This window comes from Saccharothrix sp. NRRL B-16348, from assembly GCF_001280085.1.
GTDB lineage: Bacteria > Actinomycetota > Actinomycetes > Mycobacteriales > Pseudonocardiaceae > Actinosynnema.
The window spans coordinates 1-112,820 of sequence record NZ_LGED01000206.1 but is presented as its reverse complement, the minus strand read 5'-3'; the positions used below and the strand labels follow the sequence as shown (position 1 = coordinate 112,820).

General features: G+C 72.3%; 112 protein-coding genes (1 of these 112 running past the window's edge). 54 read left to right on the top strand and 58 right to left on the bottom strand.

Features of this window, described 5'->3' with window-relative positions; all coding sequences use genetic code 11:
* From ADK67_RS24570 to ADK67_RS24550, 6 genes are all read right to left on the bottom strand, one after another.
* Positions 1-528, bottom strand: partial view of an NADPH-dependent FMN reductase gene (locus tag ADK67_RS24570; protein WP_053718848.1) — the 5' portion only. The gene continues 12 nt to the left of window position 1, outside the view; only the first 528 of its 540 coding nucleotides appear in the window; its start codon is at positions 526-528; its stop codon lies beyond the left edge, outside the window.
* A gap of 49 nt (positions 529-577) precedes the next feature.
* Positions 578-3,217, bottom strand: coding sequence for an ATP-binding protein (locus tag ADK67_RS24565; protein WP_053718847.1), 2,640 nt, complete (start codon positions 3,215-3,217; stop codon positions 578-580).
* Between the two features lie 43 nt (positions 3,218-3,260).
* Entirely contained in the window at positions 3,261-3,452 is a 192-nt protein-coding gene (locus ADK67_RS24560; RefSeq protein ID WP_053718846.1) for a hypothetical protein, read from the bottom strand.
* Between the two features lie 31 nt (positions 3,453-3,483).
* A complete protein-coding gene (locus ADK67_RS51145; RefSeq protein WP_157620804.1) occupies positions 3,484-3,636 on the bottom strand; it encodes a hypothetical protein in 153 nt (50 codons plus the stop codon).
* 165 nt (positions 3,637-3,801) lie between these two features.
* Positions 3,802-5,019 carry an MFS transporter gene (locus ADK67_RS24555; RefSeq protein WP_053718845.1) on the bottom strand — a complete coding sequence of 406 codons (1,218 nt, stop codon included), beginning with the start codon at positions 5,017-5,019 and terminating at the stop codon, positions 3,802-3,804.
* 68 nt (positions 5,020-5,087) lie between these two features.
* A complete protein-coding gene (locus ADK67_RS24550) occupies positions 5,088-5,786 on the bottom strand; it encodes an EcsC family protein (protein WP_053718844.1) in 699 nt (232 codons plus the stop codon).
* Positions 5,787-5,834: 48 nt separating this feature from the next.
* Between ADK67_RS24550 and ADK67_RS24545 the strand changes: the two genes are divergently transcribed.
* Positions 5,835-6,926 (top strand): Rv2629 family ribosome hibernation factor, encoded by a 1,092-nt coding sequence (locus tag ADK67_RS24545; RefSeq protein ID WP_157620803.1) that lies wholly within the window; start codon positions 5,835-5,837, stop codon positions 6,924-6,926.
* On the opposite strand, the gene ADK67_RS51140 is transcribed toward ADK67_RS24545, so the two are convergent.
* From ADK67_RS51140 to ADK67_RS24525, 5 genes are all read right to left on the bottom strand, one after another.
* Positions 6,923-7,096, bottom strand: a complete 174-nt coding sequence (locus tag ADK67_RS51140; RefSeq protein WP_157620802.1) for a hypothetical protein — start codon at positions 7,094-7,096, stop codon at positions 6,923-6,925. The two genes, ADK67_RS24545 and ADK67_RS51140, sit on opposite strands and share 4 nt — an antisense overlap.
* A gap of 2 nt (positions 7,097-7,098) precedes the next feature.
* The gene (locus ADK67_RS24540; RefSeq protein ID WP_053718842.1) at positions 7,099-7,947 is read right to left on the bottom strand and encodes an amino acid ABC transporter permease; all 849 of its coding nucleotides are present in this window, start codon (positions 7,945-7,947) and stop codon (positions 7,099-7,101) included.
* A complete protein-coding gene (locus tag ADK67_RS24535; protein WP_053718841.1) occupies positions 7,944-8,618 on the bottom strand; it encodes an amino acid ABC transporter permease in 675 nt (224 codons plus the stop codon). Before ADK67_RS24535 ends, ADK67_RS24540 begins: the two co-directional genes overlap by 4 nt.
* Before the next feature lie 71 nt (positions 8,619-8,689).
* Positions 8,690-9,577 (bottom strand): glutamate ABC transporter substrate-binding protein, encoded by an 888-nt coding sequence (locus ADK67_RS24530; protein WP_053718840.1) that lies wholly within the window; start codon positions 9,575-9,577, stop codon positions 8,690-8,692.
* A 62-nt stretch (positions 9,578-9,639) separates the two neighbouring features.
* Complete coding sequence (locus ADK67_RS24525) at positions 9,640-10,368, bottom strand: amino acid ABC transporter ATP-binding protein (protein WP_197289598.1); 729 nt, start codon at positions 10,366-10,368, stop codon at positions 9,640-9,642.
* Positions 10,369-10,529: 161 nt separating this feature from the next.
* On the opposite strand from ADK67_RS24525, the gene ADK67_RS24520 reads away from it, so the two are divergent.
* Positions 10,530-11,201, top strand: a complete 672-nt coding sequence (locus tag ADK67_RS24520; protein WP_053718838.1) for a response regulator transcription factor — start codon at positions 10,530-10,532, stop codon at positions 11,199-11,201.
* Entirely contained in the window at positions 11,202-12,581 is a 1,380-nt protein-coding gene (locus tag ADK67_RS24515) for a HAMP domain-containing sensor histidine kinase (RefSeq protein ID WP_053718837.1), read from the top strand.
* Between the two features lie 6 nt (positions 12,582-12,587).
* Here ADK67_RS24515 and ADK67_RS24510 read toward each other — a convergent pair whose 3' ends face one another.
* Both ADK67_RS24510 and ADK67_RS24505 read right to left on the bottom strand, forming a co-directional pair.
* A complete protein-coding gene (locus ADK67_RS24510) occupies positions 12,588-13,538 on the bottom strand; it encodes a beta-propeller fold lactonase family protein (protein ID WP_231648345.1) in 951 nt (316 codons plus the stop codon).
* A 236-nt stretch (positions 13,539-13,774) separates the two neighbouring features.
* Positions 13,775-14,725 carry a TAXI family TRAP transporter solute-binding subunit gene (locus ADK67_RS24505; RefSeq protein WP_231648344.1) on the bottom strand — a complete coding sequence of 317 codons (951 nt, stop codon included), beginning with the start codon at positions 14,723-14,725 and terminating at the stop codon, positions 13,775-13,777.
* A 57-nt stretch (positions 14,726-14,782) separates the two neighbouring features.
* On the opposite strand from ADK67_RS24505, the gene miaB reads away from it, so the two are divergent.
* From miaB to ADK67_RS24490, 3 genes are read left to right on the top strand one after another with little or no spacing between them, the layout of a single operon-like run.
* The gene (gene miaB, locus ADK67_RS24500) at positions 14,783-16,252 is read left to right on the top strand and encodes a tRNA (N6-isopentenyl adenosine(37)-C2)-methylthiotransferase MiaB (protein WP_082403730.1); all 1,470 of its coding nucleotides are present in this window, start codon (positions 14,783-14,785) and stop codon (positions 16,250-16,252) included.
* 10 nt (positions 16,253-16,262) lie between these two features.
* Positions 16,263-16,739, top strand: a complete 477-nt coding sequence (locus tag ADK67_RS24495; protein WP_053718835.1) for an Rv2732c family membrane protein — start codon at positions 16,263-16,265, stop codon at positions 16,737-16,739.
* The gene (locus tag ADK67_RS24490) at positions 16,700-17,305 is read left to right on the top strand and encodes a GNAT family N-acetyltransferase (RefSeq protein WP_231648343.1); all 606 of its coding nucleotides are present in this window, start codon (positions 16,700-16,702) and stop codon (positions 17,303-17,305) included. The genes ADK67_RS24495 and ADK67_RS24490 overlap by 40 nt, the downstream gene beginning before the upstream one ends.
* A gap of 43 nt (positions 17,306-17,348) precedes the next feature.
* Here the strand turns inward: ADK67_RS24490 and ADK67_RS24485 are convergent, their stop codons facing one another.
* Positions 17,349-17,819, bottom strand: coding sequence for a hypothetical protein (locus ADK67_RS24485; protein ID WP_157620801.1), 471 nt, complete (start codon positions 17,817-17,819; stop codon positions 17,349-17,351).
* A gap of 218 nt (positions 17,820-18,037) precedes the next feature.
* Complete coding sequence (locus tag ADK67_RS24480; RefSeq protein WP_053718832.1) at positions 18,038-19,372, bottom strand: DUF349 domain-containing protein; 1,335 nt, start codon at positions 19,370-19,372, stop codon at positions 18,038-18,040.
* A gap of 185 nt (positions 19,373-19,557) precedes the next feature.
* Between ADK67_RS24480 and ADK67_RS24475 the strand changes: the two genes are divergently transcribed.
* The 3 genes from ADK67_RS24475 to dapF are packed head-to-tail and all read left to right on the top strand — an operon-like array spanning position 19,558 to position 21,959.
* Positions 19,558-20,241, top strand: coding sequence for an aromatic ring-opening dioxygenase LigB (locus ADK67_RS24475; RefSeq protein ID WP_053718831.1), 684 nt, complete (start codon positions 19,558-19,560; stop codon positions 20,239-20,241).
* A 4-nt stretch (positions 20,242-20,245) separates the two neighbouring features.
* On the top strand, positions 20,246-21,148 hold the full coding sequence (gene miaA / locus ADK67_RS24470) for a tRNA (adenosine(37)-N6)-dimethylallyltransferase MiaA (RefSeq protein WP_053718830.1): 903 nt from the start codon (positions 20,246-20,248) through the stop codon (positions 21,146-21,148).
* A gap of 10 nt (positions 21,149-21,158) precedes the next feature.
* Positions 21,159-21,959: a diaminopimelate epimerase gene (gene dapF, locus ADK67_RS24465; RefSeq protein ID WP_053718829.1), complete on the top strand. Its 801-nt coding sequence runs from the start codon at positions 21,159-21,161 to the stop codon at positions 21,957-21,959.
* Here the strand turns inward: dapF and ADK67_RS24460 are convergent.
* Genes ADK67_RS24460 through ADK67_RS24450 form a run of 3 tightly spaced genes read right to left on the bottom strand, consistent with a single transcriptional unit; the run spans position 21,956 to position 25,236 of the window.
* The gene (locus tag ADK67_RS24460; protein WP_053718828.1) at positions 21,956-22,813 is read right to left on the bottom strand and encodes an SMP-30/gluconolactonase/LRE family protein; all 858 of its coding nucleotides are present in this window, start codon (positions 22,811-22,813) and stop codon (positions 21,956-21,958) included. The two genes, dapF and ADK67_RS24460, sit on opposite strands and share 4 nt — an antisense overlap.
* Positions 22,806-24,035 (bottom strand): MFS transporter, encoded by a 1,230-nt coding sequence (locus ADK67_RS24455; protein ID WP_053718827.1) that lies wholly within the window; start codon positions 24,033-24,035, stop codon positions 22,806-22,808. The genes ADK67_RS24460 and ADK67_RS24455 overlap by 8 nt, the downstream gene beginning before the upstream one ends.
* Positions 24,019-25,236 (bottom strand): MFS transporter, encoded by a 1,218-nt coding sequence (locus tag ADK67_RS24450; RefSeq protein ID WP_053718826.1) that lies wholly within the window; start codon positions 25,234-25,236, stop codon positions 24,019-24,021. Before ADK67_RS24450 ends, ADK67_RS24455 begins: the two co-directional genes overlap by 17 nt.
* Positions 25,237-25,298: 62 nt before the next feature.
* On the opposite strand from ADK67_RS24450, the gene ADK67_RS24445 reads away from it, so the two are divergent.
* Genes ADK67_RS24445 through ADK67_RS24435 form a run of 3 tightly spaced genes read left to right on the top strand, consistent with a single transcriptional unit; the run spans position 25,299 to position 28,314 of the window.
* On the top strand, positions 25,299-25,799 hold the full coding sequence (locus ADK67_RS24445) for an ArsR/SmtB family transcription factor (protein WP_053718825.1): 501 nt from the start codon (positions 25,299-25,301) through the stop codon (positions 25,797-25,799).
* A 42-nt stretch (positions 25,800-25,841) separates the two neighbouring features.
* Positions 25,842-27,287 carry a GTPase HflX gene (hflX, locus tag ADK67_RS24440; RefSeq protein WP_053718824.1) on the top strand — a complete coding sequence of 482 codons (1,446 nt, stop codon included), beginning with the start codon at positions 25,842-25,844 and terminating at the stop codon, positions 27,285-27,287.
* A 4-nt stretch (positions 27,288-27,291) separates the two neighbouring features.
* Entirely contained in the window at positions 27,292-28,314 is a 1,023-nt protein-coding gene (locus ADK67_RS24435) for a hypothetical protein (RefSeq protein ID WP_231648342.1), read from the top strand.
* Positions 28,315-28,341: 27 nt separating this feature from the next.
* Here the strand turns inward: ADK67_RS24435 and lexA are convergent, their stop codons facing one another.
* A complete protein-coding gene (lexA, locus tag ADK67_RS24430) occupies positions 28,342-29,019 on the bottom strand; it encodes a transcriptional repressor LexA (RefSeq protein ID WP_053718876.1) in 678 nt (225 codons plus the stop codon).
* Between the two features lie 242 nt (positions 29,020-29,261).
* On the opposite strand from lexA, the gene ADK67_RS24425 reads away from it, so the two are divergent.
* The 11 genes from ADK67_RS24425 to ADK67_RS24375 all read left to right on the top strand — a co-directional run bounded on the left by ADK67_RS24425 (position 29,262) and on the right by ADK67_RS24375 (position 39,611).
* A complete protein-coding gene (locus ADK67_RS24425) occupies positions 29,262-29,759 on the top strand; it encodes a LysM peptidoglycan-binding domain-containing protein (protein WP_157620798.1) in 498 nt (165 codons plus the stop codon).
* Between the two features lie 254 nt (positions 29,760-30,013).
* Positions 30,014-30,472, top strand: coding sequence for a transcriptional regulator NrdR (gene nrdR / locus ADK67_RS24420; RefSeq protein ID WP_053718822.1), 459 nt, complete (start codon positions 30,014-30,016; stop codon positions 30,470-30,472).
* Positions 30,473-30,582: 110 nt separating this feature from the next.
* On the top strand, positions 30,583-33,435 hold the full coding sequence (locus ADK67_RS24415; protein ID WP_053718821.1) for a vitamin B12-dependent ribonucleotide reductase: 2,853 nt from the start codon (positions 30,583-30,585) through the stop codon (positions 33,433-33,435).
* A 121-nt stretch (positions 33,436-33,556) separates the two neighbouring features.
* A complete protein-coding gene (locus ADK67_RS24410) occupies positions 33,557-33,979 on the top strand; it encodes a type II toxin-antitoxin system HicB family antitoxin (protein WP_053718820.1) in 423 nt (140 codons plus the stop codon).
* A gap of 180 nt (positions 33,980-34,159) precedes the next feature.
* Positions 34,160-34,738 (top strand): hypothetical protein, encoded by a 579-nt coding sequence (locus tag ADK67_RS24405; protein ID WP_157620797.1) that lies wholly within the window; start codon positions 34,160-34,162, stop codon positions 34,736-34,738.
* A 21-nt stretch (positions 34,739-34,759) separates the two neighbouring features.
* Positions 34,760-35,734 (top strand): ADP-ribosylglycohydrolase family protein, encoded by a 975-nt coding sequence (locus ADK67_RS24400; protein WP_053718818.1) that lies wholly within the window; start codon positions 34,760-34,762, stop codon positions 35,732-35,734.
* A 27-nt stretch (positions 35,735-35,761) separates the two neighbouring features.
* Positions 35,762-36,619 (top strand): ADP-ribosylglycohydrolase family protein, encoded by an 858-nt coding sequence (locus ADK67_RS24395; protein WP_053718817.1) that lies wholly within the window; start codon positions 35,762-35,764, stop codon positions 36,617-36,619.
* A 34-nt stretch (positions 36,620-36,653) separates the two neighbouring features.
* Complete coding sequence (locus ADK67_RS24390; protein ID WP_053718875.1) at positions 36,654-37,244, top strand: TetR/AcrR family transcriptional regulator; 591 nt, start codon at positions 36,654-36,656, stop codon at positions 37,242-37,244.
* A 71-nt stretch (positions 37,245-37,315) separates the two neighbouring features.
* Positions 37,316-38,515, top strand: a complete 1,200-nt coding sequence (locus tag ADK67_RS24385) for an MFS transporter (protein WP_053718816.1) — start codon at positions 37,316-37,318, stop codon at positions 38,513-38,515.
* Between the two features lie 29 nt (positions 38,516-38,544).
* Positions 38,545-38,871 (top strand): metalloregulator ArsR/SmtB family transcription factor, encoded by a 327-nt coding sequence (locus tag ADK67_RS24380; RefSeq protein WP_053718815.1) that lies wholly within the window; start codon positions 38,545-38,547, stop codon positions 38,869-38,871.
* Positions 38,872-38,876: 5 nt separating this feature from the next.
* On the top strand, positions 38,877-39,611 hold the full coding sequence (locus ADK67_RS24375) for a DUF2071 domain-containing protein (RefSeq protein WP_053718814.1): 735 nt from the start codon (positions 38,877-38,879) through the stop codon (positions 39,609-39,611).
* A gap of 43 nt (positions 39,612-39,654) precedes the next feature.
* Here the strand turns inward: ADK67_RS24375 and ADK67_RS24370 are convergent, their stop codons facing one another.
* From ADK67_RS24370 to ADK67_RS24355, 4 genes are all read right to left on the bottom strand, one after another.
* Positions 39,655-40,407, bottom strand: a complete 753-nt coding sequence (locus ADK67_RS24370; protein ID WP_053718813.1) for a succinate dehydrogenase/fumarate reductase iron-sulfur subunit — start codon at positions 40,405-40,407, stop codon at positions 39,655-39,657.
* Position 40,408: 1 nt separating this feature from the next.
* Positions 40,409-42,286 carry a fumarate reductase/succinate dehydrogenase flavoprotein subunit gene (locus ADK67_RS24365; RefSeq protein ID WP_053718812.1) on the bottom strand — a complete coding sequence of 626 codons (1,878 nt, stop codon included), beginning with the start codon at positions 42,284-42,286 and terminating at the stop codon, positions 40,409-40,411.
* Between the two features lie 9 nt (positions 42,287-42,295).
* Entirely contained in the window at positions 42,296-43,057 is a 762-nt protein-coding gene (locus ADK67_RS24360) for a hypothetical protein (protein ID WP_053718811.1), read from the bottom strand.
* A gap of 118 nt (positions 43,058-43,175) precedes the next feature.
* Positions 43,176-43,472, bottom strand: a complete 297-nt coding sequence (locus ADK67_RS24355) for a hypothetical protein (protein WP_053718810.1) — start codon at positions 43,470-43,472, stop codon at positions 43,176-43,178.
* 225 nt (positions 43,473-43,697) lie between these two features.
* Here ADK67_RS24355 and edd point away from each other — a divergent pair, with 225 nt between their 5' ends.
* Together edd and eda are read left to right on the top strand one after the other, a co-directional pair.
* Positions 43,698-45,563 carry a phosphogluconate dehydratase gene (edd, locus tag ADK67_RS24350; RefSeq protein WP_053718809.1) on the top strand — a complete coding sequence of 622 codons (1,866 nt, stop codon included), beginning with the start codon at positions 43,698-43,700 and terminating at the stop codon, positions 45,561-45,563.
* Entirely contained in the window at positions 45,560-46,198 is a 639-nt protein-coding gene (eda, locus tag ADK67_RS24345; protein WP_053718808.1) for a bifunctional 4-hydroxy-2-oxoglutarate aldolase/2-dehydro-3-deoxy-phosphogluconate aldolase, read from the top strand. The genes edd and eda overlap by 4 nt, the downstream gene beginning before the upstream one ends.
* Before the next feature lie 172 nt (positions 46,199-46,370).
* Here the strand turns inward: eda and ADK67_RS24340 are convergent, their stop codons facing one another.
* Positions 46,371-47,012, bottom strand: a complete 642-nt coding sequence (locus tag ADK67_RS24340) for an HAD family hydrolase (protein WP_053718807.1) — start codon at positions 47,010-47,012, stop codon at positions 46,371-46,373.
* Between the two features lie 54 nt (positions 47,013-47,066).
* Between ADK67_RS24340 and ADK67_RS24335 the strand changes: the two genes are divergently transcribed.
* Together ADK67_RS24335 and ADK67_RS24330 are read left to right on the top strand one after the other, a co-directional pair.
* Complete coding sequence (locus ADK67_RS24335) at positions 47,067-47,756, top strand: YqeB family protein (RefSeq protein WP_053718806.1); 690 nt, start codon at positions 47,067-47,069, stop codon at positions 47,754-47,756.
* Between the two features lie 19 nt (positions 47,757-47,775).
* On the top strand, positions 47,776-48,264 hold the full coding sequence (locus ADK67_RS24330; protein WP_053718805.1) for a hypothetical protein: 489 nt from the start codon (positions 47,776-47,778) through the stop codon (positions 48,262-48,264).
* Between the two features lie 40 nt (positions 48,265-48,304).
* Here ADK67_RS24330 and ADK67_RS24325 read toward each other — a convergent pair whose 3' ends face one another.
* The 6 genes from ADK67_RS24325 to ADK67_RS24300 form a co-directional block, all read right to left on the bottom strand.
* A complete protein-coding gene (locus tag ADK67_RS24325) occupies positions 48,305-48,781 on the bottom strand; it encodes a regulatory protein RecX (RefSeq protein ID WP_053718874.1) in 477 nt (158 codons plus the stop codon).
* Between the two features lie 114 nt (positions 48,782-48,895).
* Complete coding sequence (gene recA, locus ADK67_RS24320) at positions 48,896-49,939, bottom strand: recombinase RecA (protein WP_053718804.1); 1,044 nt, start codon at positions 49,937-49,939, stop codon at positions 48,896-48,898.
* Between the two features lie 172 nt (positions 49,940-50,111).
* A complete protein-coding gene (locus ADK67_RS24315; RefSeq protein WP_053718803.1) occupies positions 50,112-50,306 on the bottom strand; it encodes a DUF3046 domain-containing protein in 195 nt (64 codons plus the stop codon).
* Positions 50,307-50,366: 60 nt separating this feature from the next.
* Positions 50,367-51,128 carry a glucose 1-dehydrogenase gene (locus ADK67_RS24310; RefSeq protein WP_053718802.1) on the bottom strand — a complete coding sequence of 254 codons (762 nt, stop codon included), beginning with the start codon at positions 51,126-51,128 and terminating at the stop codon, positions 50,367-50,369.
* A gap of 81 nt (positions 51,129-51,209) precedes the next feature.
* Entirely contained in the window at positions 51,210-52,064 is an 855-nt protein-coding gene (locus tag ADK67_RS24305; RefSeq protein ID WP_053718801.1) for a helix-turn-helix transcriptional regulator, read from the bottom strand.
* A 24-nt stretch (positions 52,065-52,088) separates the two neighbouring features.
* Positions 52,089-52,550 (bottom strand): cupin domain-containing protein, encoded by a 462-nt coding sequence (locus ADK67_RS24300; RefSeq protein ID WP_053718800.1) that lies wholly within the window; start codon positions 52,548-52,550, stop codon positions 52,089-52,091.
* 71 nt (positions 52,551-52,621) lie between these two features.
* Here ADK67_RS24300 and ADK67_RS24295 point away from each other — a divergent pair, with 71 nt between their 5' ends.
* Both ADK67_RS24295 and ADK67_RS54740 read left to right on the top strand, forming a co-directional pair.
* Positions 52,622-53,461 carry a LysR family transcriptional regulator gene (locus tag ADK67_RS24295; RefSeq protein WP_053718799.1) on the top strand — a complete coding sequence of 280 codons (840 nt, stop codon included), beginning with the start codon at positions 52,622-52,624 and terminating at the stop codon, positions 53,459-53,461.
* Positions 53,462-53,470: 9 nt separating this feature from the next.
* Positions 53,471-53,596 (top strand): hypothetical protein, encoded by a 126-nt coding sequence (locus ADK67_RS54740; protein WP_269436025.1) that lies wholly within the window; start codon positions 53,471-53,473, stop codon positions 53,594-53,596.
* On the opposite strand, the gene ADK67_RS24290 is transcribed toward ADK67_RS54740, so the two are convergent.
* Both ADK67_RS24290 and ADK67_RS24285 read right to left on the bottom strand, forming a co-directional pair.
* The gene (locus ADK67_RS24290) at positions 53,597-54,814 is read right to left on the bottom strand and encodes an MFS transporter (RefSeq protein WP_231648341.1); all 1,218 of its coding nucleotides are present in this window, start codon (positions 54,812-54,814) and stop codon (positions 53,597-53,599) included.
* A gap of 51 nt (positions 54,815-54,865) precedes the next feature.
* Positions 54,866-56,821, bottom strand: a complete 1,956-nt coding sequence (locus ADK67_RS24285; RefSeq protein WP_053718797.1) for an Hsp70 family protein — start codon at positions 56,819-56,821, stop codon at positions 54,866-54,868.
* Between the two features lie 243 nt (positions 56,822-57,064).
* Here ADK67_RS24285 and ADK67_RS24280 point away from each other — a divergent pair, with 243 nt between their 5' ends.
* Positions 57,065-61,609, top strand: a complete 4,545-nt coding sequence (locus ADK67_RS24280; protein WP_197289595.1) for an ATP-dependent helicase — start codon at positions 57,065-57,067, stop codon at positions 61,607-61,609.
* A 7-nt stretch (positions 61,610-61,616) separates the two neighbouring features.
* Here the strand turns inward: ADK67_RS24280 and ADK67_RS24275 are convergent, their stop codons facing one another.
* A complete protein-coding gene (locus ADK67_RS24275; RefSeq protein WP_053718795.1) occupies positions 61,617-62,903 on the bottom strand; it encodes a hypothetical protein in 1,287 nt (428 codons plus the stop codon).
* Positions 62,904-63,053: 150 nt separating this feature from the next.
* On the opposite strand from ADK67_RS24275, the gene ADK67_RS24270 reads away from it, so the two are divergent.
* The 3 genes from ADK67_RS24270 to ADK67_RS24260 are packed head-to-tail and all read left to right on the top strand — an operon-like array spanning position 63,054 to position 64,869.
* Entirely contained in the window at positions 63,054-63,383 is a 330-nt protein-coding gene (locus ADK67_RS24270; RefSeq protein ID WP_053718794.1) for an SAV_915 family protein, read from the top strand.
* Positions 63,380-63,649 (top strand): hypothetical protein, encoded by a 270-nt coding sequence (locus tag ADK67_RS24265; protein ID WP_053718793.1) that lies wholly within the window; start codon positions 63,380-63,382, stop codon positions 63,647-63,649. Before ADK67_RS24270 ends, ADK67_RS24265 begins: the two co-directional genes overlap by 4 nt.
* A complete protein-coding gene (locus ADK67_RS24260) occupies positions 63,649-64,869 on the top strand; it encodes a hypothetical protein (protein ID WP_053718792.1) in 1,221 nt (406 codons plus the stop codon). The genes ADK67_RS24265 and ADK67_RS24260 overlap by 1 nt, the downstream gene beginning before the upstream one ends.
* Before the next feature lie 46 nt (positions 64,870-64,915).
* On the opposite strand, the gene ADK67_RS24255 is transcribed toward ADK67_RS24260, so the two are convergent.
* Together ADK67_RS24255 and ADK67_RS24250 are read right to left on the bottom strand one after the other, a co-directional pair.
* Entirely contained in the window at positions 64,916-65,911 is a 996-nt protein-coding gene (locus ADK67_RS24255) for a 1-aminocyclopropane-1-carboxylate deaminase (protein ID WP_053718791.1), read from the bottom strand.
* 1 nt (position 65,912) lies between these two features.
* Positions 65,913-66,581, bottom strand: coding sequence for a GntR family transcriptional regulator (locus tag ADK67_RS24250; RefSeq protein ID WP_053718790.1), 669 nt, complete (start codon positions 66,579-66,581; stop codon positions 65,913-65,915).
* A gap of 176 nt (positions 66,582-66,757) precedes the next feature.
* On the opposite strand from ADK67_RS24250, the gene ADK67_RS24245 reads away from it, so the two are divergent.
* The 4 genes from ADK67_RS24245 (at position 66,758) to ADK67_RS24230 (ending at position 69,410) form a co-directional block, all read left to right on the top strand.
* Complete coding sequence (locus tag ADK67_RS24245) at positions 66,758-67,228, top strand: hypothetical protein (protein ID WP_157620796.1); 471 nt, start codon at positions 66,758-66,760, stop codon at positions 67,226-67,228.
* Between the two features lie 79 nt (positions 67,229-67,307).
* Positions 67,308-67,937, top strand: a complete 630-nt coding sequence (locus ADK67_RS24240; protein WP_053718788.1) for a TetR/AcrR family transcriptional regulator — start codon at positions 67,308-67,310, stop codon at positions 67,935-67,937.
* A 17-nt stretch (positions 67,938-67,954) separates the two neighbouring features.
* Positions 67,955-68,398 carry a hypothetical protein gene (locus ADK67_RS24235; protein WP_053718787.1) on the top strand — a complete coding sequence of 148 codons (444 nt, stop codon included), beginning with the start codon at positions 67,955-67,957 and terminating at the stop codon, positions 68,396-68,398.
* A 118-nt stretch (positions 68,399-68,516) separates the two neighbouring features.
* Positions 68,517-69,410: an RNA polymerase sigma-70 factor gene (locus ADK67_RS24230; RefSeq protein WP_053718786.1), complete on the top strand. Its 894-nt coding sequence runs from the start codon at positions 68,517-68,519 to the stop codon at positions 69,408-69,410.
* Between the two features lie 10 nt (positions 69,411-69,420).
* Here the strand turns inward: ADK67_RS24230 and ADK67_RS24225 are convergent, their stop codons facing one another.
* Entirely contained in the window at positions 69,421-70,131 is a 711-nt protein-coding gene (locus ADK67_RS24225) for a VOC family protein (RefSeq protein ID WP_053718785.1), read from the bottom strand.
* A 23-nt stretch (positions 70,132-70,154) separates the two neighbouring features.
* Here ADK67_RS24225 and ADK67_RS24220 point away from each other — a divergent pair, with 23 nt between their 5' ends.
* Positions 70,155-71,729, top strand: coding sequence for an alkaline phosphatase D family protein (locus ADK67_RS24220; RefSeq protein ID WP_053718784.1), 1,575 nt, complete (start codon positions 70,155-70,157; stop codon positions 71,727-71,729).
* 106 nt (positions 71,730-71,835) lie between these two features.
* Complete coding sequence (locus ADK67_RS24215) at positions 71,836-72,780, top strand: RCC1 domain-containing protein (protein WP_053718783.1); 945 nt, start codon at positions 71,836-71,838, stop codon at positions 72,778-72,780.
* A gap of 54 nt (positions 72,781-72,834) precedes the next feature.
* On the opposite strand, the gene ADK67_RS24210 is transcribed toward ADK67_RS24215, so the two are convergent.
* A complete protein-coding gene (locus ADK67_RS24210; RefSeq protein WP_053718782.1) occupies positions 72,835-73,599 on the bottom strand; it encodes a maleylpyruvate isomerase family mycothiol-dependent enzyme in 765 nt (254 codons plus the stop codon).
* Positions 73,596-74,009 carry an SAV_6107 family HEPN domain-containing protein gene (locus ADK67_RS24205; RefSeq protein ID WP_053718781.1) on the bottom strand — a complete coding sequence of 138 codons (414 nt, stop codon included), beginning with the start codon at positions 74,007-74,009 and terminating at the stop codon, positions 73,596-73,598. The genes ADK67_RS24210 and ADK67_RS24205 overlap by 4 nt, the downstream gene beginning before the upstream one ends.
* A 182-nt stretch (positions 74,010-74,191) precedes the next feature.
* Between ADK67_RS24205 and ADK67_RS24200 the strand changes: the two genes are divergently transcribed.
* Together ADK67_RS24200 and ADK67_RS24195 are read left to right on the top strand one after the other, a co-directional pair.
* Positions 74,192-74,692 carry a YbaK/EbsC family protein gene (locus ADK67_RS24200; RefSeq protein WP_053718780.1) on the top strand — a complete coding sequence of 167 codons (501 nt, stop codon included), beginning with the start codon at positions 74,192-74,194 and terminating at the stop codon, positions 74,690-74,692.
* The gene (locus ADK67_RS24195; RefSeq protein WP_053718779.1) at positions 74,689-75,249 is read left to right on the top strand and encodes a GNAT family N-acetyltransferase; all 561 of its coding nucleotides are present in this window, start codon (positions 74,689-74,691) and stop codon (positions 75,247-75,249) included. The genes ADK67_RS24200 and ADK67_RS24195 overlap by 4 nt, the downstream gene beginning before the upstream one ends.
* Positions 75,250-75,285: 36 nt before the next feature.
* Here the strand turns inward: ADK67_RS24195 and ADK67_RS24190 are convergent, their stop codons facing one another.
* On the bottom strand, positions 75,286-75,912 hold the full coding sequence (locus ADK67_RS24190; protein ID WP_053718778.1) for a DUF4148 domain-containing protein: 627 nt from the start codon (positions 75,910-75,912) through the stop codon (positions 75,286-75,288).
* An 84-nt stretch (positions 75,913-75,996) separates the two neighbouring features.
* A complete protein-coding gene (locus ADK67_RS24185; RefSeq protein ID WP_053718777.1) occupies positions 75,997-77,676 on the bottom strand; it encodes a DUF885 domain-containing protein in 1,680 nt (559 codons plus the stop codon).
* Positions 77,677-77,781: 105 nt separating this feature from the next.
* Here ADK67_RS24185 and ADK67_RS24180 point away from each other — a divergent pair, with 105 nt between their 5' ends.
* Positions 77,782-78,432 carry a DUF3153 domain-containing protein gene (locus ADK67_RS24180; RefSeq protein WP_053718776.1) on the top strand — a complete coding sequence of 217 codons (651 nt, stop codon included), beginning with the start codon at positions 77,782-77,784 and terminating at the stop codon, positions 78,430-78,432.
* Positions 78,433-78,586: 154 nt separating this feature from the next.
* Here the strand turns inward: ADK67_RS24180 and ADK67_RS24175 are convergent, their stop codons facing one another.
* Positions 78,587-79,474: a methylenetetrahydrofolate reductase gene (locus ADK67_RS24175; RefSeq protein WP_053718775.1), complete on the bottom strand. Its 888-nt coding sequence runs from the start codon at positions 79,472-79,474 to the stop codon at positions 78,587-78,589.
* A gap of 105 nt (positions 79,475-79,579) precedes the next feature.
* On the opposite strand from ADK67_RS24175, the gene ADK67_RS24170 reads away from it, so the two are divergent.
* From ADK67_RS24170 to ADK67_RS24160, 3 genes are all read left to right on the top strand, one after another.
* The gene (locus tag ADK67_RS24170) at positions 79,580-80,647 is read left to right on the top strand and encodes a polyprenyl synthetase family protein (protein WP_053718774.1); all 1,068 of its coding nucleotides are present in this window, start codon (positions 79,580-79,582) and stop codon (positions 80,645-80,647) included.
* A gap of 2 nt (positions 80,648-80,649) precedes the next feature.
* On the top strand, positions 80,650-82,143 hold the full coding sequence (gene crtI / locus ADK67_RS24165) for a phytoene desaturase family protein (RefSeq protein ID WP_053718773.1): 1,494 nt from the start codon (positions 80,650-80,652) through the stop codon (positions 82,141-82,143).
* Between the two features lie 166 nt (positions 82,144-82,309).
* Positions 82,310-83,197: a phytoene/squalene synthase family protein gene (locus ADK67_RS24160; RefSeq protein ID WP_053718772.1), complete on the top strand. Its 888-nt coding sequence runs from the start codon at positions 82,310-82,312 to the stop codon at positions 83,195-83,197.
* A 98-nt stretch (positions 83,198-83,295) separates the two neighbouring features.
* Here the strand turns inward: ADK67_RS24160 and ADK67_RS24155 are convergent, their stop codons facing one another.
* On the bottom strand, positions 83,296-83,661 hold the full coding sequence (locus tag ADK67_RS24155) for an Rv2175c family DNA-binding protein (RefSeq protein WP_197289594.1): 366 nt from the start codon (positions 83,659-83,661) through the stop codon (positions 83,296-83,298).
* Positions 83,662-83,846: 185 nt separating this feature from the next.
* Here ADK67_RS24155 and ADK67_RS24150 point away from each other — a divergent pair, with 185 nt between their 5' ends.
* Positions 83,847-85,907, top strand: a complete 2,061-nt coding sequence (locus tag ADK67_RS24150) for a Stk1 family PASTA domain-containing Ser/Thr kinase (protein ID WP_063797711.1) — start codon at positions 83,847-83,849, stop codon at positions 85,905-85,907.
* A 67-nt stretch (positions 85,908-85,974) separates the two neighbouring features.
* Here the strand turns inward: ADK67_RS24150 and ADK67_RS24145 are convergent, their stop codons facing one another.
* Positions 85,975-87,363, bottom strand: a complete 1,389-nt coding sequence (locus ADK67_RS24145; protein WP_053718771.1) for a class II 3-deoxy-7-phosphoheptulonate synthase — start codon at positions 87,361-87,363, stop codon at positions 85,975-85,977.
* 63 nt (positions 87,364-87,426) lie between these two features.
* Between ADK67_RS24145 and ADK67_RS24140 the strand changes: the two genes are divergently transcribed.
* Positions 87,427-88,446 carry a DUF2891 domain-containing protein gene (locus tag ADK67_RS24140; RefSeq protein WP_053718871.1) on the top strand — a complete coding sequence of 340 codons (1,020 nt, stop codon included), beginning with the start codon at positions 87,427-87,429 and terminating at the stop codon, positions 88,444-88,446.
* Here the strand turns inward: ADK67_RS24140 and ADK67_RS24135 are convergent.
* Complete coding sequence (locus ADK67_RS24135) at positions 88,433-90,148, bottom strand: AfsR/SARP family transcriptional regulator (protein WP_053718770.1); 1,716 nt, start codon at positions 90,146-90,148, stop codon at positions 88,433-88,435. The genes ADK67_RS24140 and ADK67_RS24135 overlap by 14 nt on opposite strands.
* A 101-nt stretch (positions 90,149-90,249) precedes the next feature.
* Between ADK67_RS24135 and ADK67_RS24130 the strand changes: the two genes are divergently transcribed.
* Together ADK67_RS24130 and ADK67_RS24125 are read left to right on the top strand one after the other, a co-directional pair.
* Positions 90,250-90,498, top strand: a complete 249-nt coding sequence (locus tag ADK67_RS24130) for a DUF4242 domain-containing protein (protein ID WP_157620795.1) — start codon at positions 90,250-90,252, stop codon at positions 90,496-90,498.
* 22 nt (positions 90,499-90,520) lie between these two features.
* Entirely contained in the window at positions 90,521-90,877 is a 357-nt protein-coding gene (locus ADK67_RS24125; protein ID WP_053718869.1) for a cupin domain-containing protein, read from the top strand.
* Positions 90,878-90,942: 65 nt separating this feature from the next.
* Here the strand turns inward: ADK67_RS24125 and ADK67_RS24120 are convergent, their stop codons facing one another.
* From ADK67_RS24120 to ADK67_RS24110, 3 genes are all read right to left on the bottom strand, one after another.
* Positions 90,943-91,968 carry a 6-phosphofructokinase gene (locus ADK67_RS24120; RefSeq protein WP_053718769.1) on the bottom strand — a complete coding sequence of 342 codons (1,026 nt, stop codon included), beginning with the start codon at positions 91,966-91,968 and terminating at the stop codon, positions 90,943-90,945.
* 80 nt (positions 91,969-92,048) lie between these two features.
* Positions 92,049-92,561, bottom strand: coding sequence for a polyadenylate-specific 3'-exoribonuclease AS (locus tag ADK67_RS24115; RefSeq protein WP_053718768.1), 513 nt, complete (start codon positions 92,559-92,561; stop codon positions 92,049-92,051).
* Between the two features lie 22 nt (positions 92,562-92,583).
* Positions 92,584-93,315: a lysophospholipid acyltransferase family protein gene (locus ADK67_RS24110; protein WP_053718767.1), complete on the bottom strand. Its 732-nt coding sequence runs from the start codon at positions 93,313-93,315 to the stop codon at positions 92,584-92,586.
* Positions 93,316-93,516: 201 nt separating this feature from the next.
* Here ADK67_RS24110 and ADK67_RS24105 point away from each other — a divergent pair, with 201 nt between their 5' ends.
* Complete coding sequence (locus ADK67_RS24105; RefSeq protein ID WP_053718766.1) at positions 93,517-94,005, top strand: hypothetical protein; 489 nt, start codon at positions 93,517-93,519, stop codon at positions 94,003-94,005.
* A 195-nt stretch (positions 94,006-94,200) separates the two neighbouring features.
* Here the strand turns inward: ADK67_RS24105 and ADK67_RS24100 are convergent, their stop codons facing one another.
* The 7 genes from ADK67_RS24100 to ADK67_RS24070 all read right to left on the bottom strand — a co-directional run bounded on the left by ADK67_RS24100 (position 94,201) and on the right by ADK67_RS24070 (position 99,438).
* Positions 94,201-95,130: a sensor histidine kinase gene (locus ADK67_RS24100; protein ID WP_053718765.1), complete on the bottom strand. Its 930-nt coding sequence runs from the start codon at positions 95,128-95,130 to the stop codon at positions 94,201-94,203.
* A gap of 100 nt (positions 95,131-95,230) precedes the next feature.
* Positions 95,231-96,202: an ROK family glucokinase gene (locus tag ADK67_RS24095; RefSeq protein ID WP_053718764.1), complete on the bottom strand. Its 972-nt coding sequence runs from the start codon at positions 96,200-96,202 to the stop codon at positions 95,231-95,233.
* Positions 96,196-96,570, bottom strand: coding sequence for a hypothetical protein (locus ADK67_RS53820; protein ID WP_053718868.1), 375 nt, complete (start codon positions 96,568-96,570; stop codon positions 96,196-96,198). Before ADK67_RS53820 ends, ADK67_RS24095 begins: the two co-directional genes overlap by 7 nt.
* Positions 96,571-96,575: 5 nt before the next feature.
* Positions 96,576-97,784, bottom strand: a complete 1,209-nt coding sequence (locus tag ADK67_RS24085; RefSeq protein ID WP_053718763.1) for an ArsA family ATPase — start codon at positions 97,782-97,784, stop codon at positions 96,576-96,578.
* Positions 97,781-98,230 carry an SRPBCC family protein gene (locus ADK67_RS24080; protein WP_053718762.1) on the bottom strand — a complete coding sequence of 150 codons (450 nt, stop codon included), beginning with the start codon at positions 98,228-98,230 and terminating at the stop codon, positions 97,781-97,783. Before ADK67_RS24080 ends, ADK67_RS24085 begins: the two co-directional genes overlap by 4 nt.
* A gap of 27 nt (positions 98,231-98,257) precedes the next feature.
* Positions 98,258-99,046 (bottom strand): metallophosphoesterase family protein, encoded by a 789-nt coding sequence (locus ADK67_RS24075; protein WP_053718761.1) that lies wholly within the window; start codon positions 99,044-99,046, stop codon positions 98,258-98,260.
* Between the two features lie 11 nt (positions 99,047-99,057).
* On the bottom strand, positions 99,058-99,438 hold the full coding sequence (locus ADK67_RS24070; RefSeq protein WP_157620794.1) for a polyketide cyclase / dehydrase and lipid transport: 381 nt from the start codon (positions 99,436-99,438) through the stop codon (positions 99,058-99,060).
* A gap of 112 nt (positions 99,439-99,550) precedes the next feature.
* Here ADK67_RS24070 and ADK67_RS24065 point away from each other — a divergent pair, with 112 nt between their 5' ends.
* Together ADK67_RS24065 and ADK67_RS24060 are read left to right on the top strand one after the other, a co-directional pair.
* Entirely contained in the window at positions 99,551-101,359 is a 1,809-nt protein-coding gene (locus ADK67_RS24065) for an AMP-dependent synthetase/ligase (RefSeq protein WP_053718760.1), read from the top strand.
* Positions 101,360-101,784: 425 nt separating this feature from the next.
* Entirely contained in the window at positions 101,785-104,682 is a 2,898-nt protein-coding gene (locus ADK67_RS24060) for an AfsR/SARP family transcriptional regulator (RefSeq protein ID WP_053718759.1), read from the top strand.
* A 200-nt stretch (positions 104,683-104,882) separates the two neighbouring features.
* Here ADK67_RS24060 and ADK67_RS24055 read toward each other — a convergent pair whose 3' ends face one another.
* The 4 genes from ADK67_RS24055 to ADK67_RS24040 all read right to left on the bottom strand — a co-directional run bounded on the left by ADK67_RS24055 (position 104,883) and on the right by ADK67_RS24040 (position 110,044).
* A complete protein-coding gene (locus tag ADK67_RS24055; RefSeq protein ID WP_053718758.1) occupies positions 104,883-106,013 on the bottom strand; it encodes a glycosyltransferase family 4 protein in 1,131 nt (376 codons plus the stop codon).
* Between the two features lie 9 nt (positions 106,014-106,022).
* Positions 106,023-107,294 (bottom strand): hypothetical protein, encoded by a 1,272-nt coding sequence (locus tag ADK67_RS24050; RefSeq protein WP_053718757.1) that lies wholly within the window; start codon positions 107,292-107,294, stop codon positions 106,023-106,025.
* A 61-nt stretch (positions 107,295-107,355) separates the two neighbouring features.
* Positions 107,356-108,396, bottom strand: a complete 1,041-nt coding sequence (locus ADK67_RS24045) for a C40 family peptidase (RefSeq protein ID WP_053718756.1) — start codon at positions 108,394-108,396, stop codon at positions 107,356-107,358.
* 298 nt (positions 108,397-108,694) lie between these two features.
* A complete protein-coding gene (locus ADK67_RS24040; RefSeq protein WP_442974183.1) occupies positions 108,695-110,044 on the bottom strand; it encodes an NYN domain-containing protein in 1,350 nt (449 codons plus the stop codon).
* Between the two features lie 160 nt (positions 110,045-110,204).
* Between ADK67_RS24040 and ADK67_RS24035 the strand changes: the two genes are divergently transcribed.
* Complete coding sequence (locus tag ADK67_RS24035) at positions 110,205-111,908, top strand: DEDD exonuclease domain-containing protein (protein ID WP_053718755.1); 1,704 nt, start codon at positions 110,205-110,207, stop codon at positions 111,906-111,908.
* A 42-nt stretch (positions 111,909-111,950) separates the two neighbouring features.
* A complete protein-coding gene (locus tag ADK67_RS24030) occupies positions 111,951-112,235 on the top strand; it encodes an Lrp/AsnC family transcriptional regulator (RefSeq protein WP_053718754.1) in 285 nt (94 codons plus the stop codon).
* Positions 112,236-112,820: the final 585 nt, after the last annotated feature.

Here is a 112,820-nt window from a genome sequence, read left to right as displayed (position 1 = left end):
CCGGCCGACCAGCTCGGCGAGCACCCCGCCCAGCGCCTCCCGCAGATCGTGGTCCAGCAACCTGTCGTGCTCGTCGAACCGCCGGAACGCCTGCCCGACCGCCACCGGCCCGCCGACCACCGACGCGCCGGCCGTGGCCAGCACCCGCAGCAGGTCGCCCTGCGCCAGCGCGGCGCCGTTCGGGCTCGGGCTCGCGCCGACCACGGCGACGGGCTTACCGGTCAGCACTCCCGCTCCGTGCGGCCGGGACGCCCAGTCCAGCGCGTTCTTCAACTGGCCCGGAAGCGATCCGTTGTACTCCGGCGTCGCGATCAGCAGCGCCGTCGCCGACCCGATGGCCTCCCTCAGCCCCGCGACCGCCGGCGGCACCGGCCCGTCCTCGGCGTCCTCGTCGAACGGCGGCACCGCTGCCAACCCGTCCCACACCACCAGCCGCGCGTCCTCCGGCAGCTCGTGCCGTGCCGCCGCCAGCAACCTCCGGTTGAACGACTGAGCGCGGAGGCTCCCCGCGATCCCCAAGATCTCCATGCCGTCAACGGTCGGTCTAAGGCACCCGGCGGGGCATCGGGCACGAGCCCTATTCGAACAGCCTCAGCCTGTGAGCCGTCGCCGCCGCCTCGACCCGGTTGGCCACGCCGAGCTTGCCCAGGATGTTCGACACGTGCACGCTCGCCGTCTTCACCGAGATGAACAGCCGCTCGCCGATCTCCCGGTTGCCCAGCCCGTCCGTGACCAGTCGCAGGATCTCCACCTCACGGGCGGTCAGCCCGAACCGCGCCCGCTGCGCCGCGCCCTCGCCGGTCAACGTCACCCGCGCCCGCCGCGCCAGGTCCGCGATCCGGTCGCGCAACGGCGTCGCGCCGAGCCCTTCGGCCAGCTCCGCCGCACGGCGCAACGCGTCGGCGTCCCGCGTCTGCGACGCCAGCCCGAACAACGCCTCGGCGTGCCACAACGGCTGACCCAACGCCTCCCAGGCGGCGACCGCCTCACGCCACTCGCCCCGGCACGTCGACGCCCACGCGGCCTGCACCGGTCCGGCCACCGGCAGGTCCGGCGCCGCCAGCCCGAGCCGCACACCCAACGCGGCCAGCGGCCAGGAGAACCGGGACGCGACCCGCACGTGCGGCAGGTCGAACGCGGCCCGCACCACGGCCGCCGCCTCGTCCACCCGGCCCTGCGCCCACCGCACCTCGGCCTCCAGCCGGGGCAGCTGCAGCGGGTCCTGGATGAACGGCGTGTCGGCCAGCTCCCGCGCCCTGGTCAACGCCCACTCGGCCCGGTCGACGTCGCCCCGCTGCACGTCCACGAACCCCGCCAGGCACAGCAGGTGCGCGTGGTAGACGGCCGGCGGCGCGTGGTCCAGGGCGTGGTCGACGCACTCCAGCGCCTCGTCCCACCGGCCCGCCGCGATCAACGCCCTGGCCAGGTCCACGGCGTGCGACGTGCCCGCGGACCGCGCCAACCCGAGCTCACGGGCGGTCCGCAGGCCGAGCCTGGCCAGCTCCTCGGCCTCCGCGAGCCGCCCGTACGCCTCCGACAACGACGACTCGCAGTGCAGCGCGCGCAGCCGCACGCGGTGCGCCGCGACGTTCTCCGCGATGGCCCGCGCGCGGCGGAGCCGGGGCAGCTGCGCGTCCAGGTCGCCCAGCCGCGCGTCAAGCACGGCCAACGAGATCAGCGCGGCGGCCTCGGACGGGTCGTCGCCGGCGTGGTGGGCCGCGCCCAACGCCTCCTCCGCGACCTCGCGCGCCTCGTCCGGGCGCGGGACCGCCATCAGCCGGGCGGCCAACGAGTTGAGCAGGTAGCCGCGGATCGGGTGCCCCTCGGGCGCGAGCCGCACGGCCTCGCGGTGGTCTTCGAGCGCGCCCGGCCTGCCGAGCTGGGCCCGCAGCCGACCGCGCTGCTCCACCACGGCCGCGTACCGGATCCGCTCGACCGCCGGGTCGAGGCAGGCCAACAGCTCGCTGGTCAGCTCCTCGCCGCGCTCGTGCTCCCCCGCGCGGCTCGCCGCCTCACCGGCCGCCTCCAGCACGGTGAGCCGGTCGACGTCGAGGTGCGCGGCGTCGTCCCACAAGGACAGGACGCGGTCGAGCATGGCCAGCTGCTCGGCGTAGGCCAACGTGCGACGGGCGATGCCGGCGGCCTCCCACGCGGCGGACACCGCGCCCGCGACGTCACCGGCCGCGTACCGGTGGTGCGCCAACTCGGCGGCGGCGGACCTCGGCAGCACGGCGGCGTACCGCGCGTGCAGCTCGACCCGTTCGCCGGGGAGCAGCCGCCGGTAGACCGCGTCGCGGATCAACGCGTGCCGGAACGCGTAGCCGTCGCCGTCCACCACCATCACGCCGGCGTCCACAATGGACCGCATCGGCGTGACGTCGTGGACTTCGCGCAGGACGTCGTGGGACACGCGCCGGCCGCCGACAGCCGCGGCGCGCACGAGGGCGACGGCGGCGGGCTCCAGCCGTTCGACCCGGCTGAGCAGCAACTCCTCCAGCGACAGCTCCGCCTCGCCGTCCACGAGGGCCTCGACGAACAGCGGGTTGCCCTCGCTGCGCCGGAACACGGCGTGCGCGGACACCGGATCCGGTTCCGCGCCGAGGATCCCGCGCAGCTGGGCGCGCACGTCGCGGGCGGACAGCCGGGGCAGCTCGAACCGGCGCACCCACGGCACCCGGCTCAGCTCGGCCAGCAGCGGCCGCACCGGGCCGCCGAGCTCGTCGGACCGGTAGGTCACCACGACCACCGACCGCGGCACCGCGCGTTGGTTGCGCACCAGGAAGTCGAGCAGGTCGCGGCTGGAGCGGTCCAGCCAGTGCGCGTCCTCGACCACGAGGACCACCGGCCGTTGCTCGGAAAGCCTGCCCAGCAACGACAACACGCCCTCGAACAACCGTGGGCGTGCCTCGTCCCCCGTCGCCTCGCCCTGGAACGAAGGCAGCAGCGGCGCGAGGTCGGCGCGTTCGCGGTCCGTCACCTCGACACCGCGCAGGGCCGCGACGAACGGCGCGAACGGCAGCCCGTCCAGCTCGACGCAGCCGCCGAGCAGCACGGTGGCGTCGAGCCGGGCGGTGAAGTCGTCGATCAGCCGGGACTTCCCGACACCCGCCTCACCGCCGACGAGCACCGTCGCGGGCGCGTGGTCGAACGCGCCCGCGAGGTGCCCGAGTTCGGCCGACCGCCCGACCAGCTCCGGGCTCACCAGGTGTGCGCTCATAGCGCACCGGAGACTAGTCGAGCGGTCGCGTGCCGGTCGTCGCTCAGCCGCCGCTCGTGCGCCGGAACACGCGTCGGCCGACGAACGTGTTCTGGTGCGGGCGGCCCGGGATCTTGTTCACGCCGTCGTTCTTCTGGGCGTGACCGCGGCGGGCCGCGCGGTTGAGCGGAACCTCGGTCTGCTCCGGCTGGTCCTGCTCGCCGTCCTCGACCTGCGGAACGTCCTGATCGGTCATGTCTGCCTCCTGGGTGTGGCGAGGTCGCTGGTCAGCGACGACGCAGGGCGTACTGGCGCGGGTTGACGACGGCTCGGCCGCCGCCGAAACGCGGCTGCACCGCGCCGGACGAGCGAGCGCCGCGGCGTGCGGCGCGGTTGGACGGCTGACCGTCGTGTGGCGGTTCGTTGCGCATGGTGGGCATGCGTTCGCCTCCTCGGTGTTCGAGGCGTGCAGAAGACTACGACCCGTGGTTCGACAGGGTCGCGTGAAGAGCCGCTGGGGCCACCAGGAGAAGGGCGCGGCACGGCCCGAGGCCGGTGCGGCGCTGGAGGAAGAAGTCCTCAGAGGTAGATCTGGAAGAACATGGTCATGACGTTAGCGTGGTTTCCGCCGCCGCGCCAATCCTTTTACCGGTCGGCGCGGATCCCGCCCGCCGCGCCCACGCCACGGCGGGCGTCATGGCCAGTGCGGCGGCCAGGAACAGCGCGCCCAGCACGAGCCAGCCCACCACTCCCCCGCCCAGCACCAGGGTGGTGAGCAGCAACGGGCCGACGGTGCGCGCGACCGCCGTGCCGGTGCCGTAGAACCCCTGGTACTGCCCCTGCTTGTCGGCCGGCGCGAGGCCGAAGCCGATCTCCCACGAACCCGCGCCGTGCAGCATCTCGCCGACCACCTGGATGCCCGCCGCGACGACGAGCACCGCCACCGCCACCCGATCGGGTACACCTGCGGACCACGCGAACACCGCGCACGACGCGAGCAACAACACCCCTCCACGCCGCACCGACCGTGCCGCCGTGCGCAGATCGGTCACGCCGCGCGCCAGCCGCACCTGCCCGACCACCACCGCGCCGGTGTTGAGCACGAACAGCAGGCCGACCACCCACTTCGGCGCGGAGGTGCGTTCGACGACCCACAGCGGCACGACCAGGCTCAGCATCGGCATGTAGAGCAAGAGGACCGAGTTCAGCAACGCCACCAGCGCGTACGGCCGGTCCCGCAGCACCCCGAGCCGTCCCGTCCGGGCCACCGCCACCACCTCGGGCACCCCGCGCAGCACCACCGCCGCGACCACGAACCCGACCGCGTCCAACGCGAACACCGCCAGGTACGCCGCCGCCGTGTCCACGTGCAACGCCACCCCGCCGAGCCCCGCGCCCACGGCCAGCCCACCGTTGACCACGGACTGCAGCACGGCCCGCACCCGCGTCCGCCGCTCCGGCCCGACCAGCCCCGCCAGCAACGCCTGCCGTGCGGCGGCCAACCCGCACTGACCGCACGTGTAGGCGCACGCGGCCACCACGAACGCCCAGAACGAGCGGACCACCAGGAACGACGCCAGCGCACCGGCCGTGCCGACCGCCAACCCGATCGCGACCCGCCTCGGCCCGACCCGGTCGGCGAGGTGCCCGAACCCCACCCCGACCACCGCGCCGACCGCCCAGGCCACCGTCAACGCCACCCCGACACTCGTCGCCGACAGGCCCACGACCCGGGTGAAGTAGAGCGCGGAGCACACGTAGAACGCCCCGTCGCCGACCGAGTTGGCCACCTGAGCGACCGCGAGCACCTTCGTCGTCCCCATGGGACGTCACGCTAGGTGCCCGATTGGCCCACGCTAAGGGCCAACTCCAGGCCGATGCGTTGGGCCAATCACTCCCGGATGTCCACGATCTCGCCCTCGATCACGGTGCCGTCCACGACCGCGGGTGGTTCGTCGCGTTCGGTGAAGAAGCGGGCGGCGAAGGTGCCCACGGCGCCGGTCGTGACGGCGTCGAACGTGCCCCCGATGAGGCCGCCCACCAGCGGCACGCCCTTGGCCAGGGTGACCGTCGCCTTGGTCGTGCCGTACTTGGCCAGGAGGGTGAAGCCGACGCGCTTGTTGACCTCGCGGATGAGCTGGGCGGGTATCCGTTCGATCAGGTTCATGGTGAGCCTGGAGCCGACCCGGATGCCCGCCTTCTTCAGCAGCTCGGTCCCCGCGTTGCCCAGCAGGCACACCAGGATCGCCGTCTGCACCTCGTCGCTGTCCAGGTCGTGCCCGTGCACGGCGGCGATCGACGCGATCAGGTGCGTCTGCACCAGGTAGGACGCCGTCAGGTTCGCGGGCAGGGTGACCGGCAGCGTGATCAGGCCGCCGACGTTCGTCGCGAAACCCTGCACGCCCGCCGCCGCCACGTGCGTCCGGATCAGGTGCTTGATCGCCTCCTCCGGCGTCAACCCCTTGTCCAACGCCTCCACGGCCATCTGCCGGGCGCCCTTGAACGGCCCGAACCCGTTGATCCCCACCCTGAGCAGGTGGTCGACGGCGTTCTGCTGCACCCTGGTGATCGCACCCGGTTCGTCCACCATGACCCCGAGGTTACGCGGCGCGCGATCGGGTAGCCGAGGCCAATGGACATGTCTTCGTTGGGAGAGCTGGTCAGGCAACGCGGCCCGTTCGCGTCGGTCTACCTGGACGCCTCGCACGACACCGAGGACGCGGCCAAGGCCATGGAGCTGCGCTGGCGCGGGGTGCGCGAGGAACTCGCCAAGCAGGGCGCGGACGACGCCACGCTGGACGCGATGCAGGAGGCGGTGCTGGCGCCGGTGCCGGGGAAGTCCGGTCGGGCGCTCGTCGCGGCCCACGGCAGGCTGCTGCTGGACCGGGTGCTGCCGCGCCCGCCCGCCGTGGAGACCGTGCGCTGGTCGGACCTGCCGCACCTGCTGCCGCTGGCCACCTGGATGGAACCCGCCGTGCCGCACGTCGTCGTGCTGGTCGACCGGGCGGGCGCGGACCTGCACGGGTACGACGGGCGCGGTGAGCGCACGGGTGACGTGCACGACGAGGTGCACGGCGACGAGCACCCGTTGCACAAGGTCCCCGGCGGCGGCTGGTCGCACCGGCGGCTGCAGAAGGCCGTCGAGGAGACGACCAAGCGCAACGCGGCGCTGGTGGCCGCGGAGGTCGACCGGCTGGTGACGGGCCTGGACGCCCGGCTGCTGGTCCTGGGTGGCGAGGTGCAGGCACGTGCGGACGTGCGCGAGGAGCTGAGCCCGCGGTGCCGTGACGTGCTGATCGAGGTCGAGGGCGCGACCCTGGCCGAGGGCGCGGACGACGCCGCGTTCGACCACGCCGTGCAGTCCCTCGTGACCCAGTACCAGTTCGACCTGGACAACGACGTGGTGGAGGAGTTCACCGCCGAGGCAGGCCGCCCGGACGGCCGCGCGGTGCAGGGCCTGGCGCCCGTGGTGGAGGCGCTGCGCGAGGCGAAGGTGGCCGCGCTGCTGGTGTCCGACCCGGCGCTCGGCGACCGCACCGTGTGGTCCGGCGACGATCCGGCGCAGCTCGCGCTGCGGGAGAAGGACCTGCTCGGCCTCGGCGTCGAGCACGTCGGCGAGCACCGGGCCGACGAGGCGCTGGGCACCGCCGCGGCGGCGACCGGCGCACAGGTGGTCGTCACCGATGTCGCCGAGCTGCGGGAGGGCGTGGGCGCGCTACTGCGCTACTAGCCCGTGTTCGAGGTAGGGGTCACGAGCAGCGGGCCCGGCTCCACGGCCGGGCCCAGCCCCTCCAGCAACTCCTGGGCGCACGCCTCGCGTGGCGTCTCGCCCGGTTCGACCACGAGCACGCGGCCCGGCGCGTCGAGGAACAACGCGCCGGACGCCGCGAGCGCGGCCACGCTCAGACCGCCGCCGCGACGACGTCCTCGGCGGGCTTCTTCTCCAGCGCGATGACCTTCTTGTCGCGCCGGCTGCGCTTCTCCAGGTACGTCGCCAGCCACGTCAGCAGCAGGCACATGGAGATGTAGACCGCGGCCACGATGATCGTGACGGGCACCAGCGGCCGGCCGAACTGGAACTGGCTGCCGATGTCGCGCGCGAAGTCCAGCAGCTCGTCGTAGGTGATCAGGAAGCCGAGCGCGGTGTCCTTCAGCAGCACGACGAGCTGGCTGATGATCGCCGGCAGCATCGCCCGCACCGCCTGCGGCAGCAGCACGTGCCTCATCACCTGCGTCTTGCGCATGCCCACCGCGTAGGCCGCCTCGCTCTGCCCGCGCGGCAGCGACAGCACGCCCGCGCGGAACACCTCGGCCAGCACCGAGCCGTTGTAGAGCGTCAGGCCGAGCACCACCGAGTAGAGCGGCGAACCGAGGGACACGCCGTAGTGGAAGACGAAGATCAGCACGACCAGCGGCACCGCGCGGAACAGCTCGACGACCACCATCGAGGGCACGCGGATGACCTTGTGGTCCGACAGCTGGCCGGCCGCGAAGATCGCGCCGAAGAGCAGGGCGAACACCGCGCCGAGGGCGAACGCCTTGAGCGTGTTCAGCAGCGCCTCGCCCAGGGTCAGCTGGATGTTCTTGTACTCGAGCCAGGACCACTTCCGGCCTTCGAACTGGCCGGTATCGGCGAACCGGTAGAGCACGAAGCCGATGGCCGCGACCAGCACGAGAATGCCGATCGCCGCGTAGAGGCGGTGGCGCAGCCGGGCCCGGGGCCCGGGGACGTCGAACAGGACCGAGCTCATCGGGCGATGCTCCACCGCTTCTCAAGGCTGCGTTGCAGCAGGGTCATGGGGATCACGAGCACCACGAAGAACCCGGCGACCCAGAGCAGGCCGATCAGCTGGTTCTCGCCGCGCTCCGCCAGGTTGGCGCTGATGGAGCCCGCCTGGAACACCGAGAAGCCCGCCGCGATGGTGGTGTTCTTCAGCAGGGCGATCATCGTGCTCATCATCGGCGGCACGACCGCACGGGTGGCCTGCGGCAGCACCACGGACCCGAGCATCTGGCCGAACGTCAGGCCCAGCGCGCGAGAGGCCTCCGCCTGGCCGACCGGAACGGTGTTGATACCGGCACGCACGACCTCGCACACGAACGCCGCCGTGTAGAGGGTCAGCGCGAAGAGGGCGGCGGTGTAGAAAAGGCTGGCCGCCGAACCGCCGAACGTGTCCGCGGTCACGATTCCGAGCGCCGGGAACGCGAGGGCGAAGAAGAAGAACACGAGCGTGAGCGGGGTGTTGCGGACGATCGTCACGTAGGCGGTGCCCATGGCTCGCATCACGGGGACCGGCGCGACCCGCAGCATCGCCAGGATCGTCCCCAACACCAGCGACCCGACCGCGGAGATCAGGAACAGCTCAACGGTGTTGAGGAACCCGGGCCCGTACAGGTCGAGGTTGTCGAGCAGGACGTCCATCGGCTTCCTCGGCTAGGTGGGTGTGGTGCGGCCGGCCGCCGGAACACCGACGACCGGCCGCGGGGAACTGATCAGTAGCGTTCGATGACCGGCTTGTCGGCGTCGGAGCCCGACACGCCGAGGGTGGCCTTGTAGGCCGCTTCCCAGGCGCCGCCGTTGATGGCCTCGTCCAGGATGTCGTTGATCTTGCCGCGCAGGGCCTTGTCCTCCTTGGGGAGGCCGATGCCGTACGGCTCGGTCGAGAACGTCTTGCCGACGACCTTCAGCGTGGTCGGCGACTGCGAGGCGTAGCCCTTGAGGATCGCGTCGTCGGTGGTGACGGCGTCGACCGCGCCCTGCTCCAGCTGCTCGACGCACAGCGAGTAGGTCTGGAGCTCGACGATGTTCTCCGGCTCCGTCAGGCCGTCGGTCTTGACCTTCTGGATCGGCGTGGAGCCGGTCACCGAGCAGACCTTCTTGCCCTTGAGCGTCTCAGGGCCGGTGATCGAGTTGTCGTCCTTCTTCACCAGCAGGTCCTGGCCCGCGGTGTAGTACGGACCGGCGAACCCGACCTGCTCCTTGCGCTTGTTGTTGATCGTGTAGGTGCCGACGTAGTAGTCCACGTCACCGTTGATCAGCGCCTGCTCGCGACCGGCCGACGGGATCGCCTTGTAGTCGATCTTGTCGTCGCCGTAGCCGAGCTTGGCGGCGACCAGCTTCGCGATCTCGATGTCGAAGCCGGTGAACTTGCCGCTGGTCGGGTCCTTGTAACCCAGGCCGGGCTGGTCCTCCTTGACACCGACGATCACGCGGCCACGGGCCTTGATCTTGTCGAAGGTCGGCGAGCCGTCGACCTTCACGTCGGCGGCGACCTGCTGCGAGGGGGCCGTGCCGGTATCGCCGGGGCCACCCTCCTTGCCGCATGCGGTCAGGGCGAGGCCGCCGGCCAGCAGCGCCACCGCAAGGGTGCGAACCCTCATCGTCCTACTCCTGCTCTTCATCGGTAGTGCGGCGCCAGGCTCAGCGCCGCGGTCATGGGACTTCAGTGGGTCAGGATCTTGCCAAGGAAGTCCTTCGCGCGGTTGGACTTCGGCGCGGAGAAGAACGCCTCCGGCGTCGAGTCCTCGACGACTTCACCGTCGGACATGAAGATGACGCGGTCCGCGGCCTTGCGGGCGAAGCCCATCTCGTGGGTCACCACGAGCATGGTCATGCCCTCCTTGGCCAGCGTCGTCATCACGTCCAGCACCTCCTGGACCATCTCCGGGTCCAGCGCGGAGGTGGGCTCGTCGAACAGCATCACCTTGGGCCGCATCGCCAGGGCGCGGGCGATCGCCGCGCGCTGCTGCTGCCCGCCCGAGAGCTGGGCGGGGTACTTCTCCGCCTGGTTCGCGATGCCGACCCGCTCCAGCAGCTCCATGGCCGTCTTGCGGGCCTCGGCCGCCGGGGTCTTGCGGACCTTCACCGGCGCGAGCATCACGTTGTCGACGATGCTCTTGTGGGCGAACAGGTTGAACGACTGGAACACCATGCCGACGTCGGCGCGCAACCGGGCCAGTTCCTTGCCCTCGGCGGGCAGCGCCTGGCCGTCCACCTCGATCACGCCCGACTCGATCGGCTCGAGCCGGTTGATCGTGCGGCACAGCGTGGACTTGCCCGACCCGGACGGCCCGAGCACGACGACGACCTGCCCCTTCGGCACCTCGAGCGTGACGCCCTTGAGGACGTGCAGAGGTCCGAAGAACTTGTCCACGCCCGCCATCCGGATCATCGGCGGTGCAGGAGTGGCGGCGGTCATCAGTCCTCCAGTAGGGGTTCCTGAGCGATGGCGGAAACCTAGGTGTGAATCGCCACACCAGTCCAGGCGGTTGAGCAAGACTTAGGGTCTCAACTCTGTCACAGGGTGGCGACACTTATCGGGGAGGCTCCACGGTGCGGGTGCTGTTGGTCGAGGACGACGACCGCGTGGCGGAAGCGCTGGTGCCGGCGCTCACCAGGCGCGGTTTCACGGTGGACCGGCAGGCCACCGGTCGGGGGACGCTCGATCGGCTGGCCGGGGTGGACGTCGTGCTGCTCGACCTGGGCCTGCCCGATGTGGACGGTGTCACGCTCTGCCGGCACATCCGTGCGGCGAGTGACGTGGCGATCATCGTCGTGTCGGCCCGGGGCGAGATCGACGACCGGATCCTCGGCCTGCACGCCGGGGCGGACGACTACCTGGTCAAACCCTACGACGTGGGCGAGCTGGTGGCCCGCGTGCACGCGGTGCGGCGGCGGCGCGGCGACCCGGTCGGCGTCGGCGGCACGGGCACCGAGGTGTTCGAGGTCTCCGACGTGCGGGTCGACCTGGGTCGGCACGAGGTCACCGTGGCGGGTGAACCCGTGGCACTCTCGCGCAAGGAGTTCCAGGTGTTGGCGCTGGTGGTGGCGGCGGGTGGCGCGGTGTGCACCCGGGAGCGCATCCTGGCCGAGGTGTGGGGACGCACCTGGGCGGGGGCCAACCGGACCCTGGACGTGCACGTGGCGACGTTGCGGACCAAGCTCGGGCGTCCTTCTTTGTTGGAGACGGTGCGCGGTGTCGGGTACCGGTTGAGCGGGGGCTGAGTGCGGTCGCGGCTGCTGGGCATCGTGTTGACGCTGGTCGTGCTGGTGCTGCTCGGCCTGGGCGTCCCGCTCGGCCGCGGCATGGCGCAGGCCGAGCAGCAGGAGATGTTCCTGGACCGGCTCACCGACACCACGCGGTTCGCGTCCGTGGCGCAGCGGCCGTTCATCGACGACCAGCCGGAGGTGCTCAAGCCCGAGCTGCGCCGCTACTACGAGCTGTACGGCATCCGGGTGGCCCTGCTCGGGCGGGACGCGCAGGTGGTGGCGGCGTCCTCGGACGACGTGGACGTGACGGCGCCCGAGGTCGCGGACCTGGTGCACGCCGCGCTGGCCGGTCGCCAGCCCGTCGCGCCGGAGCTGGTCATGCCGTGGGAGTCGACCGAGCTGGTGCTGGCCGAGCCGGTGCTGGAGGCGGGCGAGGTCCGGGGCGCGGTGGTGACGTTCTCGCCGACGTCGAAGACGCGGGGCGAGGTGCTGCTGTGGTGGTCGGTGCTGCTCAGCGGGAGCCTGCTGGTCCTCGTGCTCGGCGTGTTCGTGGCGTTGCCGCTGGTCAGGTGGACGTTGCGGCCCGTGCGGCGGCTGGACGACGCGACCGGGCGGCTGCTGGCGGCGGTGGTGTCCGGGCAGCCGGTGCAGCCGGTCGGGTCGTCGGACGGCCCGCCGGAGCTGCGGCAGCTGTCGCGGTCGTTCGACCAGATGGCGGCGAACGTGAGCGACGTGCTGGCGGCGCAGCGCGCGTTCGTCGCGGACGCCTCCCACCAGCTGCGCAACCCGTTGACCGCGCTGAAGCTGCGTCTGTCCAATTTGGAGGACCACGTGGTCGGCGAGGGCGCCGCGCACCAGGTGGCGGCGTTGGACGAGGCCAACCGGCTCAACCGGATCCTGGACGAGCTGCTGTCCATGGCGCGGGCGGGCGCGCAGTCGGTCGACCCCGTGCCGGTGGACGTGGACCGGGCGGTCGCGGGCCGGCTGTCGGCGTGGCAGCCCGCCGCGGCGGCGCGCGAGGTGCACCTGGTGCTGGACGGCGAGCCGGGCGGCAAGGCGCTGGTGCCGCCGCGCGGGGTGGAGACGGTGCTGGACGCGCTGCTGGACAACGCGCTGAAGTTCACCTCCGACGGCACCCTGGTGCGCGTCGACGTGCGGCGGCGCGACGGCGTGGTGCGGCTGTCGGTGCAGGACGAGGGCCCCGGCCTCGCGCCGGAGGAGCTGGACCGCGCCACGGACCGGTTCTGGCGCAGCCCGGCGCACCAGAACGTGCAGGGCTCCGGCCTGGGCCTGGCGCTGGTGCGGCAGATCGTGGAACGGGTGGACGGCTCCGTGCGGCTGGAGTCGCCGGAGGGCGGCGGCCTGCGGGTGACCGTCGAGTTCCCGGCGTCCTGACCCGGGTCAGGACGTGACCGCCACGCCCTCGGGCGCGTCGCCGACGGCGAACGGGGCGGCGGGCTCGCCGTTCTCGGCGTTGGTCACCGACACGGTGTCCGACCCGGTGTTCGCGATGTAGACGGAGCTGTCGTCGGGCGCCGCCGCGGAGCCCTCGGGCATGCGCTGGACCTTGACGACCTCGAGGGGCTTGCCGGTGGGCCCCAGGACGCTGACGGTGTCCGACCCGGTGTTGGCCACGTGCACCCGGCCGCCGGGGGTGACCGAGACGCCGAGGGGCGCGTCTCCCACCTTGGTGGTGCCGCTCGGGCGGTTGCCGTCCGTCTCGATGACGGTGACCGAGTCGCTGCCGGTGTTGGCCACGTACAGGCGGGCGCCGTCCCGGCTGATGGCGATGCCCGCCGGGAAGAGGCCGACCGGGATGGTGCCGACGGCTGTCTGCGAGGCGGTGTCGATGACCGTGACGCTGTCGCCGCCGTTGTTGGTCACGTACAGCCGGGAGCCGTCAGGGCTGGCCACCGCGCTGTGCGGGAACCGGCCGACCGGGATGGTCTTCACCGGCGCGTTCGTCGCGGTGTCGATGACCGTGACGTCGTCGCGGCCGAAGTTGGTGACGTAGGCGTGCGTGGGCGTGGCGGCGACGCCGAAGGGGTTGGGCCCCACGGGCACGGTGGCGACGACCGCGAGGGTCCGGGTGTCGATCACCGAAACGGTGTTCGAGGACTCGTTGGCGACGTAGACGCGGTGGCCTGCCGGGTGCGCGCCGACACCCGTGGGGTAGTCGCCGACACCCACGGTGGCCGTCACCTTGCCCAGCCGGGTGTCGTACACGGTGACGTTGTCCGAGCCGCTGTTGGCCACGAACACCTGAATTCGGGCCGGCCATCGCGGTGAGGCCTCGAAACCGGTGCCGGCCAGTACCGCGAGCGCCGCGACGGACACCCCCAGACGGGGCAACAGACTCTTTCGGGTAATGGATCGAGAAGACGCCGCGTGAATGCGCGCGCGTACCGAATAAACGGACATGAGCTCCCCGTTTCGGTTCGTGGAAACGCACGGGCCATCGCAGGTCCCGCGCTTGCCATCACACTAACGGCCTAGCGGCGGGCGCGGCCCTTCCAGCGCCTTCTTGACCCCGACTTGGGCGAGCGGTCACGCGTGGCGCTTACACCATAGGAATGACGACGAGTGCACTAAACTTTTACGTCGCGGTAATACCTCATCGCGCCGGGGTGCAATTCGATCGGCGTCGTCTCGATCGCCGAGCGGTGCTCTATCGACCGCGCCACCGGACTGGCGTCCACCAGCGCGGGCTGCGCCTGGAACAGGCCTCTGACCAGCGCTTCCGCCACGTCGTCGGACATCGTGTCGTTGACCAGGAGGAAGTTGCGCACCACCAGGGTGACGACCGGGCCACCTCCTATCCGCTCGTACGCCGACGCGGGCAGGGTCGCCGAGCCGTACACCGGGAAGGCCTGGCGCAGCTTCGGCAGGACGTCGCTCAGGTCGAGCATCCGCAGCTTCACCGCCGACGACAGCGTGGCGACCCGCTCGGTCGGCACGCCGCCGGACCAGAAGAACGCGTCCAGCGCGTTGTCGCGCATGGCGTCCGCGCTGGTCGGCAGGTCCATGTACTGGACCTTGAGGTCGGTCTCCGGCGAGATGCCCGCCGACTCCAGCAGCCGCTGCGCGATGAGCCACACGCCCGAGTCGCGGGCGCCCACGCTGACCCGCAGGCCCTTCAGGTCGGCGAGCTTGGTCGCCGGCAGGTCGTCGCGCACGATCAGCTGGAGGTAGTCGTCGTGCATCCGGGCCAGCGCGTACAGCTTGTGCTCGCCGTCGGCCTGCTGCTTCCGCTCCGCCGCGTCGGCCGCCGAGAACCCGACCTGCGCCTGGTCGGCCCGCAACCGGTCGAGGTTGTCCACGGAGCCCGCCGTGGTCGCCACCTGCGGGCGCGGGATGCCGGGGTCGCGGGTCCACGCGTCGGCCAGCGCGGTGCCCAGCGCGTGGTAGACCCCGCCGGGGCTGCCGGCCGCCATGGTGAGCTTGACCTGGTCGAGGTCGTCACCGCACGCCGTCAAGGACAGGGTGGCCAGGGCCAATGCGGCCCCGACCGCGTGCAACCGCAGAAGCGTTCCCGACACCCGCGCATCGTCGCACGTCCACGCTCTACGCTGGACCCGACGGAAGGACTAGGTGCAGTGACTCGCAGTTACCAGATCCGCACGTTCGGCTGCCAGATGAACGTGCACGACTCCGAGCGCCTGGCCGGCATGTTGGAGGACGCGGGCTACACGCCCGCCGAAGGCGACGTCCCGCCGGACGTCGTGGTGTTCAACACCTGCGCCGTGCGGGAGAACGCCGACAACAAGCTCTACGGCACGCTCGGCCACCTCGCGCCCGCCAAGTCCGCGAACCCCGACATGCAGATCGCCGTCGGCGGCTGCCTCGCGCAGAAGGACCAGGGCGAGATCGTCAAGCGCGCGCCGTGGGTCGACGTGGTCTTCGGCACGCACAACATCGGCTCGCTGCCCGTGCTGCTGGAACGCGCCCGGCACAACCGCGAGGCCCAGGTCGAGATCCTGGACTCGCTGGAGACCTTCCCCTCGACGCTGCCCGCCCGCCGCGACTCGGCCTACTCCGGCTGGGTGTCGGTGTCCGTCGGCTGCAACAACACGTGCACGTTCTGCATCGTGCCGTCGCTGCGCGGCAAGGAGAAGGACCGCCGCCCCGGCGAGGTGCTGGCCGAGGTGCAGGCCCTGGTCGACGAGGGCGTGCTGGAGGTGACGCTGCTCGGGCAGAACGTCAACTCCTACGGCGTCGAGTTCGGCGACCGGTACGCGTTCGGCAAGCTGCTGCGCGCCACCGGCGGCGTCGAGGGGCTGGAGCGGGTCCGGTTCACCTCGCCGCACCCGAAGGACTTCACCGACGACGTGATCGCCGCGATGGCCGAGACGCCCGCCGTGTGCCACTCGCTGCACATGCCGCTGCAGTCGGGCTCGGACCGCGTGCTCAAGGAGATGCGCCGCTCGTACCGGACCGCGAAGTACCTGTCCATCCTGGACAACGTGCGCGCGGCCATGCCGGACGCGGCCATCACCACCGACATCATCGTCGGCTTCCCCGGTGAGACCGAGGAGGACTTCCAGGCCACTTTGGACGTCGTCCGCGAGGCCCGGTTCTCGTCGGCGTTCACGTTCCAGTACTCCAAGCGGCCCGGCACGCCCGCCGCCGAGCTGCCCGACCAGCTGCCCAAGCAGGTCGTGCAGGAGCGCTACGACCGGCTGGTCACGCTGGTCAACGACATCGCGCACGAGCTGAACCGGGAGCAGGTCGGCCGCCGGGTCGAGCTGCTGGTCGCGTCCGGCGAGGGCCGCAAGGACGCCGAGACGCACCGGATGACCGGCCGCGCCCGTGACGGCCGCCTGGTGCACTTCACGCCCGGTGACGCGCACGTGCGGCCCGGTGACGTGGTGGAGACCGTGGTGACCTACGGCGCGCCGCACAACCTGATCGCGGACGGCCCGCTGCTGTCGCACCGCCGGACCAAGGCGGGTGACCGGTCCGAGGCCGGGCTGAAGCCGAAGACGCCGGGCGTGACGCTGGGGCTGCCGTCGTTCGGCAAGCCCGCTCCCCTGCCCGCTGCGGTCGACGGGTGCGCGGTCGGATGAGGAAGTGCCGATGAGCGGCGAGGACCCGGACGACCTGGCCGGGCTCCGCGAGGAGATCGACGACGTCGGCCGTTCGGCGGCCAAGCGCTTCGACCCGGGCGCCGGCGCGTTGACGATCGCCGTCGCGGCGCTGGCGATCCTGGTGTCGCTGGCCCTGCCGTGGGTGGACGGCGTGCAGGGCCTGAGCGTCCTGTTCGGCGCGGGTGACGGGCTGCCGGAGGTGTTCGCCTACGCGGCGGTGGTCGTCGGCGTGCTGCTGCCCGCGCTGACGCTGACCTTGCGCCGGTGGGCGTTGGCGTGGGTGTGCGCGCTGGCGTCGTTCGCCGCGTCGGTGGCGGGCGTGCTGTCGATCTGGACCACGCAGACGACGACCGGCCACCACCCCGGTCCCGGGCCGGGCTTCGGCCTGGTCCTGGCCGTGGTGGCGGTGGTCGTGCTGCTGGTGAAGTGGCTGAAGCTGGCCGCGTCCCGGCCGCCGATGCAGTGACCCCCGCCGGGTTCGACCACGCGGAGCTGCGCACCGAGCGGCTCACGCTGCGTCGGCCGGTGGCGGGTGACGTGGTCGCGGTGCACGCGATCCACCGCGACCCGCTGGCCTGCGCGCACAACCCGTCCGACGCCCTGCGCACCCCGGAAGAGGCCGCGGACCTGCTGGAACGGTGGCTGGAGCACTGGCGGGGGTTCGGCTTCGGCTACTGGGTCGTCCGCCGCCACGACGCCGAGCGGACCCTCGGCTTCTGCGGCGTGAAGCTCACCGACGTCGACGACCGGCGCGCGCTGAACCTGTGCTACCGCTTCGACCCGGCCGACTGGGGCCAGGGCTTCGCCTCCGAGGCGGCCCGCGAAGTCGTGCGGTGGGCGCGCGAGCACCTGCCCGCGCTCCCGGTCGTGGCCAGGGTCCGGCCCGCCAACACCGCCTCGCAGCGGGTGGCGGTCAACGCCGGACTGACCCGCGCCGAACACCTGGACCGCCCGGGCGAGGACGGCCCCGACCTGCTGTTCGCCGCGGGCTGGGAATCCGAACACCTTTCCGCTCTTACCGCGCGACGGTGAGGCGAATCCGCGGACCGTTCACGCACCGGGTCGGCGATTCCCGTCAGCACGGCATGTTCCGCGGCCACACCACGCCGTTCTCGCCCTGCGTGGACGTGCACTGATGCGCGGTGGTCGTAATGGCAGTCGAAGCAGCGGTCGTCGTCGAGGTGGTGGGCGGAACACCCGTGTTCGCCGTCGTGCGGACGGTCGTCACGACTGGCGGCGCTACCGCCTTGGGAATCTCTGACGTCGCCGGTGTGGTCGGCACCGCGGACCGGGTCGGAGGAGGCGAGGTCTCGGCCGGGGACGGCGAGGTGGGCGTGCCGGGTGCAGGACCGATGGTGACCACGGTGACCTGAGGTCCGGCCCCGACATCGCGGGCGACCGACACCGCGAACGCCGCCACCGCCGCCCCCACGGCGCCCGCGATGGCCACCGCGACGAACATCGCGAACCGGTTGTGCGGCGGGACGAGGGTGATCCGACCGATGCTCTGGGCCCCGATCGTCGTGCCGTGGAACTCGCCGCTCATGTCGTTGTGCACGCCCGGAGACGCGTCCCCGGTCGATTTCGCTCCCACTCAGCCCGCCCGATTCACCGCGTCCGCCGACAGGTCGTCCGCACAAGCTATCGGGACGACGCCTGCGTCCCTCCCGCTTTCTGCGGAATGGAACCGGGCACTACGCGAACGGGCCCCGGCACCACTCCCATCGCGAACCGGGGAGCGGCGCAGGGGCCCGTCGACGCGACCTAGCGGCTCGCGACCGCCTGCTCGGCGGCGGCCAGCCACTCGCGCCACTGCTGGGCCTGAGCCTCGGCCTGCTCGGCACGGCGCTTGTCGCCCGCCGTGCGCGCCTTGGCGGCCTGGGCCTCGAACTGCTCGACGCGCTCGCGGAACTGCGCGACGCGGGCCTCGGCCTCCGGGTCGGACTTGCGCCACTGGGCGTCGACCGCGCCGCGGACCCGCTCCTCGATCGCGCGGAGCTTGCCCTCCAGCTCGCGGACCCGCTCGCGCGGCACCTTGCCGATCGCGTCCCACCGCTCCTGGATCTTGTACAGCTGCTGCCGCGCTGCCTCCAGGTCGAGCGACGGGTCGATCCGCTCGGCCTCGGCGAGCAGCTCCTCCTTCAGCTTCGCGTTGGCCGCGAACTCGGCGTCACGCTCGCTGAACGCCTCGGAGCGCTTGGCGAAGAACGCGTCCTGCGCGGCCCGGAACCGCTGCCACAACGCGTCGTCGGCCTCCTTGGGCGCACGCCCGGCGGCCTTCCACTCGACCATCAGCTCCTTGTACCGACCGGCCGTGGGGCCCCAGTCGTCGGACTCGATGAGCTTCTCGGCCTCCTCGACCAGCTCCTGCTTGCGGTTCTTCGCGACACCGCGCTGCCGGTCCAGGTCGGCGAAGTGCGACCCGCGCCGGCGGTTGAACGCGTCACGCGCCTTGGAGAACCGCCGCCACAGCTGCTCGTCGGTCTTGCGGTCGACGCCCCGGATGGTCTTCCACTCGTCCAGGATCTGGCGCAGCCGGTCGCCGGCCGCCTTCCACTGCGTGGACTCGTTGGCCAGGACCTCGGCCTCCTCGACCAGCTCCTGCTTGCGCGCGCCCGCCGCGGCCCGCGCCTCGTCCTTGGCCGCCTTCGCGGCCTCCAGACCCTGCTCGGCCAGCACCAGCACGTACTCGACGCGCGCGGCCAGGGCGGCGAGGTCACCGACCACCGCCGCGTCGGCCAGGCTCTCCTGGACGTGCTTCGCGCTGGTCAGCGCGTGCTTGGGGTCGCCCGCGCCGGAGGACAGCCGCGTCACCAGCAGCTCGACCTCGGTGCGGATGTCGTCGAACCGGCGCGCGAAGTGCGCCAGGCCCTCGGCGGGCTCGCCCGCCTGCCAGGAACCGACGACCCGCTCGCCGTCGGCCGTCTTGACGTAGACGGTGCCGTCCGCGTCCACGCGCCCCCAGCGGTCAGGGTGGTCCGACGCCACGGGGACCGGCGGTGCCGCCGTGACCGGCGTCGCTTCCACCCTGGTCTCCTCGACCACCGCCCCCGCACCACTGTCGCCAGTGGTTCCCGGTGTCGTCTCGTGCTCCGTCATCGCCGGCTTCCTCCTCGCCTGCCCACTTCGTGGTGCCCGTGCCGACCACGGGCGCCCCGCCTACGACGGGGCCCAGCACCCGAGTACCGCGACGCTCCCTAAGAGTGCCCAGTACCTCGCGCGCATTCAAACAGGTCAAGGCTCGCATCGGTACCGGTGGTGGCCGATGAGTAGCGTGGACTGCCATGATCTCGCGCCTGGTGGTCGTGCCGCACCCTCCGCTGCTGGTGCCCGAACTGGTCGCCGGCGCCGCGCCGGACACCGAACCGGTGCGCTCGGCGTGCCTGGCCGCGGCACGGGACCTGGCCGCGCACGCTCCCGACTGGGTGGCCGTGGGCGTCGACCCGTCCGGCCCGCGGGTGGTCGAGGGCGTCACGGGCACGTTCCGCGGCTTCGGGGTGGACGTGCGGGTGTCGCTGTCGGACGACGCGTCCCCGGTGGTGGAGGACCTGCCGCTGCCGGCGCTGGTCGCGGCGTGGCTTCGGGAACGCGCCGGCGCGCGGTCCGTGCGCGTGCACCTGGTGCCGCCGGGCCTGGCCACCGCCGAGTGCGTCGCGCTGGGCGAGCGGCTGGCCGGCTCACGCGCGCTGCTGGTGCTCGGCGACGGCTCGCACCGGCGCGGCGAGCTGGCCGTCGGACGGGCGGACGAGCGGGCCGAGCCGTTCGACGAAGACGTGCGCAAGGCGCTGGCCACGGCGGACACGGCCGCGTTGCGCGCGCTCGACCCGGCGTTGGCGGCCGAGTTGGGCGCGAACGGGCGGGCCGCGTGGCAGGTGGCCGCGGGCGTGCCGGGTGCGTGGCGGTGCGCCCGGTCGGCGTTCCTGGCGCCCTTCGGCGTCGGGTACCACGTGGCGGTCTGGGAGGCTTGAGCGCGTGAACACCCCCATCGCCGTCGTCGGACCCACCGCCACCGGCAAGTCGGACCTGGCCGTGCGGCTGGCCGTCGAACTGGGCGGCGAGGTGGTCAACGCCGACGCGATGCAGCTCTACCGGGGCATGGACATCGGCACGGCCAAGATCACCGAGGCCGAGCGGCAGGGCGTGCCGCACCACCTCCTCGACGTGCTGGACGTGACCGAGACCGCGTCCGTCGCCGCCTACCAGCGCGAAGCGCGGGCCGTGGTGGAACGGCTGCTGGCCGACGGCCGCACGCCGGTGCTGGTCGGCGGCTCCGGCCTCTACGTGCAGGCCGTGCTGGACGACCTCGTGTTCCCCGGCACGGACGAGAAGATCCGCACCCAGCTGGAGCAGGAGCTGGCCGTGTTCGGCGCGGAGACGCTGCACGGCAGGCTGGCGCAGCTGGACCCGGCCGCGGCGCTGGCGATCCTGCCGAGCAACGGCCGCCGGGTGGTGCGCGCGCTGGAGGTCATCGAGCTGACCGGTCAGCCGTTCTCGGCCACGCTGCCCAAGCCCGGCCCGGCCCGCTACGGCACGGTGGTCGTCGGGCTGGACCGCGACGTGTCCGAACTGGACGAGCGGGTCGACGCGCGGGTGGCGCGGATGTTCGAGGCCGGGCTGGTGGACGAGGTGCGCGCGCTGGAGGCCCGCGGCCTGCGCGACGGCCGCACGGCGTCCCGCGCGCTGGGCTACCAGCAGGTGCTGGCCGCGTTCGACGGCGAGTGCACGATCGAGGAGGCCGCGGCCACGACCGCGCAGGCCACCCGGCGGTTCGTCCGCAAGCAGCGGTCCTGGTTCCGCCGCGACCGGCGGGTGACGTGGTTCGACGCGGGCGAGCCGGGGCTGGCCGACGACGTGCTCAAACTGGTCGCACCGTAGCCTGGTGCCCGTGGGAGTCGAGTTTCTGAAGGGCCACGGCACCGAGAACGACTTCGTCGTGCTGCCCGATCCGGACGGCCTGCTCGACCTGACCGAGTCGCGCGTGCGCGCGTTGTGCGACCGGCGGCGCGGCTTGGGCGCGGACGGCGTGCTGCGGGTCGTGCGGCCCGACTTCGGCCCGTGGTTCATGGACTACCGCAACGCCGACGGCTCGATCGCCGAGATGTGCGGCAACGGGGTGCGCGTGTTCTCGAAGTACCTGGTCGAGGCCGAGCTGGCGCCGGCGGGCGAGTTCACCATCGGCACGCGTGCCGGTGAGCGGCACGTCGTCGTGCACGACGACGGCACGGTGACCGCGGACATGGGGCGCGTGCTGATCACCGGCACGGGCACGGCCACGGTCGGCGGCAGCGCGTTCGGCGGTGTCGCGGTGGACGTCGGCAACCCGCACCTGGCGTGCGTGACCGAGGTGCCGGTGGCGGAGCTCGACCTGGAGCTGCCGCCCGGCCACGACCCGGTGCAGTTCCCGCACGGCGTAAACGTCGAGTTCGTCAACGTGCTGGACGACGGCGCGCTGAAGATGCGCGTGCACGAGCGCGGCGTGGGCGAGACCCGGTCGTGCGGCACGGGCACGGTGGCCTCGGTGGCGTCGTGGCTGTACGGGGCAGGCCGGCGCACCGGCAAGGCCACTGTGGACGTCCTGGGTGGACAGGTGTCGGTGGTGATCGAGGAGGAGACCTCGACGCTCACCGGCCCGGCCGTGCTGCTCGCCCGCGGGGAGCTCGACCAGGCCTGGTGGGACGCGCTCTAGAGCGCGAACACCTCCAGCTTGCCCAGCCTCGCCTCGGCCACCACCTCGGGCTGCGAGCTGGGCGCCGTGCAGCAGACCAGCTTGTCCTCGACGATCGCGACGGCGAAGCAGACCTGGCTGGTCTCCACCTTCCGGGTGATCTCGCCGCCCTCCTCGACCCGGAACGCGAACGGCTGGAGCGCGGGCGCGACCCACACGCCGCCGTCGGCGTCCACCGCGATGCCGTCCGGGGCGATGAAGTGCTCGCGCAGCGACGCGAAGACCTGCCGGTCGGACAGCGAGCCGTCGTCGGCCACGGCGAACGACGTCAGGCCGAACGCCAGCGTCTCGGCGATGACCAGCCTGCCGTCGGGCAGCAACCCGGTTCCGTTCGGGAACTTCAGGTCCTCGGCCGCCACGCTGACCGTGCCGTCGGGCCTGACCAGCGCCAACGGCGTGCCGGGCGCGACCCAGCCCGGCTCCAGCATCGGCACCTCGCCACCCGACGCGAGGGCGGCGTGCAGGTCGAAGCCGAAGTTGCCGACGTACGCGCGGCCGTGCGCGTCGACCAGCATGTCGTTGGCGTGGAAGGTGGCGATGCCGGCGAGGTCGGCGTGCTCGACCAGGCCGTCCGGCTCCAGCCGCAGCACCTTGCGGTCCCGCATCGACACCACGAGCAGCCGCCCGTCCGGCAGCCAGCCGAGCCCCGACGGCTGCTCCGGCACCTCGCAGACGACCTCCTCCTCGCCCGAGGCCAGGTCGAGGGCGCGGACCTCGTGGTCGTAGAAGTCCGAGTAGTGCAGCCTGCCGTCGGGCCCCTGCCGCGGACCCTCGCCGAACCGGAGACCTTCGCGCAGCACGGTGGTGTCAACCATGTCGATCGACGCTAGTGATCACCGGCACGTCGCGCATCGACCGCAGCGGTGACAAGACCACCCAAAGGACGGACAGGATCATCCCGGCCGACGCGACCCACAGCGTGGCGCGGACGCCGACCCACTCGGCCAGCGCGCCGCCCGCCACCCCGCCGACCGGCATCGCGCCCCAGGACAGGAACCGGACGCTCGCGTTCATCCGGCCTTGCAACCGCTCCGGGCACAACGCCTGCCGCAGGCTGACCTGGGAGATGTTGTAGACCACCACGCCCGCGGACGTGACCAGCGTGCCGACCGCGAACAGCACCACCCGCCAACCCGGCTCGGCCAACGGGACCAGCACCCACGTCGGCTGCGTGACCAGCATCGACAGCCACACCAGCCGCACCTGCCCGAACCGCGCCAACCGGCCGGCGAGCAGGCCGGCGAGCACGCCGCCCGCGCTGCCGACCCCCAGCAGCGCCGCGGCGGCCGTGGTGGACAGCGCCAGGTCGCGCAGCAGGAACAGCACGGTGACCGCGCCCCACATGGCGTTGGTCAGGTTGAACGACGTCGTGCACAGCACCACCGGCCGCAGCAGCGGGTGCCGGAACACGAACCGGAGCCCTTCGGCCATGTCCGCCCAGAGCGCGCGCTCTCGCGGCTCCACGGCCCGTTCAGGCGCCCGCATGCCACTCAGGAGCAGCGCCGACGCCACGAACGACGCGGTGATGGCCAGCACGGCGTTCGCGCTGCCCAGGAGCTGCACCAGCGGCCCGCTCAACGGTCGGCCGGACAGCCGCGCCACCTGCTGCGTCGACACCAGCCGGCCGTTCGCCGGGGCCAACCCGTCCCGGTCGACCAGCGTCGGCAGGTACGCCTGGGACGCCACCTCGAAGAACACCGTCAGCACACCGGCGACGAGCGCGGCGAGCAGCAGGTGGACGTACGTGAGGTCGCCCAGCCACGCCGCGACCGGCACCGTGGCCAGCACCACCGCGCGCCCGACCGTGCTCCGGACCAGCACCGGCCGCTTGCGCGCCCGGTCCACGTAGACGCCGACGGGCAGGCCGACGAGCAGGAACGCGGCCGTGCTCGCGGCGGTGAGCAGGCCCACCTGGAACGCCGACGCGCCCAACGCCTCGATCGCCACCACCGGCAGCACGAACGTGTAGACCGCCGTGCCGAACTGGTTGGCCGCGTCGCTGCCCCAGAACAGCCGGAAGTCACGCGGTAACGGCATCGCGGCTCCTCAGCGGCGACAACACCACCCACAGCACCGACAGCGCCTGACCTGTCATGGCCACCCACAGCGTGGCCGTGACGCCGATGCCGCCACCGAGCACACCACCGAGCAGGCCGCCGATCGGCATGGAGCCCCACACCACGAACCGGATGCTGGCGTTCATCCGGCCGAGCAGGTGGTCCGGGCAGATGGACTGCCGGTAGCTGACCTGGGCGATGTTGTAGACCGTCGCCCCGTACGCGATGGCGGCCTCGCCGACGATCAGGAACCCCATCCGCCAGTCCGCCGCGCCCAGCGGGACGAGGAGCCCCAACGGCCACGTGACCAGGCCGGACAGCCAGATCACCGTGGTCTGGCCGAAGCGGGTGTTCCACCGGTTCACGGTCAGCGCGCCCAGCACGCCGCCGACGCCCGCCGCGCTGAGGACCAGGCCGACCACGCCGTCCGACAGGCCGAGCCCGCGCACCATGAACAGCACCAGCACGGCCGCGGCCATGCCGCCGAAGAAGTTCGCGGTGCCCGTGCAGCCGACGATCGCGCGCAGCGACCGGTTGCCGAAGACGAACCGCAGGCCCTCGGCGATCTCGTGCGCCAGACCGGGCTTGTCCGGCTTCCTGGGCGGCGGCTCCTCCGTGCGGATGCGCAGCAGGAACAACGCCGAGGCCAGGTAGCCGACCGCGGTGCCGAGCACGCCCACGGCCACGCCGACCGCCTGGGCGACGCCACCGGCCACGGCGGGCCCCGACACCTCGGCCACCGCCCGGCTGGCCTCCAGCTTCGAGTTGCCCTCGACCAGCTGCTCACGGCCGACCAGCGCGGGCAGGTACGACTGGTAGGCGATGTCGAACATGACGGTGGCCGCGCCGACCAGCAGCGCGACCACGACCAGGTGCGGCAGCGTGAGCACGTCCAGCCACCAGGCCAGCGGGACCGACAGCAGCAGGGCGACCCGCGTGAAGTCGGCCACGAGCATCACCGGACGGCGGCGCAGCCGGTCCACCCACACCCCGGCGGGCAGCCCGATCAGCAGGAACGCGGCCGTGCTCGCGGCCGACAGCACGCCCATCTCGAACGGCGTCGCGGCCAGCGCGCCCACGGCGAGCAGCGGCAACACCGTGCGGCCGATCGCGGAGCCGAACTGGCTGATGGTGTCGCCTGCCCACAGCAGGCGGAAGTCGCGATGAGACCAGAGGGACACGCTCGGAAGTGTCGCGGGAGTGATTGGAAACTGTCAATCACTTGTTCCGCGAGGTCTAAGCTGTGCCGGTGGAACGACGTCCGGCGACCGACGCCGAGGCCGCCGCCCTGGCCTCGGCCGTGCGGCTGCGCATCATCCGCCTCACGTACGACCGCGCGTTGACCAACAAGGAGATCGCCGAACGGCTCGGCAAGGACCCCGCCACCACCCTCCACCACGTGCGCAAACTCGTCGCCACGGGCTTCCTGGAGGCCCAGGAGGAGCGCACCGGCAACCGGGGCGCGCGGGAGATCCCGTACCGGTCCACGGGGCTGTCCTGGCGGCTGCACAAGGGCAGCAGCCCGTACCCCGAGGAGACCAGCGAGGCCGTGTTCCAGGCCTTCCTGAGCGAGGTAGCGGAGGTCGGTCCGGCCGCGATGAACCAGTTCCGGCTGGTGGCCAGGGTCGACCGCGCGGAACTAAAACGGCGCCTCCAGACGTTGTTGGATGAGCTGGCAACAGAGCCGGCCCACCCCGACGGGGAACGCGTGGCGATCTACCTGGCGCTCTACCCAGGCGATTAACCACTCGTACCGGCAGGGGTGCCGTGGGACGATGAAGGGCAAATGACGGAAAACACGTACAGCAGCAACGACTGGCTCGACCACGAGGACGAGCTGTCCACCGGCGACCTGGCGCTCGAAGAGCGCGCCGCGCTGCGCCGCGTCGCAGGGTTGTCCACCGAGCTCGAGGACGTCACCGAGGTCGAGTACCGGCAGCTCCGGTTGGAGCGGGTCGTGCTGGTCGGCGTGTGGACCGAGGGCACGACGGCCGATTCGGACGCCTCCATGGCGGAACTGGCCCTGCTCGCCGAGACCGCCGGCTCCGAGGTGCTGGAAGGCCTCGTGCAGCGGCGCGAACGGCCCGACCCGGCGACCTACATCGGCTCCGGCAAGGTGCACGAACTGCGCGACGTCGTGATCGCGACCGGCGCGGACACGGTGATCTGCGACGGCGAGCTCTCACCCGGCCAGCTGCGGCAGCTGGAGGAGAAGCTCAAGGTCAAGGTCGTCGACCGCACCGCGCTGATCCTCGACATCTTCGCCCAGCACGCGTCCACCCGCGAGGGCAAGGCGCAGGTCGAGATGGCCCAGCTCCAGTACCTCCTGCCGCGCCTGCGCGGTTGGGGCGAGTCGCTGTCCCGGCAGGCCGGTGGTCGTGCCGGCGGCGGCAACGGCGGCGTGGGTCTGCGCGGTCCCGGTGAGACCAAGCTCGAGACCGACCGCAGGCGCATCCGCGCGCGCATCTCCAAGCTGCGCCGCGAGATCGCCGCGATGAGCGTCATCCGGGAGACCAAGCGGCACCGCCGCGTGGCCAACTCGGTGCCGAACGTCGCCATCGCGGGGTACACGAACGCGGGCAAGTCCAGCCTGCTCAACGCGCTGACCGGCGCGGGGGTGCTGGTGCAGGACGCCCTGTTCGCGACCCTCGACCCGACCACGCGGCGCACCGAGACGCCCGAGGGCCTCGCCTACACGTTGACCGACACGGTCGGCTTCGTGCGGCACCTGCCGCACCAGCTGGTCGAGGCGTTCCGGTCGACGCTGGAGGAGGTCGCCGACGCGGACCTGCTGGTCCACGTGGTCGACGGCTCCGACGCGATGCCGGAGAAGCAGGTCATGGCGGTGCGCGAGGTGATCAGGGAGATCTCGTCGCGGCGGGACGACCCGATGCCGACCGAGCTGCTCGTGGTGAACAAGGTCGACGCGGTCGGCGAGCTGGGCATGGCCCGGCTGCGGCACCTGTTCCCGACAGCCGTGTTCGTGTCCGCGCACACCGGCGAGGGCATCGCCGACCTGCGTGAGCGCATCGCGGCCATGACGCCGCGGCCGGAGGTCGTGGTCGACGCGCTCGTGCCGTACGCGCGGGGCGAGCTGGTCGCGCGGGTGCACCGCGAGGGCGAGGTCCTCAAGGAACGGCACACCGAGGAGGGCACCGAGCTGTCCGCCCGGGTCCGGCCGGATCTGGCCGGCGTGCTGGAGAAGTTCGCCGTGAACGGAAGCCGCGCCTGAGCCCTTGCGCGCGCTGCTGGTAGTCCTGGGACTCGTGCTGACGGCCGGTTCCGCTTCGGCGGAGCCGGCCGTCGCCGACGTCTGCGCGGTGACCGACCAGCGGCTGGAGGAGCTGTCCGGGCTCGCGTCCGACGGCACGCACTGGTTCGCCGTGAACGACAGCGACGACGGCCGGTTGAAGGTCCAGGTGCTCGACCGCACGTGCGGGATCATCCGCACGATCAGCACGCCCAACAACCCGTTCGACGCCGAAGATCTCGCATTGGCTCCTGACGGAACCCTGTGGGTCGCGGACACCGGGGACAACGGCAAGTCACGCGAAACCGTGGCATTGCATGCCGTTTCACCGGACGGCAGCGCACGTTTGTACCGACTTACGTATCCTGACGGAAAGCACGACGCGGAAGCATTGTTGCTCGACGGTTCCGGCATTCCGCACATCGTCACGAAGGAAACGATCGGGTCGGCGTTGGTGTACCGGCCGGCGTCCGGGTTGAGCGAGGGCGCGCCCACGCCGATGGAGCAGGTGGCGCGGGTGTCGATCAGCACGACGGAGACCGTCGGCGGGCCGTTGCAGAACTCCGTGGTGACGCGCCTGGTCACGGGCGGGGCGATGTCCCGCGACGGCCGGGTGGCGGCGTTGCGGACCTACACCGACGCGTACCTGTTCCCGGTGCCGGACGGCGACCTGGCCAAGGCGCTGGAGTCGGACCCGGTGCGGGTGCCGCTGGCCGGTGAGCCGCAGGGTGAGGCCATCGCGTTCGACCCGGACGGCACGCTGCTGTCGGCGTCCGAGTTCGGCAGCGCCGGCACCGCGTCGAGCGTGCGCGCGGTGGCGGGTGCGGCGGCGTTGGCCGTGCCGCCGGCGCCGACCACCACGACGGAGGCCCCACCGGCCGGCGACGACCGGACCACCACTCCCCCGGCCACCGAGTCGCAGTCGCCGTGGCCCGTGGTGGGCGGCGGCGCGGTGGCGTTGGTGCTGGTGGGCGCGCTGGTGCGCCGCTCACGCCGACGCAGGGCGTGAGCGGCCGCTCCCAGTTCCCTCGGTGCTTCAGAGCCTGCGCAGGACGGCCACGACCTTGCCCAGGATCGTCGCCTCGTCACCCGGGATCGGCTGGTAGGCCGCGTTGTGCGGCATCAGCCACACGTGCCCGTCTTCCTTGCGCTTGAACGACTTCACGGTGGCCTCGCCGTCGATCATCGCGGCCACCACCTCGCCGTTGTCCGCCGTGGGCTGCTGGCGGACGACCACCCAGTCACCGTCGGTGATGGCGGCCTCCACCATCGAGTCGCCGACGACCTTCAGCAGGAACACGTCGCCCTCGCCGACGATCTCGCGCGGCAGCGGGAACACGTCCTCGATGGCCTCTTCCGCCAGGATCGGCCCACCGGCCGCGATGCGGCCCAGCATCGGCACGTACGCGGGCGTCGGCTTGGACGCCGGGTCGAGGCCGGTCACGATCTCCGCGGGCAGCACGCCCACCGCGCGCGGCCGGTTCGGATCGCGACGCAGGTACCCCTTCCGCTCCAGCGCGCGCAGCTGGTGGGCGACCGAGGAGGTGGAGGTCAGGCCGACCGCCTCCCCGATCTCACGCACGCTGGGCGGGTAGCCGAACCGGTCGAGCCAGTCGCGGATCACGTCGAGCACCTTGCGCTGACGCAGGGTGAGCCCGGCGTTGCCCGCGATGTCCGCCGGTTCGGGCGCGGAGGGCGCATCGGCGGTGCGCAGGTCTTCGTTGGTCTTGCGTGCCACGGTGCTTCCTCCTCACCGGTCCCGATTGCCCAGGCCGGCTTCTCCGACGATCTTCAGTTGTGGACGGTAGTCGCGTTCCCGGCCCAGATCAAACACCTGTTCGAAGTAAACCTCGGCGTGTCCTAGCGATTTCGCCCGGCGAAGTGGTAGACATTCGCACGGACGTTCGATCGAACACAGGTTCGATCATGATCGGATGACCTGCGTTGGAGGACATCATGGCGGTGGTCATTGGCACCCGTAACAGCTTCGAACTGGTCGACGGCGCCGGTGTCGAGGATGTCGCCCTCGGCGCGGGATTGCGACCCGGACCACGGGTCCTTCGCCGGTTCGACGTACACGACAAGGACAACCGCCGCCCGTCGACCCGCCCCCGCCCGCTCGCCGTGCGCCAGACCGCGCCCGAGCCGGTCGCCTGCGAGGTCCGGCCGCGCCGCCACCCGGCCGTCCAGTTCGTCGCCTACGCGGCAGCCGCGGCCGTCTTCGCCGGCCTGCTGAGCCTGCTCTTCCTCTACACCTCCGGCGCCACCACCGTCCCCGAACGCACTAACGTCGTGCACGTCCAGGTGGGCGAGACGCTGCGGGACGTCGCCGAGCGCAGCGCGCCCGCCAGCGACCCGGACGCCGTGGTCTCCCGCATCCGCGAGCTGAACTCCCTCCCCAACTCCGACGTCGTCCCCGGCCAGTCCCTGGTCGTCCCCCACGGCACCCCCTGAGGTCCGCCGCCCAGCCCTGACGAGCCGCGCTCCCGGACTTCCGCGAGCGCGGTTCGCGCGTTTGCGGGGACTCCGTCCGATTCGTCCGTCCGAGTGATGCGACACGCCGCCCCCGACTTGCAGGGCCGTGGGCCTTGGGCATAGGTTGACCCCTACATCTAGTGGTCACACCGTTGTAGTTAGTCCACAGGTTGGGGTTTCCCCGACGAGCGGGCTAACGCGATGGATGCTGCCCAGGGGAGGGGAGACCAGCCGTGCGATGCCCGTTCTGCCGCAACTCGGACTCGCGTGTCGTCGATTCCCGCGAGGTCGACGAGGGCCAGGTCATCCGCCGCCGCCGGTCGTGCACGGCCTGCGGCCGGCGCTTCACCACGGTCGAGGAGGCCGTGCTCGCCGTGGTCAAGCGCTCGGGCGTCACCGAGCCGTTCAGCCGGGACAAGGTCGTCGTCGGTGTGCGCCGCGCGTGCCAGGGCCGTCCCGTCGACGAGGACGCCCTCCAGCAGCTGGCGCAGCGCGTAGAGGAGTCGATCCGCTCCGGCGGCGTCGCCGAGATCCCCAGCCACGAGGTGGGCTTGGCCATCCTTGGTCCTCTCCGCGAGCTGGACGAGGTGGCCTACCTGCGGTTCGCCTCCGTCTACCGCTCCTTCTCGTCCGTCGAGGACTTCGAGAAGGAGATCGCCGATCTTCGCACCGCCCAGTCCACGGACGACTGAGCGGACGCGACGCAAGACAACTGCGCCTGACCAGCTCGGACGGGGGGAGCCCGGACGTGGGTCGCGCATCGGAACGTCGAGAACTCGTGAAACGGAATGAGGAAGTCGGAATGACGGAGACCGTCGGTGGCTCCAGCAAGAAGACGGCCGCCCGCAACGGCGCGGGGGACAAGAACGCCAAGCTGAAGGTGGAGCGCGTCTACACCACCGCGGGCAAGCACCCCTATGACGAGGTCACCTGGGAGCACCGCGACGTCGTGATGACGAACTGGCGCGACGGCTCGGTGAACTTCGAGCAGCGGGGCGTCGAGTTCCCCGACTTCTGGTCGGTCAACGCGACCAACATCGTCACCAGCAAGTACTTCCGCGGCGCGGTGGGCACGCCGCAGCGCGAGCACAGCCTGCGCCAGCTCATCGACCGCGTGGTGAAGACCTACGTCGAGGCGGGCGTCAAGCACGGCTACTTCACCACCGCCGAGGACGCCGAGATCTACGAGCACGAGCTGACCTGGATGCTGCTGCACCAGGTGTTCAGCTTCAACTCGCCGGTCTGGTTCAACGTGGGCACCAGCTCGCCGCAGCAGGTCAGCGCCTGCTTCATCCTGTCGGTCGACGACACGATGGAGTCGATCCTGAACTGGTACCGCGAGGAGGGCCTGATCTTCAAGGGCGGCTCCGGCGCGGGCCTGAACCTCTCGCGCATCCGGTCGTCCAAGGAGCTGCTGTCCTCCGGCGGCACGGCGTCCGGCCCGGTGTCGTTCATGCGTGGCGCGGACGCGTCCGCGGGCACCATCAAGTCCGGTGGCGCGACCCGCCGCGCGGCGAAGATGGTCGTGCTGGACGTCGACCACCCGGACGTCGAGGAGTTCATCCAGACGAAGGCGCGGGAAGAGGACAAGGTCCGCGCGCTGCGCGACGCCGGGTTCGACATGGACCTGGGCGGCAAGGACATCGTGTCCGTGCAGTACCAGAACGCGAACAACTCGATCCGCGTGTCGGACGAGTTCATGCACGCCTACGAGAACGGCGGGCAGTTCGGCCTGCGCGCGCGCCAGACCGGCGAGGTCATCGAGCAGATCGACGCGAAGGACCTGTTCCGCAAGCTGGCGCAGGCCGCGTGGGAGTGCGCCGACCCGGGCATCCAGTACGACGGCACGATCAACGACTGGCACACCACGCCGGAGTCGGGCCGCATCACGGCCTCGAACCCGTGCTCGGAGTACATGCACCTGGACAACTCCAGCTGCAACCTGGCGTCGTTGAACCTGATGAAGTTCCTGTCCGACGACGGCACGTTCAACGCGGAGCTGTTCGCCAAGTCGGTCGAGCTGATCATCACCGCGATGGACATCTCGATCTGCTTCGCGGACTTCCCGACGCCCGCGATCGGCGAGACGACCCGCGCGTTCCGCCAGCTGGGCATCGGCTACGCGAACCTGGGCGCGCTGCTCATGGCGACCGGTCACGCGTACGACTCCGAGGGTGGCCGCGCGCTGGCCGCCGCGATCACGTCCCTGATGCAGGCCGTGGCCTACAAGCGGTCCGCGGAGCTGGCGGGCATCGTCGGCCCGTACGAGGGCTACGCCCGCAACGCCGAGGGGCACCAGCGGGTCATCCGCAAGCACTCGGCCGCGAACGACATGCTGCGCACGTACCACGCGAACGACGGCGCGGTGCAGAAGGTCGCGACCAAGGCGTGGCAGGAGTGCCAGCGGATCGGTGCCCGCAACGGCTGGCGCAACGCGCAGGCCAGCGTGCTCGCGCCCACCGGCACCATCGGCCTGATGATGGACTGCGACACGACCGGCATCGAGCCCGACCTGGCGCTGGTGAAGTTCAAGAAGCTGGTCGGCGGCGGCTCGATGCAGATCGTCAACCAGACCGTGCCGCGCGCGCTGCAGGTGCTGGGCTACCAGCAGGAGCAGAACGAGGCGATCGTCGAGTACATCGGCGAGCACGGCCACGTGGTGGACGCGCCGGGCCTCAAGCCCGAGCACTACGAGGTGTTCGACTGCGCCATGGGCGACCGCTCGATCGCGCCGATGGGCCACGTGCGGATGATGGCCGCGGTGCAGCCGTTCATCTCGGGCGCGATCTCCAAGACGGTGAACATGCCGGAGACGGCGACCGTCGAAGAGGTCGAGGAGATCTACTACCAGGGCTGGAAGCTGGGCCTGAAGGCGCTGGCGATCTACCGCGACAACTGCAAGGTCGGCCAGCCGCTGTCGGCGGGCAAGTCGGCCAAGTCGTCGGCCGTCGCGGAGACCAAGCCCGAGACCGTCGTGGAGTACCGCCCGGTGCGCAAGCGGCTGCCGAAGAAGCGCCCGTCGCAGACGGTGTCGTTCACGGTCGGCGGCGCGGAGGGCTACCTGCACGCCGGTTCGTACCCGGACGACGGCCTCGGCGAGATCTTCGTCAAGCTGGGCAAGCAGGGCTCGACGCTGGCGGGCGTGATGGACGCGTTCTCCATGTCCATCTCGGTGGGTCTGCAGTACGGCATCCCGCTGGAGTTCTACGTCTCGAAGTTCCAGAACCTGCGCTTCGAGCCGGCAGGCATGACGGACGACCCGGACGTGCGCATCGCGACCAGCGTCCTGGACTACCTGTTCCGCCGCCTGGCGCTGGACTACCTGCCGTTCGAGAAGCGCGCGCAGCTCGGCGTCTTCACCGCCGACGAGCGCACCGCGCAGGTCTCGTCGTCCGACTACGGCAACGGCGACGTGGACCTGGAGGGTCTGCGCACGTCGGTCGACGCCGCACCGGCCGCGTCGACCACCCCGGCGCCGGAGGAGAAGAAGTCCAAGCCGCAGGACATCAGGGTCGGCAGCTCCACGGAACTGCTCGAACTGCACCTGGGCAAGGCCGCCGACGCGCCGCTCTGCATGACGTGCGGCACGAAGATGCGCCCGGCCGGCTCGTGCTACCTGTGCGAGGGCTGCGGCTCCACCTCGGGCTGCAGCTGATCTGAGCGCCTTGGGCACCTGGCCAGAGCCGGGGCGACGGTTCGTCGCCCCGGCTCTGCCGTGTCCGCTCGTGGTTGCGATGGATGCGCCCAGGTCGGCGAAGACCACCTCGGAGGTTGGCATGTCCGGCGTTCACTACGACAGCTACACCGCTGCTCGCGCGCACCTGAAGGACTTGCTGGACGCGGCGGAGGAGGGGCGGGTCGCCACGGTTCGACGTGACTGCGCCACGACAGCCGTCGTGGACGTCAAGCGCCTGCGAGACTTCCTCGCGTCGGTCGTCCCGTCACGCGCCCAGGCCGTCCCGGAGGCCGGCGGCTGGTCGGTGTTCATCCCGGGCCTGCCGGTGGCCGCCGACGGCTCGTCGTTCGACGAGGCGATCACCGGGATGGTCGACGCCCTGCGGGGGTACGCGGAAGACTGGCAGGAGCGCTTGCTCAAAGCGCCGAACCACCGCGACAACTGGGGGTTGGTGCAGCTGATCAGCTTCAGCGACGACGACCAGCTGCGCGACTGGCTGGTCGGTGCCGCGCGGTTCTCCTGACCGCAGCCGACGCGCGAGGATCGCGAACTGGACCTTGTCGGTTTCGGGTCAGGCGCGCACGACGGTGTCGAATCTGCTTGCAGAACACACGAGGCGGTCGCCAGGCTTCAGCGCTACTGGACCCAGGGCAGCTGAGCCCGTCGCCGGCCGAGGGGAGTTCCGATGGACACCGGTCGACTCTTGGCGGGCTACCTGGTGGCCGCGGGAGGTGTCAGGGTGGATTGGCAGGAGGTTGGGCTGCCGAGCGCCGACGTGATCTCGATGAGCGACTGCGTCGTGGACCTGGTGCCGGCGAACCGTGACGGTTGGGACGACTGGTTCGACGACCCGGTTTCAGCTGAACGGGCTCGGGCAGGTCGGTCAGGGTTGCGCGTGCTTGCTGTGGGCATCGACGCGACGCACGCCCCGGCCTTGCTCCAGGAACTGGTGGAAGCCGGCTACCGCCCGGACTTCGGTGGTGTGGCGGGACGGCTGGCTCGGCGGGAGGCCTTTCCCGACCTCACGTCCGGTCGGGTGTTGGGTTTCGAGTTGGTCGGCTTCGACACCGGGGGCTGGCACACGTGGACCTGCCTCGGTGGGCTCGTCGACGACGTTCGGCGAGCGACGGGCGTTGGGCCGGGAAGGTGGGGGTTGATCCCGGACGAGGAGGACGCGCTTCGGGCGGCGGCGTGGCTCACGGCTTCCGGGCTTGGCGATCCGAAGGTCTTCTCGTGGGTTCCGGCCCTCCTGGTCGACGTCGGCACGCACCCCACGACGTAGGAGACGCCTACGCTGTCAGCCGTGAAGCGGGCGAGTGGGGCGTTGTTGGGGTTGGCGTACGGGGACGCGTTGGGGGCGCCCACGGAGTTCATGACGGTCGCGGAGATCGAGCACCGCTACGGCGTGGGTGGGCCTCGGGAGTTGGTCGGTGAGCCCGCGTTGGTCACCGATGACACCCAGATGACGTTGGCGGTCGCGCGGGCGTTGGCGGAGGGTGGGCGGGACGGGGTCGGGGACGCGTTGCGCGACCACTTCGTGCGGTGGTGGGAGTCGCCCGACAACAACCGCGCGCCCGGCATGACGTGTCTCCAGGCCTGCGAGCGGCTCGCCGCCGGGTTGCCGTGGCGGGAGGCCACCGGGGCGTCGTCGAAGGGGTGCGGCGCGAACATGCGCGTCGTGCCGGTCGGCTTGGTCCCCGGCCTGTCCGACGACGACCGCGCCGGGATCGCGCAGTTCCAGTCCGCCCTCACGCACGGCCACGCGACGGCGCTCGCGGCCAGTGAGCTGACGGCGTTCGCCGCGCACTGGCTGCGTGGCGGCATGGACCCGGGCGACGTGACGGCCGCGTTGCGCGCGCGGTGTGCGGAGCAGCGGACCCGCTACCGCGAGGAGTGGTTGGCCGACCTCTGGATCCGACCCGGCGTGTCGGAGCCCGACGAGTTCATCGCCCGGGGTTGGGACGAGTGCGCGGCGGCGCTGGACGTGCTCGCAGCCGCGGGCGACGACCGGGACGCCGACCCCTGCCTCGCCACGGGCGCGGGGTGGATCGCGGAGGAGGCGTTGGCCACGGCGCTGCACTGCTTCCTGCTCTTCCGCGACGAGCCGGTGGCGGCCCTGTCCCGTGCGGCGACGACGTCCGGCGACTCGGACTCGATCGCGTGCCTCACCGGCGCGTTCGCGGGCGCCGCGCACGGTCTCGACGCGTGGCCCGAGGAGTGGGCCGAACGCGTCGAGCACGGTGACGAGCTGGCCGCGCTCGGCCGGCTGTGGGACTGACCGCCGCCGGCCTAGGCTCGACACCACATGTCCCCCGCACACCGATCACTGGACGGGCTTTCCGTCGGCGACGCCTTGGGCGCGCAGTTCTTCGTTCCCGGTCGTTCCCGCTCCGACCTCGCCGCGGGCACGCTGCCCGCCGGGCCGTGGCCGTGGACCGACGACACCGAGATGGCCTGCCTGCTGCTGGCCGAACTCCGCGACCACGGCCAGGTCGACCAGGACCGGTTGGCCGCGTCGTTCGCCGAGCACTGCGAGCCGTACCGGGGTTACGGGCCCGGCGCGGTGGTGGTGCTGCACCGCATCCGGGACGGCGTGCCGTGGCGGGAGGCGGCGGCGACGGCCTACCGGGGTGAGGGATCGTGCGGCAACGGCGCGGCGATGCGGGTGGCTCCGCTCGGCGCGTTCTTCGCCGACGACCTCGACGCCGTGGTGACGCAGGCGGTCCTCTCCGCCGAGGTGACGCACCTGCACCCCGAGGGGATCGCGGGCGCGGTGGCGGTGGCGGTCGCCGCGGCGGTTCCCGGGCCGGACCTGCTCGACGCCGTGCTGGACCACCTGGCCGACGGGCAGGTGCGCCGGGGCGTGGAGACCGCGCGTCGGCTGCGCGGGCGTGCCACGGCGGAGGCCGCGTACGAGCTGGGCAACGGAGCGCACTCGACCGCCCAGGACACGGTGCCGTTCGCGCTGTGGGCCGCCGCGACGCACGCCGACGACTACCGGGCCGCCATCGTGGCGTGCGTGGAAGCGGGCGGTGACATGGACACGACGGCCGCGATGGTCGGCGGCATCGTGGCCTGCCGCACGGACGTGCCGGGTGACTGGCTGGAGCGTCGCGAGCCGCTGCCCCCGGACCTGCGGGCCGGGCCGACGCCGACGTTCTAGATCGATCAGTCCAAAACCTGCTACGGTGAGCCGCGTGCCCCGACCCAAGGCGTTCGACGAGGATCAGGCGCTCGACGCGGCCATGCGCACGTTCTGGGCCAACGGCTACGAGGCCACGTCCACCGAAGACCTGTGCCGCGCCACCGGCCTCGGGCGCAGCAGCATCTACAACACGTTCACCAGCAAGCACGAGCTCTTCAAGCGCGCGCTCGTCCGCTACACCGAGCTCACCACCACCGGCCAGCTCACGCTGCTCGACGACGAGACCCGGCCCGCGAAGGACCGCCTGCGCGACCTGTTCGACGCGGTCATCGAGGGCGAGGTGGAGAACCGGCGCGGTGAGCGCGGCATCGGCTGCCTGACCGTCAACACGACCGTCGAACTGGCCGGCCGCGACCACGAGGCCGCCGAGCTGCTGGCCCGCGACCAGCAACGCAGGCTGGACGCGTTCGAAGCCGTCATCAGGACCGGTCAGCGGGACGGCGACATCACGTCCGCGACACCACCGGCGGAACTGGCGCGGTTCCTCACCGCCGTCATCGCGGGCATGCGGGTCGCCGGGCAGGGCGGCGCGGACATCCCGACGCTGAAGGCCATCGCGTCCACGGCGATGGGCGCTCTCTAGGACTCCCGAAGGGCCGAGCGGGATCGAGCACGCCCTAATTTTGGACAGATCAATACAAAACAGGAGTCGCCATGCCCCGTGTCGTCCACGTGCTCGCCCTCGGCATCTTCGCCATGGTCACCAGCGAGTTCGTCGTCGCCGGCCTGATGCCGCAGATGGCCGCCGGCCTGCACGTCACCATCCCCGAGATCGGCTACCTGATCACCGCGTTCGCCGCCGCGATGGCCGTCGGCGGACCGCTGCTCACCGTGCTGATGCTCCGACTCCGGCCCAAGCCCGCGCTGATGACCCTGTTCGCGGTCTTCCTCGCCGGCAACGTCCTCGCCGCCACCGCCACCGACTACGGCGTCATGCTGGTCGCCCGCGTCGTCACCGGCGCGGCGGCGCAGGCGTTCTTCGGCGTGGCGCTCTCGGTGACCGCCGCCGTGGTCGCCGAGAACCTGCGCGGTCGCGCCACCGCGACCGTCCTCAACGGGCTGATGCTCGGCACGCTCCTCGGCCTGCCGCTGGCCACGTTCATCGGCGCGCACCTTGGTTGGCGCGCGGCGTTCTGGGGCATCGCCGTGCTCACCGTCGTGGCCGCCGTCAGCACGTTCGCGGGCGTGCCGCGACTGGACCGCGCCGGCGGCGGGACGAGCGTGCGGTCCGAACTGCGCGCCGTCGCCCGGCCGGGGCTGTGGCTGGTGCTGGCCACCAGCACGTGCGTCATCGGCGCGACGTTCGCCGCGTTCAGCTACGCCAACCCGATCCTGACCGAGGTCACCGGCTTCAGCACGGGCACGGTCCCGTTGCTGCTCATCGCCTACGGCGCGGCCACGCTGCTCGGCAACCACGTGGTCGGCCGGTTCGCGGACCGCCACGCACTGCCCGTCCTGCTCACGGGGCTGGGGCTCAACGCGCTCTTCCTCACCGCGTTCGCCCTGTTCGCCGACGCCAAACTGCCCGCCGTGGCGAGCCTGCTCGGCATCGGCCTGGTCGGCGTCACGATGAACCCCGCGCTGGTGACCCGCGTCCAGCGCACGGGCAACACCGGAGCGCTGGTCAACACCGTGCACGGGTCGTTCATCACGTCCGGGATCATCATCGGGTCGTGGCTGGGCGGCCTGCTCGTCACCGACCACGGCCTGCGCGCGCCGCTGTGGCTGGGCGCGGGGCTCGCGGTGCTCGGCCTCGTCACGCTGATCCCCGACGTGCGGCGACGTGACGTCCAGCGAAGCGGAGTGCGCGAACCGGCCGCGGCCGGGCCACGTCCCGACCAGGCCCGTTGTTAGCTGTTTAGCTACTGTGCTAAACAGTAAATATGGACAGCGTGGCAGCCGACCAGGAGGCGGGCGTCTTCCGGGCGCTGGCCGACTCGACCCGGCGGCAGATCCTGGAGGACCTCCGCGCCGGCGAACTCACCGCCGGCGAGATCGCGGGCCGGTTCCCGATCAGCGGGCCGTCGATCTCGCGGCACCTGGGCGTGCTGAAGGCGGCCGGGCTGGTCCGGGAGCGGCGTGAGGCCAACCGGATCTTCTACTCGCTCGTGGACGAACGGCTGGCGTTGCACGTCGGCAGGTTCCTCAGCGCGGTCTGTCCCGAACAGGTCGTCGTCCGGCACCGCAGACGTGCCACGGAGAAGGGCTGATCACCATGAGGTCGCCGAAGCTGGCCAGTGTCGTGGAACGTCGTCTCCTGGTGAACTACCGCGTCGAGCCGGACGTCGTCGCCCGCCTGCTGCCGGCGCCGCTGCGGCCCCAACTGGTGGGTCCGTGGGCGGTCGCCGGGATCTGCCTCATCCGGCTCGGGCGGACGCGTCCGCGATGGGCTCCCGAGCCGTTCGGGCTGCGCAGCGAGAACGCCGCGCACCGCGTCGCGGTCGAGTGGGACGGTCCGGAGGGACGCCGGGCCGGCGTCTACATCCCCCGCCGTGACAGCGGTTCGGCGGTCAACGCCCTGGTCGGCGGCCGGTTGTTCCCCGGTGAGCACGCACGCGCGCGGTTCGACGTGCGGGAGACGGCCCAGGACCTGCACGTCGGTTTCGCCGGCCTCGACGGCACGACGCGCGTGAGCGTCGACGTCCGGGTCGCCCGCGAGTTCGAGGGCAGCGAGCTGTTCGCCGACCTGGGCGAGGCGTCGGACTTCTTCCGGCACGGCGCGGCCGGCTTCTCCGCCACGCGCGGCGGCGACCGCCTCGACGGGCTGGAACTCCACACGGACGCGTGGCGGGTGGAGCCGCTCCACGTCCGGGAGGTCCACTCCTCGTTCTTCGACGACGAGGAGCGGTTCCCGGTCGGCAGCGCGGTGCTCGACTGCGCGCTGCTGATGCGCGACGTGCCGGTGACGTGGAGCCCGCTCCGACCCATGAGGGCCGGAGCGCCGGCCTGAGAGGTCCGCCCACCCGGGCGGGCGGACCTCGGCGAGCCCGTCGTCAGGACTTGTTGCGGAACAGCTTGTTGCCCAGCCAGACGATCGGGTCGTAACGCCGGTCGGCCACGCGTTCCTTCATCGGGATCAACGCGTTGTCGGTGATCTTGATGTGCTCCGGGCACACCTCGGTGCAGCACTTCGTGATGTTGCACAGCCCCAGGCCGTGCTGCGACTGCGCCTCCTGCACGCGGTCCGCCTCGTCGAGCGGGTGCATCTCCAGCTCGGCCACCCGCATCAGGAACCGCGGCCCCGCGAACGACTCCTTGTTCTCCTCGTGGTCGCGGATGACGTGGCACGTGTTGTTGCACAGGAAGCACTCGATGCACTTGCGGAACTCCTGCGAGCGCTCCACGTCGACCTGCTGCATCCGGTACTCCCCCGGCGCCACGCCGGCCGGCGGCTTGAACGCGGGGATCTCACGCGCCTTCTTGTAGTTGTACGACACGTCCGTGACGAGGTCGCGGATCACCGGGAACGTGCGCATCGGCGTCACGGTCACCGTCTCGTCCTCCGCGAACACCGACATCCGCGTCATGCACAGCAGCCTCGGCTTGCCGTTGATCTCCGCCGAGCACGACCCGCACTTGCCCGCCTTGCAGTTCCACCGCACGGCCAGGTCGGGCGTCTGGGTCGCCTGCAACCGGTGGATCACGTCGAGGACGACCTCGCCCTCGTTGACCTCGACGGTGAAGTCCTCCAGACCACCGCCCTCGTCCGAACCGCGCCACACCCGGAAGTGCCCCTGGTACCCCATGTCAGCCCTCCAGCTCGTCGGCGGTCAGGTACTTCTGCAACTCGCTCTGCTCGAACAGCGCCAGCAGGTCCGACCGGATCGGGAGCTGCGGCTCCTCCACCACCTCGACCGACGAGCCGGTCAGCGTGCAGACCAGCAGCTTGCGCCGCCAGTCGGCGTCCATGCCCGGGAAGTCGTCGCGCGTGTGCCCGCCGCGGCTCTCCGTGCGCAGCAACGCGGCACGCGCCACGCACTCGCTGACCACGAGCATGTTCCGCAGGTCGAGCGCCAGGTGCCAGCCGGGGTTGAACTGCCGGTGGCCTTCGACCACCAGGGTCGCGGCCCGCCGCTTCAGCTCCTCCAGGCGCTTGACCGCCTGGTCCATCTCCTCGGCCCGCCGGATGATGCCGACCAGGTCGTTCATCGCCTGCTGCAACTCCATGTGCAGCGTGTACGGGTTCTCGCCGGCCGCGTCGGACCCGGAGAACGGCGCCACGGCCGTCCGCTCCGCCTCGGCGACGGCCTCGTCCGAGCACACCGGCCGCGCGGACAGCCCGCCCACGTAGTCCGACGCGCCCGCGCCCGCACGGCGACCGAACACCAGCAGGTCGGACAACGAGTTGCCGCCCAGCCGGTTCGAGCCGTGCATCCCGCCGGACACCTCGCCCGCCGCGAACAACCCCGGCACCGACGACGCGCCCGTGTCCGGGTCGACCTGCACGCCGCCCATCACGTAGTGGCAGGTCGGCCCGACCTCCATCGGCTGCGCGGTGATGTCGACGTCGGCCAGCTCCTTGAACTGGTGGTGCATCGACGGCAGCCGCCGCATGATCTCCTCGGCGGGCAGGCGCGTCGAGACGTCCAGGAACACGCCGCCGTGCTCGGACCCGCGACCGGCCTTGACCTCGGAGTTGATGGCCCGCGCCACCTCGTCGCGCGGCAGCAGCTCCGGTGGCCGCCGGTTGTTGCCCGGGTCGGCGTACCAGCGGTCGGCCTCGGCCTCGTTGTCGGCGTACTTGTCCTTGAACACCTCGGGGATGTAGTCGAACATGAACCGCTTGCCGTCGGAGTTGCGCAGCACGCCGCCGTCACCGCGGACCGACTCGGTGACGAGGATGCCCTTCACCGACGGTGGCCAGACCATGCCGGTGGGGTGGAACTGCACGAACTCCATGTTGATCAGGGACGCGCCCGCGCGCAGGGCCAGCGCGTGGCCGTCGCCGGTGTACTCCCACGAGTTCGACGTCACCTTGAACGACTTGCCGATGCCGCCGGTCGCGAGCACCACGGCGGGCGCCTCGAACAGCACGAACCGGCCCGACTCGCGCCAGTAGCCGAACGCGCCGGCCACCTTGCCGTCGTCGAGCACCAGGTCGGTGACGGTGAACTCCTGGAACACCTTCAGCCGCGACTCGTAGTCGCCGGTCTCGGCGTAGTCGTCCTGCTGGAGGGACACCACCTTCTGCTGGAGGCTGCGGATCAGCTCCAGCCCGGTGCGGTCACCGACGTGCGCCAGGCGCGGGTACTCGTGGCCGCCGAAGTTGCGCTGGCTGATCCGACCGTCCTTGGTGCGGTCGAACAACGCGCCGTAGGTCTCCAGCTCCCACACGCGGTCGGGCGCCTCCTTGGCGTGCAGCTCCGCCATCCGCCAGTTGTTCAGGAACTTCCCGCCGCGCATGGTGTCGCGGAAGTGCACCTGCCAGCTGTCGTTGGAGTTCACGTTGCCCATGGCCGCGGCGATGCCGCCCTCGGCCATCACCGTGTGCGCCTTGCCGAACAACGACTTGCACAGCACCGCCGTGCGCATCCCGTGTTCGCGGGCCTCGATCGCGGCGCGCAACCCCGCACCGCCGGCACCGATCACGAGCACGTCGAACGAATGCCGTTCCAGCTCGGGCAAAACCACTCCTCAGTTGACGAATCGGAGGTCGGCGATCGTCCCGGAGGCGACCAGCGCGACGTAGAGGTCCGTGACGCAGACGAAGATCAGCGAGGCCCACGCCAACTGCATGTGCTTCGCGTTGAGCTTGGAGATCTGCGTCCACGTCCAGTACCGGACCGGGTGCTTGGAGAAGTGCTTCAGCCGCCCGCCCGCGATGTGGCGGCACGAGTGGCACGACAGCGTGTACGCGCCGAGCAGGCCGACGTTGACCAGCAGCACGATGTTGCCGAGGCCGATGCCGGTGCTGAACGCGAAGACCGCGTCGTAGATGTTGATCAGCAGCAGGAGCGACGCCGCGTAGAAGAAGTACCGGTGCAGGTTCTGCGCGATGAGCGGGAAGCGGGTCTCACCGGTGTACTTGCCGTGCGGCTCGGCCACCGCGCACGCGGGCGGGGACATCCACGCCGCCCGGTAGTACGCCTTGCGGTAGTAGTAGCAGGTCACCCGGAAGCCGAGCAGGAACGGGATGATGATCACCGGCGGGGTGAGGAACCCCGGCAGCTCGGGAAGCAGGCGGCCGAAGTGCGCCGCGTTCGGCAGGCACTCCTCGGTCAGGCACGGCGAGTACATGGGCGTCAGGTAGCGGTACTCGTCCACCCAGTAGTAGTCGCCCATGAAGGTCCGCACGGCCGCGTAGATGGAAATCAGGAGCAGGCCCGCGAACGTCGCCAGCGGCGGCAGCCACCACCGGTCTGTGCGCAACGTGCGCTGGGCGATCTGCGCCCTCATACCTCACCTCGTTCCACGTCGTTGTGGTGCGGGACACATTGTGGTTTGGGACACATCACCGGGCCGAAAACGGGAGCGGCCCCCGCGTTCGCACGCGGGGGCCGGTCCTCTCCTCAGCTCAGGTTCTGTGGCTGCGGTAGCCGCCGAGACCTTCGTCGTCGGCGTCGTGCCACAGCTTCGGGTCGTACGGCGTGTCCGGGACGACGACGACTTCCCTCTCGACCCGAGGCGCTTCACGCGGTCGTGGCGTGCTGTCCAGGTCCAGTAGCTCGGTCGCGTCGATGTCCAGGCGTTCGACGTCGTTGGCCAGCCTCTGCACCGCGGCCACGTCGCCGTACCGCGCGCGCAGGCCGCCGACGCAGTGGCGCAGTTGGCCCAGCGCCCGGCGCAGCTCCACGATCTCGGAGGACGTCATGGTCAGCACCTCCCTCGGGTCGGTCCGTGTGCCGACTCTGCCAAGTGGAAGCCGCTGTGACAAGAACCACAAGTGTCCGAGTCGCGTCTCAGGATCTGAATCGTTTTTGTCACGATCATGTGTCGTGACATAGTGTGCTTGCTGTCACGTCCGTACGTGCGACGCCAGCGCTGCCGTCCCACCGGGCCCACCACGGCCCGTGATCACCACCGGAGACAGCGAACCATGAGCGTGCATCCCGTCGTCGCCGAAGTGACGGCTCGAATCGCCGCCCGCAGCGCCGCCGGCCGGTCCGCCTACCTGGAACGAGTCGCCCAGGCCCAGCAAGAGGGCCCCGCGCGCCGCGACATGGCGTGCAGCAACCTGGCCCACGGATTCGCCGGGATCACGGGCGGTGACAAAGACCTCCTTCGTGCACTTCGTCGCCCGAACGTGGCGATCGTGTCCGCGTACAACGACATGCTGTCCGCCCACCAGCCGATGCACGAGTACCCCGCGTGGATCAAGGACGCGGCCCGGGCCGTCGGCGGCGTGGCGCAGTTCGCGGGCGGCGTGCCCGCCATGTGCGACGGCATCACCCAGGGCCGTGCCGGCATGGAGCTCTCGCTGTTCAGCCGCGAGGTCATCGCGATGGCGACCGGCATCGCCCTGTCGCACGAGATGTTCGACTCGGCGCTGCTGCTCGGCGTGTGCGACAAGATCACGCCCGGCCTGCTGATCGGCGCGCTGTCGTTCGGGCACCTGCCCGCGATCCTGGTGCCCGCGGGCCCCATGAACTCCGGCCTGCCGAACTCCGAGAAAGCACGGGTGCGGCAGCTGTTCGCGGAGAACAAGGCGTCCCGCGAGGACCTGCTCGAAGCCGAGGCGCAGTCCTACCACAGCCCCGGGACCTGCACGTTCTACGGCACGGCGAACTCCAACCAGCTCGTGGTCGAGGTCATGGGCCTGCACCTGCCCGGCGCCAGCTTCGTGCCGCCGGGCACCAAGCTGCGCAAGGCGTTGACCGAGGAGGCCGCGCGGCGCGCGGTGGAGATCAGCCGGGCCGAGGACTACACCCCGATCGGGCACGTCGTCGACGTGAAGTCCGTGGTCAACGGCGTGATCGCGCTGCTGGCCACCGGCGGGTCGACCAACCACACCATGCACCTGGTCGCCATCGCGTCGGCCGCGGGCATCGAGCTGAACTGGGACGACTTCTCCGAGCTGTCCTCGGTGGTGCCGCTGCTGGCCCGCGTCTACCCGAACGGCTCGGCGGACATCAACCACTTCCAGGCGGCGGGCGGCGTGCCGTTCCTCGTCTCGACGCTGCTGGACGCGGGCCTGCTGCACGCCGACGTGAAGACCGTGGCCGGCGCCGGGCTCGACCGCTACCGGCAGGAGCCGGTGCTGGTCGAGGGCGTGCTGCAGTGGCGTCCCGGACCGCCGCGCTCGCTGGACACCGACGTGCTGCGGCCCGTGTCGGAGCCGTTCGCGGCCGACGGCGGCCTGCGCATGCTGTCGGGCAACCTCGGCCGTGCGGTGATCAAGGTGTCGGCGGTCAAGCCGGAACACCGGGTCGTGGAGGCGCCCGCACGCGTGTTCACCTCGCAGGAGGCGTTCAGCGCCGCGTTCCAGGCCGGTGAGCTGGAGCGGGACGTGGTCGTGGTGGTGCGGCAGCAGGGTCCGCAGGCCAACGGGATGCCCGAGCTGCACAAGCTGACGCCCGCGCTGGGCGTGCTGATGGACCGTGGCTTCAAGGTCGCGCTGGTCACCGACGGCCGGATGTCCGGCGCGTCGGGCAAGATCCCGGCCGCCATCCAGCTCACGCCGGAGGCGGCCGTCGGCGGTCCGCTGGCCCGGGTGCGCGACGGTGACGTGCTGCGGCTGGACGCCGAGACCGGCACGCTGGAGGCGTTCGTCGACCCGGCGGAGCTGGCCTCGCGCGAGCTGGTGGACTTCCCGCCGGACGCGCAGGCGTGGACCGGCACGGGCCGGGAGCTGTTCGCCGCGCTGCGCCGGGCGGTCGGGCCCGCCGACCGGGGCGCGAGCGTGTTCGGACCGATCGCGGCCTCGCACTTCGAAGGCCAGTTCAACCAGGAGGTGTCCCGGTGACCAACGCCCCGGCTCATGCGACGGCGGCGGATCTGCTGGCGCTGTCCCCCGTCATCCCGGTCGTCGTCGTGGACGACGCCGAGCACGCCGTGCCGCTGGCACAGGCGTTGCTGCGCGGCGGTGTCCGCGTGATCGAGCTGACGCTGCGCACGCCCGCCGCCCTGGCCGCGATCGAACGGGTGGCGGCGGAGGTGCCGGGCATCGTGATCGGCGCGGGCACCGTGACCGCGCCGGAGCACGCCGAGCAGGCGGCCAAGGCCGGTGCGGCGTTCCTCGTCACGCCCGGGTCGACCGACCGGGTGCTGGACGCCGCCGAGGACACCGGGCTGCCGTTCCTGCCGGGCGCGGCGACCGTGTCGGAGGCGATGCGGCTGGCCGAGCGCGGGCTGACGTCGCTGAAGTTCTTCCCGGCCGAGGCCGCGGGCGGGGTGGACTACCTGAAGTCCATCGGCGGTCCGCTGCCCGGCCTTCGGTTCTGCCCGACCGGCGGCATCACACCCGCGACCGCGCCGAACTACCTGGCGCTGCCGAACGTCGGGTGCGTCGGCGGGTCGTGGCTCGCGCCCAAGGACGCGCTGGTGTCCGGCGACTGGGCGCGGATCGAGGAGCTGGCGCGGGCCGCGTCGGCGCTCTGACCCCGGCGCGCTCCGACGCTCGCCGCACTGTGGTCCCGGCGCGCTCCGACCTCGGCGCACTCTGGGTCCGGTGCGCTGTGGTCCCGGTGCGCTGTGGTCCTAGGCGTGTCTTGGTCCCGAACGTTCTGAGCTGACCGGTGGGCGTCTTCCCGTGCCGGGGAGGCGCCCTTCGTCAGGCCAGGTGGGTGAGGGCTTCCGGGATCGAGTCGGCGACCGGCGCGCCGGTGCGTTCGAGCACCTTGCGGGAGCTGGTGCCGGTGGCGACCAGGACGACCTGAGCGCCGACGTGCCGGGCGGCTTCGGCGTCGTCGGCCACGTCGCCGATCAGCACGACGTCCCTCGGGCGCAGGTCGAGCGCGTCGAGGTGCTCGGCGAGGTGCTCGGCCTTCGAGCCGCCGTCGCCCGCGGCCTTGAGGCCGTCGACCCGGCTGAACAGCTCGCCGAGGCCGAAGCGGGCGACCAGCGGCACCAGCTCGTCGTGGAACCACATCGACAGCAGCGACTGGGTGTGGCGCAGGGTCGCGAGGTGGTCGGGCACGCCGACGGCCAGCCCGCAGCCGTCCATCAGCGCCCGGTACTCGGCGTGGTAGACGGTGTCGATGCGGGCCCAGTCCGCCGCGGTCAGCGGACGGCCGAACATCCGCTCGTAGCAGTCCTTGATCGGGCGGCTGAAGACGTCGCGCCAGTGCTCCAGCGTGATGGCCGCGTGGCCGAAGTCGGCGCAGACCCGGTTGACGGCGGAGAGCACGGCGTCGTTGTCGGCGAACAGCGTGCCGTTCCAGTCCCAGACGACGTGGTCGGCCCTGATCCTCACTCGAACAGGCTACGGCGATAGGTTGAGTGCTCACTTCTGGGGAGGTAGTGGGGGATGGACGCGCGACGAACCACGGTGGTCGCCGAGCCACGCGGGCAGGTGGCGCTGGTGTCGGTCGGGTTCCCGGTGCTGGGCGCGCTCGTGGTGTGGGGCCTGAAGTCGATCGCCGGGTGGGTGGCCGACCTGTCGTGGGCGCCGATGCAGGGCCCGTTCCGGTTGGTGGCGTCGATCCCGGAGCCGTGGGCGACGATCGGGTCGGTGGCCGTCGGCGCGCTGCTCGGGCTGGTGGTGGCCGGGATCGCGGCGCACGAGCGGCTGGTGGTCGAGGTGTTCAACGAGGGCGTCGAGCTGCTGAGGGGCGGCAGGCACCGCAGTTTCGACCGGACGCTGGTGTCCGGGGTGTTCCTGGACGGCAAGAAGCTCGTGCTGCTCGGCGTGGACACCGGCGAGCTGGCCCGGGAGGGCCACGACCTGAAGCCGGAGGCGCTGGCCGAGGCGTTCCAGACGCACGGCTACCAGTGGCTGGACGGCGACCCGTACCGGGAGGAGTACCGGCGGTGGGTCGACGGCACGCCCGACCTCCCGCCCGGCGCGAACGCGCTGCTGAAGGTGCGGGCCGAGGCGTTGCGCAAGGAGGACAAGGAGGACGCGGCCGAGCTGCGCGAGGAGTTGAGCCGGCTCGGCGTCGTCGTGCGCGAGGAGAAGAAGCGCCAGTACTGGCGTCTCACCCGAACGCTGCCGTGAGCGCGCATACGCTCACGGGGTGATCCTCGGCGAGGGCGGGAACGCCAGGCAGGCGGAGACCGACCGCGCGGGCGGGCGGTTGTGGCTCAGGGTCAGCGCGGTGTTCTGCTGGCTGTGCGCCCTGATCCCACTCGCGGTGTGGTACCTCGAAGACTTCGGCTGGTCGTGGTGGGCGCTGGTCGCCGCGGTCGTCATGATGCCGGTCGTGACGGCCATCGGCGCCGAGATGTGGGCGACGGCGAACCGGGCCGCGGCGGACACCGCGCGGCTGCGGCAAGCCGGTCGGCCCGCGATCGCCGAGGTCGTCGGGGCGGAGGTGGTCCACCAGGAGGAGGGGCCCGACACCTCGGTGCTGAGCCTGCGCGTCAGCGGCGACGACGTGCCGCCGTTCGAGGCGACCTACCGCAGCCGGCACCGGCCGGACCACCGGGTGGGCGCCCGCTTCGAAGCGGTGGTCGACCCCACCGACAACCTGTTCGCCCTCGATCCCGGCCTCGGCCCGCGGTGACCGGTCGCCGCACCCGGTTCTCCCGGCGGCGGTCCGGGCTTCAGTACTGGGTCAGGTCGTCCAAGGTCGAGGTGTCCTCGCCCGCCCGGCGCAGTTCCTCGCGGACCACGCGGTAGGCCAGGCCTTCCGCGTAGCCCTTGCGCGCCAGGGCCGCGACCAGGCGGCGGATCTTGGTGGTGTCGTCCAGGCCCGCCATGGTGCGCAGCTTCTTGCGCACCAGGTTGCGCGCCCGGTCTTCCTCGGCCTCGTCGTCGACCGCGGCGACGGCCTCGGCCGCCACCTCGTCCGCCACGCCCTTGCGCCGCAGTTCCATGGCCAGGGCACGGCGCGCCAAGCCCTGGTACGTGTGCCGCGACCGGACCCAGACCTCGGCGAACGCCGCGTCGTCGATCAGCCCCGCCCGGTCGAACTTGGCCAGCACCAGCTCGGCCGTCTGCTCGCTGATGCCCTTGCGCAGCAAGGCGTCCTTCAGCTCGACGCGGGTGCGGGCCCGCGCGGCGAGCAGCGCGTAGCAGATGTCCGTCGCCTTGCGCTGCTCCTTCGCCGGGTCGACCGGACGCGGCTCGGCGTCGTCGGCCGAAGGGTCGCGGGACGGCCCGCGACCACGGCCACCTCGTCCTGCCACGCCGACTTAGAACTCGACGGGCGCCGCGGCGGGCTCCTCGGCGTCGAGGGTGGCGCCGATGCCCAGCTTGTCCTTGATCCGCTTCTCGATCTCGTTGGCCACGTCCGGGTTGTCGCGCAGGAACTTCCGCGCGTTCTCCTTGCCCTGGCCCAGCTGGTCGCCCTCGTACGTGTACCAGGCGCCCGACTTGCGCAGGATGCCCTGGTCGACGCCCATGTCGATGAGCGAGCCCTCACGGCTGATGCCCTGGCCGTAGAGGATGTCGAACTCGGCCTGCTTGAACGGCGGGGCCACCTTGTTCTTCACGACCTTGACCCTGGTGCGGTTGCCGACCGGCTCGCCGCCGTCCTTCAGGGTCTCGATGCGCCGCACGTCCAGCCGCACCGACGCGTAGAACTTCAGCGCCTTGCCACCGGTCGTGGTCTCGGGCGAGCCGAACATCACGCCGATCTTCTCGCGCAGCTGGTTGATGAAGATCGCGGTGGTGTTGGAGTTGCTGAGCGCACCGGTGATCTTGCGCAGCGCCTGGCTCATCAGGCGGGCCTGCAGACCCACGTGGTTGTCGCCCATCTCGCCCTCGATCTCGGCGCGGGGCACCAGGGCCGCCACCGAGTCGATGACCAGAATGTCGAGCGCGCCGGAGCGGACCAGCATGTCCGCGATCTCCAGCGCCTGCTCGCCGGTGTCGGGCTGCGAGACCAGCAGCGCGTCGGTGTCGACGCCCAGCTTCTTCGCGTAGTCCGGGTCGAGCGCGTGCTCGGCGTCGATGAACGCCGCGATGCCGCCGGCGCGCTGGGCGTTGGCCACGGAGTGCAGGGCCACCGTCGTCTTACCGGAGGACTCCGGCCCGTAGATCTCGACCACGCGGCCGCGGGGCAGGCCGCCGATGCCGAGCGCGACGTCGAGCGCGATCGCGCCGGTGGGGATCACCTGGAGCGGGGCGCGGACCTCGTCGCCGAGCCGCATGACCGAGCCCTTGCCGTACTGCTTGTCGATCTGGGCCAGGGCCAGCTCGAGGGCCTTGTCCCGGTCGGGTGCCTGGGGTGCCATCTGGAAGTCCACCTCGGAGTGTCTTGGGTTCGCGGTGCGATGTCGGGGCCGACGTTACGGGTGGGGTCCGACATTTTCCGGTGGGGACCAGGTCACCCGCGGGGTGCTGTCACCCGGTCGTGTCGGGGAGTGTAGCCGAACAGGTGTTCGACCACTTGGTCGACACGCCGGGTCACCGCCGCTGTTCCGGCACGTCGAAGGCGTCGCAGACGGCCAGCCAGATGTCCTTGATCGGCAGACCGGCCTCCAACGCCTGGTCGGGAGTCCGGCCGCCGAGGGCGGACAGCACGTGGTCCCGGGCCACCATCTCCGCCCTGACCTGGCCGAACTCGTCGGCCATCAGCTTGCGGAACGTCGTGATGCGCATCGGGCCCAGCCTAACGCGCGGCCTCCCGGACCGGACCTCCGACACCGTCCGGCCGGCAGGTCAGCGCAGTGCGGCGGCGACCAGGCCACCGTCGACGACCAGGTCCTGACCGTTGACGTAGGACGCTTCGCCGGAGGCGAGGAACGCCACCGCGTCGGCGACGTCGTCGGCGGTGCCGATCCGACCGGCGGCCACCGCGGCGACGACGGCCTCCGCCGCCTCTGAGGAGACGTTGTCGTGGAACATCGGGGTCTCGATGTAGCCGGGGCTGACCGAGTTCACCCGCACTCCCCTGGGCGCCAGCTCGGCCGCGAGCGTGTGCGCGAGGTTGTGCACGGCCGCTTTGGTCGCCGCGTAGAGGGACGCGCCGGGCAGGCCGCGGTGCAACGTCCACGACGCGTTGATCACGATGGCGGCGTGGTCGGACAGCAGCGGGAGGGTCTTCTGGATGGTGAAGAACACGCCTTTGAAGTTGATGTCCACGAGGCGGTCGAACTCGGCCTCGGTGACGTCGCCGTTCGGCTGGAACGAGGCGACGCCCGCGTTCGCGAAGACCACGTCCAGCCGCCCGTGCCGGTCCCGGATGGCGGCGGTCAGCGCGTCGAGGTCGGTGAGGCTCGCCACGTCGCCGCGCACCGCGAGGACATCGTCACCGGCGTCCAGCTCGTCGACCACGGCGTCCAGCCGGGCCTGGTCGCGCCCGGTGACGACCACCCGCGCGCCCTCGGCGAGCAGCCTCCGCGCGGTGGCCAGCCCCATGCCGCTCGTGCCGCCGGTGATGAGCGCGACCTTGTCCTTGAACCGGGGAGTGCTGTGCGTCATGGGATCGAGCGTGCCGACCGGCGCCGGGCGCGAACAGTGCGCGCTCAACCCGGGAGTGCCACCACCACCCTCGGCCGCCGATCAGACCGAGGCGGCCAACCCGACGTGCGCCAGGCGTTCGAGCCGTTCCGCGGTGCCGGTGCCGGGTCGCGGGTTGTGCAGCTCCAGGTACCGGTGCGAGCGGTCGGCCACCGCCAGGGTCGTCACGTCGAAGTGCAGCTCACCGGCCTCGGGGTGGTGGATCGCCTTCACCGCCTGGACCGGGGCGCCCACCTCGTGGCGCGCCCACAGCTCGGCGAACTCGGTGCTCACGGCGCTGAGCTCGGCGACCACCCGGTCGAAGCCGGGGTCGGCGGGTGCGTGCGCCGCGTCGGCGCGGAAGGCGGCGACGACGACCGGCGCGACCGACGCCCAGTGGACGTGCATGTCGCGGTACCGGGCGTTGGTGAAGAACGTGACCAGGCAGTTGTGGTCGCTGTCGTCGTAGCCGAACACCGCGCGGGTCGCGTCGTTGATCGCGAGCAGGTTCCAGTACCGGTCCCGGAGGATCGCGGGCCGCGGCAGCCACGCGTCGAGCAGGCGCCGCAGCTCCGGGCTGACCTCGTCACCCCGCGCACCGCCGACCCGCGGTGGGTTGAGGCCGGCCAGCAGGTACAGGTGCGCGCGTTCGAGGTCGGTCAGGCGCAGCGCCCGGCTGATCGCGTCGAGCACGTCCGACGAGACGGTGATGTCGCGGCCCTGCTCCAGCCACGTGTACCAGGACACGCCGACACCGGCCAGCGCGGCCACTTCCTCGCGCCGCAGCCCCGGCGTCCGACGCCTGCCCACCGCCACCACGCCGACGTCGGCGGGCGTGAGCCGCGCCCGGCACGTCCGCAGGAAGTCGCGGAGTTGCTCGCGCCGACGCAGTCTCACCGCAGGGGATTCGCTGGTCATGTGCCACGGTAACAACGAGCCCGGTCAGCGTGCCGCCTGCCAGGCCGGGCTGTCGACGTAGTGGTTGTCGAACCGGTCCTGCGAGTCGCGGATCTCCTGCGGGCTCGCCTCGCCTCGCTGCACGCGGTCGAGCAGGCGGTAGTAGTCGAACCGGCCCATGCCGGGCGTGAAGACGAACAGGACGTCCGCGTCGGCGCCCTTGAGAGCCCCGAACGCGTGCGGCACGTGTGGCGGCACGACGAGGAAGTCGCCGCGCTCCAGCGTCACCACGTCCTGGTCCAGCAGCACCTGCAGCGTGCCGTCGAGCACGAAGAACAGCTCCGAAGCGCGGGTGTGGAAGTGCGGCGGCGCGCCGTCGGAGCCGTCGCGGAAGGTGGACCGGTTGCTGGTCAGGCCGTCGAGGTCGGCGAGGAGGGTGACGACGGCGGCGGGGTCGGCGTCGAGCTGTTCGGCCTGGTCGGCGCGGACGAGGAGGGTGTTTTCCATGAGGTCGAGCCTCGTCGCGGACCGGGGGCCGAACAACGACGACGATCGAATGGAACGATAACCTGGCGGTTATGGAACGACGTGACCTGGAGGTTTTCCTGGCGCTGGCGGAGGAGCTGCACTTCAGCCGCACCGCCGAGCGGCTGCACGTCTCCCAGGCGCGCGTCAGCCAGTCCGTCAAGCAGCTGGAACGCCGCATCGGCGCGCCGTTGTTCGAGCGGACCAGCCGCCGGGTCGCGCTCACGCCCATCGGCCGCCGCCTGCGTGACGACCTGGCACCGGCCTACCGGCAGATCGTGGACGGCGTAGCGCGCGCTGTGGAGGCCGCACGCGGCACATCCCTGCTGCGCGTCGGGTTCGAGGCGCCCGCCGTCGCCGACCTCGTCACCGACGTCCTCGACACGTTCCGCGCCCGGCACCCGGACAGCGAGGTGCGCGTGCGGGAGGCGCCGTTCAGCAACCCGTTCTCGCTGCTCAGGGCCGACGAGGTGGACGTGCTGGTGACGTTGTTTCCGGTCCGCGAACCGGACCTGACGTCCGGGCCGGTCGTCCACGAAGAGCCCTTGGTGCTGGCCGTGTCCGACACGCACCCGTTCACGCGGCAGGACTCCGTGACCCTGGAGGACCTGGCCCGCGACACGGTGTTCCGCGCCGCCTACTGGCGCGACACGACACCCAAGGGGGCGCCGATCAAGCGGGGACGGGACGTCACGACGTTCCAGGAACTGCTCACCGCGATCGCCAACGGCGAGGGCGTCTGCCCGCTGGGCGCGCACGCGGCCGGCTACTTCGCCCGCCCCAAGATCGCGTTCCTGCCGCTGGTGGACGCGCCGCGGCTGGCCTGGGGCATGGTCTGGCGCACGGCGGGCGAAACGGTCCGCGTGCGCGAGTTCGCGGCGGCGGCGCGCTAACCTCGACGTGTGCTCCTGTTGCAGGAAGACCCCACGGGCCTGTCGTCGCCGATCGCCACGATCGCGGTGATCGCCGGGCTCGTCGCCGCGATCGTGGTCGGCGTGCGCGCGCTCTGGTACAACCGCAAGCGCTGATCACCGCACCCGCTGCATCGACGCGAACAGGCACGCCATCAACAGCGGCAGCGCGGTGAACCCGACGACCAAGCCAAGCGCGGCGTAGGACCACGCGGTCACCACGACGCCCGCCGTGACGCCGCCGAGCGCGCCGCCGACGTTCATGCACAGGTCGGACAGGCCCTGCGCGGCCGGCCGGTCCACCACGCCCACCGACTCGGTGAGCAGCGCCGATCCCGCCACCATGCCCGCCGACCAGCCGAACGCCAGCAGCGCCAGCCCGGCGGCCAGCTGCGGCGCGTCGTGCGACGGGGCCATGCCCGCGATGCCCGCCGCGGCGACCACGAGCGCCGCGCCGATCGCCAGCACGGGCACCCGGCCGAGCCGGTCGGCCATCCACCCGAACAGCGGGCTGGCCGCGTACATCGCGGCGACGTGCAGGCTGATCACCACGCCGACGACGCGCAGCGACGAGCCCGCGTGCTCCATGTGCACCGGTGTCATCGACATCAGGCCCACCATCGCGGTGTGGCACAGCGTCACGCCGCCCACGGCGAGCTTCCCGGCGGCGGGCAGGGACCGCCACACCGCCACCGACCGCTTGGCGCCGACCGCGGGTTCGAGGGCCGACTTCGCCAGCGTCAGCGGATCGGGCCGCAGGAACCGCAGCACCACGAGCGCGGCCAGGCCGAACAGCACGGCCGACAGCAGGTACGGCCCGGCGCCGATCGGCAACCCCAGCCGCACGGCCACCTGCCCCGCCGGGTCGGCCAGGTTCGGCCCGGCCACCGCGCCGATCGTCGCCGCCCACACCACCAACGCCACCGAGCGCGCTCTGCGGTGCGGGTGGGCCAGGTCCGCGCCCGCGTACCGGGCGGCGAGGTTCGCGCTGGACGCCGCGCCGAACAGCACGAGCGCGACCAGCAGCACCTGCCACGAGCCGAGCACGACCGCGCACGCCGCCACCGCCGCGCCCAACGCGCCCGCGCCGTAGCCGAGGACCAGCGCCGGACGCCGTCCGCTGCGGGCCGCCAACCGGGCCGCGGGCAGCGCGAACGCGGCCGCGCCGAGCACCGCGGCGGTCTGCGCCATCCCGCCGACCGCGTCGGAGTCGGCGAGCACGGCCGCGATGAGCGTGCTCACCGCCAAGCCGATGGTGACGCCCGCCGCACCGAGGATCTGGGTCACCGCGAGCACTCGCAGGACCCTGCGCTGCACGACGTCGACCACGGTCACGATCTTGACTGTGCCAGGTGGAATCAGACCCGAACAGCCACCGTCCGGGTCTCAGGTGCCGGGTTGTACCGCAGCCTCGAAGAAGTCCGCGACCTGGTCGGCGGTCAACTCCTCGCCGCCGCTCTTCGTCACGATGCCGAGCAGCGGCAGGTCGTTCGCGGTGAACACGAGCAGCCCCAGCCCGCCGTCCGCGGCGGCCCGGTACTTGCCGGTGAGGCCGTTGCCCGCCCACTGCGCCTCGACCAGGTCGGTCTTGAGCGACCGCACGACGGCGTCCGCGCCGTGCTGCGCGCCGACGACCGTCTCGGTGAGCACGTACTGGACCGAGTAGTCGTCCTTCACCGCGCAGCTCACCACGGTGCCCTTGATGCCGTTGACGCCGCCCACGCCGGGCGTGCCACCCGCCTTGCACGTGCTGGTGTCCGGGATCGTGCCCGCGAGCCGGCGCAGGCACTCGGTGAAGCCCTTGTCGTCCTGCTGGGTGTCGTTCTTGCAGTCCTGCGCGCTCGGCACGCCCGGCCCGTTGAACGCGAACAGCCCGCCCACCACGGCCAGCACGAGCACCACGGCCGCCGCCGAGATCAGCACGGTCCGGTTGGGCTTCTTCCGCTCCGGCTTGGCCTGCGCGCGGTTGCCGACGGTCGGGAAGTTGAACTGCTGAGGCCCGGTCTGCGGGTAGACCTGGTACGCGCCGCTGGAGTTCGGGTTGACCTGGTAGGCGCCGCTCGCGCTCGGGTTGACCTGGTACGCGCCACTGGCGCTGGGATTCACCTGGTACGCGCCGCTGGCACTGGGGTTGACCTGGTACGCCCCGCTGGCGTTGGGGTTCACCGGGTGCGCGCCGCTGACCGCCGGGTTGGGCTGGTACGTGCCGGACGGCGGGGTCACCGGCTTGGTGACGACCGTGTCGGGCTCCGTCGGCCTGGCCGGCTCCTGGGACCGCGGCGTGACGCCGTTCTTGGGCACGTGGTGCGCGCCGAGGGCGACCGAGGTCTCGGGCTGGTCCAGGCTCGTCGGCACGATCCGCACCTGCTCGCCGATCATGGTCGCCACCAGCGGGATGCGGCTGGCGCCGCCGACCAGGTAGATGCCCGCGAGCTGGTTGGGCGCCATGCCGGTGGAGCGGATCGTCGACTCCAGCAGCTCGACGCTGCGCATCATGCTCGGCCGGACCAGCGCTTCCAGGTCGGACCGGTTGACCAGCACGTCCTCGAACGGCTCCGGCATCGGCACCTCGGTGTGCGCGTGCCGCGACAGCGACTCCTTGGCCGCGCGCACGTCCTCCTGCAGCGTGCGGCGGGCCCGGCGGTCCGCGGTGGACTCCGGGCGCAGCAGCCGCTGCCAGGCCGCCGGGTCGCGGTGCGAGACCTGCCTGCCCACGTGCTCCAGCAGCGCCTGGTCGACGTCCAGGCCGCCCAGGTCCTGCAAGCCGTCCTCGGCGAGCACGGTGAAGCCGCTCTGGGTGGCGCCGACGATGGCCACGTCGAACGTGCCCGCGCCGAGGTCGTACACCGCGAGCGCCTGGCCGACGGACAGCGAGGCGTAGTGGGAGGCGGCGGCGACCGGCTCGGGCACCAGCACGATCTCGCCTGTCACGCCCGCGAGGCGGGCCGCGGACAGCAGCACGTTGCGGCGCGTCGGCCCCCACTGCGCGGGGTGGGTGAGGCGGACCTCGTCCACCGCCTCGCCGCCCAGCTGGCGGGTGGTCTCGTCGAGCACGCGGCGCAGCACGGCGGCCAGCGCGTCGGTGACCGGGACCACGTTGTCGCCCAGGAGCAGCACGCCGTCGTCCACCCGGCGCTTGGGGTTGGGCTCGAAGCGGGCCGGGTCGAGGCGGGCGCGGCGTTCGGCGTCACGGCCGACGACCAGCGTGCCGTCCTCCTCGCAGTAGACGGCCGACGGCATGGTGGCCGAGCCGTCCACCTCCACGACCCTGGGCGGCCGGCCGTGCGCGGCGAGCACCGCGACGGTGTTGGAAGTGCCCAGGTCGACGGACAGGACGCGCACGATGGATACACCCCTCAGGTTCAAGCCGTGGGTGATCGTGCCACAGCCGACCCACCCCGCGAGGTCGCCGAGGTCGCGTCGGTCGTTCGTGACTCATTTTCCGGCGATCACGCTTTTCGATCGTCGGAAAATCAGGCGCGAGCGGCCGACTTCCAGGCGACCTCGCCCGCCGTCTGCGGAGCAGCGGCAATCCAACGCAGCGGCAATCCAACACTGTCGGTGGGGTGGGTCACTATGGACGGCATGGACGTGCTCGGCCGCTTCTCCCCCGCCACCCGGCAGTGGTTCGCCGGGGCCTTCGCCGCGCCCACGCCGGCGCAGGCGGGCGCGTGGGAGGCGGCGGCCGCGGGTGAGAACGCGCTGGTCATCGCGCCGACCGGGTCCGGCAAGACGTTGGCCGCGTTCCTCTGGGCGCTCGACCGGCTGGCGTCCACGCCGAAGCCCGCCGAGCCGAAGCGGCGGTGCCGGGTGCTGTACGTCTCGCCGCTGAAGGCGCTGGCGGTGGACGTGGAGCGCAACCTCAGGGCGCCGTTGGCGGGCATCCGGCAGGCCTCGCACCGGCTGTCGCTGCCCGAACCGGACGTCACGGTGGGCATGCGCACCGGCGACACACCGGCGGACGCCCGGCGCGCGTTCGCCCGGACACCGCCGGACGTGCTGGTCACGACGCCGGAGTCGTTGTTCCTGGTGCTCACGTCGGCCGCGCGGGACTCGTTGCGCGGTGTCGAGACGGTGATCGTCGACGAGGTGCACGCGGTGGCGGGCACCAAGCGCGGCGCGCACCTGGCCCTGTCCCTCGAACGGCTGGACGCGCTGCTGGAGCGGCCCGCGCAGCGGATCGGGCTGTCCGCGACGGTCCGGCCGGTCGAGGAGGTGAGCGCGTTCCTCGCGGGCGGGCGGCCGGTGCGGGTCGTGCAGCCGAAGACGCCCAAGACGATCGAGGTCCGGGTCGAGGTGCCCGTCGAGGACATGTCGGTGCTCGGCGAGCCGACCGGCGAGGTGTCGGGTTCGGCGGCAGGCGCGGAGCAGCGGGCGTCCATCTGGCCCTCGGTGGAGCAGCGGGTGCTGGAGCTGGTCCGGCAGCACCGCTCGACCATCGTGTTCGCCAACTCCCGGAGGCTGGCCGAACGGCTCACCGCGCGGCTCAACGAGCTGGCCGAGGAGGCCGTGGAGCTGGAGCGGTTCCCCGCCGAGGCGCCCGGCCAGTCCGGCATCACGACCCAGCGCACGACCGCGATCGCCCGCGCGCACCACGGCTCCATGTCGCGCGAGCAGCGGGTGGTGGTCGAGGAGGAGCTGAAGTCGGGGCGGCTGCCGTGCGTGGTGGCGACGTCGTCGCTGGAGCTGGGCATCGACATGGGCGCGGTCGACCTGGTGGTGCAGGTGGAGGCGCCGCCGACGGTGGCGTCCGGGTTGCAGCGCGTCGGCCGGGCCGGGCACCAGGTGGGCGCGGTGTCGCGCGGGGTGATGTTCCCGAAGTTCCGGGGCGACCTGGTGTCGTGCGCGGTGGTGGCGGAGCGGATGCGGGACGGCGCGATCGAGGCCGTGCGGTACCCGCGCAACCCGCTGGACGTGCTGGCGCAGCACGTGGTGGCCATGGTGGCGATGGAGACGTGGACGGTCGAGGCGCTGTCCGGGCTGGTGCGGCGGGCCGCGCCGTTCGCCGCGCTGCCGGAATCGGCGCTGCAGGCCGTGCTCGACATGCTCGCGGGCCGGTACCCGAGCGAGGAGTTCGGCGAGCTGCGGCCCCGCATCACGTGGGACCGGATCACGGGCGAGCTGCGCGGCAGGCCGGGTGCGCAGCGGCTGGCGGTGACCTCGGGCGGCACGATCCCCGACCGCGGCCTGTTCGCGGTGATGACGCCGCCGTCCGAGCGCGGTCCCGGCTCGCGGGTCGGCGAGCTGGACGAGGAGATGGTCTACGAGTCGCGGGTCGGCGACACGTTCCTGCTGGGCACGTCGTCGTGGCGGGTCGAGGACATCACCCACGACCGGGTGATCGTGGTGCCCGCGCCGGGTCAGCCCGCGCGGATGCCGTTCTGGAAGGGCGACGCGCAGGGCCGTCCGCTGGAGCTGGGGCGTGCGCTGGGGAAGTTCGTGCGCGAGGTGTCCACCATGGACGACGCGAAGGCGGCGGAGCGGACGGCGTCGGCCGGGCTGGACGCGTGGGCGACGTCGAACCTGCTGGCCTACCTCGGCGAGCAGCGCGAGGCGACCAGGCACGTGCCCAACGACCGGGTCGTGCTGGTCGAGCGGTTCCGCGACGAGCTGGGCGACTGGCGGCTGGTGGTGCACTCGCCGTTCGGCGCGCAGGTCAACGCGCCGTGGGCGTTGGCGATCGCGGCTCGGCTGCGGGAGCGGCGCGGGATCGAGGTGCAGGCGGCGCACTCCGACGACGGGATCGTGATCCGGCTGCCCGACGCGGTCGACCTGGACGGCGCGCAGGTCGTGGCGGGCGCGGACGACGTGCTGCTCGACCCGGAGGAGGTGGAGCAGGTCGTGGTGGCCGAGGTGGGCGGCTCGGCGTTGTTCGCGGCCCGGTTCCGGGAGTGCGCGGCGCGGTCGCTGCTGCTGCCCCGGCGCGACCCGCGCAAGCGCTCGCCGTTGTGGCAGCAGCGGCAGCGGGCGGCGCAACTGCTGTCGGTGGCGGCGAAGTACGAGAGCTTCCCGGTGGTGCTGGAGGCGATGCGGGAGGTCTTGCAGGACGTGTACGACGTGCCCGGCCTGCGTGAGCTGATGACCGACATCCGGGCACGGCGGGTGCGCGTGGTGGAGGTGGAGACGCCGTCGCCGTCGCCGTTCGCGCGCAGCCTGCTGTTCGGGTACGTCGGGATGTTCCTGTACGAGGCGGACGCGCCGCTGGCCGAACGGCGGGCGGCGGCGTTGTCGCTGGACTCGGCGCTGCTGGCGGAACTGCTCGGCTCGGAGGCGATCCGGGAGTTGCTCGACCCGGAGGTGGTCGAGGAGGTCGAGCGCAACCTGCAACGCCTCGCGCCGGACCGGCACGCGCGGGACGCGGAGGGCGCGTCCGACCTGCTGCGGTTCCTCGGCGACCTGTCCGAGGCCGAGGCGCTGGCCCGGGGCGTGCGGCCGGAGTGGCTGGCGGACCTGGTGGCGCAGCGGCGGGCGATCCGGGTGCGCATCGCGGGCGAGGACCGGGTGATCGGCATCGAGGACGCCGGGCGGGTGCGTGACGCGTTGGGCGTGGCGTTGCCGGTGGGCGTGCCGGAGGTGTTCACCGAGCCGGTGGCCGACCCGTTGGGCGACCTGCTGTCGCGTTACGCGCGCACGCACGGGCCGTTCCCGGCGGCGGAGGCGGCGGAGCGGTTCGGGCTGGGCGTGGCCGTGGTGACGGGGGTGCTGGAGCGGATGGCGGCCACCGGGCGGCTGGTGCGCGGCGAGCTCAGACCAGGGGGAACCCACACCGAGTACTGCGACGCCGAGGTGCTGCGGCGGCTGCGGCGGGCGTCGCTGGCCCGGTTGCGCGCCGAGGTCGAGCCGGTGGAGCCCGCCGCGCTGGGCCGGTTCCTGCCGGGCTGGCACGGGGTGGGTCGGCGGCTGCGGTCCGCGCCGACCGTGGACGACGTGTACTCGGTGGTCGAGCAGCTGGCGGGCGCGCCGCTGCCCGCGAGCGCGGTGGAGTCGCTGGTGCTGCCCGCGCGGCTGCCCGGCTACAGCCCGGCGCTGCTGGACGAGCTGACCGCGTCCGGCGAGGTGACGTGGACCGGGTGCGGCTCGCTGGCCGGCGGCGACGGCTGGATCGCCCTCGCCCCGACCGACGTCGCCGACCTGCTGCTGCCGGACCTGGTGCCGGAGGCGATGCCGGACTCGTCGCTGCACACCGCCGTGGTGGAGGCGTTGGGCGGCGGGGCGTTGTTCTTCCGGCAGGTGGTCGACCGGGTGTCGTTGCAGGGTCCGACGACGGACGGCGAGGTCGTCGGCGCGCTGTGGGACCTGGTGTGGGCGGGAGTGGTCACGAACGACACGCTGGCGCCGCTGCGTGCGCTGGTCGCGGGCGGCGGCACGGCGCACAAGCCCCGGCGGGCCGCGCCACGTGGCCGGTACGCGCGGATGCGGGCCGGGAGACCGGACATGCCCAGCCGCACCGGGCCGCCGACGGTCGCGGGCCGGTGGTCGTTGGCCGTGGTGCCGGCGACGGACGCGACACGGCGGGCGCACGCGCGGGCCGAGGCGTTCCTGGAGCGGCACGGTGTGCTGACGCGGGGCGCGCTGGACACCGAGCGGGTGACCGGCGGGTTCAGCGGCGTGTACCGGGTGCTGCGCGCGATGGAGGAGTCCGGGCAGGTCGTGCGCGGGTACGTGGTCGAGGGGCTCGGCGCGGCGCAGTTCGCCGCCCGCGGCGCGGTGGACCGGCTGCGAGCGTCGTCGAGACCGCCCGGCCAGGAGCACGCGGGCACGCCGGACGCCGTCGTGCTGGCAGCGGCCGACCCGGCGCAGCCGTACGGCGCGGCGCTGGCGTGGCCGGAGTCGTCGGGCGAGGGCAAGCACCGGCCGGGCCGCAAGTCCGGGGCGCTGGTCGTGCTGGTGGACGGGCTGGCCACGCTCTACGTGGAGCGGGGCGGCCGTTCGCTGCTGTCGTTCACCGAGGACGAGGACCCGTTGCGTGCGGCGGCCCAAGCCCTGAGCCGAGCCGTGCGCGACGGCTGGCTCGGTCAACTGGCCGTGCAGCGCGCGGACGGCGAAGTGGCGCTGGGCTCCCGCCTGGCGGGCATCCTCCAGGACGCGGGCTTCCGCGCCACGCCGAAGGGGTTGCGGCTGCGGGCGTGACGGGAGGTCAGCGGTCGTCGGTCGCGGTGATCGCGCCCGCCAGACCGTCCAGCTCCTCCCACGTGGACGTGTCGGGCAGCCACTGCGCCACCGCTCCTTCCGGCATCACCCGGTACACCCGGTCCGGGCCGACGGCGATGTCCGCGCCGCCCTCGCCGATCCGCGTCCACGCGTCGGGTTCGCCCTGGTAGGAGTGCAGGCCACCGGTCCGGTCGACCATGAACAGGCCGGCGCCGCCCACGTGGATCGACCGGGCCGCACCGCCGATCCTGGTCCACGTGGCGCGCGGGAAGTCCCACTCCCACACCGCCGACCCGTCCGCCGGGAGCCGGTACAGGGATTCCTCGCCGACCAGGACGGTGTCCTCCGGGTCCAGGGTGTCGGTGATCCACGTCCAGTTGCCCGGCGAGCCCTCGTAGCGGAACAGGTCGTGGCCGTTCGGGCCGGACGCGAACATCCCGACCCGGCCCGCGTACAGATGTCTGGCCGCGGCGCCGATGAGCAGCCACGAGTTGGTGTGCTCCACCCACGCCCACACCGCCGCCCGGTCCGGGGCCAGCCGGTACAGGTGGTCGCGGCCCACGGCCAGCTCGGCGCCGCGTTCCCCGATGTACGTCCAGTTCCCCGGCGAGTGGTACTGCGCGATGTGGCCGACGCCCGGCGCGACCCCGAACAGGCCCGCCGCGCCGCCGTGCACCTCCGCCGCCGGCCCGCCGATGTCGACCCAGCCGGAAATCGGGTTCCACGAGCGGACCGCGTCGCCCGAGGGGGTGATCAACGCCAGCATCGCCGCCACCCGCGGCGCATCGGACGCGGACGACCGGCCCGCCGATCCGCTCTCCGGTCCCGTCGCGACCAGCGTCACCGACAGGGTCACCGCGACCGCGGACACCACGGCGACGGTGTGCGTCAGCCACGGCCGGAAGCGTCCTCCCAGCCGACCGGGCGGCGGTTGCGGGGACAACGGCGGCAACGCGACCGGCTCGGCCCGCTCCTCGACCCGCTCGGCCGCCGCCCGCCGGTGCAGGCTCCGCGCGCGGGTCAGCAGCAGCTCCCGCCCCGCCTGGTCCGGCACCCGGTCCTTGACCACCTGCTCCAGCAGGTGCAGCGGGATGACCTGGGCGCCCGACCGGTACAGGCTCCACGCCGTCCGCCCGCCCATGTACCGCACGGCCAGCTGCCGCACGGTCTGGTCCTTGGTCAGCTGCCGCACGAACACCGCCAGCTCGTTCGCCGCCGCCGTCGCGCCCTTCAGGTCTCCCTGCGGCCGTCCGGGGCCCTTGGTCGTGTCCACGCCGCACGTCCCCCTTTGTCCGCGGACAACCCGTTGACCGTCCGCATGCCCGCCCCTACCAGCGGTTTCGACGGCGGCGACAGCGGACCGGTTCCGGGCGAACACAGAATGCGACCACGAACTCGGGACGATCGGCGAGAGGGGTCGGGAATGAGGGGATTCCGCACCGGTGAGGACGGATTCGTCGCACCGGACGTGATCGGCGGCCGGTACGCCGGCTGGGAGGAGGACGCGACGCCGGAGTTGGCCTACGTGCCCGCGACGGTGGTGGCGGAAGACGTCGCGTTCGAGTTGCGGAGAACGGCCGAGGGCGGGCTGGCGCTGCCCGCGTACTCGACGCTGGACGACCTGGTGCGGTGCTGCGGGCCGCGCCAGCGGTGGGTCTCGGTCCGCACCGAGGGAGTGGCCGAGTGTGCCCGCGCGTGCGGCGCGGACGTGGTGCTGTGGGACGTGGCGCTGCCCGAGGAGGCCTTCCGGTGAGCGGGTTCACCACCAGCCTCGACACCCTCGCGACGGTGGCGGGCAGGTTGCGCACCGCGGCGGACGCGGTCGGCGGCGTGTCCGCGGCACCGCCGCCGCCGCGGGCCGGCGTGTGCACGGCCATCGTCAACGCGGGGTTGGGTGCCCTGTGCGGCCAGGCCGCGGTGGTCGTGACGGGCTACCTGGCCGCCGCCGACACCGTGGACGTGACGCTGCGCGACTACCGGGACGTGGACGACGACGCGACGATCAAGGAGGTGTCCTGATGCCGTTGGAGACCGCGGTCCAAGGCGATCCGGCGAGCTTGCGGGCGACCGCCGGGTGGCTCCGCGAACTGGCGCGGGCCGCCGAGGAGGCCGGGACGATCGCGCGCGGCGCGTCGACCACGTCGGAATCGGGGTGGACGGGCCCCGCGGCGGACTCGTTCCGCGCCACGGTCGGCGCCACCCTCGGCGAGGTCGACGGGATCGCCGCCACGAACACCGGCACCGCCGCCGCGCTCGACGCGCACGCGGCGGACCTGGAGACCGTGAAGGCGCGGATGGCGCAGGCGGTGGCCGTGGCCATGGGTGCCGGGTTGACCGTGTTCGGCACGCTGATCTGCGAGCCGTCCGGTCTGGCCGACGGCGCGAAGCTGAAGGCGTTCGAGGAGTGCCTGCGCACCGTCGCCGAAGCCGACGCGCTGGAACGGGACTCCCTGTCCAGGTTGGCGGACTTCTTCGGCGCGCTGGGCGACGTGGCCACCCACCCGGCGACGTTCGTGGCGCTGGACGGCGCGTCGGGCGCGGCCGGCGCGCACTTCGCGGGACGGCTGGTGCAGCTGTCCGAGGCCGCGGACCGCTACACGTCGGCGGCCACGACCGCCACGGTCATCGCCGGGCAGACGGAGGCGGCCGCGGGCCGGCCGCTCGTCGGGCCCCAGCGCTGGGACCTGCTGCGCGCCATCGCCCTGAACCAGCGGGAGGCGGATCGCCGGAGCGCGGAGCTCGCGCGGCTCTTCGGCGGTTCGACCGCCACCACCGCCCAGAACGGCCGGTTCATCCTGACCACGAACGTCGGGAACACCACCCGGTGGGGGCAGAGCCTCACCGGGCGGTTCGGGACCGTGGTCAAGAGCGTGCCGTGGACGGGGCTCGGGCTGACGACGGTCGGCGTCGGCATCGAGATCATCAAGGAGCCGACCGTCGAGAACTCGATCGTCGCCGTCACGGCGGGCACGGCGGGCCTGGTGGCGTCCACCGCGACGGCATCGGCGGTCACGACGGCGTTGGTGGGGCCTGCGGTGCTGGTGGGCGCGCCGGTCCTGGCACCGGTGGCCGCGGGCGTCATCGTGGGCGGGTTGACCGCGTGGGTGGTGGACAGGCACGGCGACGAGGCCGTCGAAGGGGTCAAGGACGTCGGCGGGGCCGTGGCGGACAAGGCCAAGGACATCGGGAAGACCGTGGGTGGCGGCATCAAGAAGACGTTCACCGGCGGCTTCCTCTGACCGCGCGGTCCGGGCCGCCCGCGTCGGCGCGCGGCCCGGACACCGGTCAGCGGAACAGGGAGCTGTAGGCGTTGAGGGCCGGTTGGCCGCCCAGGTGGGCGTACAGGACGGTGGAGTCGCGCGGGATCTCGCCGGTGGAGACGAGTTCCACCAGGCCCGCCAACGACTTGCCCTCGTACACCGGGTCGGTGATCATGCCCTCCAGCCGGGCGCCGAGCTTCATGGCCTCCACAGTGGACTCGCCCGGCACGCCGTAGACGCCTTCGTGGAACCGTTCGTCGAGGATGACGTCGGCGTCGGCCACCTCGACGCCCAGCAGGCCCGCCGTGTTCTCGGCGATGCGCGTGATCTGCTCGCGGGTGTCGCGCGGCTTGGCGGAGGCGTCGATGCCGATCACCCTCCGGTCGCCGCCCGCGAACCCGGCGACCATGCCCGCCTGCGTGCTGCCGGTCACCGAGCACACGACCACCGTGTCGAACCGGACGCCCAGCTCGGCCTCCTGCCGCTCGACCTCGGCCGCCCACCCGGCGAACCCGAGCCCACCGAGCGGGTGGTCCGACGCGCCCGCCGGGATGGCGTACGGCTTGCCGCCGGCCGCGCGCACGTCCTCGACCGCCTGCTCCCACGCGGGTTTCACGCCGATGCCGAAGCCGGCCTCGACCAACCGCACCTCGGCGCCCATCAGCCGGCTGAGCAGGATGTTGCCCACCCGGTCGTACCCGGCGTCCGGCCAGTCGACCCAGCTCTCCTGCACCAGCACGCACTTCAGCCCGGCCCGCGCCGCCGCACCGGCCACCTGGCGCGTGTGGTTGGACTGCACGCCGCCGATGGACACCAACGTGTCGCAGCCCGTCGCCAACGCCTCCGCCACCAGGTACTCCAGCTTGCGGGTCTTGTTGCCGCCGTAGGCCAACCCGGAGTTGCAGTCCTCCCGCTTGGCCCACACCCGCGCGCCGCCGAGGTGCCTGGTCAGCCGTTCCAGCTCGTGCACCGGGGACGGGCCGAAGGTCAGCGGGAAACGCGCGAAATCGCCCAGCGCCATGTCAGTTCTCCTCAGCCGTGTCAGTCGAGAGCAGGTCGGTCGAGAGCAGGTCGGCCAACGTCGCCCAGTTCCGCTCGACCAGCCGTGCCGCGAGGTCGGCGTCGGACGCGGCGAAGGCGGTGATGATCTCGTCGTGCATCGCCACCGAGTGGCGGCCGGTCGGAGCGGCGAACCGCAGCCGTTCCAGCCTGCGCACGAGGGGCGTGTAGCGCTCGATGGTGGCCGTGACGGCGAAGTTGCCCCCACGCCGCACCGCCACCGCGTGGAACTCGTCGTCGGCGGCGAGCGCACCCGGCACGTCACCGGAGGCCAGGGCGCGGGCGAACGCCGTGTTCGCGGCACGCATCGCGTCCAGGTCCGCCTCGACCAGGCGTGACGCGGCCAGCCGGGCGGCGAGCGCGTGCATGGTCTGGACGACGACGTGCGCGTCACGCACCGCGGCCGTGTCCAGCGGCGTGACCCGCGTGTAGCTGTGCGGCTTGCTCTCGACCAACCCCTCGTCGGTCAGCCGCGCCAACGCCTCGCGCACCGGCGTCCGGGACAGCCCCAGCCGCTCGGCCAGCTCCACGTCCTTGATCGGCACGCCGGGCGCCAGGTCGCCGCCCAGGATCGCCTCGCGGATCGCGATCAACGCCTGGTCGCGGTACAGCGCCCGACTAATATATTGCATACCGGAGCACGGTAGACGGTCGCCGCCGAGATCACCAGCACCGGCGCGGACTTGCCCCAGGCGGGCTCGCGCTGCGGAAATGTGCGGTGGAAGGGCCCTTCGCGTCGGTACGGTGCGCGTTTCGGCCTACCTGGAGGGGTTCGGTGATCGGTGATCGGGCGCGGTTCGGAGTCTTGGTGGGCCCCACCGAGGCAGGGCAACCGCAGCTGCGTTCCGTCAAGATCTACGTCGACGGCGAGGACCTCACGTTCCTGGACGACGAGGTGTACGTGCCGAACTTCCTGCTCCGGGTGGGGTTGACGCTGCGCGCGCTGGACGACTGGCCCGATCTGGCGCCGCACGCGGCGGTGCTCGGCACCGACCCGCGGGTGCTGCACCAGCGCCTGGTCGCCGAGAGCGAGCACGACCCGATCTTGGCTTCGTGGGACGAGCGGCTGTCGTTCCTGGAGTGGGGCGAGATCACGTTCCCGTTCCACTCGTTCCTGTTCCGGTTCGGTGACCGCATGTGGCTGACCGCCCGGCACCGCGAAGGCGGGTTGCGGGTTGCGCAGGTCGAGCCGGCCGAGGTGCGGGACATCGTCGAACGGGCGCACCGGGCGGTCGCCGACGACTACGCGGACCACCGGAGGCGCGCCGGGCTGGACTGAGCCGCGTCGACCAGGCGGTCAGGCAGGCGCACCGCACGGCGAGATTTACAATACGGAGCAGCTCTGTATTGTAATCGGCATGGCGAACGACGATCGCGCACCCGGCCGGCCGCGCAGCGGGGAAGCCGACGCCGCCATCCTCGGCGCCTCGCTGGAACTGCTGATCGAACGCGGCGCGGAGGCGACCAGCATCGAGCAGGTCGCCCGGCGGGCCGGGGTCACGCGGGCCACCGTGTACCGGCGCTTCCCGGACAAGACCCGGCTGCTGATCGCCACGGTGGAGGCCGCCTACGGCAACCCGCCGCGGAACCCGGAGATCGGGAACGTCGACCAGCTGGTGGCCGGCTGGACGGCCGTCCTCGCCGACCCGCACCAGCGACGCCTGCTGCGACGCCTCTACGGCGCGATCGAGGACTTCCCCGAACTCGCCCGCACGTACCAGGAGTTGTTCGGCCGGCACCGCGACCAAGCCCGCCGGGACGTGCTCGCGCAGGCCCGCGACCTCGGGCAGCTGCCCGCCGACACCGACCTGGACGTCCTGCTGGACGTGCTCACCGGCGTGGTCTGGCAGCACCTGGCCACCCGCCCGGACACCGGCGCGGCCGACGACGTCGAACGGTTCCTGCGCGCCGTGCTCCACCAGGCCGGCTACCGACCCGGAGGTCGACCACGTGAAGCCGACCGGCAGGGCCGACAACCCGGGAGATGACAAGAGGAGCAGCACGGATGTCCACCGCAAGCATCGACGCGCAGCTGCGCACCCGCGCGTTCGCCCGCGTCATCGGCCCTTACATCGCCTCCTTCACGACCGTCTACGCGATCCGCCTGCCCGACCTGCGGGGCCTCATCGACGAGTTGTTCACCCAACCCGTCCAGGTGTGGATGCTCGGCGCCCTGATGCTCGGCGGCGGACTGGTCATCGTCGGCGGGCACCGCAGTTGGCGCGGCCCGCTCGCCATCACCGTGTCGCTGTTCGGCTGGTTCGTCGCACTGCGCGGGTTCCTGCTGATCGCCAACCCCACGGCGATCCGGTCGGGCGTCGAGGCCACCCTGCTCTCGCCGACCGCGATGGTCGTGGCCCGGGTCTTCTTCGGCGTGCTGGCGGTCGTCGGCTTGGTCCTGACCTACGCCGGTTGGTTCACCCACCCACGACGGGTTCGCCCGGAGTGATCCGCGCCATGTCCTGTCACAGCCTTCGGCGAGCCGGTGTCCTGTGACCGATCCCCCCGGAACGAAGGAGACACCATGGCGCAGAGCACCGACCTGACCGTGACCCTGACGGCGTGAGATGGACGACCTCACCGACCCGGCGACCAGCGCTTTCGTCGCCCACCGCAACCTGCTCTTCACCGTCGCGTACGAGATGCTCGGCTCGGCCGCCGACGCCGAGGACGTCCTGCAGGAGGTCTGGCTGCGGTGGGTCGAGGTGGACCTGGCGCAGGTGCGCGACCAGCGCGCCTACCTGGTCCGGATCACGACCAGGCAGGCGCTCAACCGGTTGCGCACGATGCGGCGGCGCAAGGAGGCGTACGTCGGCTCCTGGCTGCCCGAGCCGCTGCTCACCGCGCCGGACGTGGCCCAGGACTTCGAGCTGGCCGAGAGCGTGTCGATGGCGTTGATGCTCGTCCTGGAGACGCTGTCGCCCACGGAACGCGCCGTCTTCGTGCTGCGCGAGGCCTTCGACGTCGGCTACGACGAGATCGCCGCCGCCGTCGACAAGACGCCCGCGGCCGTCCGCCAGATCGCGCACCGCGCCCGCCGGCACGTGGACGCCCGCCGATCTCGGACGGCGGTCTCACCGGGCGAGGCGCGGGCGGCGCTGGAGTCGTTGCGGCGCGCGCTCGAGACCGGGGACGTGCAGGGACTCCTCGACGTGCTCGCGCCCGACGTCGTGCTGGTGAGCGACGGCGGCGGTGTCAAGCGGGCCGTGCCGCGGCCGGTGACCGGCGCGGACAAGGTGGTCCGCATGGTCCTCAGCGGCCTGGGCCGGATCGAGAGCACGTTCACCGGCGAGCCCGTCGTGCTCAACGGCAACCCGGCCCTCGTCGTGCGGCTGGACGGCGTGCTCGACGGCGTCATGGCGATCCGGGTCGAGCACGCCCGCATCACCGGCCTCTACTACGTCCGCAACCCGGAGAAGCTGACCCGCGTCGACTCCGAGACCGCGCTCACCCTGCGATGAGCGAACGGGCTCAGCGCGGCGTCAACACGCAGAACTCGTTGCCCTCCGGGTCGGCCAGCACCACCCACGGCACGTCGAGCTGCCCCACGTCCACCCGCACCGCGCCCCACGCCTCCAGCCGGGCCACCTCGGTCGGCAGGTCGCCGTCGGCGGGCGGCGCGAGGTCGAGGTGCAGCCGGTTCTTGACCGCCTTCGGCTCGGCCACCCGCACGAACTCCAGGGACGGCCCGGCGGTCTGCGGCAACGACGCGAAGTCGCGCTGCGCGAGCGTCACGGGCAGGCCGGTCAGCCCGGCCCAGAACGCGGCCTGCGCCGGCGGGTCGAACGCGTCCACCACGACCGCCGCCACCCGACCGGTGTGCGAGTACTCGTCACGCCGCTCCAGCACGCAGAACTCGTTGCCCTCCGGATCGGCCAGCACGGCCCACGGCACGTCGCCCTGCCCGATGTCGATCGGCTTCGCGCCCAGCTCCACCGCCCGCGCCACGACCGCCGCCTGGTCCTCCGGCGACGTCGACCTCAGGTCCAGGTGCACGCGGTTCTTGACCACCTTCACGTCCGGCACGAGCCCGAACACCAGCTCCTGCCCGTCGCTCAACGCCACGTCGGTCTCGTCGTCGCTCTCGCCGGTGATCGGTTGGTCCAGCAGCGCCGACCAGAACCGGCCGAGCGCGGCGGGATCGGCCGAATCGACCACCACGTCGCACCACCTCGTTGACATGGTCCGAAGGTAACGTCTGCGCAATGGCTCAGCTGGTTCTCGGTCCGGTGCTGCGGCACGTCGACCCCACGTCGGCGACGGTGTGGGTGGAGACGGACGCGGCGTGCGAGGTCGTCGTCGCGGGCTGCCGCGCGGAGACGTTCCAGGTCGGCGAGCAGCACTTCGCCCTGGTCGTGGTCGAAGGGCTCGAACCGGGCACGACCACGCCCTACGACGTGCGGCTGGACGGCGACGTGGTCTGGCCGCGGCCGGACTCGCCGTTCCCGGCGCCGACCATCCGGACCACGCCGGTGCGGCGGCTGCTGTTCGGGTCGTGCCGCGCGGCGAAGGGCGAGGGCACGCCGGACAAGCTCGGGCCGGACGCGCTGGACGCGTACGCGTTGCGGATGAAGGACGAGCCGCCGGAGCGGTGGCCCGAGGCGCTGGTGCTGCTCGGCGACCAGGTCTACGCCGACGAGCCGACGCCGCGGGTCAAGCGGTGGCTGGCCGAGCGCAGACCGGAGCCGGCGGGCGAGGTGGTGTCGTTCCGCGAGTACGCCGAGCTGTACCACGAGTCGTGGGCCGATCCCGAGATCCGCTGGCTGATGTCCGTGGTGCCGACCTCGATGATCTTCGACGACCACGACGTGCGCGACGACTGGAACACCTCGCGGACGTGGCGCGAGCAGATGGCGGCCAAGCGCTGGTGGCCGGAGCGCATCCGGGCGGGCCTCGCGTCGTACTGGGTCTACCAGCACCTGGGCAACCTCAGCCCGGGTGAGCTGGCGGACGACGAGCTGTACGCCAAGGTGCGGTCCACCGGCGGTGACGTGCAGGCGTTGCTGGAGGACTTCGCCGAGCAGGCGGACCGGGAGGTCGACGGCGGCAAGTCGACGCGGTGGAGCTACCGGCGCGACTTCGGCCGGGTGCGGCTGCTGGTGATCGACACGCGCAGCGGGCGCATCCTGGCCGGGCCGCGACGGCTGATGGTGGGCGACCGCGAGTTCGACTGGATCGAGGAGAACGCCCGGGGCGACTTCGACCACCTGCTGGTCGGCTCGTCGCTGCCGTGGCTGATGCCGCACGCGTTGAGCCACTTCCAGTCGCTGAACGAGCGGATGGCCGGGCTGCCGGGCTGGCGCGGCCGGGTCGGGGAGAAGGTGCGGCAGGTCGGGGACCTGGAGCACTGGCCCGCGTTCCGGGCGTCGTTCGAGCGGATGGCCCGGCTGCTGGAGCGGATCTCGCGGTCGGACGACGCGCCCGGCACGGTGTGCGTGCTGTCCGGGGACGTGCACCACAGCTACGCGGCACGGGCGACGTTCGCCTCGTCGGTGGACGCGAAGGTGTACCAGCTCGTGTGCTCGCCCGTGCACAACGAGCCGCCGTGGGTGTTCCGGCCCGCGTTCCGGCTGGCGTGGTCGAAGCCGATCGCGCGCGTGCTGCGGTGGTGGGCCGACCGGCGCGGCATCTCGCCGGACCCGGTGGCGTGGCACAAGCTCAGCGGACCGCACTTCGGCAACTCGGTGGGCGTGCTGGAGATCGACGGCCGCCGCGCCCGCTTCCGCCTGGAGACCGCCAGGACCGACGGCTTGGCGGAAGTCACCGCGCTGGCGCTCTGAGTTTGTGTGCGGACCGTGTGGTGATCATCAGTAGCTTCTCCGGGCGCGTGTGCCGTTCGAGTCGCACGCGCGCGAACCACCGCAGTCCCATGGTTGGAGAAGCATCTTGAGCAAGTTCGTCCGCGGCCTGCGCGCGCCGATCCTGGCCGCCGCCCTGGTCGCGTCGGTCGGCGTGGCTCCCGCGTCCGCCGCTCCCGCTCCCGTCGGCGAGGTCCTCACCTGGGGCACGGCCGCGGTGGCGAAGGTACCCATCCCCGACGAGGCCAGGTCGGGGGTCACCGCCATCTCCGCCGGGTTCAAGCACAACCTGGCGATCAAGGACGGCAAGGTCCTGCTCTGGAGCAACCCCGGGTCGCTGGAGGGCGATCACCTCCGGGTGCCGCTGGCGTTGTGGGACGGGGTCGACGCGATCGCCGCCGGCACCTATCACAGCCTGGCGATCAAGGACGGCCAGGTGATCGCCTGGGGTCGGTCGCTGCTCGTCCAGGTGCCCGCGGAGGCGACGTCCGGTGTCACCGCCATCGCCGCGGGCCAGCACTTCAGCCTGGCCGTCAAGGACGGCGGGGTGCTCGTCTGGGGTTGGGAGTCGGGTGGCCCCGGCATCAACTTCGGCCAGTTCGACGTGCCGAAGGAGGCCACGTCGGGCGTCACGGCGATCGCCGCGGGCCTCGGGCACGCGCTGGCCCTCAAGAACGGCGGGGTCATCGCCTGGGGCTGGAACAAGTACGGCCAGGTCGACGTGCCGGAGGCCGCCCGGTCCGGTGTCGTCGCCATCGCCGCGGGCGCCCAGCACAACCTGGCGCTGAAGGAGAACGGCGAGGTGATCGCCTGGGGCTGGAACGAGTACGAGCAGGCGTCGGTGCCCACGATCGCGAAGTCCGGCGTCACCGCCATCGCCGCCGGCCAGATCCACAACATGGTCCTGAAGGACGGCAAGGTCATCGTCTGGAACTACAACGGCCAAGGCCAGATGGACGTCTCGGCCGCGGTCCGCGAGGGCGGGATCAAGCAGATCAGCTCGGCCTACTACCACAACCTGGTGCTGCGCTGAGGGTGGTGCGCCCGCCCCGGCCGGTGGCGGGCGCACCCCCTGCTCGGTGGCCGGCTACTTGGTGGCCAGCCTCAGCAACGCCCACAGCTGGGCGATCGCGTCGTGGTCACCGGTCGTCGGCGGCAGGTCGCGGTCCGGGATCCGGCCCCACAGCCAGCGGTACACCTGCATCGGCGGGCCGGTCACCTCGCCGATGGCCGTGGCCGCCTCCTCCTCGGTCACGATCCGCGCCACCGCCGGGTCGGGTCCGGTCGTGGCCAGCCACACCTTCCCGCCCGTGCGGATCGCCACCGTGCCCTCCCGCGTGCCGCGCACGCCGAGGATGTCCAGCCGGTGACCCAGCCACAGCGTGAGGATCTCGTCCACGCCGTCCTCGGCCACGTCGTCGTCCACCGGGTCGATCGGCAGCCCGGCCGCCGCCTGCACGTCCATCCGGTGCACGGTCGACTCGTGCGCCAGCCGCCGTGCCCAGAAGTTGTGGTTGCGCTCGGCGGGCCACCACGTCTCGCACGGGTCGTCCGGCTCGTGCGGGCGCAGCGCGCGCACCAGCGGCCGCACGCCCGCGCGCACGTACTCCGGCAACGGCTGCCCCGGCTCGGGGTCCTGTTGCCACACCAGGGGTTGGCTGCCTTCCCTCAGCCACGTCGACACCATCCGGTACGTGCTGCCCACGTGCCGCGCCGTCTCCCCGAGGTTGAGCCCGGGGCACGCGGGCACCTGGCGTTCCGGGCGCTGTCCCTCGGCCGACGCCGCCAGGCGCTCGGCTTCGGCCTCCACTACGTCGATCAGGCGGTCGTAGGCGACCAGTCCCCTGCTCACAGTCCGTCCTCGTACATGATCTCGTCGACCAGCTCGGTGAACTGCGCCGCTTGGCGCACCAGGTCGTCGGCTGCGCGCTGGGTGACCTGCCTCGTGATGCCCGCCAGCACGGCCGCGCGCGTCGCCGAGCACTCGGCGAAGAACGCGGCCCACTCGCGCAACTCCGGCGCGAGGGAGGACAGCAGGACCCACACGCTGGTCGGCTTGGCCCGGCCCCGGTGGGGTCGGCCCCTGGCCGCCAGCACGGCCGCCGCGGCCCGCATCGCGGCCAGGTAGGCCGTGGCGAAGCGGGTGGGCGGCGACGGGTCCCGTTCGGCCTCGGCCAGGCACTCGCGGGCCTGTCGGAGCAGGGTCACCGCCGACGCCGGTGGCAGAGGGAGGGGAATGCGGCGGGGGAAGGTCTGAGTCATCTCGCGGCCTCCTCGCGGCGTCGGGACAGCGACGACCGCCGCGGGGAGACGGCGGCACTTGGTGGTGGGGCGCTTCCCCCGCCCCACCACCAAGGCATTGCTCGAACAAACGTTCGAGCAAGACCAGACTATCCTGCCGGCCCGGAACTCCTCAAGCCGACCGCCCGTGGTCTTATGAACAGGTGAGCGCACTCGACCACCCCGGCATCCGCAAGGTGGCCGCCGCACTGTCCGAGGCGGGCCATCACGAAGCGGCGAACGGGATCCGCGTGTTGGCCGACGCCGTCCGCACCGCCGCCGCGGCGGCCGAGGCGGTGGGCGTGCCGGTCGGCGCGATCGCCAACAGCCTGATCTTCGCCGCGGTCCGCGACGGCGTCGCCGCGCCGTTGCTCGTGCTCACCTCCGGCGCGCACCGCGCGGACACCGCGAAGCTCGCCGCGCTGGCGGGCGCGGACTCCATCGAACGGGCCACGCCCGCGTTCGTGCGCGAGCACACCGGCCAGGTCATCGGCGGCGTCTCCCCGGTGGGGCACCCGGCGCCGGTCCAGACGTTCGTGGACGTCGCGCTGGAGCGGTACGAGGTGGTGTGGGCCGCCGCCGGGCACCCGCACGCGGTGTACCCGACGACGTACGCGGGCCTGCTCGACCTGACCGGCGGCACGCCCGCCGAGGTGGCGCAGTGACCGCCGCGCCGTCCCAGCGGGTCGTCACGTTGTCCGCCCGGGAGTTGAACTCCCGGCTCGACGAGGCGCTCGCGCTCTACGTCAGCGCGATGGACTACCCGCCCGGCACGGCCGAGCAGCGCGCGCCCATGTGGTTGGCGCACATGCTGCGCGACGGGTGGCGGTGCGTGGTGGCGTTGGGCGAGCGGGACGAGCTGATCGGGATCGGCTACGGCTACCGCGGCTCGGTCGGCCAGTGGTGGCACGAGCAGGTGCGGCACGGGTTGACCATGGTGTCCGGGCCGAGGGCGGTCGAGGAGTGGATGCGCGACTACTTCGAGCTGACCGAGCTGCACGTGCTGCCGCGGGCGCAGGGCCGGGGCGTCGGCGAGCAGTTGCTGCGGAACCTGGTGCAGGACGTGCCCAGCTCACGGGTGCTGCTGTCCACTCCGGAGGGTCCGAGCAAGGCGTGGCGCCTGTACCGGCGGGTGGGGTTCGTGGACGTGCTGCGGCACTACCAGTTCACCGGCGACCCCCGGCCGTTCGCGGTGCTGGGCCGGGTCCTGCCGATCACCTGAGGTCGTTCACGCCACCACTGCCTGGTCCGGCAGTGGCTAGAAGGGCGAGACGAAGCCGGACGCCTGGAGGTACCGGCCCGCGTTCAGGCCTTCGATCTTGCGCAGCTTCGAGTAGACGACCCGTTCGCCGAAGTTGCCCTCGACGGTGCGGACGTGGGTGGCCTTGAGGCCCGTCCGGTCGTACTTGACCTCCACCACGAGGCCCACGTGCGCGTGCATGTCCGGGTAGTTGCCGTAGACGACGGCGTCACCGGGCGCCACGTCCCGCTCGGAGATGTCCTTCCAGCGGCCGTTGGCCTTGCCCCACTTCTGCCAGTACGTCGCCCAGTGGCCCTGGTCCAGGACGGACGCGCCGGGCGCGGGGCGCATCGACGGCCGGTCCGGCACGCCGGCGGTCGTCCAGGCCCAGTTGACGAACACGCCGCACCACTCCGCCGGGCGCAGCACGCCCTGACCCGCCACCTGGTACTGCTGCGGGTAGTAGTTGCCGCTGCCCTCGCGCTGGCCGACCTGGCGCAGGGCGTGGTCGACGATCTCCTGCCGGACGCGCCACTCGGCCTGGTCACCGAGCGGTTGCGCCTGGCTCACCGCGGGTGACCCGGCGGCCAGCAGCGCACCGGCCAGCACCACGCCGAGTGCGGCACGCCTCGCACGTCCGGTCATCAGATCCCCCCTACGGTGGTTCGCCCACAACATCAAACACCAGTTCCGGTGACCTCGGCGTGAGGCCGAGGTCACCGGGTCGGGTCAGAGTTCCGTGAGCCGCTCACGAAGAGTGTCCAGCCCCATGGCCCCCATCTCCAAGGCCTGCCGGTGGAACGTCTTGAGGTCGAACGCGGCGCCGTGCCGGGCGCGGGCGTCGTCGCGGGCCGCCAGCCACAGCCGCTCGCCCAGCTTGTACGACGGCGCCTGGCCGGGCCAGCCCAGGTAGCGGTCGATCTCGTCGCGCACGTGCGCCGGCTCGGTGATGGTGCGGGTGAGCATGAACTCCAGACCGAGGTCCGGGGTCCACCGCTCGCCCTCGTGGAAGCCGGTGCCCTTCGGGATCTCCAGCTCCAGGTGCATGCCGATGTCGATGATCACGCGGGCCGCGCGGAACAGGTGCGCGTCGAGCATGCCCAGCAGGTCGCCGTCGTCCTCCAGGTAGCCGAGCTCGCGCATCAGCCGCTCCGCGTACAGCGCCCAGCCCTCGCCGTGGCCCGACACCCAGCACAGGAGCCGCTGGAACTCGTTCAGCGTCTCCGCCTGGTAGACGGCGGTGGCGACCTGGAGGTGGTGACCCGGCACGCCCTCGTGGTAGACGGTCGAGACCTCGCGCCAGGTGGAGAACTCCTCCTTGTCGTCCGGCACGGACCACCACATGCGGCCGGGACGGGAGAAGTCCGGCGTGGGGCCGCTGTAGTACGCGCCGACGCCACCGCCGGGCGGCGCGATGCGGCACTCCAGCTTCATCAGCTCGTCCGGCAGGTCGAAGTGCACGCCGCGCACGTCCTGCAACGCCTTGTCCGACAGCTCCTGCATCCACGACCGCAGGCCGTCCTTGCCGTGCACCAGGTAGCGCGGGTTCGCGTCCAGGGCGGCGGCGGCCTCGGCGAGGGTGGCGCCCGGCTTGATCCGGTTCGCGACCTGCTTCATCTCGGTCTCAAGGCGGGTGAACTCCTCCCAGCCCCACGCGTAGGCCTCGGCCAGGTCGAGGCGGGAGCCGGTGAAGTAGCGGGACTGGAGCCGGTAGACGTCCTCGCCGACGGCGTCCTTCTTCGGCGCCTTGGGCGCGAGGTCGGCGCGCAGGAACGCGGCCAGGTCGCCGTAGGACTCGGCGGCGGCCTTCGCGCCCGCTTCGAGCTCGGTGCGCAGCGCGCCGTCCGCAGGAGCGTCGGCGATCAGGTTCGCGAAGAACGACTTGCCGCCGGCGCGGCCCGCCCACGTGTCGCACTGGTCGGCGACCTTGCTGACCTGCCGCAACGCCGACACGTGCCCCTTGTCGGCGGCGTAGGCCAGGCCCGCGCGCAGGTTCGCCACCGCGTCCGGCACGGCGGTGAGCCGCTTGGCGATCACGGCCCAGTCGTCGGCGGTGTCGGTGGGCATCTGGTCGAACACCTCGCGCAGCGACTGCACGGGGCTGGCGATGACGTTGAGGTGCCCCTCCATCTGGCCGGCCTCGTGCAGCTCGACCTCGAGGCCCACGCGTTCCAGGAACACGGCCTTCGCGTCGGCCTCCGACTTGTCCGCGGGCTCGGCCGCGTTGATCGCGGCGAGCGCGTTGATCGCCAGCTCCTTGCGGGCGGCGTGCCCCTCCGGCGAGTAGTCGGTGAGCCGGTCGTCGTGGCCGGGCTTGCCGATGAACGTCGCGGTCAACGGGTCCGCGGCCGCGTAGTCGGCCACGAACTGGTTGCTGATGCCGTGCACGCCGGCGGAGGAGGGTGACATGAGCCGCACGTTACCTGCGGGCCGTGTCCCTCCAACAGGTAATTAGCCACGCTCACGATCGTGTCCCGACGGTCAACTTTTGACCGTGGCCGGCAGGATGACCGGGTGCCCAGGGCCTCCGCGCTCCTCCTGCCGGTCTTCCTCTTCGCGCTGTTCGCGCTGACGGGGTGCGTCCGGCTGCACGCCGCGATGGCGTTGTCCACCGACGACCGCGTGTCCGGCGAGATCACCGCCGCCACGCCGCCGACCAAGGAAAACGACCCCGGCCCGCAGTTGAAGGTGCCGAACGAGCTGGCCAGCAGGGTCACCACCAAGCCGTACCTGGTGGACGACTACGTCGGCACGCAGCTGTCGTTCAACGGGTTGTCGTTCGACGAGGTGCACGCGCTGTCGCTGGCGACCAGCGCGTCGTCCAGCCGGTACCAGCTGACGTTCCGGCGGTCCGGCGACCTGGTGACGTTGTCGGGGTCGGTCGACCTGACGCAGGTGCCGCCGGAACGCGCCGACATCCAGGTGAAGATCAGCTTTCCGGGTGAAATCGTGGACACGAACGGGCGAGAGGAGGACAACGCGACCATCGCGTGGTCCCCGAAGCCCGGCCAGGCCTCGATGTTGAACGCGACGGTGCGCTACGCGGGCGCGAACTCGGTGTCGTACATGGGCTGGACGTTGCTGGTCGCCGGCCTGACCGGCGGCGCCGCACTGATCGTGCTGATCCTGGCCCTAGTCGCCCACCGCCGGCACCAAGTCACCTGAGGCACGGTCTTCGCGGTCACGCCACCCGCGAGGTCGCGTCGATCGTTCGCGTCCTCATTTTCCGGCGATCACGCTTTTCGATCGTCGGAAAATCAGGGCGCGAGCGGTCGACTTCCAGGCGACCTCGCCCGCCATCTGCGGAGCAGGGGCAATTCTATGCAGCGCGGGCCGGGACGAGGCCCAGGCGGCCGACGATTTCGCGCGTCGCCTTCGACCGGTTGAACGTGTAGAAGTGCAGGCACGGCACACCCTCGGCGAGCAGCCGCTCCCCCATCTCGGTCACCAGGTCGATGCCCGCCGCGCGGAAGCCCGCCGGGTCGTCGGCGTGCGGGTCGAGGCGGCGTGCCATCCAGTCCGGCACGGACGCGCCCGACAGCTCCACCGTCTTGGCCAGCGTCCGCGGCGTCGTCAACGGCATGATGCCGGGGATCAGCACGGTGTCGCAGCCACGGGCGGCCACCCGGTCGCGCAGGCGCAGGAAGTCCTCCGGCTCGAAGAACAGCTGCGCGATCGCGAAGTCGGCGCCGGCGCGCAGCTTGCGCACCAGGTACTCGGTGTCGGAGTCCAGGTCCGTCGACCGCGGGTGGCCGTACGGCGACGCCGCCACGCCCACGCAGAAGTCGCCCAGCTCACGGCACAGCCGGACCAGCTCCTCGGCGTAGGTCAGGCCCTCCGGGTGCGCCACCCACTCGCCGTTCGGGTCGCCGGGAGGGTCGCCGCGCACGGCGAGGATGTTGCGCACGCCGACGGCCGCGTACCAGCCGATCACGTTGCGCAGCTCGGCCACCGAGTGGTCCACCAACGTGAGGTGCGCCATCGGCAGCAGGGTCGTCTCCTGCGCCACCCGGCCGGTGGTGCGGATCGTGCGGTCCCGCTGCGAGCCGCCCGCGCCGTAGGTGATGGACACGAACGCCGGGTCGAACGCCTCCAGCTCGCGGATCGCGCGCCAGAGGATGGTCTCCTCGGCCTCGTCGCGCGGGGGGAAGAACTCGACGGAGAACACGGGCGACTCCCCGTGCAGGCGTTCCACCACCGACGTCATGCCGCACAGCCTAGAGGTACGTCCGAGGCGTGGAAGCAGGCTGTCACTGGATGGGACGAGCCCCCCGGTTGGGCACCCCGAAGCCGCAGAGGTGACCATAGACGGGTGCCGCCCCACCCGTTGGACCTCGAACTGCCCAAGCACGTCGACGAAGCGTTGGCAGCGTATCTCGCCGACCGCCGGGCACTGGGTGAGCGCATGGAGGAGAACTTCACCGGCGCCGTGGACGCGCTGGCCGACTTCGTCCTCGGCGGCGGCAAGCGGATCCGGCCCACGTTCGCCTGGTGGGGCTGGCGCGCGGCGGGCGGCGACCCGGACGGCGAGCTGGCCGACGCCGTGCTCACCGCGGTCAGCTCGCTGGAGCTGATCCAGGCGTGCGCGCTGGTGCACGACGACCTGATGGACGCCTCCGAGACCCGCCGCGGCATGCCGACCGTGCACGTCCGGTTCGCCCGCAAGCACCGCGCCGAGGGTTGGCTCGGCGAGCCCGAGCGGTTCGGGCTGGCCGCGTCCGTGCTGATCGGGGACGTGGCGCTGGCCTGGGCGGACGACATGCTGTTCGCCGCCGGCCTGCCCACCGACGCCCTCCAGCGGCTGAGCCTGCCGTGGCGGGACATGCGCACCGAGATGCTGGCCGGCCAGTACCTCGACGTGCTCACGCAGGCACGCGGCGACGCCTCGCCGGACGCGGCGCTGCGCATCGACCGGCTCAAGACCGCCGCGTACACCGTGGAACGGCCGCTGCACATGGGCGCGGCGATCGGCGGCGCCTCACCCGAACTGGTGGACGGCCTGCGCTCGTTCGGCACGGACATCGGCGTGGCGTTCCAGCTGCGCGACGACCTGCTCGGCGTGTTCGGCGACCCGGCGGTGACCGGCAAACCCGCGGGCGACGACCTGCGCGAGGGCAAGCGGACGCTGCTGGTCGCGCTGGGCATGGAGTTCGGCGCGGACGTGCTGCACGAGGCGCTGGGCAAGCCCGACCTGGACGTGGCCCTGGTGGACGAGGTGCGCGCGCGGCTGCGCGAGGTCGGCGCGGTGGACGCGGTCGAGGAGCGGATCGCCGAGCTGACCGAGTCCGCGCTGCGGGCGCTGGACCGGTCCCCGATCGCCGAGCCGGCCGGTGAGCGGCTGGCGGAGCTGGCGATCAGCGCCACGAAGCGGACCTCCTGACGATGCGCGCGGTCACCGGCCGGACGGACCACGTCGTCGTGGTCGGCGCGGGGCTGGCGGGCCTGTCCGCCGCGCTGCACCTGCTCGGCGCGGGCCGCCGGGTCACCGTGGTCGAGCGCGACGCCGTGCCCGGCGGCCGGGCCGGCCGGCTGGACCTGGGCGGCTACCGCTTCGACACCGGGCCGACCGTGCTGACCATGCCGGAGCTGGTGGACGAGGCGCTGAACGCGGTCGGCGACTCGCTGGCCGACCGGCTGGACCTGCGGCCCGTGCACCCCGCCTACCGGGCCCGCTTCGCCGACGGCAGCACGCTGGACGTGCACTCCGACGGCGAGGCGATGGAAGCCGAGGTGCGCCGGTTCGCCGGTCCGCGCGAGGCCGCCGGGTACCGGGCGCTGCGCCGCTGGCTGACCGAGCTGTACCGGGTGGAGCGCGAGCAGTTCATCGGGTCGAACTTCGACTCGCCGTTGTCGCTGGTCACGCCCGCGCTGGCGAAGCTGGCCGCGTTGCGCGGGTTCTCCCGGCTCGGGCCGTCGGTGGCGCGGTTCGTGCGCGACGAGCGGTTGCAGCGGGTGTTCTCGTTCCAGTCGCTGTACGCGGGCGTGCCGCCGCGCAAGGCCCTCGCCGCGTACGCCGTCATCGCGTACATGGACACCATCGCGGGCGTGCACCACCCCGAGGGCGGGATGCGGGCGCTGCCGGACGCGTTGGCGGCGGCGGCCCGGGACGCGGGCGCCGACCTGCGGTTCCAGACGCCGGTGGCGTGGCTGGAGCGCATCGGCGGCCGGGTCACCGCGGTGCGCACCACGCACGGCGAGCGCATCCCGTGCGACGCGGTGGTGCTCACCCCGGACCTGCCGATGTCGTACCGCCTGCTCGGCCACCGGCCGCGCCGTCCCCTGCCGATCACGTGGTCGCCGTCGGCGGTCGTGCTGCACGCGGGCGTGGACCGGACGTGGCCGGAGCTGGCGCACCACACGTTGTTCTTCGGCCGGGAGTGGGACCGGACGTTCGACGAGCTGACCCGCCGGGGCACGTTGATGAGCGACCCGTCGCTGCTGGTCACGGCCCCGCCCGGGCAGGGGATGTTCGTGCTGGCGCCCGCGCCGAACCTGCGCGCCGGCCCGATCGACTGGGAGCGCGTCGGCCCGGCCTACCGCGACGAGCTGGTCGGCGTGCTGGAGGCGCGCGGGCTCACCGGGTTCGGCGACGCGATCGAGGTCGAGCGCCTGGTCACGCCGGCGGACTGGGCCGCGATGGGCCTGGCCGCGGGCACCCCGTTCTCGGCCGCGCACACGTTCGCCCAGACCGGGCCGTTCCGGCCGCGCAACCTGGTGCTGGACAACGCCGTGCTGGCGGGCTGCGGCACCACGCCGGGCGTCGGCGTGCCGCCGGTGCTGATCTCGGGCAGGCTGGCCGCCCAGCGGATCACGGGGTCGGCGGGCGCGAGGTCGCGGCGACCCGCGCAGGCACGGCGGGCGCACACCCGGCGCTGACCCCACACGCTCACTCGCTCGGGTGACGAGCCCGTCACGTGTGGCGTTGTGCGACGATGTTCGCGATGGCCGTGACCACGTCCTTCCCCCGATCGAGCGCCGCACCTGTCGAGCCGGTGCGGTCGTCGGCTGCCCGGGTGGCGGACCGGCCGCGCGGCAGGCACGCGTGACCGACCTGGCCGCGGCGTACGCCCGCTGCCGCGAGCTGAACGCCCGGCACGGCCGCACGTTCTTCCTCGCCACCCGCCTGCTCACGCCCGCGCAGCGGCCCGCCGTGCACGCCCTGTACGGCTTCGCGCGTTGGGCCGACGAGATCGTGGACAGCGGCGACTCGACCGACCCGGCCGGTGACCTGAAGCTGCTGGAAGCGCAGCTCGTCGACGAGCTGGCGGGACGTCCGACGGGCCACCCGGTGCTCGTCGCGCTGGTGGACACCGTGCGCCGCTACTCGATCGACCCGGCGTTGTTCACCGACTTCATGGCGTCCATGCGGATGGACCTCACCGTCACGTCCTACCCGGACTTCCCGGCGCTGGAGCGGTACATGCACGGCTCGGCGGCGGTCATCGGGCTGCAGCTGCTGCCGGTGTTCGGGACGGTGGTGCCGCGCGCGGAGGCCGAGCCGTCCGCCGCCGCGCTCGGGCGGGCGTTCCAGCTCACGAACTTCCTGCGCGACGTCGGCGAAGACCTCGACCGGGGCCGCGTGTACCTGCCGCAGGACGTGCTGGCGGCGTACGGCGTGGACCGGGAGCTGCTGGTGTGGTGCCGGCGGACCGGGAAGGCCGACCAGCGGGTGCGGAGGGTGATGGGGCACCTGGTCGCGCGCACGTTGGCCGAGTACCGGGAGGCCGACGCGGGTGTGCCGCTGCTGCGGCCCGTGTCGCGGCCGTGCGTGCGGACCGCGTTGACGCTGTACCGGGAGATCCTGGACGAGATCGCGGCGGCCGACTACCAGGTGCTGGACCGGCGGGTGGTAGTGCCGAACCGGCGGCGGCTCGCGGTGGCCGTGCCCGGGTTCGCGCGGGCGCTGGTGGCGAGGGTCACCGGGCGCTAGGCCGGAGCGGCTCGCCGACGTGCGGTGGAGCACGACGTCCGGGCGGCTGGCAGCCGCCCGGACGTGGTCGGTCGTCTGGGGTGGCGCGGTGGTGCTGGTCAGAAACCCAAGGCCTGTGCCCGCCGCTTCACCTCACGGCCGCGGTCGCCGCGCAACGCCTCGATGGGCGTGCCGGGCAGGGTCTCGTCCTCGGTGAACAGCCACCGGAGGATCTCCTCGGTCGAGAAGCCGGAATCGCGCAGCACCGTGATGGTGCCGGGCAGGCCCTTCACCACGCCTCCCGCGGCAAGGAACTGCTCGGGGACGACGAGGACGCCGTTGCGGCGCTCGGCGATCAGTTGACCGTCGCGCAGCAACTGGTGGACTCGGTTGATCGGCAGGTCAAGACGCTCGGCGACCTCGGGGAGGGGCAGGACCTCCAGGTCGGGAGCCAGCACATCCGCAGCGGCAGGAATCGCACTCACCTGCGTCACGATGCCACAACGACGTGAACGACGCCCTGCGCCAACCGGGTGGTGGCCGTACACCCGGGGGTCGGCTTGTCGCTACCCCCTGTTTCACGTCACTTTGACGCGGATCCCACAAGCACGCGTGGGATGCTCCAGCGCACAGCGATCGGTCGGCACCACCCACCGTACGATCCACGGCTGTGGAAAGGTCGGCGACGAACGTGATCGGCGGGCTGCTCGAACAACGCTACCGGGTGGGAACCCTGGTCGCGCGGGGCGGCATGTCCACCGTGTACCGCGGTGTGGACACCCGCTTGGAGCGGACCGTGGCCATCAAGGTCATGGATCCCCGGTTCTCCGCCGACCCGCAGTTCGTGGCGCGGTTCGAGCGCGAGGCGCGGGCCGCGGCGAAGCTGCACCACCCGGGCGTGGTGCAGGTCCACGACCAGGGCGTGGACGAGGACCGGGTCTACCTGGTCATGGAGCTGGTCGAGGGCGGCACGCTGCGCGACCTGCTCAACGCGCGCCACAAGCTGGACGTGCCGCTGGCGCTCACCGTCATCGAGAAGGTCCTGTCGCCGCTGGCCGCCGCCCACCGGGCCGACCTCGTGCACCGGGACGTGAAGCCGGAGAACGTGCTCATCGGGCCCAACGGCACGGTGAAGGTCGCCGATTTCGGCCTCGTCCGGGCGGTCTCCACGGCGGGCGTGACCAGCGACACCATGATCCTGGGCACAGTCGCCTACCTGTCACCCGAACAGGTCACCACGGGCACCACGGACGCGCGCAGCGACGTGTACTCGGCGGGCGTGCTGCTGTACGAGATGCTGACCGGCACGCCGCCGTACGTGGGCGACAACGCCATCTCCGTGGCCTACCGGCACGTGAACGACGACGTGCCGCCGGTGCCGGACGTGCCCGCCGAGGTGGCGGAGCTGGTGCGCCGGGCGACCCGCAAGGAGCCGTTCCTGCGGCCCGCGGACGCCGAGTCGTTCCTGTCCGAGGTGGAGACCGCGCGGGCGGCGCTCGGCATCGCCACCGTGGACGTGCCGGTGCCCACCGCGGCGCAGCTCCCGGAAGAGGCCACCGAGCACGTGCCCGCGCCGGTCAGCCCGGCCGAGCAGACGGTGCGGGTGGAGCCGGTGCGGGTGGGCGCGGGCGCGCCGTTCGCCGACCCGACCGTGCCGGTGCACCGGCCGAACCCCCTCGTGCCGCCGGCGGCCGGTCCGCAGGGCACCAGGGCGATCCCCCGGGCCGAGCTGCTCGCGCCGGCCGAGCCCAAGCCGGCCGCGGCGACGCCACCGGCGGGCCGGCCCCGTCCCAAGAGACCGCCGAAGAAGAAGACGCCCGAGCAGCTTTACGAGGAGATGCGGGCGCGCAGCAAGCGGCAGTTCATCACGTGGCTCAGCGTGGTCGTGGTGGCCGCGATCGTCATCGGCATCACGAGCTGGTGGCTGGTCGTCGGCCGGGTCGCCACCGTGCCGAACCTCGTCGGCCAGGACGAGGCCGCCGCCACCGCGCTGCTGGACGAGGCGTCGCTGAAGAAGACGGTGCGCCGGGAGAACAGCGACACCGTGCCGAGCGGGCAGGTGATCAGCACCGACCCGCCCGCCGGGACGAAGGCCAACCAGGGTGACCTGGTGCGGCTCGTGGTGTCCGCGGGCAGGCCGGTGGTGCCGCAGGTCAACGCGGGCGTCGAGGTGGCCGCGGCCGAGCAGGAGATCACGTCGGTCGGGCTGAAGTCCCAGCTCAACCCCGCCGAGGACGCGTTCAGCGACCGCGTGCCCAAGGGCAAGGTGGTGACGCTGAAGCCCGCGCCCGGCACGCCGGTGCCGATCGGCTCGACCGTGACGATCGTGCTGAGCAAGGGCTCGGAGCCCAAGCCGGTGCCCAGCGTCACGGGCAAGACGAAGGACGAGGCGTTCGCCGAGCTGAGCGCGGCCGGGTTCGAGCCGGTCGAGGGGCCGACGGAGTTCTCCGACAAGGTCGACGGCGGCCGGGTCATCCGCACCGACCCGCCGGCGGGCACGAACCTGCCGCCGAACAACCGGCGGGTGACCGTCGTGCTGTCGGCCGACACGGTGACCGTGCCGCAGGTCGAGGGCAAGTCGGTCAAGGAGGCGAAGAAGATCCTCGAGGAGGCGGGCCTCAAGGTCGACGTCCAGTTCAACGACCGCGACCGGGCACGGGTGGTCAACCAGTCGCCGCGGGCCGGCGAACGCGTCCCGAAGGACACAAAGGTCACGATCATCGCTGTGTAGATCTGCGGGAACGGCTGCGGCCCCCGACTCGCGTGGAGTCGAGGGCCGCAGTCGGTCGGCGTGCGAGCTAGCTCCGCAGCATCTCCGCGACCAGGAACGCCAGCTCCAGCGACTGCTGCGTGTTCAGCCGCGGGTCGCAGGCGGTCTCGTAGCGGCCGGCCAGGTCCAGGTCGGAGATCTCCTGCGCGCCGCCCAGGCACTCGGTGACGTCCTCGCCGGTCAGCTCGATGTGGATGCCGCCGGGGTGGGTGCCCAGGCGCCGGTGCACCTCGAAGAAGCCCTGCACCTCGTCCACGATCCGGTCGAAGTGCCGGGTCTTGTAGCCGGTGGACGCCTCGTGCGTGTTGCCGTGCATCGGGTCGCACTGCCAGATGACCTGGTGGCCGGAGGCGGTGACCTTCTCCACGATCGGCCCGAGCACGTCGCGCACCTTGCCGTTGCCCATGCGGCTGATCAGCGTCAGCCTGCCGGGCTGGTTGTGCGGGTCGAGCCGCTCGACGTACTCGACGGCCATCTCCGGCGTGGTCGACGGGCCGATCTTCAACCCGATCGGGTTGGACAGCAGCTCGGCGAACGCGATGTGCGCGCCGTCCAGCTGCCTGGTCCGCTCGCCGATCCACAGGAAGTGCGACGACAGGTCGTACAGCCGCGGCTGGTCACCGTTCGTGTCCAGGCGCAGCAGGGCCCGCTCGTAGTCCAGCAGCAGCGCCTCGTGCGAGGCGAAGATCTCGGTCGTGTGCAGCGACGTGTCCTGCACGCCGCACGCCGACATGAACCGCAGGCCGCGGTCGATCTCGCCGGCCAGCGCCTCGTACCGCTCGCCGGCGGGCGACTGGCGGACGAAGTCCTTGTTCCAGTCGTGCAGCCGGTGCAGGTCGGCCATGCCCGCGGTGGTCATGGCGCGCAGCAGGTTCATCGCCGCGCCCGCGTTGGCGTAGGCGCGGATCATCCGGGACGGGTCCGGCACGCGCGCCTCGGGCGTGGCGACCAGCGAGTTGACGATGTCGCCGCGGTAGGACGGCAGGCCGAGCGCGTCGATGCCCGACGAGCGCGGCTTGGCGTACTGGCCCGCGATGCGGCCGATCTTCACGACGGGCAGGCTCGCGCCGTACGTGAGCACGACGGCCATCTGGAGCAGGGTCCGGACGTTCGCGCGGATGTGCGGCTCGGTGTTGTCCGCGAACGTCTCCGCGCAGTCGCCGCCCTGCAGCAGAAACGCCTCGCCGCGGGCGACCTCGGCCAGGTTGTCGCGCAGCCGGTCGATCTCGGCCGGCACGGTGATCGGCGGCACGCTCTCCAGCACGGCGCGCACCCGGCGCACCTGCTCGGCGTCCGGCCACTCCGGCTGCTGGGCGGCAGGCCGGCCCAGCGCGTCGTCGAGCCGGTCGCGCAGCTCGGGCGGGAGGGGCGGAAGCTCGGGAAGCGTGTCCACGGGCACGTCCACGGTCCAGTTCACACGTTAAAGATAGCTGTCCACATGGAGAGACGGACGCGGGTCCACCTGTGCATTATGTGGACCATGTCGGACACCCGATTGGATGACAACACGGCGACCAGGCTGCTGTCGACCGCGGTGGAGAACGTCCGGCGGGACTACCCGGCGCACTGGTCGCACGTCGTCTCCTCCGAGGCCGACCTGGTGCCGCTGCGCGTGCTGCACCCGATCTTCGCCGGGTCGTTCGACTGGCACTCGTGCGTGCATCAGACCTGGTTGGCGGTCCGGCTGCTGCGCCTCCGCCCCGAGGTCGAGGGTGCGGCGGAGGCCCGGCGCGTGCTGGACTCGCTGATCACCGTCGAGCACGCGGAGGTCGAGGCGGCGTTCTTCGACGGACCCGGCGGCGGGTTCTGGGAGCGCCCCTACGGGTGGGCGTGGCTGCTGGTGCTCGACGCGGAGCTGCGCACCTGGGACTCGCCGTGGGCGGCGGCGCTGCGGCCGTTGAGCGCGGTGCTGCGTGACCGGTATCTCGCCAAGGTGGCCGGCGCGCGGCTGCCGGTGCGGACCGGCACGCACGGCAACACGGCGTTCGCGACCGGGCTCGTGCTGGACGCGGCACGTGCGGTGGGTGACGAGGAGTTGGCCTCGGCGTGCGTCGAGGCGGCGTTGCGGTGGCACCGCGAGGACGTCGGCTACGGCGGGTTCGAGCCGGACGCCGCGGACTTCCTCTCGCCCGCGTTGACCGAGGCGGACCTGGTGCGGCGGGTGCTGCCCGCCGACGAGTTCACCGCGTGGTTCGAGGCGTTCCTGCCGCACCTGGAGGACTCGCGCTGGAAGGTGCTGCGCGAGCCCGTGCCGGTGGACGACCCGGGTGACGCGTACGGCTCGCACCTGATCGGGCTGGCGCTGTCGCGGGCGTGGCAGTGGCGGGCCGTCGCCGACGCGCTGCCCGACGACCACCGGTACGCCGACCTGGCCCGCACGTCGGCCGAGGCGCACCGGGAGACCGGGCTGGGCCTCGTGTTCGGGCACGGCTACTACGCCGAGCACTGGCTGGGCACGTTCGCCGCCTACCTGGACGTCGGCGCGTTCACGGACCGCTGAGGGACGCCGCGGCGGCCCGGCACCTGGTCTCCTCCAGCGGTCGGCGCATCGCCGCGAACCGCTCGGCCGCCTCCAGGAACAACGCCGCCGCCTGCGTGCACTGTCCCTCCGCGCGCCGGACCTCGGCGCGCACCTCCCACAGCGCCGCCGTCCACGGGCCGCCCTGCCAGAGGCCGCTGATCCGCTCCGCCTCCGCCAGGTGCGGCCGGGCCCGGCTCGGGCTGCCCGCGTTCGCGCACGCCGTCGCCGCCGCGATCCGGAACCCCATCGAGCACGGGTCGCACACGTGCGGAGCCTCGGTGAGCCACCGTTCCGCCTCGCGGATCGCGCCGAGCGCGCCGCCGAGGGTGCCCGCGGCGAGCACGCGGACCCCGTGCACCCGGATGACCAGGTGCGACGGGATGCGTGACGAGCGGGCCAGCGGCAGCGCCTCGTCGAGGTCGGCGCGGGCCGCGGCACGGTCGCCGCGGCGGGTCTCGGCCTCCGCCCGCCGTTCCAGCGCCAGGGACCGGGCGGACACGCAGCCCGCGCGTTCCGCCTCGGCCAGCGACTCGCCCAGGGTGGCCACCGCGGCGTCGAGGCGCCCGGACAGCAGCGCGAACTCGCCCAGCAGCAGGCAGGCCAACGCCCGGCCCGCCGCGGACCCCGCCCGTGACGCGATGTCGAGCAGGTCGCGGCCGAACGACTCCGCGCCGTCGTGCCCCTCCGGCCCGTACAGGTAGAACTCCTGGAAGCACAGGTGCGCGTCGTAGACCTCGGGCCGCGGCGGGTGCCGCACCGAGTCGGCGAACTCCTCGCGGAACAGCCGGTGCCACGTGCCGCGGGCGTGCGCGACGAGGGCGAGCAGGGTCGAGGCCTCGCCCAGTTCGTGCCCGAGGTCGGCGTCCAGCGCCAGCACCCGCGCCTGCCGGGCCAGCCGTTCGGCTTCGGCGAGGCGACGGCGCCCGAACGCGACCAGGCCGTTGGCCAGCGCGACCGCCGCGCGTTGGGCCGGTGACGGCGGCTCGGCCGCGTCCAGGGTGAGCGCCGACTCGTACAGCGCGACGGTCTCCGCGTCCGGCCCGACCCCGATCCGCTCCCGCAGGGTGCGGCGCAGCCGTTCGAACTGGCGCAGCGCCTCACGGCGGCGACCCGCGGCCAGGTGCCCGCGCATCACCGCGCGGTGCGCCTGCTCGTCGGTCTCGTCCAGCTCCAGCAGCCGCTCCCAGTCGCCGGCGGCCCTCAGCAGCGCGACGTACCGGCCCTCGACCTTCTCGTGCGGCTCCGCGACCCAGCACTCGTAGCGGTCGTCGACGAGCAGGCCACCGCGGTACTCGGCGGCGGCGAGCGCGCACTGGCCCGGGTCGCCCGAGGCCAACGCGGCGTCGGCGGCCCGCTCGAACCGGTCCAGGTCCACGTCGAGGACGCCGTCGGGCCACAACGTCAGCAGCCGCCCCTCGCAGCGGACGGCGTCGGCGCACCCCAGCGCGCGGCGTGCGTAGTACACCGCCTTGCGCAGGTTCGCCCCGGCCGCGTCGGCGGGCAGGTCGGGCCACAGCCGGTCCATCACCTGCTCGCGGTGCAGCCGGTGGTCGGACGCCACGGCGAGCAGCTTCACCACGTCGGCCGCGCGCCGGTTGCGCCACACGTCACCGGGGACGGGCCTGCCGTCGACGGCGACGGTGAACCTGCCCAGCACGCGCACCTGGCAGGTGGCCGGCATGGCGGCACCCTACGTCCGGTCCGGCAGGACCGCCGTGGGAACGGTTTGGGAACGCCGCGCCGCCTAGCGTGTCCCGATCCACTGCCAGTCGGGAGGACCCCATGTTGTTCATGGACGTGCACAACCACCTGCCCGAGGGCGCCGGTCCGGGTGACGTGGCCGAGGCCCACGCGGCGGATCTCCGCACCCAGGACCAGTACGGCGTCCGGTACCTCAACTACTGGGTCGACGAGAAGGACGGGAAGGTGTTCTGCCTGGTGGACGCGCCGGACGCGGAGACGGCGCACCGGGTCCACCGCGAGGCGCACGGCCTCGTGGCCGACGAGATCTACCCCGTGGTCCAGGGCTGAGAAACGACGAGAGGTGACGAAGATGTCTGTGCTGGCGTCGAAGAGCTTCACGGAGCCGGAAGAGGTGCGGGAGTTCCCGCACGGTCACATCGACCTGGTCACCGTCGGTGACACGACGGTGGGCAGAGCCGAGTTCGAGCCGGGCTGGAAGTGGTCGCGGGACGTGAGCCCCATCGCGGGCACCGACTCGTGCCAGGCCTCCCACACCGGGTACGTCCTGTCCGGTCGGATCCACGTCGTCATGGACGACGGCGCCGAAGGCGAGGCCGGGCCGGGCGAAGCGGTGATGGTCGAGCCCGGCCACGACGCGTGGGTCGTCGGCGACGAGCCGTGCGTGATGGTCGACTTCACCGGCCTGCGGGACTACGCCAAGAAGTAGGTCTCGGCGAAGCCGAAAGCGCCCCCGGACACGTGGTCCGAGGGCGCTCGTCGCTGGTGGTCGGCTCAGCCGAAGAAGACCTCGGCCTCCTGGTAGCGCTCCAGCGGAACGGTCTTCAGCTCCGCCGTCGCCTCGGCCAGCTTCACCCGGACGATGTCCGTGCCGCGCAGCGCGACCATGACGCCGAAGTCGCCCTCGGCGACCGCGTCCACCGCGTGCAGGCCGAACCGGGTGGCGAGCACGCGGTCGTAGGCGGTGGGGATGCCGCCGCGCTGGACGTGGCCCAGCACGACCGCGCGGGACTCCTTGCCGGTCCGCTCGGAGATCTCCTCGGCCAGCCAGGTGCCGATGCCGCCCAGCCGGACGTGGCCGAACGCGTCCTTCTCGCCGGAGTGCAGCACCTCGGCGCCGCCCTCGGGCATCGCGCCCTCGGCAACCACGATGATCGGGGCGAACTGGCGCTCGAAGCGCCGCTCCACCCACTCGACCACCTTGTCGACGCTGAACTCGCGCTCCGGCACCAGGATCACGTTCGCGCCGCCGGCCAGGCCGGAGTGCAGCGCGATCCAGCCCGCGTGACGGCCCATGACCTCGACCACCAGCGCCCGGTGGTGCGACTCGGCCGTCGTGCGCAGCCGGTCGATCGCCTCGGTGGCGATGTGCACGGCGGTGTCGAAGCCGAACGTGTAGTCGGTCGCGCCCAGGTCGTTGTCGATGGTCTTCGGGACGCCGACGACGCCGATGCCGTCGTCGGTCAGCCGCTTGGCGACGCCGAGGGTGTCCTCGCCGCCGATCGCGATCAGCGCGTCGACCTTGTTCGCGGCGAGGGTCTCGCGGATCCGGTCGACACCGCCGTCGATCTTGTACGGGTTGGTGCGCGACGAGCCGAGGATGGTGCCGCCCCTGGTGAGGATGTCCTCGACGTCATCGAGCCCGATCGGCTTGGTCAGGTTCTCGACCGGTCCCTGCCACCCGTTCCGGAACCCCACGATCTCCCAGCCGTGGGCCTCGATGCCCTTGCGGGCCACACCGCGGATGACCGCGTTGAGGCCGGGGCAGTCGCCACCGCCGGTGAGCACACCAATGCGCATTTGCTTAGCCAATCTCTTCTCGTGGCGTGGGTCACCCAAGCCTGACACGCCCTGGATCGGTGCAGCAAGCGAGGGTCCACCTACCGGACCGTGAAACCCTTGCGCAGCCGCTCCGACTCGATCACCTTCCAGCGCGCGAGGTTGTGCCTGGCGTCGGCCAACGCGTCGTGCGCGTCCGCGGGGGCCTGCGGCAACCGGGGTTTGCCCACGTCCTCCCAGCGCTGGCGCAGGTCGCGGGTGAACCGGGGCAGGCAGCGCGGCAGGGCCGGCATCGGGCCCCAGAGCTGCGCCAACGCCACGTGGTCGTAGGCGGCGAACCACGCCCACAGCTCGATGTCGTCCCGGTTGGCCTTGGGCCCGCCGAAGAAGTCGAGGAGGTCGGCGCGGATCCGCTCCCGGCTGCGCCACGCCCGGTCGGCGGGCGGCGGCAGCTGGTTGAGCACGTTGGCGCGCACCCACGGTCCGGCCTTGGCCGGGTCGAACTCGGTGGACACGGCGTAGAACTCGCGGCCTTCCTCGTCGACCACTCCGATGGAGACGAGGTCGATGGTGACCCCGTCCTCGATGAACTCACAGTCGTAGAAGAACCGCACCCCGCCAGCCTAGGGGTGCCGATCAGCCCGCCTTCGTCTCGGGCAGCCGATCGACCGCCTTCGCCGGCTTCTCGGCACCCTGCGTCTCCTTGGCCTTGGCCGCGTAGACGTCGACGTACTCCTGGCCGGACAGCTCCATCAGGGCGTACATGATCTCGTCGGTGATGGACCGCAGCACGAACCGGTCGCCGGACAGGCCCTCGTAGCGGGAGAAGTCCAACGGCTTGCCGATCTTGATCCGGATCGGGTACGGCTTCCACATCCGCGAGCCGATGGGGTTGGCCTTGTCGGTGCCGAACATCGCGATCGGGATGACCGGCGCGCCGGACTCCAGCGCGATCCACGCCACGCCGACCTTGCCCTTGTAGAGGCGGCCGTCGGGCGACCGCGTGCCCTCGGGGTAGATGCCGAGCAGCTTGCCCTCGCGCACGATCCGGACGCCGGTGTCGAGCGCGCCCTGGGCGGCCGACGCGCTGGACCGGTCGATCGGCACCTGGCCGACGCCGTAGAAGAACCAGCGCTGGAACCGGCCCTTGAGACCCTTGCCGGTGAAGTACTCGATCTTGGCCGGGAAGGTGACCCGGCGCGACAGCTTCAGCGGGAGGAAGAACGAGTCGGAGACCGCGAGGTGGTTGCTCGCCAGGATGGCGCCGCCCTCCTTGGGGATGTTCTCCGCGCCCTCGATGATCCGGGGTCGGAAGAACAGCTTCAGGAGCGGCCCGAGAAAGATGTGTTTCATCAACCAGTACAGCACCGCGGCGAGCGCCTCCTCGACGTGCTTGATCCCCGACGCCAGCCTACGGAGCCGGCGACGAAACACACAACGAACACCCACGCCGAGGCGGTACGGTCCCTAGGTCCACCGGCTGCCGTAATCCGCAACACAACGGGCTCGTGGGACGATGGAACCTGGCAGAGGATTGGCCTTCACGACCCGGAGGGCTGGAGCACGCCGATGAACTCCCGACGCGACTCGACCGACGGCCCGGAGGACGTCGACGCGACCTTCGCCGAGATCGTGGCGGGTCTGGAACGCGAAGGCGTGGGCAAACAGGCCTTCACCGACGAGGTCGAACCGGACGACGGCGACGAGGCCGAGCCGGCGCGGTCGATGCGGCCCGAGGGCCAGCCCGCCGTGGCCACGGCCGACGACGACCCCGACGCGTACCCGGACTCGGACACCGACTCGGACGACCCGAACGACCACTACGTGCCGCCGGAGCCGCCGCCGCTGCCCGCGTTGCGGCCGGGCACGATCGCCGCGCTGCTGCTGATCGTCCTCGGCGTGGTCCTGCTGCTCTTCCCGGGCCTGTTCGGCCTGACGGGCGCGATCGGCACCCCGCTGGCCCTGATCGTGATGTGCTCGGGCGCCGGCTGGCTGATCCTGCGCATGCGCAACTCCCAGCCACCTGACTCGGGCTGGGACGACGGCGCCGTCCTCTAACCCTCCCGCGTGTCGAACCCTCAGGCCCCGCGTGTCCCACGTTCAGAACGCGCGTGTCCTACGTTCGCGTACCCCGAGTTCAACGCTCAGAACAGTCGATCTTGTTCTGAGCGTTCAACTCGCGTGTTCTGAACGTAGGACACGCGTGACGCGAACGTAGGACACGCGCGGTCTGAGGGTTCGACACGCGGGAGGTCAGGGGCCGGCGGTCAGGCGGATGGTGTAGCCCTCGGGGTCGCGGCTCATGGTCACGTCGCGGCACGTGCGGTGCGTCAGCCACAGGCCCACGCCCGCTGTCGTGGTGCGGTCGGTCGGGACCAGGCCGGCGAGAGGCGAACGCGGCCCGTCGCCCCGATCCGTCACGGCCACCAGCACGTGCGTCGGCCCCGCCCACGCCCGCAGCCGCACGGGCGGTCTGCCGTGCGACTGCGCGTTGGTCACCGCCTCACTCGCCGCGTACACGAGGTCGTCCACCTCGTCGCGGCTCAGCCGGGTCGCGGCGCACGCCGTGGTCACCGCACGTCGCGCGTCCGCGGGCGTCGGGTCGGTCAGCTCGACCAGCGGCCGCCCCGCCTCGAACGCCGTCGGCCCGGCGGGCGGCAGCGTCCACGACGACCGGTAGCCCGGGTTCGGCAGGTGGGAACCGTCCGTCCCGGCCACCCGCGGGTGGGTGCGCGCCACGTCCGCCAGCACCCGCGCCGGCGTGGTCCGCAGGTCGTACGGGCACAGGCCCCACAGCGGGTAGTCGGCGAAGACCTCGTTCACCGCCGCCTCGTACCGCGACCACCAGTCCCACGACGCGCCGACGCCGGGGTGCGGCACGTCGCCCACCACCCGGATCTGCGCCGCGCCCGCGTACCGCTCGAACAGCTTCCGGTAGGCCAGGATCGCCTCGGTCGGCCGGGCGTACTGGTCGGCAGGCAGGAACACGACGCCGCACGGGTCGGCCACCGCGTCCCGGATCAGCCGCTCGTTGGCCGGGCGGCACGCCACGAGCACCGGCTCGCGCGCCGCCACGCCCTCGTCCACGAACGGCACGACGACCGATCGGTAGTCGTCGTCGCTGCCGTAGAACGCGGTCTCGTGGAAGTAGCCGACGTGCCCGCTCGCCGCACCGGTCCTCATCGGCGCACCACGGGGTCGACGCGGGACTCGCGGACGTGGTGGTCGCGCGGTCCCCGGATGACGGCGGTCCGCATTCCGCGATGCTACGCGCGCCCGCGAGTCAGCGGTGCCTGCCGTTGCGAGCCGTGCTCGCCGCCACGTCACGGGCCAGCGTGGCCACGCCGACGATCCCGGCGTCGTCGCCGAGCTGCGCGGTCCGGATGCGCGCCAGCGGCCGGTGCCCGGCACCGGTCACCACGGCCGCGTACCGCTCGCGCGCGTCGTCCAGGAACAGCGGCGCGGACTCCGACACGCCGCCGCCGATCACCACGACCTCGGGGTCGTACACGTCGGCGACCAGCGCCAACCCCTCCCCCAGCCACCGGGCCAGGTCCGCCATCGCCCGCTGCGCCAACGGGTCGCCGTCACGCGCCGCGCCCGCCACCCGACGCCCGGTGACCGCCCGCGAGTCGCCCAACGCCTCCCGCGCCAGCACGGTCGACTGGCCGGGGTAGCGGGCCAGCAGTTCGACCGCCGTCGTGCTCAGCGCCGTGCCGCTGCAGTACCGCTCCCAGCAGCCGTTCTTGCCGCACGGGCACGGCCGCCCGTCGGGCACCAGCCGCAGGTGGCCCAGCTCGGGCGCCACGCCGTGCGCGCCGCGGAACACCTGCCCGTCGATCAGCAGCGCCCCGCCGATCCCGGTGCCGATCGCGACCAGCGCGGCGATCTTCGCCCCCCGTGCCGCGCCGAACCGGTGCTCGGCGAACGCCGCGGCGTTCGCGTCGTGCTCCAGCACCACGGGCATGCCGACGCGCTGCGAGATCCGTTCGGCGACCGGCGCCTGCCGCCACGCGAGGTGCGGCGCGAACCGCACGGTCCGCCGGTCGGAGGCCACGAACCCGGCCACGGCCAGGCCGACACCGGAGATCCGGTGCCTGGACGCCAGTTCGGCGACGGCCTGCCCGATCGCCTCCTCCAACGCCTCTTCGCCGCTCGGCGTGGCCGCACGCGCCGTGTCGAGCACCGCGCCGTCGCCGTCGACCACACCCGCGCGCACGCTCGTCCCGCCGACGTCGACGCCGACAGTCAGCACGGCGTCCCCCGGTCGCGCCGCACCACCGGGATGTGCTGCACACGGGGCTTCTCCGGCGCCGGCTCGTCCGCCACCGACCCGGACGACCCGGACGTGCCGGACGACTCGGACGTGCCGGGCTCGGACGTGCCGGGCTCGGCCAACGCGGCACGCAGCACCGCGATCAGCCCGGCCACGTGCTCGGCCGCCTTGGCCGCCAGCTCCGACCGGTCGCCGCGGGCCAGCGCCACCGCGTTGCACAACGGGCACCAGCCGCACGTCCTCGTGTCGTGCTCGCCCTCGGCGGCCACCCGGTGCAGCCACGGCTGCGCCCGCTCGGCGGCGGCGTCGAGCAGCAGGCGCAGCTCTTCGGCGAGCTTCGAGTCCACGTGCCTCACCGCATCCACAGCTCGGGGTCGGGTGCGAACCGCACCGCCAACCCGGTGTCATCCAGCTCCGCGCCGGTCACCAGGCAGCGCTTGAGCAGCGACGGCAGCGCGACCAGCCGCCGCCTGCCGTCCACCGTCACGGCCAGGTCGTCGCCCACCCGCGCTAGGTCGAGCGACGAGTCGCCGATCGGCAGCGCGAGGCGCAACGTGTACTCCAGCTCGCCGGTCCGCTCCACGGTCAGCAACTGCCCGTCGGCGTCGGCGCCGTCCAGCGGGTCGCGCCCCTGGTAGAGGCCTTCGGCGACGTCCAGCAGCGCGGCCGTGCCGACCGGTTCGGCGGCCCGGTGCTCGACCGTGCGCACCGATCCGAGGTCGGCCAGCTCGGCGAGCACCGCGTCCTGCTCGGCACGGCGGGTGCGCAGCCACGCGGCGGCCGGACCGCGGTCCGCGCCGGGGTGCGGCACGACCCGGTTGGCCACCACGCCGTCGACCCGGATGCCCTGCAGCGCGAGCGCCGTCACGGTCCGCCGGGTCTCCGCCGCGACCACCCGTTCGGGGGTCAGCACCAGCCGCACGCTGGTCGTCGGCGAGGTCAGCAGGCCGCGCAGCTGCTCCAGGTTCTCCGCCAGCCTGCCGAGCGCGTCGGCGGTGGCGTCCCACTTCTCCACCGTGGCGTTGCCCGCGACACCGGCCAGCAGCCCGCGCACCACCCGGCGGTGGGTCGGGAACAGCCGTTCCAGGTAGGAGGCGAACGCCTCGGGCAGCGCGAGCAGGCGCAGCGTCTCGGCGGTCGGACCGCAGTCCACGACCACCACGTCCCACGGCCCGGTGCCGGCCAGCCGTCGCACCTCCGAGAGCGCGAGCAGCTCCTCGACGCCGGGCAGGACGGTCAGCTCCTCGGCGTCCAGCTCGTCGACGCCCGCGCCGGCGAGCACGGTCCGCAGGTGTCCGCGCAGGTCGCGCCACGCGTCGTCGACCAACGCGCGCGGGTCGATCTGGGCGGCGTGCAGCGACGCGAAGGACGAGCCGCCGTCGATCTCGCCGACCTGCCCGGACAGCGGCACGCCGAACGCGTCGCCCAACGAGTGGGCCGGGTCGGTGGACACGACCAGCGCCTTGCGGCCGCCCGCGGCGAGCGCGGTGGCGGTGGCGGCGGCCAAGGTCGTCTTGCCGACCCCGCCCTTACCGGTGAAGAGCAGCAGGCGGGCGCTCATCCAGCGTTGTCCACCCGGTTTTCCACCCGGCGCTTGAGCTCCTTGAGCGCGGTGTCCATGATCATCTTCTCGGCCTTGCGCCGGAACAGGCCGATCATGGGCACGATCAGCTGCACCGACAGGGTGTAGGTGACCTCGGTCGAGCCGCCCTTGGGCGCCAGCGCGTAGCTGCCCTCCTGCGACTTCTGCATCTGGCCCTTGACCAGGTGCCACGAGATGCGGCTCGGCGACCACTCGTCGTAGGCGAGCACGTACTCGTCCTTGATCGGGCCCTGGTCGATGTTGAACCTGACCTGCGCCGCGCGACCGTCCGCCCCGGTCTCCAGCACCTCGGCGCGCTTCACCCCGTTGGCCCACTCGGGGTAGGCGTCGAAGTCGGCGATGACCGCCGCGATCTCCTCGGGCGTCGCGTCGATGACGATGGACTGGGTGGACTCGTCGGCCATGCCGGGGAGGCTACCCGGTGGTTCGGCTCACCAACGCAGGACGTGGGGCGTGCCGGTGCGCTGGAAGTGGCCGACGTTGACGCACTCGGTCCAGCCGACCCGGACCCGGCGCGCCATCGGCTGGTGCACGTGCCCGAACACCGACCACCGGGGCCGGTCGCGCTCGATCACCTTCAGCAACGACGTCGAGCCCAGCTCGGGCCGCCGGGCCACTACGTCGTAGGTCAGCTCGGCCACCGCGGGCGGCACGTGCGTGCACAGCACGTCGACCTCGCCCAGCCCGGCCAACGCCGCGCCGAACTCCTCCTCGGTGCGCAGGTAGGGCCGCCACGGACCGCGCCGGTTCGGCACGAAACCGGGGTGCAGCAGCGCGCCGCCGGCGAAGCCGAACCGCAGCCCGCCGATCTCGGCCACCTGCCCGTCCAGCACGTGCACGCCGTCGCGGGCGAACATCGGCCACAGCTCGGGGCTGTCCACGTTGCCGGGCGTGGCGTAGGTGGGCGCGCTCATCGCCGCGAACATCGCGGTGTACTGCTCCATGATCGCCTCTTGGACGACGTCCGCGGCGTTGTCCAGGCCCTCCCACAGCGACCGCATGTAGCGGACCGTCTCGGCGCCGAACCGGCCGCGCCGCAGCCGGGCGAACACCTCGACCTTCTCCGCGCCGAACACCCGGCCGAGGATGCCCTTGCCGTGGTCGTAGTAGTCCACGAAGTCGACCAGGTCGCCGAGCACGACCAGCGCGTCGGCCCCGTCACCGGCGCGCGCGAGTGCCTCCGCGTTGCCGTGGACATCCGAGACGACGTGTACCCGCACAAGAGCCAAATCTACGGCAGCACGGGCGGCACACCAGGCGGCCGACCGGCCTCCAAGATCATTTTGAGGCCGAGTGACACCTCCTTGGCGGCCAACTGGCGGCGACGCACCTCGCGGCGTATCCGCTGGTCGGACGCATCGCCCGGCAAGTCGGCACGCAGGAAGTAATGCAGCAGGGTGCCGTCCAGCACCGGCTCCAGCCACACCTCCATCGTTCCGACCAACGCGCCGGCGACCGTCCAGCGCAACCCCTGAGTGCCCCGATCGGCGTACACGTCGAGGGTCAGGTCCGGCCAGAACTCCGCCCACGCGGCGGGCGGCGCGAAAGCGGCGGCGACCACCGCCGGAGGCACTGCGAGGAACGTCTCGTCAACGACGTCGACACTGGGCACGGGAGGGAAGAGTGCCACGACACGGTTACGGAAACACGGGCCGGCCTGGTGTATCGCCGGAATCACAGGCTAAGTTTCCCCACCGGTAACAAACAATCGTCCGGAGGTCGACGTGCGCGAGTTCAGCGTCCCCGCCACCGCCACTGTGGCTGCCGAGGAGAACCTCACCGACATGGTGTGGGCGAACGCGGAGCGCTTCGGCAACGCCGTCAGCTTCCGCCGCCGCGTGGACGGCACGTGGGTGGACGTCACCGCCCGCGACTTCGCCGCCCAGGTCCTCGCGGTCGCCAAGGGGCTGGTCGCGGCGGGGTTGGAGCCAGGCGAGCGGGTGGGCCTGATGTCCAAGACCCGCTACGAGTGGACCCTCCTCGACTTCGCCATCTGGCACGCCGGCGGCGTCGTGGTCCCCATCTACGAGACCTCCTCGGCCGAGCAGGTCGAGTGGATCCTGTCCGACTCCTCGGCCAAGGCCGTGTTCGTCGAGACGTCCGAGCACCGCGCCACAGTGGACTCGGTGGTCGCCGGCCTGCCCGAGGTGCGGCACGTGTGGCAGATCGACGGGCCCTCCGGTGACGCGGCGGGCGCGATCGACGAGCTGACCGCGCTGGGCGCCTCGGTGTCCGACGACGACGCGCGGGCCCGGCGCAAGGTGGTCGGCGCCGACGACACGGCGACCATCGTCTACACCTCGGGCACCACCGGCCGGCCCAAGGGCTGCGAGCTGACCCACCGCAACCTGCTGTCCGAGGTGCGGGGCGGCATCACCGCGTTCCCGCAGCTCATGCAGGCGGGCAACTCCCTGCTGGTGTTCCTGCCGCTGGCGCACATCCTGGCCCGCGCCCTGTCGGTGTGCGGCGTCTACACGCGCGTCACCATGGGCCACACCGCCGACGTGAAGAACCTGGTGGAAGACCTCCAGTCGTTCCGACCCACGTTCGTGGTGGCCGTGCCGCGCGTGTTCGAGAAGGTCTACAACGGCGCGAAGCAGAAGGCGCACGCGGCGGGCAAGGGCAAGATCTTCGACGCCGCCGAGGCCACCGCGGTCGCGTACAGCCAGGCGCTGGACACCGGCAGCGTCGGCCTCGGGCTCAAGCTCAAGCACGCGCTGTTCGCCAAGCTCGTCTACAGCAAGCTCCAGGCGGCGCTCGGCGGCCGGTGCACCCACGCGGTGTCCGGCGGCGCGCCGCTCGGCGAACGGCTGGCGCACTTCTTCCGCGGCATCGGCGTGCCGGTGCTGGAGGGCTACGGCCTCACCGAGACCAGCGCGGCGGCGTGCGTGAACACGTCGGCGGCGTTCCGGGTCGGCACGGTGGGCCGCCCGGTGATCGGCACCTCGGTGCGCATCGCCGAGGACGGCGAGATCCTGATCAAGGGCGACATCGTGTTCCGCAGCTACTGGAACAACGACCAAGCCACGTCGGAGGCGCTGGACGACGGCTGGTTCCACAGCGGCGACATCGGCGAGCTCGACGAGGACGGCTTCCTGCGGATCACCGGCCGCAAGAAGGAGATCATCGTGACCGCCGGCGGCAAGAACGTGTCGCCCGCCGTGCTGGAGGACCGCCTGCGCGCCCACCCGTTGATCAGCCAGTGCATGGTGGTCGGCGACGCGCAGCCGTTCATCGGCGCGCTGATCACGATCGACCCGGAGTTCTTCCCGGCGTGGAAGGAGCAGAACGGCAAGCCCGGCTCGGCGACCGTGGCCGACCTGATCGACGACGAGACGCTGCGCGGCCAGATCCAGGCCGCGGTGGACGAGGCCAACCAGGCGGTGTCCAAGGCGGAGGCGATCAAGAAGTTCCGCATCCTGCCGGTGGACTTCACCGAGGCGGGCGGCGAGATGACCCCGAGCCTGAAGCTCCGCCGCTCGGTCGTCGCCACGACCTACAAGCAGGACATCGAATCCATCTATGCGGGCTGAGCCCCAACCGCGAGGTCGCGTCGATCGTTCGCGTCCTCATTCGCCGGCGATCACGCTTTTCGATCGTCGGCGAATCAGGGCGCGAGCGGTCGACTTCCAGGCGACCTCGCCCGCCGTCTGCGGAGCAGCGGCAATCCGACACAGACGAGTGGCCTGCGCCGCAAGGCGCAGGCCACTCGACCCCCAGTGATCGCGTATCCGCTGACGCGGACCCGAGAAGTTGTGTTGTCCCGGTCCCCCAACCGGGACGATTCATAGAGTGCCGGAGCGCGCTGTCGTATCGCTGACGCGGCGATGACTCGTGCCGTCAGCGCCCGCCCTAGGCTGTGCCACGGCGACGCGGAACGAGGGGACGCAAACGGATGGGCGCTGGGCCGTGGTTCAGCCTTCTCGGCCCACTTGAGGTGCGCATACAGGGTCGACCGGTGCCCGTTCGGGCGGGCAAGCACCGGGCGTTGCTGGCTGCCCTGTCGCTGCGCGCCGGCCGGGTCGTCTCAATTGGCGAACTGGTCTCGTTCCTGTGGGGCGGCGACCCTCCCGCCCGCACGCGCGGCACGTTGCAGACCTACGTCATGCGGCTGCGGCAGCTGCTCGGCGACCCGTCGCTGATCCGGACCACATCGGACGGCTACCGGTTGGTGGTGCCGCCGGAGCAGGTGGACGTGCACCGGTTCACCACCACAGCGGGTCTCGCGCGGCAGGCCGCGCAGTCCGGGCACCTGACCGACGCTGCCGAGCTGTACGGCCAGGCGCTGGGCCTGTGGCGCGGGCCGGCGCTGTCGGACGTGCCGTCGGAGGCGTTGCGCGACGAAGAGGTGCCGCGGCTGGCCGAGCGGCTGCTCGTGGTGCACGAGGAGCGCAACGACGTCGAGCTGGCGCTGGGCAACCACGAACGGCTGGTGCCGGTGCTGCGGTCGTTGACCGCGGACCACCCGCTGCGGGAGCGGTTCTGGGCGCAGCTGATGGTGGCGCTGTACCGGGGCAGCAGGCAGGCCGAGGCGCTGGAGGCGTTCCGGCTGGTCGACCGGATGCTCGGCGAGCAGCTCGGCATCGAGCCCGGCGCGGCGCTGCGCGAGCTGCACCAGGCGATCCTGGTCGGCGACCCGAGCCTGGCCGCGCCCGTCGAGCGGACCGATCCGGACGTGCCCGACCAGCTGCCGCCGGACGTGCCGGACTTCGTCGGCCGGGTCGAGCTGGTGGACCGGATCTCCCGGCTGATCGCGCCGGACGGCCCGCGCACCGCCGTGCCGATCGTGGCGCTGACCGGCGTGCCCGGCGTGGGCAAGACGGCGTTGGCGGTGCACGTGGCGCACCGGCTGCGTGACCGGTTCCCGGACGGTCGGCTGTACGTGGACCTGCGCGGGTACGCGTCCGGGCCCGCCACGCCGGTGGAGGTGCTGACCCGGTTCCTGCGCGCGCTCGGCGTGCCGCCGGAGCAGATCCCGGTCGACTCCGACGAGCAGAGCACGCTGTTCCGGTCGCTGCTGACCGGACGGCGGATGCTGCTGGTGCTGGACAACGCCGCCGCGCCGGACCAGGTGCGCCCGTTGCTGCCCGGCGCGGCGAGCTGCCCGGTGCTGGTGACCAGCCGGGACGACCTGCGCGGGCTGATCGCCGTCGACGGCGCCCGGCGGGTCGGGCTGGACGTGTTCGCGCCGGACGAGTCGCTGGCCGTGCTGCACCGGACCGGGGACGCGGCGGAGGAGCTGGCGCGGCGGTGCGGGCACCTGCCGTTGACGCTGCGCATCGCGGCGGCGTCGGTGGCGGGCGGTTCGGTGGCGCGGTACCTGGAGAAGCTGGGCGACCGCCGTCCGCTCGACCTCGCGCACGCCGCACTCACGCCGGCCGCACGGCGACTGTTCGCGCTGCTCAGCGTCGTGCCGGGACCCGACTTCACGATCGAGGCGGCGGCGAACGCGGCCGACCTGACCGTGCCGGAGGCCGCCGCGCTGCTGGGGCAGCTGACCAGGGCGCGGCTGGTGAGCGCCGACGGCGGGCGGCACGCGTTCCACGACGAGCTGGCCCGGTTCGCGGCCGAGATGGCCGAGGCCGGGAACGAGGACGTGGCCGCGGCGCGCGTGCGGCTGCTGGAGTTCTACGTGCGCGCCGTCGACCACTGCGCCGAGCTGCTGTACCCGGACCTGATGCGGCTGCCGACGCCTGCCGGGCGGGCCGTGCGGCTGCCGCGGATCGAGACGGCGGCGCAGGCGCGGGCGTGGCTGGACGCGGAACGGGCGAACCTGACCGCGGCGATCCGCTCGGCGGCCGAACGGGGACCGGCCGCGATGTCGTGGCGGCTGGCCGACGGGCTGCGCGGCTACCTGTGGATCGGCAAGCACGTCACCGAGTGGCTGTCGACCGCGCAGTACGGGCTGGACGCCGCGCACGAGCAGCGCGACGTGGCCGGTGAGGCGGCGATGCACCAGAACCTGGGCACGCTGCACTGGCGGCTCGGCGACTTCGACACGTCCGTCGCGCACTACACGCGTGCCGTCGAGCTGCACCGGATGTCCGGTGACCTGGCGTCCGAGGCGGAGGTGCGCGGGAACCTCGGCGTGGTGCGGCTGGAGTCGGGCGACCTGGCGTCGGCGCGCAACGACCTGGAGACGTGCCTGGCGTTGAAGCGCGAGTCCGGCGGGCCGCGGTCGGCCGACACGGGTGTGCTGACGGGGTTGGGCGTGCTGGCCATCGAGACCGGTGAGCTGGCCGAGGCGGTGGACCTGCTGGGCGAGGCGCTGGCGATCAGCGTGGAGCACGGGCTGCGGGGCAGCGAGATCACCGCGTTGACGTTGTTGGGTGTGGCGTCGCAGCTCATGGGCGAGCCGCAGCGCGCGCTCACCCACCTGTCCGAGGCGTTGCGCCTGTCGACGGAGTCGGGGTTCCGCGAGGCCGCCGCGCGGGTGCTGGAGAGCATCGCGTCCGTGCGGCTGGACCTGGGCGAGCACGCCGAGGCGCTGGAGCTGGCCGACCGCGCGTTGGCCGAGCTGCGGGAGGACGGCGACCAGCGGATCACCACCAACGTGCTGGTCGTGATGGCCTCGGCGAACCGCGGCCTGGGTTCCCTGCGGACCGCCGACGAGCAGTTCCAGCAGGCACTGACCAAGGCGCGCCGGATCGGCTACCTGCCGGGCGAGGCGCGCGCGCTGGTCGGCCTGGCGGGCGTGCGCAGGCTGCTTGGCCAGACCGCCGAGGCCAAGACCCTGGCCACCCAAGCCGTCACCCTGACGTCCGACCTTGGCCTGCGCCTGACCGAACGCCTCGCCCGCGCCGAACTGGCCACCGTCGACGACGCCCTGACCGGCCCGACCCCACCCCGAACGTAGAACTCACCGCACCTGAACGTAGGACTCACGCGTCCCCAACGTAGGACTCTCGCGTTCTGAACGTAGGACACGCGCGCGCGTGTCGAACCTTCAGGTCGCGCGTGTCGAACCTTCAGGTCGCGCGTGTCGAACGCTCAGGTCGCGAGAGTCCTACGTTCAGGGTGCGAGAGTCCTACGTTCAGGACAGGTGAGTTCAACGCTCAGGCGTCGATCAAGCGGACCAGGCGGTCGGCCAGGTCGTCCCAGCGCCAGTTCGCGGTGACCCACTCGCGGCCCGCGGCGCCCATCTTCGCGGCGGTGCCGGGGTCGGCCAGCAGGCCGGCGACGGCGTTGGCCACCTCCGCCACCTCACGCCCGTCCACCACCCGCCCCGTCACGCCGTCGCGCACGGTCTCCGGCGCGCCCCCCGAACGGCCCGCCACGACCGGCAGGCCGGTGGCCGACGCCTCCAGGTACACGATCCCCAGCCCCTCGACGTCCAGCCCACGCCCCCGCGTCCGGCACGGCATCGCGAACACGTCACCGGCGTTGTAGTGCGCGGGCAGCTCCTCCCACGGCACGGACCCGGTCAGCACCACGTGCTCCGACACGCCGACCGACGCCGCCAGCCGCTCCAACGTCCCCCGGTACGGCCCACCGCCCACCACCAGCAACGCCGCGTCCGGCACCTGCCGCCGGATCTCCGGCAACGCCCGCACCAGCACGTCCTGCCCCTTGCGAGGCACGAGCCGCGACACGCACACCACCACCGGCCGGTCACCCAGCCCGTACCGTGCCCGCATCTCCGCCCGAGCCGCCGCCGAAGGCGCGAACACCGACGTGTCCACCCCCGACGGCAGGTGCTCCAACGCCGCCAACGGCCCGAACGCCGCCGCGAACCGCGACCGCGTGTACCGGCTCACGAACGTCACCACGTCCACGTCCGACCCGATCCGCCGCAACGCCTGCCGCGCGCCCGGCAGCATCGACCACCCGACCTCGTGCCCGTGCGTCGACGCCACCACCCTCGACGCACCGGCGGCACGCAGCCGTGACGTCATCAACGCCAACGGCGCCGCCGCCCCGAACCACACGGCGTCACAGCGCGCTCCGCGCAGGATGTCCGACGCCCGCCGCACGACGTCCGGCGTGGGCAGCATCAACGTCCCGGGATGCCGCACCACCTCGAACGGCTGCGCCGCGTCGAACTCCGGGTGCGAGCCGGACGACGATTCCCACGACGGCGCGTACACCACCAACTCGGGCAGCCGCACGGCCAACGCGTGCAGGTAGGCCTGGATTCCGCCGGGCCGTGGCGGGAAGTCATTGGTCACCAACAGGGTCCGACGCACGCGACCACGTTACGGGAACGACCGCCGCAGGAACTCCTGCCACCCGCGCACCAGCGCCGCGGTGTCCCCGCCGGTGGCCTCGAGCAGCACGCCGTCCACTTCGGACGCCCGAACCCGCGCCAGCCGCCGGTACAGCGCCACCAGCCCCGGCTCGCCGAGCGACGACGCCAGGTACAGGTTCACCGACCACGCCTGCTGGTAGGCCAGCTCCATCCCGGCACCGCGGAAGTCGGCGTCGGACGGCAGCGCGGAGGGCAACGACTGCCGCACCCGCGCGGCCAGCAGCGGCGCGGCCTTGGGCGGCGGCACGTCGCTGCGCCGGTAGCCCACGTAGTCCGCGAACCCCTCCAGCACCCACATCGGCGCGCCGTCCACGGTCTCACCGCGTGCGGCGATGTGCGTGATCTCGTGCCGCAGCAGCACCCGCAGCGCCAACGGCGACAACGCGCCCGCGCTGTCCGGGTTCAGCACCACTCGTTGCCCGCGGGCGGTGTGCGTGTCCGGGTCCACCCGGTCGGCCACCGCGACGCCCGCGATCGCACCGGTGGCGAACCCCGGCCCGACCAGCGCGACCATCTCGGCCGGGCTCGCCGGGATCAGCACGGCCACCTGACGCGCCCACGCCTGGCCCCACACCTCGGTCACCGCCGTGACGGCGCCGTCCAGCTCCGCCAGCACCCGGGCGGCCAGCACCTCGCCGCCGGGGTGGCTCAGCACGAACCCGCCGGTGCCGGTGAGCACGTGGCTCGGCCCGAAGTCCCACGGCCCGCGCCACGTGCGCTTGCCGAGCGGTTCGAGCGCGGTGTCGGAGTTGAGGTACCAGCGGCCGTCGCGCCGGGTGAACAGGTAGGCCATGCCCTGGCTGCTCGGCTCCACGTCCACGCCGCCGAGCCGGTACGACAGCCGCACGTCGGGCGCCCACACCTCGTCGGCGGCGGGCAGGTCCAGCCCCGAGAGGTCGGCGCCGGCGGGGTCGACCCGGCCGTACTCCCACTCCGCCAACGGCACCGCGGCGAGGTTGCGGAACAGGTCGCGCTGCCGCTGCCGGAACCCGGCGTCCGCGTGGGGGTCGAGGTCCGCGGTGAACGCCGTCTCGTCCCGGTCCAGCACGGCCCGCGCCCGCCGGTCGAGCAGCGCCCGGACGGCGTCCGCGCGTGACGTGGCGGCGGTGTCGGCCGACGCCGGCGGCGCGGACGGGGTCGCCGGGGCCACGGCCGTGACCAGTCCGGCGAGGAACGTCACGGCCACCAACGCGGCCAGCACGAACCGAAAGCGGCTCACGAGCCTCCAAAGTGATCGGCAGGGCCACCCCCTTGAGGATGGCCCTGCCGGATGAAGGTTGTCAGCCCGCGATGCGCCGCATCGCGTAGATGCTGCCGGGGTTCTCCAGCGGCACGACCTTGACCGGGACGCCGTCGGTGGACGCGTGCACGACGCGCGCGTTGTCCACCGCCATGCCCACGTGGTTGCCGCCGTTGTAGATGATCAGGTCGCCCGCCTGGACCTCGCCGCGGCTGACCGGCCGACCCGCGCCCGCCTGCCCGCCGGAGGTGCGCGGGATGGACACGCCGGCGTAGGCGTAGGCCTTCGACGTCAGGCCGGAGCAGTCCCAGAGGTCCGGCCCGGTGGCGCCGTAGCGGTACATGTCGCCCTGCTGCTCCAGCGCGAACTGCAGCGCCAGGCCCGCCGCGCCCGCGGGCACGTTGGTGGTGACCCGCTCGCCGACGCTGGCCAGCGTGTTGCGCTCCTGCGAGGACAGCCGGGCCAACTGGTTCTTGACCTCGGTGATCTGGCCCTGCAGCTCGTCGTTGCGCTTCTTGACGTCGTCGGCGATCTTGATCGCCTCGTCGGTCGCGGCCTGTGCGCGGGCCTGGGCGTCGGCCGCCTTCTGCCGCGCGTCCTCGGCCGCGTCGACCGCGCCGGAGAGCCGTTCGAGGGATTCGTTGTTGTCCGACGCGAGCACGCCCAGCGCGGACATCCGGTTCAGGAAGTCCTGCTGGGAGTCGGACACCAGCAGCGCCGACAGCTGGTTGAACCGCGCGCCCTCGAACGACGCCTCGGTCAGCTTGTCGACCTGGACCCGGAAGGTCTCCTCGTCCGTCCGCGCCTGCTCGCCCGCCTGGGTCGCCTGCGCCAGGTCGGCGTTGGCCTTGTCCAGCTCGGCTTGGTTGGCGTTGCGCGATTCTTCGGCGCGCAGGAGTTCTTCGTTGAGCTTGGTGGCCTGCTCGGCCAGCTCGTTGTACTTCTTCAGCGCCTCGGAGGCGTTCGCGGGGGTGTTCGGCTGGGCTCCGGCGGGTACGGGCAGTGCGCCCACCGCGGCAGCGGCCACCGCCGTGGCCGCCATCGCCCCGCGCAGGCCGCGCTTGAGTCGTTGCGACGCCACAGTCGCGTGTGTCTCCTTCGTCTGAACCCGCCTGCCGGCCGGGCGCGTGGAGCAGCCCGACACACCTCTGCTGAGAGATTCCCGGCTCGGCTCCCCGACAGGCCGATTCGGCGGTGAACCCGCGTCGCGGCCCAGGATGGACCACTGCTCGCCGCGAGATCTCGGCTAGGTTACGAAAAGTGAGGTCCGGAGTCCACTAGCGGGGCACGGAAATCACGCCGGGTTCACCTTTGTTCCCAAACGGCCTAGCTGTGACCTGGTCGTGTGACCACCGGTGGTGTTAAAAACACGATCTGTGTCACACCCGGCCCAGGCGTGCCAACAGCACCGCGGACGGCACCGGGTGCGCGCCACGCCGCCGCACGGAATCGGCCACCGCCCGGTCGGACGTCACCACGACCACCGGACGGCCCTCGGGCTCGGCGGTCACCAACGCGCGGATCACGTCGTCGGCCAGCACGCCCGGATCGCTGAACAGCACCCGCACCCCGCGCGGCGCGGACGTCGGCACGGCCACCACACCCGCGCCGTCGAACACCAACGTCACCTCCGCGCCGGTGCGCGCCGCCAGCACGGCCAACTGGTGCACCAGCCGGTCCCGCTGGTCCGACAGCGACAGCTCCGGGTAGCCGGTCTTGGTGACGTTGTAGCCGTCCACGATCAAGTGCACGGCGGGCAGCGCCAGCAACCGGTCCAGCGCCGCCGGGTCCTCCACCCGGCCGACCGCGCCCTGCGCCGCGCTGGCGCCGCGCACGAGGTCCGCCGGACGCGGGCCCGCGCCGCCGAGGGCCAGCTCGCGGCGCAGGCCGTTCACCGCGCCGTCCAGCGTCTCGACCAGCAGGGCCAGCCGCACCTCGTCGGCCTGCCGCGCCTCCTTGGCCGACTGGCGCGCCACCTCGGCATCCGCCTCGGCCCGCTGCGCCTTGGCGCGCTCGTGCTCGGCGCGTTCGCGTTCGCGGTCCCGTTCGGCGGTCAGCCGGCGCAGCTCGGCCTCGGCCTCGGCACGCACCCGGTCCGCCTCCACCGACGACGACTCGGCCCGGTCCTTGGCTTCGCGAAGCCGCACGCCCTGCTCGCGCAACCGTTTGCGGAGCCGTTCCAGCTCGGCCTCGGACGCCTCGCGGATCTTGTCCACCGCGCCGCCCGCCTCGGCCCGTTCCGCCTTGAGCCGCTCCAGCTCGACCTCGAGCTTCTCGGCCCGCTGCACGGCCAGGTCGCGCTCCGAGCGCAGCGCCGCGTCCGCCGCGCGCCTGCCGACCAGCTCGATGAAGTGGGACGCGACCTCCTCGCCCTGCAGGATCGCCGCCGCGCCCGCCGCCACCGGATCGGGCGAGGTCACCTCCAGCACCGCCGGCCGGTTGCGCCTGAGCCACTCCACGACGGCGGCCCGGAAGTTCGCCGACGACTTCAGGCCGCCGATGAGCGCCGGCGTGCCGAGCCTGGCCCGCTTGGTGGGCGCGAACCGGGCGACCGCGCGCAGGGACTGCGGGATGTCGACCTTCGCCATGTCCCCCAACGCATCCGCGCTCAACTCCGCGAGCCGCGCGCGCAGGGGCTCGGGCAGGGCGGACCAGTCCACAGTGGACTCGACGGCCTGGCCGGGTTCCAGGTCGTCGGCGCCGGGCGGCGGCTCGATCGGGTCTTGCACCCGTACAGGCTAGCTGTGCCGTGTTGCGCCGCTGTGCACGATCGCCGCCGGTCCACGCCTGACGGACTGTTCGCACCCCGCGGTGACCCGCCCGCCAGGTCGCGACGCCGGAGGCGGCGCAATCCAACACTGTCGGTGGGTGCGGATACGGTGCCGCCCGATGACTACTCAGCTCACGTTCGACGAACTGGGCACACCGCTGCGCGAGACCACGTTCGTCGTGTTCGACCTGGAGACCACCGGCGGCCGGGCGGACGGGGACGCGATCACCGAGATCGGCGCGGTGAAGGTGCGCGGCGGGCGGGTGATCGGCGAGTTCGGCACCCTCGTCGACCCCGAGCGGGGCATTCCGCCGCAGGTCGTGGCCTTGACCGGGATCACCCAGATGATGGTGACCGGCGCGCCGCCGCTGTCCACGGTGCTGCCCGCGTTCCTCGAGTTCGCCGCCGGCTCGGTGCTCGTCGCGCACAACTCCGGCTTCGACGTGGGGTTCATCAAGGCTGCCTGCGCCCGCCTCGGGTACACGTGGCCCAAGCCGACCGTCGTGTGCACGGTGAAGCTGGCCCGCCGGGTGCTCAGCCGGGACGAGGCGCCGAGCTGCCGGCTGTCGGCGTTGGCGCACCTGTTCGGGGTGTCCGTGCAGCCGAACCACCGGGCGCTGATCGACGCCCGCGCGACCGTCGAGGTGCTGCACCACCTGCTGGAGCGGGTCGGGTCGGTCGGGGTGCACTCGCTGGAGGAGCTGGTCGCCTACCTGCCCGAGGTGACGCCGGCGCAGCGGCGCAAGCGGACCCTCGCCTCGCACCTGCCGTCCACCCCCGGCGTCTACCTGTTCCGCGGGCCGTCGGAGGAGGTGCTGTACGTCGGCACGGCGTCCGACCTGCGGCGGCGGGTGCGGCAGTACTTCACCGCGAGCGAGGGTCGGAAGCGGCTGCGGGAGATGGTGTCGCTGGCCGTCCGGGTGGACGCGGTGGAGTGCGCGCACTCGTTGGAGGCGGAGGTGCGGGAGCTGCGGCTGCTGACCGCGCACAAACCCGCCTACAACCGGCGTTCCAAGAACCAGGGTCAGGCGTGGTGGCTCGTGCTGACGGACGAGGCGTTTCCACGCCTCTCCGTGGTCCGCACGCCGCGTGAGGGGGCGTTCGGCCCGTTCCGGTCACGGCGGCTCGCCGAGACGGCTCTGGAGGCGGTGCTGGAGGCCGTGCCACTGCGGGCGTGCTCGCAGCGGATCCCGGCGCGCAACGCGTCCGCCACGCCGTGCGCGCTGTTCGAGTTGGGCCGGTGCAAGGCGCCGTGCGCGGGACGGCAGTCGGTGGACGAGTACTCCCCCGCCGCTTCGTCGTTCCGCCGGCTGGTCGCTGGTGCGGACCTGGCGCCGTTGCGGGAGCTGACCGCGCAGATCGACGCGCTCGCCCTCGCCCACCGGTTCGAGGACGCCGCCACCCGCCGTGACCGGGTGTCGTCGTTGGTGCGCTCGTTGGACCGGGCGCAGCGGCTCGCGGGGCTGGCGGCGTTGCCGGAGGTGGTCGCCGCGCGTCCCGACGGGTCCGGCGGGTGGGAGTTCGCCGTGGTGCGGCACGGGCGGTTGGCGTCCGCCGGGGTGGCGCGGCGCGGCACGCGGCCGATGCCGGTGGTCGACGCGCTGGTGGCGTCGGCGGAGACGGTGATCCCGGGCGAGGGCCCGCTGTTCGGCGCGCCCGCCGAGGAGGTCGGCGTGGTGCTGCGGTGGATCGACCGGCCGGGCACGCGGCTCGTCTACTGCGACCGACCGTGGACGTCGCCCGCCTTCGCCGCCGGCGCGTGGCGGGACTGGGTGGCGCGCGCGGAGGCCGGTCGCGACCAGTACCGGATGGCGGGCCACTAGCATGTGATCGGTCGATACCCCGACGACTTGTGGAGGACCGCTGTGATCACCGCGATCGTGCTGATCCAGGCCGCCGCCGAGACCATTCCGGACGCGGCGCAGGCGATCGCCGACATCGAGGGCGTCACCGAGGTCTACTCGTGCGCCGGCGACGTCGACCTGATCGCCCTCGTCAAGGTCGCCCGGCACGAGGACCTCGCCGACCTGGTGCCCGGCCACATCTCCAAGGTGCCCGGCGTGCTGAACACGGACACCCACATCTCGTTCCGGTCGTACTCGAAGCGGGACACGGACGCGGCGTTCGCCATCGGCCTCGAAGACGCCTGATCGGTTGACTCCTGACCGGCCGGAATTGTCGGACCCGGCCGGCGAGAAGCTTTAAGCTGGCTGCTAAAGCGGGCTTTTAAAAGCTTAAAAGCATGTCCTCGCCGGACGGGCAGATCAGCAGGATGACCCCCACTGCCTGGTTCTGTGGCGGGTCCGTTGTTGGTCCGGGCTCCGTGCCATCCCACCGACCTCCACAAGGGCTACCACACGTATCAAGGGGGGCGCGGCCCACAGTCGATGCCGACAGGCATTGGTGGACAGGCGCCCCCCTTGACACGCGCGGTAGGGCTGCGCCAGGTCGGCGGGATGACACGAAGCCCTACTTTTGAGGAAAGACCCGTCAGTGGACTGGGTCGGGGGTCGCGCGTCGGGCGCGGTGCCGGGCCCGACACGCGGTGCGGCCGCCGACTGCTCTTCCCCACCATAGGGAGGGCTTCGTGTCATCCCGCCGACCTGGCTTTGCCCTACCGCGCGTGTCAAGGGGGCCTGTTCACCATTGCCTGACCAGTGCTTCTGATGGCTGCCCCCTTGATACGTGTGGTAGCCCGGAGGGAGGTCGGTGGGATGACACGAAACCCGCACCAA

What these genes read in the sequence shown, in the direction of transcription:
- crtI (WP_053718773.1), top strand. Translation starts at nt 80,650, where the DNA reads ATGCGCGCGGTCACCGGCCGGACGGACCACGTCGTCGTGGTCGGCGCG.
- ADK67_RS24370 (WP_053718813.1), bottom strand. Translation starts at nt 40,407, where the DNA reads ATGGGGTACCAGGGGCACTTCCGGGTGTGGCGCGGTTCGGACGAGGGC.
- ADK67_RS24380 (WP_053718815.1), top strand. Translation starts at nt 38,545, where the DNA reads ATGGACAGCGTGGCAGCCGACCAGGAGGCGGGCGTCTTCCGGGCGCTG.
- ADK67_RS51145 (WP_157620804.1), bottom strand. Translation starts at nt 3,636, where the DNA reads ATGCCCACCATGCGCAACGAACCGCCACACGACGGTCAGCCGTCCAAC.
- ADK67_RS24305 (WP_053718801.1), bottom strand. Translation starts at nt 52,064, where the DNA reads ATGACCAGCGAATCCCCTGCGGTGAGACTGCGTCGGCGCGAGCAACTC.
- ADK67_RS24555 (WP_053718845.1), bottom strand. Translation starts at nt 5,019, where the DNA reads ATGGGGACGACGAAGGTGCTCGCGGTCGCTCAGGTGGCCAACTCGGTC.
- ADK67_RS24540 (WP_053718842.1), bottom strand. Translation starts at nt 7,947, where the DNA reads ATGAGCTCGGTCCTGTTCGACGTCCCCGGGCCCCGGGCCCGGCTGCGC.
- ADK67_RS24205 (WP_053718781.1), bottom strand. Translation starts at nt 74,009, where the DNA reads ATGACTCAGACCTTCCCCCGCCGCATTCCCCTCCCTCTGCCACCGGCG.
- ADK67_RS24250 (WP_053718790.1), bottom strand. Translation starts at nt 66,581, where the DNA reads ATGCAATATATTAGTCGGGCGCTGTACCGCGACCAGGCGTTGATCGCG.
- ADK67_RS24360 (WP_053718811.1), bottom strand. Translation starts at nt 43,057, where the DNA reads ATGAGGGCGCAGATCGCCCAGCGCACGTTGCGCACAGACCGGTGGTGG.
- ADK67_RS24220 (WP_053718784.1), top strand. Translation starts at nt 70,155, where the DNA reads ATGGCTCAGCTGGTTCTCGGTCCGGTGCTGCGGCACGTCGACCCCACG.
- ADK67_RS24535 (WP_053718841.1), bottom strand. Translation starts at nt 8,618, where the DNA reads ATGGACGTCCTGCTCGACAACCTCGACCTGTACGGGCCCGGGTTCCTC.
- ADK67_RS24135 (WP_053718770.1), bottom strand. Translation starts at nt 90,148, where the DNA reads ATGCCGGCCACCTGCCAGGTGCGCGTGCTGGGCAGGTTCACCGTCGCC.
- ADK67_RS24175 (WP_053718775.1), bottom strand. Translation starts at nt 79,474, where the DNA reads ATGACGTCGGTGGTGGAACGCCTGCACGGGGAGTCGCCCGTGTTCTCC.
- ADK67_RS24455 (WP_053718827.1), bottom strand. Translation starts at nt 24,035, where the DNA reads ATGCCGTTACCGCGTGACTTCCGGCTGTTCTGGGGCAGCGACGCGGCC.
- ADK67_RS24410 (WP_053718820.1), top strand. Translation starts at nt 33,557, where the DNA reads ATGTCCGGCGTTCACTACGACAGCTACACCGCTGCTCGCGCGCACCTG.
- ADK67_RS24230 (WP_053718786.1), top strand. Translation starts at nt 68,517, where the DNA reads ATGGACGACCTCACCGACCCGGCGACCAGCGCTTTCGTCGCCCACCGC.
- ADK67_RS24355 (WP_053718810.1), bottom strand. Translation starts at nt 43,472, where the DNA reads ATGACGTCCTCCGAGATCGTGGAGCTGCGCCGGGCGCTGGGCCAACTG.
- ADK67_RS24550 (WP_053718844.1), bottom strand. Translation starts at nt 5,786, where the DNA reads ATGGTGGACGAACCGGGTGCGATCACCAGGGTGCAGCAGAACGCCGTC.
- ADK67_RS24185 (WP_053718777.1), bottom strand. Translation starts at nt 77,676, where the DNA reads ATGTCACCCTCCTCCGCCGGCGTGCACGGCATCAGCAACCAGTTCGTG.
- ADK67_RS24280 (WP_197289595.1), top strand. Translation starts at nt 57,065, where the DNA reads ATGGACGTGCTCGGCCGCTTCTCCCCCGCCACCCGGCAGTGGTTCGCC.
- ADK67_RS24480 (WP_053718832.1), bottom strand. Translation starts at nt 19,372, where the DNA reads ATGACGGAGCACGAGACGACACCGGGAACCACTGGCGACAGTGGTGCG.
- ADK67_RS24415 (WP_053718821.1), top strand. Translation starts at nt 30,583, where the DNA reads ATGACGGAGACCGTCGGTGGCTCCAGCAAGAAGACGGCCGCCCGCAAC.
- ADK67_RS24300 (WP_053718800.1), bottom strand. Translation starts at nt 52,550, where the DNA reads ATGGAAAACACCCTCCTCGTCCGCGCCGACCAGGCCGAACAGCTCGAC.
- ADK67_RS24475 (WP_053718831.1), top strand. Translation starts at nt 19,558, where the DNA reads ATGATCTCGCGCCTGGTGGTCGTGCCGCACCCTCCGCTGCTGGTGCCC.
- edd (WP_053718809.1), top strand. Translation starts at nt 43,698, where the DNA reads ATGAGCGTGCATCCCGTCGTCGCCGAAGTGACGGCTCGAATCGCCGCC.
- ADK67_RS24425 (WP_157620798.1), top strand. Translation starts at nt 29,262, where the DNA reads ATGGCGGTGGTCATTGGCACCCGTAACAGCTTCGAACTGGTCGACGGC.
- ADK67_RS24255 (WP_053718791.1), bottom strand. Translation starts at nt 65,911, where the DNA reads ATGGCGCTGGGCGATTTCGCGCGTTTCCCGCTGACCTTCGGCCCGTCC.
- ADK67_RS24495 (WP_053718835.1), top strand. Translation starts at nt 16,263, where the DNA reads ATGAGCGGCGAGGACCCGGACGACCTGGCCGGGCTCCGCGAGGAGATC.
- ADK67_RS24225 (WP_053718785.1), bottom strand. Translation starts at nt 70,131, where the DNA reads ATGTCAACGAGGTGGTGCGACGTGGTGGTCGATTCGGCCGATCCCGCC.
- ADK67_RS24140 (WP_053718871.1), top strand. Translation starts at nt 87,427, where the DNA reads ATGTCGGACACCCGATTGGATGACAACACGGCGACCAGGCTGCTGTCG.
- ADK67_RS24190 (WP_053718778.1), bottom strand. Translation starts at nt 75,912, where the DNA reads ATGACCGGACGTGCGAGGCGTGCCGCACTCGGCGTGGTGCTGGCCGGT.
- ADK67_RS24485 (WP_157620801.1), bottom strand. Translation starts at nt 17,819, where the DNA reads ATGAGCGGCGAGTTCCACGGCACGACGATCGGGGCCCAGAGCATCGGT.
- ADK67_RS24395 (WP_053718817.1), top strand. Translation starts at nt 35,762, where the DNA reads ATGTCCCCCGCACACCGATCACTGGACGGGCTTTCCGTCGGCGACGCC.
- recA (WP_053718804.1), bottom strand. Translation starts at nt 49,939, where the DNA reads ATGGCACCCCAGGCACCCGACCGGGACAAGGCCCTCGAGCTGGCCCTG.
- ADK67_RS24080 (WP_053718762.1), bottom strand. Translation starts at nt 98,230, where the DNA reads ATGGCCGACGAGTCCACCCAGTCCATCGTCATCGACGCGACGCCCGAG.
- ADK67_RS24335 (WP_053718806.1), top strand. Translation starts at nt 47,067, where the DNA reads ATGGACGCGCGACGAACCACGGTGGTCGCCGAGCCACGCGGGCAGGTG.
- ADK67_RS24560 (WP_053718846.1), bottom strand. Translation starts at nt 3,452, where the DNA reads ATGACCGATCAGGACGTTCCGCAGGTCGAGGACGGCGAGCAGGACCAG.
- ADK67_RS24100 (WP_053718765.1), bottom strand. Translation starts at nt 95,130, where the DNA reads ATGAGGACCGGTGCGGCGAGCGGGCACGTCGGCTACTTCCACGAGACC.
- ADK67_RS24270 (WP_053718794.1), top strand. Translation starts at nt 63,054, where the DNA reads ATGAGGGGATTCCGCACCGGTGAGGACGGATTCGTCGCACCGGACGTG.
- ADK67_RS24460 (WP_053718828.1), bottom strand. Translation starts at nt 22,813, where the DNA reads ATGGTTGACACCACCGTGCTGCGCGAAGGTCTCCGGTTCGGCGAGGGT.
- ADK67_RS24235 (WP_053718787.1), top strand. Translation starts at nt 67,955, where the DNA reads ATGTCCACCGCAAGCATCGACGCGCAGCTGCGCACCCGCGCGTTCGCC.
- ADK67_RS24310 (WP_053718802.1), bottom strand. Translation starts at nt 51,128, where the DNA reads ATGACGCACAGCACTCCCCGGTTCAAGGACAAGGTCGCGCTCATCACC.
- ADK67_RS24260 (WP_053718792.1), top strand. Translation starts at nt 63,649, where the DNA reads ATGCCGTTGGAGACCGCGGTCCAAGGCGATCCGGCGAGCTTGCGGGCG.
- ADK67_RS24315 (WP_053718803.1), bottom strand. Translation starts at nt 50,306, where the DNA reads ATGCGCATCACGACGTTCCGCAAGCTGATGGCCGACGAGTTCGGCCAG.
- ADK67_RS24385 (WP_053718816.1), top strand. Translation starts at nt 37,316, where the DNA reads ATGCCCCGTGTCGTCCACGTGCTCGCCCTCGGCATCTTCGCCATGGTC.
- ADK67_RS24565 (WP_053718847.1), bottom strand. Translation starts at nt 3,217, where the DNA reads ATGAGCGCACACCTGGTGAGCCCGGAGCTGGTCGGGCGGTCGGCCGAA.
- hflX (WP_053718824.1), top strand. Translation starts at nt 25,842, where the DNA reads ATGACGGAAAACACGTACAGCAGCAACGACTGGCTCGACCACGAGGAC.
- ADK67_RS24105 (WP_053718766.1), top strand. Translation starts at nt 93,517, where the DNA reads ATGAACTCCCGACGCGACTCGACCGACGGCCCGGAGGACGTCGACGCG.
- ADK67_RS24085 (WP_053718763.1), bottom strand. Translation starts at nt 97,784, where the DNA reads ATGAGCGCCCGCCTGCTGCTCTTCACCGGTAAGGGCGGGGTCGGCAAG.
- ADK67_RS24125 (WP_053718869.1), top strand. Translation starts at nt 90,521, where the DNA reads ATGTCTGTGCTGGCGTCGAAGAGCTTCACGGAGCCGGAAGAGGTGCGG.
- ADK67_RS24375 (WP_053718814.1), top strand. Translation starts at nt 38,877, where the DNA reads ATGAGGTCGCCGAAGCTGGCCAGTGTCGTGGAACGTCGTCTCCTGGTG.
- ADK67_RS24530 (WP_053718840.1), bottom strand. Translation starts at nt 9,577, where the DNA reads ATGAGGGTTCGCACCCTTGCGGTGGCGCTGCTGGCCGGCGGCCTCGCC.
- ADK67_RS24120 (WP_053718769.1), bottom strand. Translation starts at nt 91,968, where the DNA reads ATGCGCATTGGTGTGCTCACCGGCGGTGGCGACTGCCCCGGCCTCAAC.
- ADK67_RS24545 (WP_157620803.1), top strand. Translation starts at nt 5,835, where the DNA reads ATGTCTTCGTTGGGAGAGCTGGTCAGGCAACGCGGCCCGTTCGCGTCG.
- ADK67_RS24035 (WP_053718755.1), top strand. Translation starts at nt 110,205, where the DNA reads ATGACTACTCAGCTCACGTTCGACGAACTGGGCACACCGCTGCGCGAG.
- ADK67_RS24240 (WP_053718788.1), top strand. Translation starts at nt 67,308, where the DNA reads ATGGCGAACGACGATCGCGCACCCGGCCGGCCGCGCAGCGGGGAAGCC.
- ADK67_RS24130 (WP_157620795.1), top strand. Translation starts at nt 90,250, where the DNA reads ATGTTGTTCATGGACGTGCACAACCACCTGCCCGAGGGCGCCGGTCCG.
- ADK67_RS24525 (WP_197289598.1), bottom strand. Translation starts at nt 10,368, where the DNA reads ATGATCCGGATGGCGGGCGTGGACAAGTTCTTCGGACCTCTGCACGTC.
- ADK67_RS24295 (WP_053718799.1), top strand. Translation starts at nt 52,622, where the DNA reads ATGGAACGACGTGACCTGGAGGTTTTCCTGGCGCTGGCGGAGGAGCTG.